This window comes from Pseudoalteromonas sp. FUC4 (assembly GCF_008370255.1).
Lineage (GTDB): Bacteria > Pseudomonadota > Gammaproteobacteria > Enterobacterales > Alteromonadaceae > Pseudoalteromonas.
Genome location: NZ_SEUI01000002.1, coordinates 519,044 through 634,386 on the forward strand (window position 1 = coordinate 519,044; position 115,343 = coordinate 634,386).

At 38.8% G+C, this 115,343-nt stretch carries 101 protein-coding genes and 2 pseudogenes (2 of these 103 running past the window's edge); 44 read left to right on the top strand and 59 right to left on the bottom strand.

Features of this window, described 5'->3' with window-relative positions; translation table 11 throughout:
- The 5 genes from EU510_RS08315 to EU510_RS08335 all read right to left on the bottom strand — a co-directional run.
- A protein-coding gene (locus EU510_RS08315) for an efflux RND transporter permease subunit (RefSeq protein WP_149593083.1) crosses the window boundary here: on the bottom strand, positions 1–2,235 show its 5' portion. 900 nt of this gene lie to the left of the window's left edge; the window shows 2,235 of its 3,135 coding nt (coding positions 1–2,235); it begins with the start codon at positions 2,233–2,235; its stop codon lies off the left edge, out of view.
- Positions 2,236–2,247: 12 nt separating this feature from the next.
- Positions 2,248–3,417 (bottom strand): efflux RND transporter periplasmic adaptor subunit, encoded by a 1,170-nt coding sequence (locus EU510_RS08320; protein WP_149593084.1) that lies wholly within the window; start codon positions 3,415–3,417, stop codon positions 2,248–2,250.
- Positions 3,418–3,699: 282 nt separating this feature from the next.
- The gene (locus tag EU510_RS08325; RefSeq protein WP_149593085.1) at positions 3,700–5,001 is read right to left on the bottom strand and encodes a hemolysin family protein; all 1,302 of its coding nucleotides are present in this window, start codon (positions 4,999–5,001) and stop codon (positions 3,700–3,702) included.
- Between the two features lie 147 nt (positions 5,002–5,148).
- Positions 5,149–5,838, bottom strand: coding sequence for a transporter substrate-binding domain-containing protein (locus tag EU510_RS08330; RefSeq protein ID WP_149593086.1), 690 nt, complete (start codon positions 5,836–5,838; stop codon positions 5,149–5,151).
- A gap of 129 nt (positions 5,839–5,967) precedes the next feature.
- Positions 5,968–7,077, bottom strand: coding sequence for an arginase family protein (locus EU510_RS08335; RefSeq protein ID WP_149593087.1), 1,110 nt, complete (start codon positions 7,075–7,077; stop codon positions 5,968–5,970).
- Positions 7,078–7,541: 464 nt separating this feature from the next.
- Here EU510_RS08335 and udp point away from each other — a divergent pair, with 464 nt between their 5' ends.
- Complete coding sequence (gene udp / locus EU510_RS08340) at positions 7,542–8,297, top strand: uridine phosphorylase (RefSeq protein WP_149593088.1); 756 nt, start codon at positions 7,542–7,544, stop codon at positions 8,295–8,297.
- A gap of 98 nt (positions 8,298–8,395) precedes the next feature.
- On the opposite strand, the gene cdd is transcribed toward udp, so the two are convergent.
- Positions 8,396–9,322, bottom strand: a complete 927-nt coding sequence (gene cdd, locus EU510_RS08345) for a cytidine deaminase (protein ID WP_149593089.1) — start codon at positions 9,320–9,322, stop codon at positions 8,396–8,398.
- Positions 9,323–9,458: 136 nt separating this feature from the next.
- Positions 9,459–12,104 carry a phosphoenolpyruvate carboxylase gene (ppc, locus tag EU510_RS08350; protein WP_149593090.1) on the bottom strand — a complete coding sequence of 882 codons (2,646 nt, stop codon included), beginning with the start codon at positions 12,102–12,104 and terminating at the stop codon, positions 9,459–9,461.
- 120 nt (positions 12,105–12,224) lie between these two features.
- Here ppc and EU510_RS08355 point away from each other — a divergent pair, with 120 nt between their 5' ends.
- The 6 genes and pseudogenes from EU510_RS08355 to EU510_RS08380 form a co-directional block, all read left to right on the top strand.
- Positions 12,225–12,623: a thiol-disulfide oxidoreductase DCC family protein gene (locus tag EU510_RS08355; RefSeq protein ID WP_149593091.1), complete on the top strand. Its 399-nt coding sequence runs from the start codon at positions 12,225–12,227 to the stop codon at positions 12,621–12,623.
- On the top strand, positions 12,620–13,342 hold the full coding sequence (locus EU510_RS08360) for an SDR family NAD(P)-dependent oxidoreductase (RefSeq protein WP_149593092.1): 723 nt from the start codon (positions 12,620–12,622) through the stop codon (positions 13,340–13,342). Before EU510_RS08355 ends, EU510_RS08360 begins: the two co-directional genes overlap by 4 nt.
- Before the next feature lie 9 nt (positions 13,343–13,351).
- Entirely contained in the window at positions 13,352–13,960 is a 609-nt protein-coding gene (locus EU510_RS08365; RefSeq protein ID WP_149593093.1) for a flavin reductase family protein, read from the top strand.
- Positions 13,961–14,061: 101 nt separating this feature from the next.
- Positions 14,062–15,282, top strand: a complete 1,221-nt coding sequence (locus EU510_RS08370) for a M24 family metallopeptidase (RefSeq protein ID WP_149593094.1) — start codon at positions 14,062–14,064, stop codon at positions 15,280–15,282.
- Positions 15,283–15,396: 114 nt separating this feature from the next.
- Positions 15,397–16,056 (top strand): DsbA family oxidoreductase, encoded by a 660-nt coding sequence (locus EU510_RS08375; protein ID WP_149593095.1) that lies wholly within the window; start codon positions 15,397–15,399, stop codon positions 16,054–16,056.
- 382 nt (positions 16,057–16,438) lie between these two features.
- Positions 16,439–16,840 (top strand): annotated as a pseudogene (locus tag EU510_RS08380) (transposase); the annotation flags it as partial.
- Between the two features lie 28 nt (positions 16,841–16,868).
- Here EU510_RS08380 and EU510_RS08385 read toward each other — a convergent pair.
- The 8 genes from EU510_RS08385 to EU510_RS08420 form a co-directional block, all read right to left on the bottom strand.
- Positions 16,869–17,450, bottom strand: a complete 582-nt coding sequence (locus tag EU510_RS08385) for a DUF6988 family protein (protein WP_149593096.1) — start codon at positions 17,448–17,450, stop codon at positions 16,869–16,871.
- Positions 17,451–17,527: 77 nt separating this feature from the next.
- On the bottom strand, positions 17,528–18,421 hold the full coding sequence (locus EU510_RS08390; RefSeq protein ID WP_149593097.1) for a hypothetical protein: 894 nt from the start codon (positions 18,419–18,421) through the stop codon (positions 17,528–17,530).
- A 351-nt stretch (positions 18,422–18,772) separates the two neighbouring features.
- A complete protein-coding gene (locus EU510_RS08395) occupies positions 18,773–19,051 on the bottom strand; it encodes a peptidylprolyl isomerase (RefSeq protein ID WP_002959014.1) in 279 nt (92 codons plus the stop codon).
- 102 nt (positions 19,052–19,153) lie between these two features.
- Positions 19,154–19,576 carry a thiol-disulfide oxidoreductase DCC family protein gene (locus tag EU510_RS08400; protein ID WP_149593098.1) on the bottom strand — a complete coding sequence of 141 codons (423 nt, stop codon included), beginning with the start codon at positions 19,574–19,576 and terminating at the stop codon, positions 19,154–19,156.
- Positions 19,577–19,603: 27 nt separating this feature from the next.
- Positions 19,604–20,131 (bottom strand): response regulator transcription factor, encoded by a 528-nt coding sequence (locus EU510_RS08405; RefSeq protein WP_149593099.1) that lies wholly within the window; start codon positions 20,129–20,131, stop codon positions 19,604–19,606.
- The gene (locus tag EU510_RS08410; protein ID WP_188085413.1) at positions 20,128–21,369 is read right to left on the bottom strand and encodes a sensor histidine kinase; all 1,242 of its coding nucleotides are present in this window, start codon (positions 21,367–21,369) and stop codon (positions 20,128–20,130) included. The genes EU510_RS08405 and EU510_RS08410 overlap by 4 nt, the downstream gene beginning before the upstream one ends.
- Before the next feature lie 61 nt (positions 21,370–21,430).
- Positions 21,431–21,835, bottom strand: a complete 405-nt coding sequence (locus tag EU510_RS08415) for a DUF4440 domain-containing protein (RefSeq protein ID WP_149593101.1) — start codon at positions 21,833–21,835, stop codon at positions 21,431–21,433.
- 8 nt (positions 21,836–21,843) lie between these two features.
- Positions 21,844–23,151 carry a metal-dependent hydrolase family protein gene (locus EU510_RS08420; RefSeq protein ID WP_149593102.1) on the bottom strand — a complete coding sequence of 436 codons (1,308 nt, stop codon included), beginning with the start codon at positions 23,149–23,151 and terminating at the stop codon, positions 21,844–21,846.
- Between the two features lie 153 nt (positions 23,152–23,304).
- On the opposite strand from EU510_RS08420, the gene EU510_RS08425 reads away from it, so the two are divergent.
- On the top strand, positions 23,305–24,384 hold the full coding sequence (locus tag EU510_RS08425; RefSeq protein ID WP_149593103.1) for a ketoacyl-ACP synthase III: 1,080 nt from the start codon (positions 23,305–23,307) through the stop codon (positions 24,382–24,384).
- 70 nt (positions 24,385–24,454) lie between these two features.
- The gene (locus EU510_RS08430; RefSeq protein ID WP_149593104.1) at positions 24,455–24,841 is read left to right on the top strand and encodes a VOC family protein; all 387 of its coding nucleotides are present in this window, start codon (positions 24,455–24,457) and stop codon (positions 24,839–24,841) included.
- Between the two features lie 39 nt (positions 24,842–24,880).
- Here EU510_RS08430 and EU510_RS08435 read toward each other — a convergent pair whose 3' ends face one another.
- Together EU510_RS08435 and EU510_RS08440 are read right to left on the bottom strand one after the other, a co-directional pair.
- Positions 24,881–26,245, bottom strand: a complete 1,365-nt coding sequence (locus EU510_RS08435; RefSeq protein WP_101216124.1) for a leucyl aminopeptidase family protein — start codon at positions 26,243–26,245, stop codon at positions 24,881–24,883.
- Positions 26,246–26,332: 87 nt separating this feature from the next.
- Entirely contained in the window at positions 26,333–26,755 is a 423-nt protein-coding gene (locus EU510_RS08440; RefSeq protein WP_149593105.1) for a hypothetical protein, read from the bottom strand.
- Positions 26,756–26,867: 112 nt separating this feature from the next.
- Between EU510_RS08440 and EU510_RS08445 the strand changes: the two genes are divergently transcribed.
- From EU510_RS08445 to EU510_RS08455, 3 genes are all read left to right on the top strand, one after another.
- Complete coding sequence (locus EU510_RS08445; protein WP_149593106.1) at positions 26,868–27,038, top strand: oxidoreductase-like domain-containing protein; 171 nt, start codon at positions 26,868–26,870, stop codon at positions 27,036–27,038.
- Positions 27,039–27,348: 310 nt separating this feature from the next.
- The gene (locus EU510_RS08450; protein WP_149593107.1) at positions 27,349–29,931 is read left to right on the top strand and encodes a TonB-dependent receptor plug domain-containing protein; all 2,583 of its coding nucleotides are present in this window, start codon (positions 27,349–27,351) and stop codon (positions 29,929–29,931) included.
- Positions 29,932–30,181: 250 nt separating this feature from the next.
- Complete coding sequence (locus EU510_RS08455) at positions 30,182–31,615, top strand: tetratricopeptide repeat-containing sulfotransferase family protein (protein WP_149593108.1); 1,434 nt, start codon at positions 30,182–30,184, stop codon at positions 31,613–31,615.
- Here the strand turns inward: EU510_RS08455 and EU510_RS08460 are convergent.
- Positions 31,612–32,520, bottom strand: coding sequence for an alpha/beta fold hydrolase (locus EU510_RS08460; protein ID WP_149593109.1), 909 nt, complete (start codon positions 32,518–32,520; stop codon positions 31,612–31,614). The two genes, EU510_RS08455 and EU510_RS08460, sit on opposite strands and share 4 nt — an antisense overlap.
- Before the next feature lie 128 nt (positions 32,521–32,648).
- Between EU510_RS08460 and rlmF the strand changes: the two genes are divergently transcribed.
- Together rlmF and ltaE are read left to right on the top strand one after the other, a co-directional pair.
- Positions 32,649–33,581 (top strand): 23S rRNA (adenine(1618)-N(6))-methyltransferase RlmF, encoded by a 933-nt coding sequence (rlmF, locus tag EU510_RS08465; protein ID WP_149593110.1) that lies wholly within the window; start codon positions 32,649–32,651, stop codon positions 33,579–33,581.
- Positions 33,582–33,621: 40 nt separating this feature from the next.
- Entirely contained in the window at positions 33,622–34,626 is a 1,005-nt protein-coding gene (gene ltaE / locus EU510_RS08470) for a low-specificity L-threonine aldolase (protein ID WP_149593111.1), read from the top strand.
- Here the strand turns inward: ltaE and EU510_RS08475 are convergent.
- From EU510_RS08475 to EU510_RS08510, 8 genes are all read right to left on the bottom strand, one after another.
- The gene (locus tag EU510_RS08475) at positions 34,609–35,193 is read right to left on the bottom strand and encodes a thymidine kinase (RefSeq protein ID WP_149593112.1); all 585 of its coding nucleotides are present in this window, start codon (positions 35,191–35,193) and stop codon (positions 34,609–34,611) included. The two genes, ltaE and EU510_RS08475, sit on opposite strands and share 18 nt — an antisense overlap.
- A gap of 82 nt (positions 35,194–35,275) precedes the next feature.
- Positions 35,276–36,070: an amino acid ABC transporter substrate-binding protein gene (locus tag EU510_RS08480; protein WP_149593113.1), complete on the bottom strand. Its 795-nt coding sequence runs from the start codon at positions 36,068–36,070 to the stop codon at positions 35,276–35,278.
- A gap of 72 nt (positions 36,071–36,142) precedes the next feature.
- Positions 36,143–36,613 (bottom strand): methylated-DNA--[protein]-cysteine S-methyltransferase, encoded by a 471-nt coding sequence (locus EU510_RS08485; protein ID WP_149593114.1) that lies wholly within the window; start codon positions 36,611–36,613, stop codon positions 36,143–36,145.
- Positions 36,613–37,965, bottom strand: a complete 1,353-nt coding sequence (locus EU510_RS08490) for a DNA-3-methyladenine glycosylase 2 family protein (RefSeq protein WP_149593115.1) — start codon at positions 37,963–37,965, stop codon at positions 36,613–36,615. Before EU510_RS08490 ends, EU510_RS08485 begins: the two co-directional genes overlap by 1 nt.
- A gap of 74 nt (positions 37,966–38,039) precedes the next feature.
- Positions 38,040–38,651, bottom strand: a complete 612-nt coding sequence (locus EU510_RS08495; RefSeq protein WP_149593116.1) for a superoxide dismutase — start codon at positions 38,649–38,651, stop codon at positions 38,040–38,042.
- Positions 38,652–38,674: 23 nt separating this feature from the next.
- Positions 38,675–39,181 carry a hypothetical protein gene (locus tag EU510_RS08500; RefSeq protein WP_149593117.1) on the bottom strand — a complete coding sequence of 169 codons (507 nt, stop codon included), beginning with the start codon at positions 39,179–39,181 and terminating at the stop codon, positions 38,675–38,677.
- Between the two features lie 79 nt (positions 39,182–39,260).
- Complete coding sequence (locus tag EU510_RS08505) at positions 39,261–39,743, bottom strand: GNAT family N-acetyltransferase (RefSeq protein ID WP_149593118.1); 483 nt, start codon at positions 39,741–39,743, stop codon at positions 39,261–39,263.
- 12 nt (positions 39,744–39,755) lie between these two features.
- Positions 39,756–44,519, bottom strand: coding sequence for a PAS domain-containing protein (locus EU510_RS08510; protein ID WP_149593119.1), 4,764 nt, complete (start codon positions 44,517–44,519; stop codon positions 39,756–39,758).
- Between the two features lie 251 nt (positions 44,520–44,770).
- Here EU510_RS08510 and EU510_RS08515 point away from each other — a divergent pair, with 251 nt between their 5' ends.
- The 5 genes from EU510_RS08515 to bfr (EU510_RS08535) all read left to right on the top strand — a co-directional run bounded on the left by EU510_RS08515 (position 44,771) and on the right by bfr (EU510_RS08535) (position 50,254).
- Positions 44,771–45,649 carry a cation diffusion facilitator family transporter gene (locus EU510_RS08515; protein WP_149593120.1) on the top strand — a complete coding sequence of 293 codons (879 nt, stop codon included), beginning with the start codon at positions 44,771–44,773 and terminating at the stop codon, positions 45,647–45,649.
- A gap of 104 nt (positions 45,650–45,753) precedes the next feature.
- Entirely contained in the window at positions 45,754–46,824 is a 1,071-nt protein-coding gene (locus EU510_RS08520) for a PepSY-associated TM helix domain-containing protein (protein ID WP_149593121.1), read from the top strand.
- Positions 46,825–46,896: 72 nt separating this feature from the next.
- On the top strand, positions 46,897–49,032 hold the full coding sequence (locus EU510_RS08525) for a TonB-dependent receptor (RefSeq protein ID WP_149593122.1): 2,136 nt from the start codon (positions 46,897–46,899) through the stop codon (positions 49,030–49,032).
- A gap of 274 nt (positions 49,033–49,306) precedes the next feature.
- Positions 49,307–49,777 (top strand): bacterioferritin, encoded by a 471-nt coding sequence (gene bfr, locus EU510_RS08530; RefSeq protein ID WP_024595020.1) that lies wholly within the window; start codon positions 49,307–49,309, stop codon positions 49,775–49,777.
- A 12-nt stretch (positions 49,778–49,789) separates the two neighbouring features.
- On the top strand, positions 49,790–50,254 hold the full coding sequence (gene bfr, locus EU510_RS08535; protein WP_002958984.1) for a bacterioferritin: 465 nt from the start codon (positions 49,790–49,792) through the stop codon (positions 50,252–50,254).
- A 66-nt stretch (positions 50,255–50,320) separates the two neighbouring features.
- Here the strand turns inward: bfr (EU510_RS08535) and EU510_RS08540 are convergent, their stop codons facing one another.
- Entirely contained in the window at positions 50,321–50,515 is a 195-nt protein-coding gene (locus tag EU510_RS08540; RefSeq protein WP_002960627.1) for a (2Fe-2S)-binding protein, read from the bottom strand.
- Positions 50,516–50,941: 426 nt separating this feature from the next.
- Complete coding sequence (locus EU510_RS08545; RefSeq protein ID WP_149593123.1) at positions 50,942–51,565, bottom strand: isochorismatase family protein; 624 nt, start codon at positions 51,563–51,565, stop codon at positions 50,942–50,944.
- Between the two features lie 136 nt (positions 51,566–51,701).
- Between EU510_RS08545 and EU510_RS08550 the strand changes: the two genes are divergently transcribed.
- The gene (locus tag EU510_RS08550) at positions 51,702–52,610 is read left to right on the top strand and encodes a LysR family transcriptional regulator (protein WP_149593124.1); all 909 of its coding nucleotides are present in this window, start codon (positions 51,702–51,704) and stop codon (positions 52,608–52,610) included.
- 381 nt (positions 52,611–52,991) lie between these two features.
- On the opposite strand, the gene EU510_RS08555 is transcribed toward EU510_RS08550, so the two are convergent.
- Complete coding sequence (locus EU510_RS08555) at positions 52,992–53,873, bottom strand: LysR substrate-binding domain-containing protein (RefSeq protein WP_149593125.1); 882 nt, start codon at positions 53,871–53,873, stop codon at positions 52,992–52,994.
- 159 nt (positions 53,874–54,032) lie between these two features.
- Here EU510_RS08555 and EU510_RS08560 point away from each other — a divergent pair, with 159 nt between their 5' ends.
- From EU510_RS08560 to EU510_RS08570, 3 genes are all read left to right on the top strand, one after another.
- A complete protein-coding gene (locus tag EU510_RS08560; protein WP_149593126.1) occupies positions 54,033–54,710 on the top strand; it encodes a pirin family protein in 678 nt (225 codons plus the stop codon).
- A 142-nt stretch (positions 54,711–54,852) separates the two neighbouring features.
- Positions 54,853–55,392 (top strand): NADPH-dependent FMN reductase, encoded by a 540-nt coding sequence (locus tag EU510_RS08565; RefSeq protein ID WP_149593127.1) that lies wholly within the window; start codon positions 54,853–54,855, stop codon positions 55,390–55,392.
- Between the two features lie 590 nt (positions 55,393–55,982).
- Positions 55,983–56,540 carry a TMEM165/GDT1 family protein gene (locus EU510_RS08570; protein WP_149593128.1) on the top strand — a complete coding sequence of 186 codons (558 nt, stop codon included), beginning with the start codon at positions 55,983–55,985 and terminating at the stop codon, positions 56,538–56,540.
- 60 nt (positions 56,541–56,600) lie between these two features.
- Here EU510_RS08570 and EU510_RS08575 read toward each other — a convergent pair whose 3' ends face one another.
- From EU510_RS08575 to EU510_RS08585, 3 genes are all read right to left on the bottom strand, one after another.
- Complete coding sequence (locus EU510_RS08575) at positions 56,601–57,125, bottom strand: DUF6436 domain-containing protein (RefSeq protein ID WP_149593129.1); 525 nt, start codon at positions 57,123–57,125, stop codon at positions 56,601–56,603.
- Positions 57,109–58,575 (bottom strand): methyl-accepting chemotaxis protein, encoded by a 1,467-nt coding sequence (locus tag EU510_RS08580; protein ID WP_149593130.1) that lies wholly within the window; start codon positions 58,573–58,575, stop codon positions 57,109–57,111. The genes EU510_RS08575 and EU510_RS08580 overlap by 17 nt, the downstream gene beginning before the upstream one ends.
- A 115-nt stretch (positions 58,576–58,690) precedes the next feature.
- Complete coding sequence (locus EU510_RS08585; RefSeq protein ID WP_149593131.1) at positions 58,691–59,242, bottom strand: hydrolase; 552 nt, start codon at positions 59,240–59,242, stop codon at positions 58,691–58,693.
- Between the two features lie 166 nt (positions 59,243–59,408).
- Between EU510_RS08585 and EU510_RS08590 the strand changes: the two genes are divergently transcribed.
- Positions 59,409–63,908, top strand: coding sequence for an EAL domain-containing protein (locus tag EU510_RS08590; protein ID WP_149593132.1), 4,500 nt, complete (start codon positions 59,409–59,411; stop codon positions 63,906–63,908).
- Between the two features lie 55 nt (positions 63,909–63,963).
- On the opposite strand, the gene EU510_RS08595 is transcribed toward EU510_RS08590, so the two are convergent.
- The gene (locus EU510_RS08595; RefSeq protein ID WP_149593133.1) at positions 63,964–64,857 is read right to left on the bottom strand and encodes a cation diffusion facilitator family transporter; all 894 of its coding nucleotides are present in this window, start codon (positions 64,855–64,857) and stop codon (positions 63,964–63,966) included.
- A gap of 256 nt (positions 64,858–65,113) precedes the next feature.
- On the opposite strand from EU510_RS08595, the gene EU510_RS08600 reads away from it, so the two are divergent.
- From EU510_RS08600 to EU510_RS08610, 3 genes are all read left to right on the top strand, one after another.
- Positions 65,114–66,535 (top strand): diguanylate cyclase domain-containing protein, encoded by a 1,422-nt coding sequence (locus EU510_RS08600; RefSeq protein WP_410477411.1) that lies wholly within the window; start codon positions 65,114–65,116, stop codon positions 66,533–66,535.
- Positions 66,536–66,652: 117 nt separating this feature from the next.
- On the top strand, positions 66,653–67,606 hold the full coding sequence (locus tag EU510_RS08605; RefSeq protein WP_149593135.1) for a slipin family protein: 954 nt from the start codon (positions 66,653–66,655) through the stop codon (positions 67,604–67,606).
- Between the two features lie 21 nt (positions 67,607–67,627).
- On the top strand, positions 67,628–68,083 hold the full coding sequence (locus tag EU510_RS08610) for an NfeD family protein (protein WP_149593136.1): 456 nt from the start codon (positions 67,628–67,630) through the stop codon (positions 68,081–68,083).
- Between the two features lie 33 nt (positions 68,084–68,116).
- Here the strand turns inward: EU510_RS08610 and EU510_RS08615 are convergent, their stop codons facing one another.
- Positions 68,117–68,989 (bottom strand): SMP-30/gluconolactonase/LRE family protein, encoded by an 873-nt coding sequence (locus EU510_RS08615; RefSeq protein WP_149593137.1) that lies wholly within the window; start codon positions 68,987–68,989, stop codon positions 68,117–68,119.
- A 167-nt stretch (positions 68,990–69,156) separates the two neighbouring features.
- On the opposite strand from EU510_RS08615, the gene EU510_RS08620 reads away from it, so the two are divergent.
- On the top strand, positions 69,157–69,993 hold the full coding sequence (locus EU510_RS08620) for a patatin family protein (RefSeq protein ID WP_149593138.1): 837 nt from the start codon (positions 69,157–69,159) through the stop codon (positions 69,991–69,993).
- A 9-nt stretch (positions 69,994–70,002) separates the two neighbouring features.
- Here EU510_RS08620 and EU510_RS08625 read toward each other — a convergent pair whose 3' ends face one another.
- From EU510_RS08625 to EU510_RS08635, 3 genes are read right to left on the bottom strand one after another with little or no spacing between them, the layout of a single operon-like run.
- Positions 70,003–70,248 (bottom strand): hypothetical protein, encoded by a 246-nt coding sequence (locus tag EU510_RS08625; protein ID WP_149593139.1) that lies wholly within the window; start codon positions 70,246–70,248, stop codon positions 70,003–70,005.
- Positions 70,245–71,840 carry a PepSY-associated TM helix domain-containing protein gene (locus tag EU510_RS08630; protein WP_188085411.1) on the bottom strand — a complete coding sequence of 532 codons (1,596 nt, stop codon included), beginning with the start codon at positions 71,838–71,840 and terminating at the stop codon, positions 70,245–70,247. The genes EU510_RS08625 and EU510_RS08630 overlap by 4 nt, the downstream gene beginning before the upstream one ends.
- The gene (locus EU510_RS08635; protein ID WP_149593141.1) at positions 71,837–72,124 is read right to left on the bottom strand and encodes a hypothetical protein; all 288 of its coding nucleotides are present in this window, start codon (positions 72,122–72,124) and stop codon (positions 71,837–71,839) included. The genes EU510_RS08630 and EU510_RS08635 overlap by 4 nt, the downstream gene beginning before the upstream one ends.
- Positions 72,125–72,360: 236 nt before the next feature.
- Between EU510_RS08635 and EU510_RS08640 the strand changes: the two genes are divergently transcribed.
- The 4 genes from EU510_RS08640 to EU510_RS08655 all read left to right on the top strand — a co-directional run bounded on the left by EU510_RS08640 (position 72,361) and on the right by EU510_RS08655 (position 76,083).
- Positions 72,361–73,134 (top strand): undecaprenyl-diphosphate phosphatase, encoded by a 774-nt coding sequence (locus tag EU510_RS08640; protein WP_149593142.1) that lies wholly within the window; start codon positions 72,361–72,363, stop codon positions 73,132–73,134.
- Between the two features lie 210 nt (positions 73,135–73,344).
- Positions 73,345–73,566 carry a hypothetical protein gene (locus EU510_RS08645; RefSeq protein ID WP_058549908.1) on the top strand — a complete coding sequence of 74 codons (222 nt, stop codon included), beginning with the start codon at positions 73,345–73,347 and terminating at the stop codon, positions 73,564–73,566.
- A gap of 194 nt (positions 73,567–73,760) precedes the next feature.
- Positions 73,761–75,782, top strand: coding sequence for a GAF domain-containing hybrid sensor histidine kinase/response regulator (locus EU510_RS08650; RefSeq protein WP_149593143.1), 2,022 nt, complete (start codon positions 73,761–73,763; stop codon positions 75,780–75,782).
- 40 nt (positions 75,783–75,822) lie between these two features.
- A complete protein-coding gene (locus EU510_RS08655) occupies positions 75,823–76,083 on the top strand; it encodes a hypothetical protein (RefSeq protein WP_149593144.1) in 261 nt (86 codons plus the stop codon).
- A gap of 129 nt (positions 76,084–76,212) precedes the next feature.
- Here the strand turns inward: EU510_RS08655 and ahpF are convergent, their stop codons facing one another.
- Together ahpF and ahpC are read right to left on the bottom strand one after the other, a co-directional pair.
- Positions 76,213–77,793, bottom strand: a complete 1,581-nt coding sequence (gene ahpF / locus EU510_RS08660) for an alkyl hydroperoxide reductase subunit F (RefSeq protein WP_149593145.1) — start codon at positions 77,791–77,793, stop codon at positions 76,213–76,215.
- A gap of 155 nt (positions 77,794–77,948) precedes the next feature.
- The gene (gene ahpC, locus EU510_RS08665; protein ID WP_002960601.1) at positions 77,949–78,518 is read right to left on the bottom strand and encodes an alkyl hydroperoxide reductase subunit C; all 570 of its coding nucleotides are present in this window, start codon (positions 78,516–78,518) and stop codon (positions 77,949–77,951) included.
- Between the two features lie 280 nt (positions 78,519–78,798).
- Between ahpC and EU510_RS08670 the strand changes: the two genes are divergently transcribed.
- The 3 genes from EU510_RS08670 to EU510_RS08680 all read left to right on the top strand — a co-directional run bounded on the left by EU510_RS08670 (position 78,799) and on the right by EU510_RS08680 (position 80,705).
- Complete coding sequence (locus EU510_RS08670) at positions 78,799–79,218, top strand: DUF3429 domain-containing protein (protein WP_149593146.1); 420 nt, start codon at positions 78,799–78,801, stop codon at positions 79,216–79,218.
- Between the two features lie 266 nt (positions 79,219–79,484).
- On the top strand, positions 79,485–79,886 hold the full coding sequence (locus EU510_RS08675; RefSeq protein WP_149593147.1) for a hypothetical protein: 402 nt from the start codon (positions 79,485–79,487) through the stop codon (positions 79,884–79,886).
- A gap of 3 nt (positions 79,887–79,889) precedes the next feature.
- On the top strand, positions 79,890–80,705 hold the full coding sequence (locus EU510_RS08680; protein WP_149593148.1) for a class I SAM-dependent methyltransferase: 816 nt from the start codon (positions 79,890–79,892) through the stop codon (positions 80,703–80,705).
- 27 nt (positions 80,706–80,732) lie between these two features.
- On the opposite strand, the gene EU510_RS08685 is transcribed toward EU510_RS08680, so the two are convergent.
- Positions 80,733–82,334, bottom strand: a complete 1,602-nt coding sequence (locus EU510_RS08685; RefSeq protein ID WP_149593149.1) for a GMC family oxidoreductase — start codon at positions 82,332–82,334, stop codon at positions 80,733–80,735.
- A gap of 197 nt (positions 82,335–82,531) precedes the next feature.
- Here EU510_RS08685 and EU510_RS08690 point away from each other — a divergent pair, with 197 nt between their 5' ends.
- From EU510_RS08690 to EU510_RS08700, 3 genes are all read left to right on the top strand, one after another.
- Positions 82,532–83,518, top strand: a complete 987-nt coding sequence (locus EU510_RS08690; protein ID WP_149593150.1) for a Gfo/Idh/MocA family protein — start codon at positions 82,532–82,534, stop codon at positions 83,516–83,518.
- Between the two features lie 422 nt (positions 83,519–83,940).
- Positions 83,941–84,684: a FadR/GntR family transcriptional regulator gene (locus EU510_RS08695; RefSeq protein WP_149593151.1), complete on the top strand. Its 744-nt coding sequence runs from the start codon at positions 83,941–83,943 to the stop codon at positions 84,682–84,684.
- Positions 84,685–84,915: 231 nt separating this feature from the next.
- Positions 84,916–85,779 carry an EamA family transporter gene (locus EU510_RS08700; protein ID WP_149593152.1) on the top strand — a complete coding sequence of 288 codons (864 nt, stop codon included), beginning with the start codon at positions 84,916–84,918 and terminating at the stop codon, positions 85,777–85,779.
- Positions 85,780–85,860: 81 nt separating this feature from the next.
- On the opposite strand, the gene EU510_RS08705 is transcribed toward EU510_RS08700, so the two are convergent.
- Together EU510_RS08705 and EU510_RS08710 are read right to left on the bottom strand one after the other, a co-directional pair.
- Positions 85,861–87,057 (bottom strand): MFS transporter, encoded by a 1,197-nt coding sequence (locus tag EU510_RS08705; RefSeq protein ID WP_149593153.1) that lies wholly within the window; start codon positions 87,055–87,057, stop codon positions 85,861–85,863.
- Positions 87,058–87,130: 73 nt separating this feature from the next.
- Positions 87,131–88,225 (bottom strand): NADH:flavin oxidoreductase/NADH oxidase, encoded by a 1,095-nt coding sequence (locus tag EU510_RS08710; RefSeq protein ID WP_149593154.1) that lies wholly within the window; start codon positions 88,223–88,225, stop codon positions 87,131–87,133.
- Between the two features lie 478 nt (positions 88,226–88,703).
- Between EU510_RS08710 and EU510_RS08715 the strand changes: the two genes are divergently transcribed.
- Both EU510_RS08715 and EU510_RS08720 read left to right on the top strand, forming a co-directional pair.
- Positions 88,704–91,121: a TonB-dependent receptor gene (locus EU510_RS08715; RefSeq protein WP_149593155.1), complete on the top strand. Its 2,418-nt coding sequence runs from the start codon at positions 88,704–88,706 to the stop codon at positions 91,119–91,121.
- Between the two features lie 85 nt (positions 91,122–91,206).
- Positions 91,207–92,790, top strand: coding sequence for a tetratricopeptide repeat-containing sulfotransferase family protein (locus EU510_RS08720; protein WP_149593156.1), 1,584 nt, complete (start codon positions 91,207–91,209; stop codon positions 92,788–92,790).
- 129 nt (positions 92,791–92,919) lie between these two features.
- Here EU510_RS08720 and EU510_RS08725 read toward each other — a convergent pair whose 3' ends face one another.
- The 4 genes from EU510_RS08725 to EU510_RS08740 form a co-directional block, all read right to left on the bottom strand.
- Positions 92,920–93,279 carry a hypothetical protein gene (locus EU510_RS08725; RefSeq protein WP_149593157.1) on the bottom strand — a complete coding sequence of 120 codons (360 nt, stop codon included), beginning with the start codon at positions 93,277–93,279 and terminating at the stop codon, positions 92,920–92,922.
- Positions 93,280–94,455: 1,176 nt separating this feature from the next.
- Positions 94,456–95,394 carry a diguanylate cyclase gene (locus EU510_RS08730; RefSeq protein WP_262501212.1) on the bottom strand — a complete coding sequence of 313 codons (939 nt, stop codon included), beginning with the start codon at positions 95,392–95,394 and terminating at the stop codon, positions 94,456–94,458.
- A 227-nt stretch (positions 95,395–95,621) separates the two neighbouring features.
- Complete coding sequence (locus tag EU510_RS08735) at positions 95,622–96,167, bottom strand: DUF7010 family protein (protein ID WP_149593158.1); 546 nt, start codon at positions 96,165–96,167, stop codon at positions 95,622–95,624.
- A gap of 55 nt (positions 96,168–96,222) precedes the next feature.
- Positions 96,223–96,627, bottom strand: coding sequence for a hypothetical protein (locus EU510_RS08740; protein WP_007375644.1), 405 nt, complete (start codon positions 96,625–96,627; stop codon positions 96,223–96,225).
- A 256-nt stretch (positions 96,628–96,883) separates the two neighbouring features.
- Here EU510_RS08740 and uvrA point away from each other — a divergent pair, with 256 nt between their 5' ends.
- A complete protein-coding gene (gene uvrA, locus EU510_RS08745; RefSeq protein WP_149593159.1) occupies positions 96,884–99,442 on the top strand; it encodes an excinuclease ABC subunit UvrA in 2,559 nt (852 codons plus the stop codon).
- 60 nt (positions 99,443–99,502) lie between these two features.
- Here uvrA and EU510_RS08750 read toward each other — a convergent pair whose 3' ends face one another.
- From EU510_RS08750 to EU510_RS08810, 13 genes and pseudogenes are all read right to left on the bottom strand, one after another.
- A complete protein-coding gene (locus tag EU510_RS08750; RefSeq protein WP_149593160.1) occupies positions 99,503–99,994 on the bottom strand; it encodes a DUF2798 domain-containing protein in 492 nt (163 codons plus the stop codon).
- Between the two features lie 283 nt (positions 99,995–100,277).
- On the bottom strand, positions 100,278–100,748 hold the full coding sequence (locus EU510_RS08755) for a DUF4234 domain-containing protein (protein ID WP_149593161.1): 471 nt from the start codon (positions 100,746–100,748) through the stop codon (positions 100,278–100,280).
- A gap of 133 nt (positions 100,749–100,881) precedes the next feature.
- Complete coding sequence (locus EU510_RS08760; RefSeq protein ID WP_149593162.1) at positions 100,882–101,451, bottom strand: hypothetical protein; 570 nt, start codon at positions 101,449–101,451, stop codon at positions 100,882–100,884.
- A 1-nt stretch (position 101,452) separates the two neighbouring features.
- The gene (locus EU510_RS08765; RefSeq protein ID WP_149593163.1) at positions 101,453–102,670 is read right to left on the bottom strand and encodes a murein transglycosylase domain-containing protein; all 1,218 of its coding nucleotides are present in this window, start codon (positions 102,668–102,670) and stop codon (positions 101,453–101,455) included.
- A gap of 18 nt (positions 102,671–102,688) precedes the next feature.
- Complete coding sequence (locus tag EU510_RS08770) at positions 102,689–103,402, bottom strand: hypothetical protein (protein ID WP_149593164.1); 714 nt, start codon at positions 103,400–103,402, stop codon at positions 102,689–102,691.
- Complete coding sequence (locus EU510_RS08775; protein WP_149593165.1) at positions 103,402–104,697, bottom strand: hypothetical protein; 1,296 nt, start codon at positions 104,695–104,697, stop codon at positions 103,402–103,404. The genes EU510_RS08770 and EU510_RS08775 overlap by 1 nt, the downstream gene beginning before the upstream one ends.
- A 9-nt stretch (positions 104,698–104,706) precedes the next feature.
- Positions 104,707–106,074, bottom strand: a complete 1,368-nt coding sequence (locus EU510_RS08780; RefSeq protein ID WP_149593166.1) for a hypothetical protein — start codon at positions 106,072–106,074, stop codon at positions 104,707–104,709.
- Positions 106,071–107,201, bottom strand: a complete 1,131-nt coding sequence (locus EU510_RS08785) for a hypothetical protein (protein WP_010553654.1) — start codon at positions 107,199–107,201, stop codon at positions 106,071–106,073. The genes EU510_RS08780 and EU510_RS08785 overlap by 4 nt, the downstream gene beginning before the upstream one ends.
- A gap of 8 nt (positions 107,202–107,209) precedes the next feature.
- The gene (locus EU510_RS08790; protein ID WP_149593167.1) at positions 107,210–108,112 is read right to left on the bottom strand and encodes an LPP20 family lipoprotein; all 903 of its coding nucleotides are present in this window, start codon (positions 108,110–108,112) and stop codon (positions 107,210–107,212) included.
- Positions 108,112–108,840: a hypothetical protein gene (locus EU510_RS08795; RefSeq protein WP_149593168.1), complete on the bottom strand. Its 729-nt coding sequence runs from the start codon at positions 108,838–108,840 to the stop codon at positions 108,112–108,114. Before EU510_RS08795 ends, EU510_RS08790 begins: the two co-directional genes overlap by 1 nt.
- 302 nt (positions 108,841–109,142) lie before the next feature.
- Positions 109,143–109,760, bottom strand: a complete 618-nt coding sequence (locus EU510_RS08800) for a LysE family translocator (protein ID WP_149593169.1) — start codon at positions 109,758–109,760, stop codon at positions 109,143–109,145.
- Between the two features lie 71 nt (positions 109,761–109,831).
- Positions 109,832–110,056, bottom strand: a pseudogene (locus EU510_RS08805) (alpha/beta hydrolase family protein); the annotation flags it as partial.
- A gap of 48 nt (positions 110,057–110,104) precedes the next feature.
- The gene (locus EU510_RS08810; protein WP_149593171.1) at positions 110,105–112,567 is read right to left on the bottom strand and encodes a S9 family peptidase; all 2,463 of its coding nucleotides are present in this window, start codon (positions 112,565–112,567) and stop codon (positions 110,105–110,107) included.
- 166 nt (positions 112,568–112,733) lie between these two features.
- On the opposite strand from EU510_RS08810, the gene EU510_RS08815 reads away from it, so the two are divergent.
- From EU510_RS08815 to EU510_RS08825, 3 genes are all read left to right on the top strand, one after another.
- Positions 112,734–113,729: a LacI family DNA-binding transcriptional regulator gene (locus tag EU510_RS08815; RefSeq protein WP_149593172.1), complete on the top strand. Its 996-nt coding sequence runs from the start codon at positions 112,734–112,736 to the stop codon at positions 113,727–113,729.
- Positions 113,726–114,955 carry a glycosyltransferase gene (locus tag EU510_RS08820; protein ID WP_002960136.1) on the top strand — a complete coding sequence of 410 codons (1,230 nt, stop codon included), beginning with the start codon at positions 113,726–113,728 and terminating at the stop codon, positions 114,953–114,955. The genes EU510_RS08815 and EU510_RS08820 overlap by 4 nt, the downstream gene beginning before the upstream one ends.
- Positions 114,956–115,071: 116 nt before the next feature.
- Positions 115,072–115,343, top strand: the beginning of a protein-coding gene (locus EU510_RS08825) for a threonine/serine exporter ThrE family protein (RefSeq protein WP_149593173.1). 955 nt of this gene lie beyond the right edge of the window; only the first 272 of its 1,227 coding nucleotides appear in the window; it begins with the start codon at positions 115,072–115,074; the stop codon falls past the right edge of the window.

The following is a 115,343-nucleotide window of genomic DNA, read 5'->3' on the forward strand; positions in this document are numbered from 1 at the left end:
AATATCGTTTTGCGACACACCAAGCGCTTCGGCTTTTGCAAGGTCTGTATCAAGTTGCAGCTCTGGCATATCTTCTTGCCCATTTGGACGCACACCCGCTAAAATTGGACTTTGACTTGCTAAACCTAATAATTGATTTCGTGCAGCTAATAACTCATCGTGGCCTAATCCTACACGGTCTTGTAAGAAAATATTAAAGCCATTAGCAGTACCCAATTCAACAATTGCAGGTGGTGGGAATGCAAACACAAACGCTTCTTTTATTGTTGAAAAGTAACCCATCGCTTTACCTGCAACACCTTGAACAGATAAATCGTCACGCTGACGCTCATCCCAATGTTTAAGATTTACAAAGGCAATTGCTGAGTTTTGACCAGAACCTGCAAAACTAAAACCAGTCACTGTAAAAATACCGTTTACCGCTTCAGATTGTTCGTTTAAAAAGTGATTTTCGACTTTCTTAACAACTTCTAAAGTTTGTTGTGTTGTAGAGCCTGCTGGCAATGACACTTGGTTAAACAAAATACCTTGGTCTTCGTCTGGTAAAAATGCGGTTGGTAAATGTGAAAATACATACACCATGCCACCCACTATCACTGCGTAAATAAGTAAGTAACGCTTAGAGTGATTGATCATTCGGCTTACAAAGCCTTGTGCACCGCGATTCGTTTTATCAAAACCTCGGTTAAATCCAGAAAAAAACTTACCAATAAACGAGCTATCGTCATGGACATGGCTTGGTTTTAATAACGTAGCACACAGTGCTGGTGTTAAAATAAGGGCAACCAAGACCGAAAGTCCCATCGCAGATACCAATGTAATAGAGAACTGACGATAAATAATACCAGTAGAGCCACTGAAGAATGCCATTGGGATAAATACCGCAGAAAGTACCATAGCAATACCTACCAGCGCGCCTTTAATTTCGTCCATTGATTTGCGTGTAGCTTCAAGTGCCGAGAGTTTTTCCTCGGTCATTAAACGCTCAACGTTTTCTACCACAACGATTGCATCATCTACCAATAATCCTATGGCAAGTACCATCGCAAACATCGTTAGCGTATTTATTGAATAACCAAAGGTGTATAAAATACCAAATGTACCTAGTAAAACCACAGGCACGGCAATAGTTGGAATAAGCGTTGCCCTAAAGTTTTGTAGGAACAAATACATAACTACAAAAACAAGTACAACAGCTTCAATTAAAGTGTGAATAACTTTTTCAATAGATAACGATACAAACGGCGTTGTATCGTAAGGTATTACAGCATCTAACCCTTCAGGAAAAAAAGGTTTTAGCTCTTCAATTGCTTTTTTAACGCCCTCTGCGGTATCAAGTGCGTTAGCACCACTGGCTAATTTAATACCTAAACCTGATGCTGGTTGTCCATCGTAACGAGCAACAACGCGGTAGCTTTCACCACCAAGCTCTACTTTAGCAACGTCCTCTAGACGTACAAAAGAGCCATCTGGATTGGTTTTAACTAATATTTGTCTAAATTGCTCTGGCGTTTGTAATCGACTTTGCGCCGTTACTGTTGCATTAAGTTGCTGACCATCAACGGCTGGCATACCACCAAGTTGACCGGCAGATACTTGTGCATTTTGCGCACTAATTGATGCGCTAATATCAGCTGGTGTAAGCTTATAATTTTGTAACTTTGCAGGGTCTAACCAAATACGCATCGCGTACTGAGAACCAAACAACTGTACTTCACCTACGCCTTCTACACGCGAGACAATGTCTTGCACATTTGATGAAACATAATCGCCAATATCAATATTGGTCATGCTGCCATCTTTAGACACAAAAGCATAAACCATTAAAAAGTTACGCGCTGACTTTGCAACTACCACACCTTGTCTTTGTACGGCTTCTGGTAATAATGGAGTCGCTGTTGCTAGTTTATTTTGCACTTGGACTTGTGCAATATCAGGGTCTGTTTCGGCACTAAACGAAAGTGTAAGCGTAGCAGAACCACTCGACTCAGACGTAGATGACATATAAAGCAAGCCATCAAGCCCTTTCATTTTTTGCTCAATAACTTGTGTTACCGTATCTTCAAGTGTTCGTGCAGATGCTCCAGGGTACGTTGCAGTAATACTCACTGCAGGTGGTGCAATTGAAGGATACTGCGAAATAGGTAAACTCCTAATCGCCAAAATACCTGCAAGCATCACTACAATAGCGAGTACCCAAGCAAATATCGGTCTATCGATAAAAAATCGTGACATTAAAACTCTCCGTTATTGCGCTTGATCGGCTTTAGCAGACGATTGAATTTCAGATGGATTCACTGGTGCACCAGGGCGGATTTTTTGTAAACCTTCAACTATTAATTTATCGCCATCACTTAGGCCATCAGTAACAAGCCAATCAGAACCAATCGTTCTATCTACTTTTAATACGCGGCTTTCTACTGTGTTGTCTTTACTGACAACCATTGCTGTTGGTTCGCCTTTTGAATTACGGCTAACACCACGTTGCGGAACTAAAACAGCATCCGCCTTAACACCTTCCACAATAGAAGCACGAGCATACATGCCAGGCAGTAATAATTTTTCTGGGTTTGAAAATTTAGCACGCAGTGTTACTGAGCCAGTGCTTGGATCAACGGTCACTTCAGAGAACTGCAATGTGCCTTTATGTGGATAAACAGAGCCATCTTCCATAATAAGTTCGACGTCAGTTTGGCTAGCCGAATCAACACTTAGAGCACCTGATGATATTGCTTTTTTAAGTTGGGTAAGCTCATTACTTGATTGTGTTAAATCGATATAAATTGGATCTAGCTGAGTTACGGTAGCAAGTGCTGTACTTTGATTGGCACTGACTAGTGCACCCACTGTTACGCTTGATTTACTAATTTGACCACTAATTGGTGACGAAACGTGGCTATAATCAAGGTTAATTTGCGCCGATTTTAACTGCGCTTTAGCTGTTAATAATTCAGCATTAGCTTGCTTATATGCAGCATCTGCTTCATCAAAATCTTGTTGGCTCACGGCTTTAATTTTTAAAAGCTCTTTATAACGCGACGCTTTTGATTTAGAACTGGCAATGCTTGCCTCTGCCCGTGCAACGCTTGCTTTACTTGCTGCTAGGTCTGCTTCAAATGTAGCAGGGTCTATTTGATACAGAGCTTGCCCTTGTTTAACCTCTTTACCTTCTACAAACAAACGAGATTGCACAATACCACTTACTTGAGGGCGTATTTCAGCAATTTGAAATGCACTGATACGACCAGGAAGCTCTTTTTTGAGAGTAAGTGCTTGGCTTTTTAATGTAAGTACACCCACTGGCACAGCTTTAGGAGCTGAAGCTTGTGACTGCTCAGCGGCCTGGTCGCAACCAGTTAAAGCAACAGAACCGACGAGGGCTGACAATACAAATAAAGCGATGCGGGAACGCTGCATGTTAAATACCTTTTAGTTTAGAGTGAACGATCATTCTAAATTAAAACGCGCTGATAATGAATCTTAATTAGGAGAAACTTACACAAACTTACACTCCCCAGCGCAATATACGCATTAGGTTGTACTTAATGTTAATTAGATGAAAATAGAATCAAAGCGGTTTGAAAATAAAGCAATTAGACAGATTGAAATAACCACTCATTTTAAGCACAAAACTTTAAAATAGGCACAAAAAAGCCAAGCAAATACAGCTTGGCTATCTATATAACAACTACCTTATTTTTAAAGAGGATTGTCGCTTTGTGAATTAACAACCCTTGAAACCAACAACTGCTCTACTCTAATGCCTTCAACATCAACAACTTCAAACTTAAAGCCTGAAAAAGTTAAATGCTCAGCGCGTTTAGGGATTCGCTTCATATTGTAAATTAAAAAGCCAGCGACAGTTTCATAGTGCATCTGATCAGGAAATTCTTCTATATCAAGTACCTTTGCTAAATCGGTAATTGGAGTTAACCCATCTACAAGCCATGAATTTTTATCGCGCTCTATAATTAATTCATCACCTTGATGAGTGATTAAGTCACCCATAAACCCTTTCATTAAGTCTTTTACCGTTACAATACCTACCGAAAGCGCGTATTCGTTTACAACAACAGCAAATGGCCTTGCTGCACTTTTAAACGCATTTAAAGCCTCTGATAGGCTTAATGTTTCCGGTAAGTAAAAAACATCTTTATCTATCAGCTCATCGTTTATATTGGCGGCTTCGCCTTTTAAAACTTGTCGTAAAATATCTTTAGATTCAACAGAGCCATGCAATTTATCTAAATTTCCTGACACCACTAAAAAGTGATTATGAGGGTGGTCAATAATTTTGGTCGCAATATCATGGCTAGATTCGTTTAAATCAAAATAGACAATTTGGTCACGTGGCGTCATTACGCTTGATAAAAACCGCGCTTCTAGGTCAAACACATTACCAATAAGTTCATACTCTTGCTTTTGTAAGCTACCATATGCGGCACCCGCTTCCATCATGGCAACAATGTCCTCAGTTGTAACGTTGTCTTCTCGCTCTGCAGGCACTTTAAATAAGCGCAGCACAAAGTTCGTTACCCCATTAAAAAACATCACTAGCGGAGTTAAGGCAAAAGTTACCCATCGCATTATTGTAACAACTCTAACAGCGACTGCTTCTGGCATGATCATCGCTAAACGCTTTGGCATTAAATCGGCGAACAATATAAACAGAGATGTAATAGTAAAAAATGAGAATAAAAAGCTAATTTTTTCTAAGTGTGCACCTTGATAAAAAAGCACTAAAACACTTTCAACATAAGGCGATAAAGCCTGCTCGCCCACGATACCACCCAATATCGCAATCGCGTTGAGTGCTATTTGGATCATGGCAAAAAAAGCCCCTGGATTTTCTTGTAGCTTTAATACCGCTGCTGCTTTTATATTTCCTTCATCTGCCATAACTCGCAGTTTTATTTTACGCGACGCTGCAATTGCTATTTCTGACATAGCAAACAACGCACTGATCAAGATCAACAAGCTAATCCCGATTAAATCACCCATTTAACGCTCCAATAAGTTAGCGCTTTTTTAAACAAAAAGCAGCTGGATTATAATCGGTTTTTTAAACGCAGCAATTTAAATTTACGAAATATATTTAAGCTATGACTTTTCAATTAGTTAATAGGTAAAACAGGGAGTTTAGAGTGCTTAAATTTTATTAAAGGCGGCTTTTAATTGAGAAACTAAAGCCGGATCCATATTTACATTACAGGCAAAAAATAACGGAGACTGAGTTGTATTTAAATTAAGTAATGGTTCGAGTAGCTCAAGCTTAGGCTCTGTTTTTATTCGATAGCTAAATTGCTTTTTGCTAAGAACAACAAAATCAAGAATATGGTGACGAGTACTTATGAGTTTATCTATTTTGTCTAGGCTATCGATGAGTAGTAAATGCTTGTTCTCACTAAAGCCCCTTTCAAGCAAATAGTGATGACTAAAGTTATCACGCAGTACTGCTATTTTATATTTTTTAGCATCATTTAGAGTATTTAACTTTATACCTCTGGACTTTAGACCATAAATTGCAGAGTCAAAACTTTCCAGTTCACCTACCCACTTAAACTTACTTTCTCTATTAGGTAATCGTACGATAGAAAATATACAGGTGTTTTTATCACGTAGTGCTGCATTGTAAGATATAGCCCAACTATGCGCCAACATAGTGTAGTTTATACCTGACCCTTGTAGCGCTTTATGAACTTTATCGACAGAACGGCCAACGAGTTTATTGTCTTCATTTATATACTGAAAATCCGGAAATACTTCCGTTACTATTGTAATTTCAGTTGCAGCAACTTTAATGCAGCTAATGAACAATAAAAAGATCAACAATTTCATCTAGCGAGGCCTCAACCAACTCATCATATGTATTTAATAAATATAGCTGAGGCTTTTTGAACTGCTAGTTTTTAGTCATGTAATGCACACTTATACGCTGATAGTGCTATTATCTATAGCCTCTACAGCTTACTTGTTCATCGCACTAATTAAAAAGGCTGAAATTTTAGCGCCTTCTCTAAGTGTTGTTTCAGAGCTTGATTGACCCACTAAAGAACTGTCGGTAAATGGCGCTATCTCCATCATATCTGCACCCGTAATCGGGAACTCATCCGCAATAGCTGATAAAATATCAAGCGCATGCTGAGGCGTTAAACCGTTGTGCTCTGGCGTACCTGTGGCAGATGCAAACTCGGCATCAAGCGCATCAATATCAAAGCTTACGTATATTTCATCTACGTTATCTGCCTTTAGTTGTGCAATTGCATCGGCAGCAACCGCTTTAGCACCACGTTCTATAATTTCAGCAGCCCAATGCTGCTTTATACCAAAAGTGCTTTCCCAATGCGCTTTTGGTTTACCGCTTGAACGAATACCAAATTGAATTAGATGATGTGGCGCCGGTAAAAATTCTAAAATATGTGTACACCACGAGCCAAAACATAAATCAATACCTAAGCGCTCCACAAGTAAATCGGTATGCGCGTCAAAATGGATAATAGCAGTGCGCTTACCTTGCTCACGTTTTGCTTTTAAGTACGCTTTAGTAAGTGGGTAACTAATTGAGTGATCGCCACCTATACCAAATAACCCTTTGTCTTTAAACGTTGCGTAAAAACTGTCGCACACATCTTCAGTGATTGATAACGGGCTTACGTAATAGTCGTTATCTTCATCACCATATAAGGCTTTTTGGCAATTAGAAATGGTTGCATCATTTAGGTATTTGTCATGAAGTAAATGTGGAATTACACGAACATCACCTAAATCAAACGAATGACACTGCGGTTGCTGATCAATTAATGCTGAGCGCACAAACAACGGTCCCCAGTTTGCGCCGCGTAAAATACCACCGCCACAGTCTGAACTAATACCTAACATAACGGCTTTATGTGGTGAGTTTGGTAATTCGTTTAAAGACTCGCGCCACAAGTTATCAACGTTTTCAGTTTGTCCGTAAAGTTTATTACGCAGTGCGGCTTTACGCTCTTTTGCAGTATTTACTGTGTATACGCCATCGCCTGGTGCGCACAAACAGTGCTCAACTTTGTTTTTAAATGCTTCAAATTGTGTGCTCATAATAAACTCCTTCAGTTTTTATTCTGTACGTAGCTAATTAGTTTTGATTACTTTTGATTAGTTATGCAAAATCACTAAAAGTGCCTAAACTTCAAATAAATGCCACTTCGCTAAATAAGTCAGTGCTTAATATAAGTAAACACGTTAGCTATTACGGGTTCACTACAAACTTAAATCATTGAATTTGTTTGATATTAGCGAAGCTTTGTAATCATCACTTTAATTGTAGTTACGCGCTTGAGTGATACTTATTATGTCTGCTTGAACATGTCAACAGCGCAACAAGGCTAGGTATATAAGTACATGAGTGAATATTCATAGTTGGTGAATAAATCAAATTAGCCCTTAAAATTATTAAGGATTTATTGGAAGAGTTAAGATAAAACGGACAATCGTCCTGTACTTGATAAACGTTTCTAGCAATCATGCTAGATTGACAACAAATTATTATAAAAGGCTTAGCTATGGAAAAGGTATTTCACTTAGGACTATGTATTGACGATCTTAAAGGTGCAAAACTTGCGATTGTACCGGGCGACCCAGATCGTGCAGCGCGTATTTCTCAGTTCCTAGACAACCCAACCTGCCTTGCTCAAACTCGCGAGTTTCATGTTTATTTAGGTCAATTAAACGGCCACTCAGTGGTTATATGTTCTACCGGTATTGGTGGTCCATCTACATCCATTGCAGTAGAAGAATTAGCACAACTTGGCGTGCGTAAATTTTTACGTATTGGTACAACCGGTGCAATTCAGCCACACATTAACGAAGGCGAAATTTTAATTAGCCAAGCGTCTGTCCGTTTAGATGGAGCTAGCCAACATTTTGCACCTCTTAGCTACCCTGCTGTATCTGACTTTTATGCAACACAAGCTATGGTACAAGCATGTAAAAACCTAAATATCGATTTCCATATTGGTATTACTGCTTCAAGCGATACATTCTACCCAGGGCAAGAGCGTTACGATACGCACTCTGGTTACGTCCCTAAATCACTAAAAGGTAGCTGCGAAGAGTGGCAAAAACTGGGCGTGATGAACTACGAAATGGAATCAGCAACATTATTTACTATGTGTGCAGCCCTTGGATTACAAGCAGCCTGTGTAGCTGGTGTACTTGTTAACCGTACTCGCCAAGAAATACCAAATGTAGACCACGGTGAAATTGAGCGTAAATCTGTAGCAGTAGTATTAGAAGCAGCTAAAGTATTACTTGATTAATACAGGTTATAGCACTTAGTTAGTGAGTTATTTAATTCGATAGAATAACTCGCTTTAATAAAGCACAGCTCCGGCTGTGCTTTATTGTATGCAAGCCACTATTTAAGGGGTGCGCTAATTACTTTAAGTGCTGGTAAATGCGCAAAACTGGCAAGCACAGCTTTTGCTACTTGCGACTGGTTTTCACGACCCGCTGTTTCTAGTAATGTTATTCCCTTTACGGTACTTTCATTAAAGCTAAGCCCAGCTAAAAAGAACTGACTTAGTGCACTTTGTAGTGGCGATAAACTTGGGCTGTATGCTGCGTTTTCTGCGTAACTTCCGTAAAAATCACCATCACTAAATGTACTTATTTTTACGGCGCTAAAGTTTTGGCTGTAAGGCACATACGCATTAAGTGCAAAACGTGCAAGGGTTTCATCAAGGCCATCAAAGCTAAACTTACCTTGCTGTGGTTTTGGGTTAAATAAGCTAAATTCGTTACCTAAATCGGTAGGTCCAAATGAATGCGGCAGTAATTCAGCAAGTTTAAATTGCTGATCAGGAAGTAAAATATCAAACTCTTTCGCATCAGCTAGTTCGTTCATAAACTGGCGGCAATACCCACACGGTGCATCGCTAATTGCTATTTTAACTATTTTTTTAGCGCCGTTTAACCAAGCGTTATTTATAGCCGATTGCTCTGCATGAACCACTAAACTCAATGCTTGATGATCAAACTCTACATTCGCACCAAAGTAAAAACTTACCTCACCGTTTTCATCAAGTGCTTTAACAATTGCGCCTACATGAAAATCTGACACTGGCGCAACAGCATACTCAGAAGCTAAAGGTACTAAACCTTGTAGTAATGCATCATCAGACACATTGAGTTGAGCGCATAACGCTTTAATATTACTAGAATTTAATATGCCACGTTGTGATTTTAACTGACTACGTAATGACGCTGTTTGCGCTACGTTTAATGTGATGTGCGAATTTGTAAGTGCTGTATCTTGCTGTACAGTAAAAGTTGCTGAAGCCATAACATTTTTTAATTATTCAATGGCTAAGTAGTTTAAAAGGTTAGGGTGTTAAATACCAGCCTATTTAACGCAAAAAAAGGGAGCACATCGCGTGCTCCCTTTTAATACCAATAGGTATACCTAACAAAATAAAGTATTAGCCAGTATTACGCATACCTGCAGCTATACCTGTCATAGTGATCATTAACGCATTATCAATGTCACCTTCGTTGCGTTTTTCCTCTGAGCGAGCACGGCGTAAAAGCTCAACCTGTAGTAAGTTAAGTGGATCGGTGTACGGATTACGCAAACTAATCGACTCCTTAATCCAAGGTTGTTCGGCTAGTAGGCTTTTTTGTGGGCTAAGTGATTGCACCAAGCTAATAGCTTCTTGAAGCTCTTTACGAAGCGTTACACCCAGTGGTTTGTACATATCTTCCACCAGCGCATTATCGTAATGCTCACTCAACCAGCAATCGGCTTTACTAAATACCATTTCTAGCATTTCTAGGCGCGATCTAAAGAACGGCCACTGTAAGCTCATTTCGTTTAGAGTTTCTGCGCCGTACTTATTAAGCGCAGCTTTTAAGCCTGTTAACGCACCTAACCATGCAGGAAGCATTAAACGGTTTTGGCTCCACGCAAAAATCCATGGAATAGCACGCAGGCTTTCAACGCCACCATTAGGATTACGTTTTGCAGGACGCGAGCCAAGCGGTAACTTAGACAACTCAAGCTCAGGTGTTGCCATTCTAAAGTAAGGTACAAAGTTTTCATCATGGCGAACTACATTACGGTAGTGCTCACACGACTCCTCACTTATAAGCTTCATTACTTCGCGCCACTGCGGTTTTGGCTCCGGTGGCGGTAACAAGTTACTTTGCAGTACTGCGCCTGCATATATATTTAAGCTTTGCAGTGCTACATCGGGTAAACCAAATTTAAAGCGGATCATCTCGCCTTGCTCGGTTACACGCAAACCACCTTTTAATGAGCCTGGTGGTTGTGAATGCAGTGCTTGTGCAGCAGGTGCACCACCACGCCCTACTGTGCCACCACGTCCGTGGAATAAAATAAGTTCAATACCACGTTCATCAGCAAGTTGTACTAGTTTATCCATTGCTTCGTACTGGGCCCAACCTGCTGCCATCATGCCGGCATCTTTAGCAGAATCAGAGTAACCAATCATTACATTTTGGGTGTTTTTAATGTGCCCGCGATACCAAACATTATCAAGTAATGTAGTAATTACATCACTGCCTGCGTTTAAATCGTCGAGTGTTTCAAACAATGGTGCTACTGGTAAATCAAAGCTACAGCCGCTTTCTTTTAGCAATAGTTGTACTGCTAAAATGTCTGATGCTGTTCGCGCCATCGAAATAATATATAAGCCAAATGTTTGTTCGTCTTGCTTAGCAATAACGTCAAAGGTGTCTAGCACTTCTTGAACATCAGGGCTTGGTTGCCAATGTTTTGGAATAAGCGGTCTGCGAGAGTTAAGTTCAGTAAGTAAAAAAGCTTGTTTATCTTGCTCTTGCCATTGGTTGTAGTCGCCTAAACCTAAATAACGAGTCAGCTCAGAAAAAACATCGCTGTGACGAGACGAATCTTGGCGCACATCGAGTTTAGCTAAACGCAAGCCAAAGCTATTAATACGGTACAGTAAATCAAGCAATAAGCCATCAGCAACGACTTTCATATTACACTTTAATAACGAGCGATAGCAGACCTCTACAGGGTGTTTAAGCTGATTAATATCGGTAATTAAATCTTGTGAATCGCTACGCTTATTTTTAATTTTAGCGCCAAGATGAGCTACTGTTTCTGCAACTTGGTTTTTAAGCTTTTTGATCACCGCTCTGTATGGTTCAAAGTCTTGACCTGCCAACTCAATAAGCTCATCACTGGCGTCTGACATAGATAATTCAGCGCATAACGTTTTTAAATCTTGAATATATAAGTTAAGCGCCATCCAACGACCATGGTCAAGCACTTCTGCTGTAACCTGCGATGTAACAAATGGATTTCCATCACGGTCTCCACCCATCCAAGATGTAAACTCAATCGGGCTGTAATCTTTTGGTAGCTCTAAACTTAATTGCTCTTTAACATTGGCTGAAAATTCACGTAAAAAGCGCGGAACAGCGTGCCAAAGACTGTTTTCGATTACCGCATAACCCCATTTAGCTTCATCAACTGGCGTTGGCCGAGAGCGACGAATATCGTCGGTATGCCAAGCTTGGCTAATAAGCTGTTCAATACGATTTAAAATAGCATCTCGCTCTAGCGGTAAGGTATCTTTTCGCTCAAGCGACGCTAAGCAATCACTTAGTTCAACATGTTTATTAATGATAGTACGGCGCGTCACCTCGGTTGGGTGAGCGGTTAATACTAAGTTTATGTGGAGTTTTGAGAGTGTTTCGGCCAAATGATTACTATCTAGCTGGCCTTGTTCTGCTTTTGTAACTAACGTTTTTAATGTTTGAGTGAGAGGGTTTTGTTGACCAAGGCCAACGTCATTAAAACGCGAAACGGTATGAAATTGTTCTGCTACATTAGCAAGGTTTAAAAAATGATTAAATGAACGGGCAACCGGCAAAAGCTCTTCATCACTAAGCGCATGTAAAACATCTATTAGCGCTTGTCTGTCGTCTTCATTACCACTGCGAGATGATTTAGATAAAGCCCGAATTTCTTCTACTTTATCTAAAATAGCTTGGCCTTGAGCATCCTTAATAGTTTGTCCTAGTAATTGCCCAAGTAAATTTACATTACCTCGCAAGGCGGCATATTGTTCACTCATTTCTCATTCTCCTTTGTTTCGTAGGACACTATTAATATCATCATGAAGAGATATTTAATAGATCCATTTGCAATGTCTTGTCGTAAAAAAGTATATATAAAATAATCACAAAGCAATTACATGATCATTTTTTACGACGGAAACTGCCCTCTTTGCAGCACCGAAATGCAGCAACTAAAACACGCAGACTCTAAAAATCTAATCACGCTTGAAGATCTTAACGCGAGCGACTTTAGTGAACGATACTCGTATGTTGATAAAGACAAAGCAATGAACTACCTGCAAGCCCAAAAGCAATCAGGTGAAATGATTTACGGGCTTGATGTAACGTACGAAGCATGGAAAATAGTGGGTAAACACGGCTGGTTGAAAATTTTTCGCTTGCCAATAATTCGCTTCTTCGCTGACTGCGGATACCTGTTATTTGCTAAGTATAGGCACCCCATCAGTCGCTTTTTAATGCCAAATACTCAGTGCAGTAACGGCCAATGTGGACTAAAAGCAAAAGGTGATAAATGAAAACCATTGTTTTATTCGGCGCAAGCAGTGCCATAGCAAACGCATATGTAGAACATCTACAAATAAATACGCCTACTCATCAGATTGTTTGTATTAGTTCAAAAAGTATTGAATCTGGTTCAAGTGTTGTCCACCTGCATACTGACTACACAAAACAAAGTTTAGCGCGTGTTACTAATTACCTGAAAGAGCAAAATGCCGATATACAACAAGTTATTATATTCAATGGTACACTGCACAACAAAACCCATATGCCTGAAAAAAAGCTGGAGGATTTAGATGCTGAGTATTTTAGCCAACTTCTAAATTCAAACACCCTAACTCCCCTACTTTGCTTGCAGAGTATTTTGCCTCTTTTAACACACAAAACGCAGTGTACTATTACAGCACTCAGTGCACGTGTGGGCAGCATTAACGACAACAAATTAGGCGGTTGGTATACGTATCGCGCCTCCAAGGCTGCTCTTAACATGCTATTTAAAACCGCAGCGATTGAACTTGCACGCAGAGCTAAAAATACCAAGCTCGTTTTATTTCACCCAGGGACTACTGATACTGCGCTTTCAAAGCCATTTCAAAAAAACGTACCTGCTGGAAAACTCTTTACAGCTGAATTTGTAGCCAAGCAGCTTTTTACACTTACTTTTAATAACCCTCATTTAGAACTCAATGGTGAGCCTGCCTACTTAGATTGGCAAGGCGAAACCATACCGTGGTAAGGACCTTTAATGCATTTTACTAAAGAACGCATAAACGCACTTGAAAAACATACCCGTACTCATTTAATTAATTCGCTTTCGGGTTTTAAAAGCGCCAACTTAATTGGCACGCAAGACAAACAAGGCAATACTAATCTCGCCATTGTTAGCTCAGTTATTCATTTAGGTGCTCACCCGCCGCTAGTTGGGATGATAATGCGCCCAAATAGCGTGCCTCGCCATACGTTCGAAAACATAATCGAAACTGGTAGTTACACCATTAACCAGGTTAATAAGGCTATTTATAAGCAAGCTCATCAAACATCAGCCCGCTACAATAAAGGCGAGTCGGAATTTACAGCGACAGGTTTAACGACCGAATATTTAAATGACTTTGCAGCGCCTTTTGTTAAAGAAAGCCGCTTAAAGTACTCGGTTAAATTTGTAGAAAACCAACATTTAGCCATCAATGGCACAGAGCTTGTAATAGGTGAAATCACTGATGTGTATTTAGATGAAGTAGCACTTCAAAGTGATGGCTTTTTAGATTTACAGGCTATTGAAACCGTGGCAGTAACAGGGCTTGATAGCTACCACACAAGTAATAAACTCACGCGTTTACCGTACGCTAAAAAATAATATGCCTTTTTAAGAGGCTTTAAACTAATAGCCTCTTATCGCATAACATTGAATTTTACCTTGGTATTAATCACACTAGCTAAAAATCCAAGGAGAAAAACATGACCACCATAGGTATAGGTACACAATCAAGCGAGCAAGCGTTGGCAAGTTTAAGTAATATGACGCTAACGCTGACCCCTATAGCAGCTGACGAACATTTAGAGCGCATAGCCAAGGCGCAAGCGTATATGCTAGCAAACAACATAGATGCAATTTATTTAAACGCTGGCACCAACCTTACCTACTTTACAGGCATGAAATGGTACGCGAGCGAGCGCATGGTTGGCGCGATATTACCCGCCCTTGGTGAAGTACAATACATTGCGCCTTATTTCGAAATTGGTTCACTAAACGGGTTTAAAGTAATAGAGGGGCCTATTCATGGGTGGCAAGAGCACGAAAATCCTTATGCACTTTTTGTCGAAGTATTAAAAAAGTTAAACATTAATGAAAACGCAACCATTGGCATTGATGAAAGCGCACAATTTTTTATATTCGACGGCATTAATAAAGCGCAAACGGGTTTAACACTCATAAACGCACAACCTGTAACGGCGCATTGCCGCATGCATAAATCAGTTCATGAGCTTAGCTTAATGCAACGCGCGATGGACATGACCTTAGCCGTACATCAAGCCACAGCAAGCATGCTCTATGAGGGAATAACCACCACCGAAGTAGAAGCCTTTATTAAGCAAGCACACCAAAAAGTAGGTGCACCAGGTAACTATTTTTGTATTGTTTTATTTGGTGTTGCAACGTCTTTCCCGCACGGTGTTAAAGATGCCCAAATACTTAAAAAAGGCGATATGGTACTAATTGATACCGGCTGTAAAGTACACGATTACCTATCAGATATAACCCGTACCTATGTATTTGGCGAACCAACAATGCGCCAACGTATGTTTTGGGATCATGAAAAAGCAGCGCAAATGGCCGCGTTTAATGCCGCTAAAATTGGTGCTACCTGCGAAGACGTAGACGCTGGCGCACGTAACTATTTAGCAGCGCAAGGGTTAGGCCCGCAGTACCAAACACCGGGTTGCCCGCATCGAACGGGTCACGGCATTGGGCTAGACATTCATGAATGGCCATACCTAGTTGGCGGTGATAAAACCCCACTTGCCCCAGGCATGTGCTTTAGTAACGAGCCAATGTTAGTTATACCTGATGAATTTGGCGTGCGTTTAGAAGATCACTTTTATATGACCGACAACGGCCCTCATTGGTTTACACAACCAAGTTATAGCATTGACGACCCATTTGGGCTTAACGCTTAAAACTGAATTCCTTCAAGAGCAGCTGTTTAGCTGCTCTTTTTAGTTTGGTATTGATAAAGTGCAGTTCATCCCAATATCCCCTGTTATACCAAAGCAATCCTCAAAAGGATAAATATGAAAAACTTTAAAATTGATATCGTTTCAGACGTAATGTGCCCTTGGTGTGTAGTGGGTTATAAAAACCTAGAAACTGCATTAGAGCAACTCAAAGACGAAATGAGCGCAGATATTACGTGGCATCCTTTTGAACTAAACCCAGATATGCCAATTGAAGGTCAAGACTTAAACGAACATTTAATGCAAAAGTACAACTTAAGTGAAGAGCAAGGCGACGAAAATCGTAAAAACATGTTCGAAGCCGGTCAGCGTGCTGGGTTTACCTTTAATTTTGATGGCAAACGCATCATGATCAACAGCTTTGATTTGCATCGTTTATTAATGTGGGCACGTGAAGAAGGTAAGCAAACCGAATTAAAACTTGCCTTTTTTGAAGCGCACTTCACTGATTTAAAATACTTAAATCAAGAAGAAGCACTACTCGACGTTGTTAAAAAAGTAGGTCTTGATAAAGAAACTGCGCGCGGTATTCTACATTCAGACAAATACGTACAAGACGTACGCCAAGAGCAAGACCGCTTTAAACAAATGGGGATTACTTCAGTACCTACGTTTATCATAAACGATAAATATGCACTTACTGGCGGACAACCAAGCGACTCATTCATTCAAGCACTAAAACAAATTAGTGAAGAAGAAGCCAAACAAGACGCTTAATATACAAATAAAGTTTAAAACTAAAAAAGGCTGCTTATTGCAGCCTTTTCTGTTGCGTATAAGTAAGCGAGTAATAATCACCTTACTATAAACTTATTTGATATTTTATCGTCAACATACAGTATTAAATGCGCATGATTATTCGAAACATCACAAGTCATTTATCTTTAACACAGCCTCTAATATTCTCGTAGATGAACTTCACTGTATAAAAATTAGAATGGGTATCTGTAGTGTTCAACTAATTTCGGCTGAAGGGCACAACGCTCAGGCAACACGATTTTCGTCTGCGTAAATATTTAAGTTAAACACTTAGGTTGGATAGAGCGTAGCGAAACCCAACGAATATTCAATATTAGACAACTAGCTTGGCAGGGAGGGATTAGCACCTCGATTATTAGCCGCAATGGGGTCAAATCGTGACCGCTATAAGTGCGCCGCTGACATACAAAAATACGCAGGCATTGCTCCAGTAACCGAACGCAGTGGCAAAAAGGAATGGATACACTGGCGGTACTCATGCACTAAGTTTTTAAGGCAAACGTTTGTGGAATGGGCAGGATTATCTGTGCGCTATTCATTTTGGGCAAAAGCATATTATCGGCAGCAAGAAGCCAAAGGAAAACCTCATAATACCATCATCAGAACATTGGCATTTAAGTGGATACGAATCCTATTTAGGTGCTGGACAACACATACGCCCTACGATGAATCAACTTACTTAACTGCATTGAAAAGTAAGGGATCACCGCTGTTAAAATTTGCGGTGGAAAGTGAGTTTTAGCGCTTGCTGCCCACCTCAGGGCGTGTTGTTATAAGCCGTGTTTCAAGGCTGCCAAGTCTAAGGAAGCTTGGATAGCTACCTTATTACCTGAACACATACTTATTTCACAGCCTGATAATAAAGCGTAATTTGAAGAAAAATCTAATAAATTCTTTAATAGTTCATCATCATGACTATTAGTGATTGAGTCTTCATTGTACTTTCTGCTTAATAGAGCTGCGCCTGAATGAGTAAAACTATTTAATGTGTTCCAATAATGTCCCTTAGGTACAGATAACTTACTTCCTTTTTTTTCATCAATATCTTTGATCATTGCACCAAACGTTTTTTGAAACTTATCTTTTCGTAGAGCATTAAAGTCTTTCTCCTCTGCACAATGCGAAAACCATAACCCTTTCACATAAGCTTCAAAAAGCGGCCTCATTAAAGTACAAGCAGAGCTAAACAAGTTACGTTTTATGAGTAAAATGATACTCCGATGATGTTCTATTACAGTTGAGTGAAATAGCGAAGGAATAAAAATCTTATCATCACTAGGTATTTCTAAACCTTCGTGGATCGTATTTATATCTATAGATAATTGATATGCTTCATCAGTGTCAGATTTCATGGAACCCTTAAGGCTTATAATGCCCAGCTCAGCGGGCAATTTGAGCGCAGCGAAAATTGATCCGCTGCAGCTGTTTGTTAAGGCACGATTGCCGCTAAAGCCGGAAGAAATGGTGCCACGACGGGACCCAAAACTGTCATGTGATTTGATAGCAAAGACATAAAATGCTGATAGTGTTCTTTAAAGCTTTGAGTGCCCTGACTAGAGCGCATTTCTTCGATATTATTACATAGAGGCACTGTAATCTCTGGCTGATTAACGGACTGCAATGCCTCTAATAGCTGAGAGAATAATTTTGCATTTGTATCGTTGTTTGTTGCATGCTGCTCAAAGCTATGACTACCAGTAGCAACATTCTGAACACTGCCCGATATATAGGTATTAAATATTTGATTTACTTTTTCTGGTGGTACTGGAGAAGAGTTCAGCGCAGCCTCACCAGCCTCAGGGTCTTGAGCTTCAATTTCTAATACGAAGTTTAATATCCTATTTCTTATTTCATCAAGTGCTGCAATTACTGATGTAATCGGAATCACCTTCCACGCTTGCATGCAGTTCATTCGCTCATAAATTTTTTGGCCGACTAATGCTACAAAGTCTGGATTCCATGGCTCTTGCGCAGTGCCTCCTTCGCACTTTGAAACTAAAGCTTCCATCCCAGCAACTGGTTCCATCATGTTAGAGCGTGACATACTTTCACGAAAATTTTCTGGTATGCACATCAATGGTATATCAGCATTGTTTAACCCTGAACCAAATGCACCTGAAAAATGCCCTTTTGAAGTGACATGTATAATTCTATATTCAGGTAAGCAATCGGCATCTCTGTAGCCGCTTAATTCAGCATCCACCCAAGCTTTAAACTCCTGACTTCCTAGGCGGGCAGATAGGACTTTACACTTCCGAAGTAAACTAGCTAAATCAGTTTTAGAATCAATAGCCGCATCTTGAATTTCTCTTAAAAGTGACATCCATACTCCTTTAGTGCCTTAACAATTTTGTCTACAACATTTGTCGTTTTATAAACCGACAAATGTCCATATATTACAATGTATTTATCTTAGCCATCAAATAAACACTTGTAAACAACTAGTTAACTCCAAGAATTTTTAAGTTAGTGCAAAAATACACCGTAATGGTGGAGATCAGTAATATTAGAAAAAACAACAAGAGCTGTTTATTTATACGGTTATTTTATTAAGGAACGAGGAAATTAAGATGACACCCATCCTAATTCTTAGTTCGTCAAAGTGTAAAGTTTAGGATAGGTGATGAAATGGACGCTTGCTAAGACGCGTCAATTGCCAAACTGCTTAAGTAAATTAAGTACGGTAAAGTACTTTAATTACATGCCAGCCGAATTTTGTTTTAACTAGGTGGGGTTCTAAAATTGCGCCTTTAAATGCAATTTTATCAAACTGAGGGACCATTTGGCCGCGTCTAAATTCACCTAAGTCACCGCCTTTTTTACCCGATGGGCATGACGAATACTTTTTAGCTAAGGTTTGAAACTTTGCACCTTTACCTAATTGCTTAATAATATCTTCTGCAATTTCTTTGTGCTTTACCAAAATGTGAAGTGCATGTGCTGTGTTTGCCATGAAAAAAGCCTTTTATACCGTTAGCTAAAATTAAACGCGGCGATTTTAACACAACCTCATAAACCTAGCATCTACTTATACTGCAGTGTATTAACGCCTAATTTATAAATAATGTTTGGCATCCTCTGGGTTGGGAATTCTGCAATACTGATATTTGCCAAATAAGGTATAGCGGTTTAAAGCAATCTTATCGTATAGCCAATTATTAAACCTATTTGGCAAAATACTAAATACGTTTGCTAGCTTGTATGGGTAACCTAGCTGCTTAACAACATTAAAAAAAGCATGGCTTTGTGTAAATGCTTTACCGTTTTCTAGGTAAACCATTGAGGCATATTCAATTGTTGAAAAACCAAAATGCGTTAACAACAGCTCCCCTTTTGGAGATTGCACGCTGCATAATTTAAAAATGGTATTAGTGTCGTGAGCAATAATAAAGTTACACCACGCGCTGCATAACTTACATTGCGCATCAAACAATATAATTTTTTGATTTTGCATTATTGTCACTGCATCATTGCTCACAACACTTTCCTTAAATTAAGTATTAAATTACTGCTGCACCGGCTTTTTTTGTAACTTGCGCTGCAAAGTACGTCTGTGCATATTAAGTTGCCTTGCGGTAACCGACACATTGCCATTATTACTGTGTAATACTTGTTGAATATGCTCCCACTCTAAACGCTCCGGCGACATAACCGCATCATCAATAACACTCGATGCCGATGCCACAGGCTCGGTGTTAAGCGCTTTTAATAATGTTGCCATATCAACCGGCTTGGTAAGGTAGTCATTTGCGCCTAAACGCATTGCCTCTACTGCGGTTGCTATACTTGCAAATCCAGTTAGTAAGACAATATGAGCTTGGGGGAGCAAACTACGCAGCGGCTTTATGAGTGCAAGCCCGTTGTCATCACCTAGTTTCATGTCTAATAAAATAAAGTCGGGCAATAGTTTACGCGCGGTAAGTAACGCATCACTTTGATTATGCGCCACCTCGCAGATAAAGCCTTGTTTAGTTAAGCGCCTTGCCAGTGTGCTGGCTAAATTTATGTCGTCTTCAATTATAAGTAACTTCATAAGGCGTTATTCTTAGTGTTTACAATAGCGAGTTTAACTTTGGCGACAGCGCCGCCATCTGCATGGTTAAACAAGGTAAGTGAGCCATTTAAACGCTCAAAAGTAACGTTTGATAAAAGCACAGCAAGCCCCATTCCTTGATCGCTTGGCATAAGTTGCCCGCCCAGCTCTGCTAATTGCGATGACGAAAAGCCACAGCCAAAATCGCGAATTAACAAGTAAACGCATTCGCTATGTAAGTTATCTTGCTGCCAACTCAGCTCTAATTGAGTTTGGCCTTGTTTTTGATTAGCAAGCGCGGCATTTTGCAATAAATTTAAAATAGCGGGCAATAACATGGCATCACTCAATAGCGTTGCCGCAATTGGTGGCGTAATCCAGTTAATGTGCTGATCAGGGTGTTGTAGTAAAAGCGTATCTGTAATTTGCGTCTGCAGTTGCTTTACGGTGGTATGCTCTTGCGAATTTTTAAGGCGTAATTGCTCTGAGAGCTTTCTAAAGTCATTAAGTTGCGTACTACACTGAGTAAGCGGCGCTTGCATGTGCTTAACAATGGGGTTGTTTGGTTGCTCTTCTAATAACTCTTCAAACAATAGCTGTAAATTTGCAATTGGGGTCGCTAGTTGATGGGTTATTTGTGCTGCGGCCCCATCAAGGGTAACAAGCTGTTCATTACGCAATTGTTTTTCACGCACGTTTGCAATAATTCGCTCTCGTTCTTTAAGTGCCCTGCTCATTGCGCCAATAACAAGTGCAATTACGCTAGCACTTAAAACAAAATTGACCCACATGCCAATAAAGTGACCACTCATATTCATTTGATGCATATTGTGATCGGGCATCTTTATCAGCAGAAAACTGTATGCAGCTATCGCTAGTACTGCAATATAAGCTAATCCTTTTGCTCGCAGCGTAACAGCAGCGATCATTATCGGGAGCAATAACAGTGATACAAATGCATTGGTTGCACCACCGCTTAGCGAAAGCAAAACAGTTAAAAATAATACATCTGCAGTTAACTGCATCAACATACCCAAAGGTTTAGCACGGCTCACATTACGATAGGCAAACAGGCTAATAAGCTGAAACACAGCCTCAACGGCAATAACAATAAGTAAAGGCAGTAATGCAATTTGATGTTCTAATAAAAAATAAACGCTAAGCACCGCAATTAATTGCACGGCAATAGCGCCACTTCGCAGCATTAATAGTCGACTAATGGTGGGGTCGGTACGCATTAACAAGAGATAATTGCCCAATCAAATATTTAATATGGTTATTTTAACGGTTATGTGATTTTTAATCATCATCCATCGAAATTGAAAAAGGTGCACAAGGCGTTCCTTGGTGAAACACCATTTGCCATTGCTCACCTTGCTTACGCCAAAGCGACATACGCAATGAATAATTAAACTCAGCGCGAGCAGAGCGCCTATAAGCTGCTTGATAACTAAGTTGCACTACGTCATCACTTAGCATTCGGCCCTTAAAATGCTGATTATAAAACTGTGGCACTACCTCAGTAGGTAAGCGGGTAAGTACTTGGTATTTATTAAATGTAGTGCCATTGGCAGCAATTTCGATAAATTCATCATCAAGTAAAGCATCTAATGCGCGCTCAGATTGGCGAACTTCTGGGTCTAGTAACTGGCGCTCAGCGTCAATCAAATGATTAAACAACGACACTTTTATTTTGCTGCTCATAACCTTCCCTATTGTTTATAAACTTGCCCGGCTTTCATAACAAATTGCACGTTTTTCAGTACGTCGATATTTTTAAGCGGTGAGCCATTCATACTGATAATATCTGCTTGTTTACCAACACTCAAGTCGCCAATGAGTGCGCTTTGTCCCAGCAGTTTAGCTGCATGTATGGTTGCTGATTTAATAGCTTGGGCTTCGCTCATACCATTGTTTACCATTAAACTAAATTCGTTAGCATTGAACCCATGACGCGACACCCCAGAGTCTGTTCCAAAAGCTATATTAACCTTGTTTTTCAGTGCAAGTTTAAACGAAGCCTGCATTTTTGGAGTTACTTCGCGCACTTTGTCGGCTATTGCCGGTGGCATATTTGGATTTGTAAGAACCTCTTCACTTACCGTTGCACCCGCTAAAAGCGTCGGTACTAAATAAGCTCCCGTTTTTTTAAATAACTTTATTGCCTCTTTATCTAAATAAGAGCCATGCTCAATAGAATCTACACCGGCTTTTAAGGCTGCTTTTATACCTTGTGTACCGTGTGCATGCGCTGTAACTTTTCGTCCTAAGTGGTGAGCAGTATCAACAATTGCAATCAGCTCTGCATCTGTAAGTTGCTGATTAACCCCAGCAGCGGTATTACTTAGTACTCCACCCGTGGCAGTAATTTTAATTACATCAGCACCACTTTTAATTACCTCGCGTACCGCACGGCTACAATCATCCGCGCCATTACAAATACCAATCCCGCCTGTAACCGCATCTGTAATATCTTTTCGATATCCGTGCATATCTGCGTGCCCACCAGTAGGCGATATTGTATTACCCGCTGCAAAAATGCGAGGGCCGTTAATATCATTTCGCTCAATAGCGCGCTTTAGCGGAAATATTACTTTATGATCGCTACCTAAATCTCGCACTGATGTAAAACCTGCATCGAGCGTACGTTGTAAATATTTAATTGAACGCAAAGCATAATCCGCATCATATTCTGTAGCCCAGCGGTGAGGGTTTGCTTTTGCATCTCGCTCAAACGTAACGTGAACATGCATATCAATAAGACCAGGCATTACAAATTGATTTTTAAGATTGATAATATCGGCATCAGGTAGGTTAAGTTCTGCTTTTGTGAGGTAGCCGTTTTTAATAGCTGTTATTGTATTATCTGTTATGACTAACGTTTGCTCTGTTTTTACTTTTTGATCTTCGAATGCAAGTAAACTGCCCGCATAAATAATTTTATGCTGTTGAGCAAAAGCCCCATTTGCTATTAATGCCAGTGTTATTGCAGTGAATGTTGATATTAGTGTTGTTTTCATACTTGCTCCTTTTTTATACTAGCATTACCTTAAATAACCTGTAATTGCGAATATTTACGACACAAAGCATGCTATAAACTAGTCTTGAAAGCCGTTTTTTGGTATAACTCACCCATTAGTAATACATGTCAGACCACCTTAAGAGAACATACTATGCCTTACGCACATATCACTGGTTGGGGTAAATGCATTCCACCAGCAAGCATTAGCAACGATGAAATTAGTGAAATAGTTGATACCACCGACGAGTGGATAACCACGCGTACTGGCATTAAATCTCGCCGAGTGAGCCATGTAAGTACCGCCGAGCTGGCAACTGTTGCTGCTAAGCAAGCTATTGCGTGCGCAGGCGTTGATCCTAAAGATATTGATTTAGTGATATTAGCAACCTGTACACCTTCTACTGTTGTGGCAAATACCGCCTCACAAGTGCAAAAAAATATTGGTGCAACAGGCGCTGCCGCAATGGATACAAACGCGGCATGTTCGGGCTTTTTATATGCGTTGCAAGCTGCTACAGCACAAATTCAAGCGGGTATGATTAAAAAAGCAGTGGTCATTGCCGCTGAACGTATGACCTGGTACATAAACTGGGCACGTCGCGACAGCGCTGTTTTATTTGGCGATGGCGCAGGTGCAGTAGTACTTGAAGCTGCCGATACACCAGCTGGTCTACTTGGTACCAAAACCGGTTGCGACAGCGAAGACCGCGATATTTTACACATCACCAACTTTGGTAGCGATTTAAATAAGTATGAGCCAATTGGCCCTTCTGATTTATTATTTGAAGGCCGTGAAATTTTTAAACGTGCTGTAAAAGGTATGAGTGAAGCCTGCGACGACGTACTTAAGCAAGCTGATTTGAGCCTTGACGACATTAATGTACTCGTTCCACACCAAGCTAACTTACGTATTATTCAGGCTATTCAGCATCGCTTAAAAGTACCTGACGAAAAAGTAATGGTTAACATTGGTGAGTATGGTAATACCTCTGCTGCGACTATTGCTATTGCGTTATGTGAAGCGGTTGAGCAAGGATTAATTAAACCGCATTCAAATATTATGTCTGCTGCATTTGGTGCAGGTCTTACGTGGGCTGCAAGTTACATAAAATGGGGCGAACGTGTAACGCCTATTAGTGTAAGTGATGCCGCTTTACCGCCATGTGATAAAACTGGTTTAGAGCTTGTAGCACCAGCGGTTCAAGCATGTAAAGAAGCCGAGCAAAGCTAACACAACATGTAATAAGCCACATTTAAAACGCACTTATTTAAGTGCGTTTTTGCTTTTTAAGGAATTAAACTTGAAACTTTTAGGTATTCATCACGCTGCGATTATTTGTAGTGACTATGCACGTTCTAAACACTTTTATAGCAATGTACTTAAACTTGACGTTATTAATGAGCACTTTAGAGCTGAGCGCAATTCATATAAATTAGATTTAGCCATGCCCGATGGTAGTCAAATAGAGCTATTTTCGTTTGATAGAGCGCCCGCAAGACCCAGCTATCCCGAAGCACAAGGCTTAAGACATTTAGCTTTTAAAGTAGCGGATGTACAGATTGCAAAAACGTATTTAGAGTCGTGCGATGTAAACGTTGAGGATATTAGAGTGGATGAAATAACCGGCAAAAAGTTTACCTTTTTTGCCGATCCAGATAATTTGCCACTTGAGCTTTATGAGGTTTAAAACTCATAAAGCTCAAGTTCTTACTATTGAATCAAAAACTTATTTATTAAAACGATTCTGTAAGTAGTTAAATACAGCACGAATACCTAATGCTTCACCACCCGTTGGACGACCTGGTAATGCACGTAAGTTCCACGCCATTACATCAAAATGTACCCACGGTGTTGTTGGTTCAACAAATTCTTTTAAGTAAAGCGCTGCAGTAATAGCACCACCAAATGGTGTACTTGCACAGTTTGCCATATCAGCTACATCGCTCTTTAAGAAGCTTTTGTACTGATCAAATAAAGGCAATTGCCAAACCGGATCGCTTACGTCCATTCCTGCATCAATAATACCATTTGCTACATCGCGCTCTGTTGAGAAAAAGCCCGGAAGCTCAGTGCCCAATGCAACACGACATGCGCCCGTAAGGGTAGCAAAATCAATAATTAGCTCAGGGTTATCGTTTTGTGCTTCGCTTAGTGCATCACACAATACTAAGCGCCCTTCTGCGTCTGTATTATCAATTTCGACCATAATGCCTTTGCGTGTTTTAACAACATCGCCAGGGCGAAATGCATTTCGCGATACCGCATTTTCAACAGCGGGTACAAGTACACGTAGTCTAATTGGTAAGTTAGCTGCCATAATAAGCTGCGCTAGTGCAATTACATGCGCGGCACCGCCCATGTCTTTTTTCATGTTACGCATGCCAGAGCTTGGTTTTAAATCAAGCCCGCCTGAGTCAAAACATACGCCCTTACCGACTAGTGTAATTAATGGAGCATCTGTCGCGCCCCATTTTAAATCAAGTAAACGCGGTTTATTTTCGCTTGCACGACCCACCATGTGAATAGTCGGGTAGTTTTGCTCTAATAATTCATCGCCAATCCATTGTGAAAATTCGCCATTGTAAGTTGCAGCTAAATCTTCCATTACTTGTGATAAATGTTGCGGCATCATATCTACCGCTGGAGTATTAACTAAATCACGTGCAAGTGTAATGGCATCAGCTTGTTGGCTAATGCGTTCATATAACGCTTTATCGCTAATGGCTAATTGCGCTTTTGCTGTTGGTTTTTCTTTATATTCACTAAATTCGTAACCACCAAGTACAAACCCTAAAGCAACTTGCTCTACAAAAGCGCTGTCGCCTTGAATTTGATAAGTACCAGTAGGCAGTGTGTTTGCTAAATTACCCGCAGCCCAAAAATCGTCGCTGCTTTGCATTAAACAAAATACCTGGCTTAACTCGCCTGTTTTAGCATCAGGGATTAAAGCAATACCTTGCTTTTCAAAACCTGTATTAGTTAACCAATTTTGTATAAATGCAGGCTGCTGTGCGTGCCAGTCAGATAATTCGTTTTTAAAAATAAAAGATAAAGGAATACCAGAAGATGTATGACGTAGTAATGCACTCATTAAAAAGCTCATATAATATAAAAATGGTACTTAAGAGCATATCAATAAGCGCACCTAAAAGGTATCGCTAATTTGAAGGGGATTTAGCTACTTTTTTAAGCTACTTTTAGATTCTTGCTTTTGATTTTCTTGATCTATTTTAGCATCAAGTTCTTTAATAGATTTGTTTATATTAAAAGAACTTGGCAGTACATCAACTCCCACCAAACTTCCTAATTTAACAACTAAAGGAATTGTAAGCGGGGCAAAAGGTAATACAGCAAATACACCAAGCCCTAACCCTTTTAAAATATCAACAAATTGCTCATTTGCGCGTTTTAACTCTTCTTTACTTGTTTGGCCTTGCGTGTAGCGCCTATAAATAGAGAGCATTTCTTTGGTTTCTTGTTTCTCTTGGGCGAGTGCGATTTTAAGCGCCACCATAGCACGGCGAAAACGCAGCTGTTGGCGTTTTTTACTAATTTTAACTACCCGCCAAGGTGCACGGTGAATAACTTTATATAATCGCATAACTTTTATTTTCACACAGCGGCACAGGTTCACAAAGAATAATTTACTTACAACACCCTTTAACTTACCCTTTGCACCAAATTAGTATTAAATACATACAATAATGCAGAATATGACAAATCAATTACCGCAAAAACCTGAAAAACCAAAATCTGATGAATGTTGCGGTGGTGGCAGTTGCTGTCCCTGCGTATGGGATGAATACAAAGAAAAATTAGCAGCTTGGCGGAACACACAAAACATTGAAACCCCACCAAAAAAGAAACAAATAAGTAACATTTAAATGCAATTAGCGCATTAATATTCCCTTTAAAAGCCTTATTTGCACTTATTTAGTTCATTTTAGTTTTACTTTGCACCACTGTTGCATTTTTTCTTAAATTGAATCTTTTTGTTATCAAACGGTTAATTAGTAATTGCCCTTCCTGTTTTTTATCTATAGTCTGTAGATAGGACTTCACAAAAAGTAAGCTTAATTGATTAGGCTTTTGAGCTAAAACCTCAAACTTATGTGAAACAAAAAATTAAGTGAAAAATAAATGATGTGAAATTAGCATCAAAAATAAGAATTATTCTAACTGGGGAAAATTAGAATGAAATTAAAAAATAATTCGCTAAACCAAGCAATCAAATTTGCTTTAGCTACAACCACTGCAGGGTTGTTTTTTTCAGGTTCTGCTATTGCAGCAGACGAGCAACAACAAACTAAAGTAAACAAAAACGTAGAGAAAATTGCCGTAGTTGGTACGCGCTCAGCTCCTCGTTCAATTGGTGATTCACCTGTTCCAATCGACATTATTGGCGGCGAAGAGCTTGAAAAGTCAGGCAACACTGACATGCTTGAGCTTTTAAAAGGTGCCGTGCCATCTTTTAACGTACACCAAAACCCTATTAGTGATGCGGCCTCTCTTGTTCGCCCAGCTAACTTACGTGGTTTACCATCAGACAGCACATTGGTTCTTTTAAACGGCAAACGTCGTCACCGTGCTTCTGTAATTGCATTTTTAGGCGGTGGTATTAACGATGGCGCACAAGGCGCAGATATTTCAGTTATTCCAAGTATTGCGATTAAACAAGTAGAAGTACTTCGTGATGGCGCGGCTGCGCAATATGGTTCTGATGCAATCGCCGGTGTAATGAACTTCCAACTAAAAGACGCTTCAGAGGGTGGTAAATTAGAAATCCGCCATGGTCAATTTTATGAAGGCGACGGCGATACAACACAAGTGTCGGGTAACGTCGGTTTACCATTTACCGACAATGGCTTTGCTAACTTAAGCTTTCAATACAAAACAGCTGATGCAACAAGCCGTTCAGTTCAACGTGCCGATGCTGCTGCACTTTCAGCTGCCGGTGTTCCTGATGTATCTTCTCTTGCACAAGTATGGGGTGCACCAGAAGTAGATGACGATATTACTATTTTTGGTAATGTGGGTTTAGAGCTAACAAACGACTCTGAATTTTACATGTTTGGTAACTATTCTGAACGTGATGTACGTGGCGGTTTTTATTACCGTAACCCGCAAACACGTTCAGGTGTTTACTCAAATGATGGTGGCGAAACACTACTTGTTGCCGACACAACACCTGATATGAGTGCTAACTGTCCAACTATCACAATAACAGACGGCAATGTACTAGATGATCCTGCTTACATAAATGGTGTAGCAAACAACCCTGATTGTTTTGCCTTTAACGAGATGCTTCCAGGTGGCTTTACACCTAACTTTGGCGGCAACATTACTGATACTTCTTTAACTATTGGTACTAAAGGTCGATTCACTGGTGGGTTCTTAAAAGATACTTACTATGACTTAAGCGGTACTGTGGGTTTAAATGAATCACGTTACTTTATTTACGACACGGTTAATGCCTCTTTAGGTGCAGATACGCCACGTGACTTTAGCCCAGGTAAATATGAACAGCTAGAGAAAAACTTTAACTTTGATTTATCAAAAGGTGTCGACTTTGGTTTAGCTTATGATGTAAATATTGCCGGTGGTTTTGAGTGGCATGAAGAAACATTCACTATTATCTCTGGTGATGAAGAATCTTACACAGCAGGCCCTTTAACAGAGCAAGGTTTTGGTATTGGGTCTAACGGCTTCCCTGGTTTTAAACCATCACAAGCCGGTGAGTTTTCTCGTCGTAACTATGCAGCGTATGTTGATGTTGAAGCACCGTTTACTGAAGACTTTTTAATGGGCGTAGCACTTCGATTTGAAGACTACGACAGCTTTGGTACTACAACTAACTACAAAGTAATGGCTCAATACCATTTAACTGAAGATTTAAATATTCGTGGCTCTGTAAGTAGCGGTTTCCGTGCACCTACCGTTGGTCAAGCTAACGTAAGTAACGTACAAACAAGCTTAGACAGCGGTGTATTACAAGATTCAGCGCTTCTTCCACCAACAAACCCAATTGCAGTGCAATTAGGTGGTACAGAGCTTGAGCCGGAAGAATCACAAAGTTATACACTTGGTGCTGTATACACTATCGGCGAGTTATTTTTAACGCTTGATTACTACAATATTCAAGTTGATGACCGTATTAGCCAATCAGATAAAATCAACTTAAGCCAAGCAGATAAAGATACACTTACAGCTGCTGGCGTGCCTAACGTACAAGGTCTTGCTCAGGTAAGCTTTTTTACAAATGACTTTGATACAACAACTCAAGGTATCGATTTAGTTGCAAACTATACTGCTGAACTAATGGGCGGTAGCTCTACATTTAGCCTTGCTTATAACTGGAATGATACTGAAGTAACTCAATTTAGTGAGATTACAGGTGCGTTTAAAGTTAAACGCTTAGAAGAAGATTTACCTAACCATCGTGCAACGTTCACATTGTCTCAACAGTGGGAATCAGTTTCTGCATTTGCTCGTGCAAACTACTACGGCGAATACCAAGGTGTTCACGTTGACTATGATGCAACAGCTAAAACAGCCGATGCTGCAGTTACTATTGATGCTGAAGTAACTTACTTCTTAAATGAATCAGTTAGCTTCTCTGTAGGCGCTCAAAACATATTTGACCAAGACGCTGAAAAGCTAGATTTTGCTGATAGAATTGATACGCCTAACAATAACTGGGGTGGTCAGTTCTACGAAACATCTCCATTTGGTATTAATGGTGGCTTTTACTACGCTAAAGCAACATATACTTTTTAAACTATTTTCATGAAGAACCAAAGGCGAAATGTTAAAGACATTTCGCCTTTTTAATTTTATAGTTAATAAAAATAATAATGAACAATACCAATTGCATTGAATAAGTGTTCTATTATAGCGCTCAGAAAATAGCGTAATAATAAGGCGAAAACTATGATATATAGATGCTCTATATGAATAATTTTTAACGCAGTGAGTACGCTATTTAATGCGATAGAATGATTATTTTTTTAATAAAATTGGTATAACTATGTTACTTAATAAAGCCAACCAACTACTGCAACAAAATAAACTCAAAGAAGCTGAGTTTCATTTTAAAACGCTATTAAATAGTAACCCTGAAAATGGTGAAGCTTTATTTGGCTTAGGCAGAATTGCCTTACGACTAGAACGTTATGACGCTGGCGTATACCTACTCCAAAAAGCCTGTGAGCGCTTGCCTCATATGCTTGAACCATTACATGCCCTTGCTGATGCATTTAACGGTGTTAATTCGCCAAACGATGCGTTAACGGTACTTGAATATGCAAAAAAATTAGCAATTCATAACCCAGAGCCTCATTACTACTTAGCACAGCACTATTTAACACATGGCGAGTTAGATAAAGCCCATACAACCTTTGCCCATGCGCTCAGTATTGGGGTATACCCTGTAACAGCCTATATTTTATTTGAACTTGTACAGTTAGGTCGCTTTAATAAAGAGCATAACTATGTAAGTAATTTACACCACTTACTAACTCAAACGAGCAATTTACGTTTAAAAATGGTGTGTTACTACGCTTTAGCAAACAGCTACGATGCACTTGAGGATACCGAGCAAGCATTTAATTATTTTATATTGGCGAATAAATTACAAAAAAAATTAAGTGAATTTAACACCAAAGATTTAATCCCTTTTTACGATGAAATAATAAAATACAACACCGAGGAATTTATTACCGCTGCCGATAAAACATTTACAGGTAATATCACGCCTGTCTTTATTATTGGCATGCCTCGAAGTGGTTCTACCCTCCTGGAGCAAATGTTGGCAAGCCATAGTCAGTTTTCGAGCCTAGGAGAGAGCACCAGTATTAGTAATAACGCAGTTGCTTTTATCGAACAAAAAACGGGAGTTGCTTACCCGCAATGTTTAGCGCATTTAACGCCGGATTTAATCAAAAAAGCTCGCGAACTGTATATCACAACATTAAAAACAACATCGCCCATTAGACCTTTTATAATAAATAAACTGCCGAGTAATTATCAGTCGCTTGGACTTATATATATCCTATTTCCAAATGCCAAATTTATAAACTTAAGTCGTGATTTTAATGCTATCGCGTTTTCTATTTTCACCAATTACTTTGCCGAAAACGAGCCTTATTTTTGCTCACTACCTGAGTTTAAGCTTTATCATAAGTTATATGAAAAATTAATGAGCCATTGGCAGTCTTTTAAAGCGATGCCAATTTATGATGTCAGCTACGAAGATTTAGTGAGTAACCCAAAAGAGCAGCTAACGCAGTTACTTGGCTTTTTAAACTGTAGTTTTCAAGAGCGCTGCTTAGCGTTTTATAAACAAAAAACACCGGTTACCACCTTGAGTAAACATGCTATTCGCCAACCTATTAATAATGCCGCAATCGCTAAGTGGGAGCGTTACAAAACACCTCTTTTAAAGTTACTTGATGGGAATTAATTAATCGGATGTGCTTTAAACCAATTAAGTAAATCTTTAAATTGATCATCACGCGCACTTGGGTGGGTAAGCATATTAATATGGTCGTAATCAAAATTATTCCCGTGTTTACGACCGTAAATTTGCATTTGCTGAATACCTAGCCCTGATTCGTCCATAAATTTTTGAATATCGATTGGTTGCGCTAATGCTTTATCTTTTACCGCAGCAATATGATGCGTTGGCGGTAAGTGCAGGTTGTTTAGCGCTTTTGCATAATCAAAATTATCATCAGAATCTATCCATGGCTTCTTTTTAGCCCACTGCATACTTTGATAATGCGACTTTTGAGTTTCGTTATCGCTACCCCACTTATAACCTTTAGCATTTAAATAGCCATGTTTTTTAGCAAGTAAAGGTGCCATAAAATACCAAATTAAGTTGGCTTGTAATAATTTTTGAGGGTGATTATTAAATAAAGAACGCTTAGAGCCAAAATACACACACGCTTTTACATCACTAATATATTCTGGAAATCGTGCAAACGCGCTGTTCATCAATACCCCACCCCAAGAGTGAGCAACCCAGTAGTCAGGCTTTTTGCCTTCAATCAACTCTATTTGCTTAATAAAGGCAGGGATGTCTTCTAGGATAGATTCTGTTTGTCCATATTCGGACTTGCTCGAAATGATTGGCTTGCTATCACCTCGGCCACGTAAATCAGCCACATAACATCTATATCCATGCTCAGCTAAAAAAGGGGCAAGTCCTTTATTAGAATGGGTGTAAAAAATTTTACCGTTTTCTATTGCTCCATGCATAAAAAATACAATAGGCCCTTGCTGATCTTCATTGCTAATACGGCGTAAATGAAGTGTTTGTTGAACAGCTAAATTAATAATTATTGATTGCTGAGAAATTGCCACAGTTATTCCTTTTTATTATTTTCAACTCATCCTACCAGTAATATTAAATATACCAAAGGAAATGTCTGCACTTTACTCATCAGCATTTGTTACAATCACTACATTATATCTGTTGTTAAAATGAAGCCATGAAAGAAAATAAAGCACGTTCAAAATTACACCCTCGTAACCTACATAATAATGGTTACGACTTCGATTTATTAACAACAGAGCATCCTGCTCTACAGCCCTTTGTTATAACCACACCTGCAGGGACTAAAAGCATTGATTTTAGTGATAACAAGGCTGTTAAAACACTTAATCAAGCTCTTTTAAAAGCACATTATAATATTGATTTTTGGGATATACCTGAACATAACTTATGTCCACCTATACCTGGGCGTGTTGACTATATTCATTACTTAGCCGACTTATTAAGTGATGATAACCAACAACAAATACCTTTAGGTAAGCAAATTAAAGTGCTTGATATTGGCACTGGCGCTAACTTAGTTTATCCGCTTACTGGTACAAGTGAGTATAAATGGCATTTTACTGGGACTGATATTGATACAGCCTCAGTAAAAATAGCAAAGCAAATTGCCCAGTTTAATGGTTTAAAAATCAGTCTAAAACATCAAAAAAACGCATCACATATTTTTAAAGGCGTTATAAATCAAAAAGATCTATACCATTTAACGCTCTGTAACCCTCCGTTTCATGCAAGTGAAGAAGAGGCAAGTAAAGGCAGTGAACGTAAATGGAAAAACTTAGGAAAAACACCCAGTAGCACACTTAATTTTGGTGGTCATAATAATGAGTTGTGGTGTGAAGGTGGTGAAGTTCAGTTTATCTCTAATATGATTAAAGAAAGCGAAGACTTTGCAGAGCAAGTACTGTGGTTTACATCGTTAGTCTCTAAAAAAGATAACATTGCTGCCCTTGAAGAGGTATTAAAAGCACACCCAATAGCACAATATAAAATAGTTGATATGGCACAAGGTCAAAAAATCAGCCGCTTTATTGCATGGACCTACTTTGATAAAGAAACCCGTGAACAAATTTGTAGCGAGCTGGCTTAGCACCAATTTTATTAAAAACAATAAAAAGGATAAGGCAATCATGATAGATTTTCGCTCTGATACAGTTACAAAACCAACAAAAGAAATGCGCGATATTATGTACAACGCACCGGTTGGTGACGATGTATATGGTGATGATGAAAGCGTTAACCGACTAGAAGCTTATGCGTGTAAACGTTTTAACTTTAAAGCCGCTCTTTATTGTAGCTCAGGTACACAAGCCAACTTACTTGCAATAATGGCGCATTGTGAGCGAGGTGACGAATACATTTGTGGCCAAAATGCACATAACTATAAGTTTGAGGGCGGAGGAGCAGCCGTTTTAGGGTCTGTGCAACCACAGCCTATCGAAAACAATGCTGATGGCAGTATCCCTTTTAGTAAAATAGCGACGGCTATAAAACCAGACGATTGCCATTTTGCAAAAACGCGATTGCTCAGCTTAGAGAATACCATAGGCGGAAAGGTACTCCCGCTTGAGTACTTAGCCCAAGCACGTGACTTTGTTGACACACATAATTTAGCGCTGCACTTAGACGGCGCACGTGCTTTTAATGCCGCCGTTGAGCAAAAAGTTGATATCACTGAAATTACAAAGCACTTTGACTCAGTTTCTATTTGTTTATCTAAAGGTTTGGGTGCGCCCGTAGGCTCTTTACTATTAGGCTCACCAACACTTATTAACAAAGCAAGGCGATGGAGAAAAGTACTTGGTGGCGGTATGCGCCAAGTCGGAATGCTTGCAGCCGCTGGGCAGTTTGCACTTGAGCACAATGTAGAGCGCTTAAAAGACGATCATGAAAATGCGCGTTATTTGGCTCAACAATTAAGTGAGATAAATGGTTTTACTGTCGATATGAGTAACACCACTAATATGGTTTACGCAACATACAGTAGCAGTATAAATATTGAAGAAATTGCTGAAGCGCTTAAACAACAAGGCATATTATTTAGCCCAAGCAAGCAGCTTAGGCTAGTTACGCATTTAGATATTACGCGCGAAGATATTGATACATTTATAAATGCTTTATCGGCCCATATTTAAAGCGGCTTTATAATGTTTGCGGCATACCGAAACGTATCGGTCATTGCCGCCAATTTCTACTTGGTTACCATCGGCTATTGCATCACCATTTTCATCAGTACGCAGTACATGGTTAGCTTTGCGCCCGCAGTGGCATACAGTTTTAAGCTCAACTAACTTATCAGCCCACGCAAGCAAATATTGCGACCCTATAAATAACTCGCCTCTAAAGTCGTTACGCAAGCCATAACACAATACCGGTATACCGAGTTCATCAACCACATCGGTTAATTGCATTACTTGTTCTTTTGATAAAAATTGGCACTCGTCAACTAACACACAATGGCGCTTTTTATCATTGTTGAGTGATTGAATAAGGTCAAAAACATCTTTACTAGCATCAAATACATGCGCATCAGCTTGCAAACCTATACGAGACGATACTTTACCTACGCCTTGTCTATCATCAATGGCAGCAGTAAGGATGACAGGTTCCATGCCACGTTCTTTATAATTGAATGCAGATTGTAATAACGTGGTTGATTTACCTGCATTCATTGCAGAGTAGTAAAAGTATAATTGAGCCATTGCGGTGCCATTTTATAAAAAGTGCGCTTATGCTACCTTAATATTAAATTAATACCAATTTACAAACGCGAATTTAATGAGGTTATTTAAGTGTTTGTAAATATTTAATATACACAGGCGCACTTTCAAATTTTGATAACCACTGCCACATTTGCAAGCTTAGAGTGTTATTTTCTTCATAGAATTTTTTTGAAAATACAAGATAACCATGGCTGGTTTCGTACGGTGGGTAAATCGGTTTAACATTATTACCCTCATACGGATAACTAGACACTTTTAAGCCATCTACTTGGCATAGATCAACGCTCGCTTGCACCACTCCCTTATCTAGCAACTCAAAAGCTTTGCTTTTAGAAAACGTATTATGAATAAAAAATGGTTCTTCTTTTAACGCGCTATTTAACCCATAACCATTAGGAATAGCTATCGTAAAAGCTTTATTTTGAAATACTTCGCGCGTCTCCCACTCTTTATGAAATTTATAACGCCCTATAAGGCAGCTACCAAATTCACTTATTGCATAGTCATTTTGTAATTTACCTTGCTCATTTACAGGGTAAACAGCAAAATTTTCTCGCCCTTTGCGATAACTCGCAATAACGGCATCAACACGATTAAATTCTAAATCGTTTAAGCATCTACGCCATGGCTTTCTTACATATGATATTTCTACATCAGGCAATGCTAAATCAAGTTGTTGGAGTATTTCAATTGATGCACCGGGTTTATCCGTTGGCGTATTTTGTCCTTCACCTAAAAACATAGGAGCTATGTTTTTGTCTTCGTAACAAAACACGAGACTCTGCGGTTTGCTAAATGCAGTAGCGGTAAACATTAAACTGGCAATAAAAAAGTACACTAAGCTATTAATACGCATAATAATTTTTATTAGTTGGTTATTTAAATTATAGGTTGAGTTAAGCAGACTGACTATATTTTATCAAATAATTTACATTAATCCTTCGTGTTTCAGCAACCACAGTTTCCTATCAAGCCCACCAGCATAGCCCGTTAACTTTGCATTTGCGCCAATAATTCGGTGACACGGCACAATAATACTAATCGGATTTTTACCATTCGCAGCGCCTACCGCTCTCACCGCTTTTGGGTTATTGAGTTGATTTGCAATATAGCCGTATGTTTGTGACTGTCCAAAAGGTACTGTTAATAGTGCTTGCCATACATTTTGCTGAAATACCGTACCGTTCGTATCAAGTGGTACATCAAACGTAGTACGCTTTTTAGCGAAGTACTCGTTTAACTGCGCAGCGCAAATAAGCACCGCTTTGTTAGTGACTTGCTCAAGTGCCGTATGAGGGTGAGCAACTGGTGGATAAAAACCAACGTAACTCACGCCTTTATCAGTCGCTTGAATAACTATGTCGTCTATCGGGCTTGAAATGGATGTTTGAATAATCACTATAATTGCTGCCAAAGTTGAAAAGTTAAGTAAGAGCGAAAAGGAGCGCAATTAGCAGGCTCAAAAGGGTTTGCCGCCGCTTGAGCTTTTTTAACACCTAAGTCGCCATCAAGTAGTATATCGGGTTGGCTTTGCCCTCGTAGCTTTGCATAATTTACTGTCCATGGGCCAATTCCCTTTAAGCTAAGCCATTCGTCTAAATCGTCATTTTCAGGATTTAGTGCACAAAACTGGGCTAAGTTGTGTAGCGCATTTTTGCGTGCTTGTGGCATTTTAAAAAATGCAAAATCACTATTAGCAACAATTTTAGCCGTAGGAAAATAGACGGCATCGCCCTCTTTTTCGCCTAATTCATCCACTAACTTTGTTACTAAATTATGCGCCGCAGTAACACTCACTTGTTGCCCAAGTACCGCCCTTATGCCGGCTTCAAAACTTGACCAAATCCCAGGAAGCCTGAGTCCTTCACACACTGTAAACGCATTGTTTATATTAGCGCTTAAATGCGTTTCAATTAAATTAATATCGGCATCTAAATCAAGCACACGGCGTATATTGTTTATAACAGGTTGTAAGTACACCGTATTGTCTATATTGATAGATACACTAAAGTGGTTTTTACTCGCTATAAATTCAGCGGTAAAGCTTCCTTTATATTTCTCACTTGCAAAAGTACGCCCGTAGCTCGTTTGCGTTATCCACTCCATTGGTTTTATTAAGCGCCTTTGTAAAAAGCCCTGCAAAGCAGGCCAATTATAAGGCGGCCTAAATGGTAGCGTTAACGTGAGTGTTGATGTTGGTTTTTTATCGCCACTGCGCAGCTTTGAGGGAGCTATATTTAACTGCTGTAAAAATGCATCATTAAAACGCCTAATGCTTTTAAAGCCTGCGGCAAACGCTATTTCGGTGAGGGGTAAGTGTGTTTCTTGAATCAGTTTTTTAGCAAAGTGGCATTGGTTAAATAATCGATATTGCGTAATCGACACGCCAAAATACTGCTTAAACAACTGCCTTAAATAACGACTACTTATACCTAAACGAGCTGCTAGATTTTCGCAGTCGTGTTCATCATTTTGATCTATTAACTGTTTTGCTCTAAGTGCAGTTGTTTTTGTACCCTGCCATGCAGCACTACCTGGGGCACTATCGGGCCTGCATCGGATACACGGCCTAAAACCATCTTGCGCCGCGTTATGGGCAAACTGATAATAAGCAACGTTTTTTTCGTGAGCCGTTGGTGCAGGGCAAATAGGTCTGCAATAAATACCCGTACTTTTTACCGCTACGTAAAAAAGCCCATCAAAACGAGGATCGCGACTCTGACGTGCTTTTTGCCAATGTGAAGTGTCCATAAACGGCTCTATAAATTAATCTAATAGAGCCTAGCTTATAGAAAATAAACTGTATTACTAGCCATATTCGGCACTCAACTTACTGCGGCTAAGTAGCGTTTTTCAACTTCAGTCCAATTAATTACATTATAAAAAGCGGCAATATAGTCAGGACGTTTATTTTGATACTTCAAATAATAAGCATGCTCCCATACATCAAGTCCTAAAATAGGGGTATTTCCCTGCATTAAAGGACTATCTTGATTAGCACTATTTTCTACAATCAGCTTTTCATCTGGTGTTACACATAGCCACGCCCAACCACTGCCAAATTGGCTAATTGCAGCAGCTGTAAATTCCTCTTTAAACTTATCAAAACTGCCAAACTGTTCATTTATTGCCTGAGCTACACTACCTTCAGGTTCACCTCCTCCTTGTGGGCTCATTACTTGCCAAAATAAGCTGTGATTAAAATGCCCCCCTACATGCTCTTGTACTGCTTTTTGTAAATCATTTGGTAAGCCATTAATCTCTCTCAATAACTTTTCGGCATCTAAATCAGCAAACAGTGTATTCGCTAAAGCAGCATTAGCTTTATTGATATAGGTTTGATGATGTAAAGTATGATGAATATGCATTGTTTTACCATCAATATGGGGCTCAAGCGCATCGTACTCATAGTTAAGTGCAGGCAAAGTAAACGCCATAAATTACTCCTTTATCTTTTAAATTAGTGCAGTTGATTGTTTGTAGTACTCTGTGAGCATAAGCAAAAATTCACTTGCTCTATTAGCTCAGGTAAAAAATGATAGCGTCTTGCAAATGATACAAGTTCAGAGGACGTTTTAGTGTAATGATGCTTACTCACTTTTTGTATATCGTAATGAGTATGCTCAGTTAGTGAACAGAGTGTTAAGTGTACTTCGCATAGCCATTTGCATGCATTTTCAGGCTGCTGCATAGCTATATAGGTATCAGCTAAATTATGCGAGGCAACAACAAGTGCGGGTATGCAATGCTCAATAGCATGAATGACATTGTTATTAATCTGAGCATATAAAAACTGCTGAAGAAGATGCTCTGCAAGTGTTTTAGCTAATAAGTATTTATCGCGGGCTTCGAGAAGTGCACCTTGTTCAAATGCATAATTACCTTGCATTATATTCGACTGCCAAGGGCTTAATGCTTGATTAAGATAAAGTAAATCTGAGTGGGATTGTTTTTGATTTGAGATCATATAATCATCTGCACGTTTATTTATGGGCGTGTAGTTAACTTACACACCCAAAAACTCAAATGCAAATGATTTTCATTAACTATTTAGCGAAATCTAGTAATTCCTGCCCTGTTAAGCGATATATTATCCATTCGTTTTGCGGCTTTGCACCAATGCTATTGTAAAAATCGATAGCGGGTTTATTCCAATCTAAAACCACCCATTCAAACCGACCACAGTTATTGCTAATCGCCTTATTAGCTAAGTGCTTCATAATGGCTTTACCAGCACCATTGCCACGGCTATCTGGGCTTACGTATAAATCTTCAAGGTATAGGCCATTTTTACCTAACCAGGTAGAGTAATTATAAAAATAGACCGCAAAACCAATTGGCTCATCACCTTCTAAACAAATTATGCTGTGCGCAGTTGCACCGTCACTAAACAGGGTATCTAAAATAGCCTGTTCGTCTGTTTTAACTGCATCCGGTTCTTTTTCATATATGGCAAGTTCGGTAATAAAGTGCAAAATTGTTTTTGCATCACTTGGTTTTGCATCACGTATTATAATGGGTTGGCTCATTGTATTTTTACCTTAAATATACTGCTCTAATTTATCTTTTAAAATATCTAATTGAATAGGTTTACTCAAGTAATCGTCCATGCCTGCTGTTATACAACGCTCTTTATCGGAGTTCATTGCATTAGCAGTAAGGGCAATAATTTTTATATTTTTATGTTGCTCACCCGCTCCCCCTTCGCGTATAGCTGCTGTTGCCCCAAACCCATCCAAAACTGGCATTTGGCAATCCATAAGTACCAATTTAAAAAAGCCAGAATCATGAGACTCTAATATATCAATTGCCAATTGACCATTTTCGGCAATTGTAACGTCGCAATTAAGCTTTTTGAGCATTAATGTAGCCACTTGCCGATTAATTGGATTATCCTCTACAAGTAATATTTGGGTAGATGCCTGCACCTGTTCTTTTTTAAGAGAAGAAATATAGCCTGACGTAACAAGTGGGAGTGTCTCGTCTGCATCATTACTTGTTATCACTGACAGTGCAGAAATTAAATCGGCTGTGGTTACAGGTTTGGGGAAATATGCCTGAAAACCTGCATTAGAATAGCGCTGCGCACCTTCCATACCAGCGATACTAGTCATCATTACAAGTGGCATTAATTTATAATGTTCATGTGCTTTTAGTGCTTTACACAGCTCTATGCCATCCATCTCTGGCATTTGCATGTCAAGGACTGCAATATCATACATGCAATTGTTACTTTTATACTGCTGCGCACACATATCAAGTGCTTGATGCGCATCACATGCAAGTGCAACCTTAGCGCCCCAATGTTCAAGCTGTTGTGAAATTACAATTCGATTTGTCTCGTTATCATCAACAACCAGAACGGTTAGCTCTTCCATATTAATATTTGGAATATAACGTTCTTTTTGATCTCCCGGAGTTAGCATTATAGTGGCAGTAAAGGTACTCCCTTTACCGGCTTCGCTAGTGAGAGAGATGGCTCCCCCCATTAGCTCACAAAGCTGCTTACAAATAGCCAGCCCTAAGCCACTGCCTCCATATTCACGCGTTGTTGATGCATCGACTTGAGAAAACGGAGTAAATAATTGCTCTTGTTTTTCTAAACTTATTCCTATGCCTGAGTCCTTTATACTTACAACAAACTCTAAACCTTGAACTACTTTATTAATTTTCGCGCTTACAACGACCTCGCCTTTACTCGTAAACTTAACCGCGTTGCTCAATAAATTAGTGATTACTTGGCGAATGCGCCCAGGATCGCCGCATAACTGCGAAGGTTCCAGCGCTACCAGATCCAAAATAATTTCAATACCTTTATCTTGAGCTGTAAATGCTTGTGCAGCAGCAACTTCACCAATTAAATCACGTCCATTAAAGTTAATCTCTTCAAGCTCGATTTTACCTGCTTCAGCTTTAGAGAAATCTAAAATATCGTTAATTACACCCAATAAAGAATGTGCACTTTTTTTGGCTATATCTACTTTTGTTTCTATTGGTTTAGATAATGACTCTAATTGAACAAGTTCTAGCATACCGAGTACACCATTCATTGGCGTTCTGATTTCATGGCTCATGGTTGCTAAAAACTGACTCTTAGCAATAGCTGCATCCTCTGCTTTCACAAGCGCAACTTTAAGCTCTTCACTAATTACTTTTCGTTTTTGAGAAACTAAAGTACTACCCACTAAAGTAGCTAATGATCGAAGATAGGTTTCTTCACTTTGCGTCCAATAGTGGTGCTCGCCAACGGTTTCAGCACATAAAATACCTAAATTACCATCGCCTGTTGCTATAACGGCACCAAGCATAGATTTAATGTTTAGTGGTTTTGCATACGCTTCTATAAAATCAACAGTTGCCGGGTGAGTATAAACATCATCAATAGCCACTAAATTATGCATATAGATGGCATCATAATAAGTAGGGTAATCTTTGGCTGTTAAAACAGCATCTGTATCTACAAACCCTTGACCATCTATATATAAACTTTGACACGCCATTGCGTCTCGTTGTTCGTTAAAAATCCATACCGAAGCACGTGCAACATTTAGCACTTCACACATAGATTTAACCGCTAGCTTTTTAACTTGCTCTACATCACTATTTTGTACTTCAGGTGCAACCGTAAGCGCGGCTAAGTTTTTGTTATATCTGTTGGCTTTTTCGCTTTCAAGTTCAAGGCGTTTATGTGCATCGATACTTTGAAATGAGCCAAAAACACGCACACATTTACCATCTTTAAACTCTGTTTGCCCCATCGATTTAACCCAGCGCTCCTGCCCTGTATAAGTTAAAATAATAAGTTCAACACTCCAACTCTCTCCAAGCGTAACAGCGCATTCAAACAGAGTATTTATAGTATCTTGATGTACACCTGGTTTATAAAACTCAATGGCAGTATCTATATTCGGTTCAAAATCTTCAGGGACCTCATGAATCACCTTAACCTCATCAGACCAATAAAGCGTATGCGCTTCTAAGTCCATTTCCCATGCGCCAATTTGACCTTGTTTACTCATTGATTCTAATAGGCTTTGCTGACGTTTTATTTCTAGTTGTGTGTTATAACGCTCTGTAATATCTAAAATAAAGCCATCTAAATGCAATATGTTGCCATCATCTGCGTAAATCGCTTGGCCTTTTTCGTTTACCCAATGCACTGAGCCATCGCGGGCTGTAATTCTATACTCAACAGACCATGACTGCTTAGCACTGGCACAGCGTAAAATTTCAGCTTTTATTTTTTTAGAATCGTCTTCGCATATTAAATCAAAAAAGTTGAGTGTTTCGTTATGTATTAACTCATCAGGTGAATAACCTGTTATCTCACTTGCTTGCTCACTCATATAAAGCGTGCTTAATTTATCATCAAACTTACAACGATAAATAATGCCAGGGGTATTTGATACTAAAGATTCAAATCTATCTCGGCTTCCTTGCAGTTCAAGTTCAGTTGCTTTTTTGTCTGAGATATCTAAGTGAGTGCCTATCATTCGCTTAGGCGAACCATCACTATTCCATTCAACCACTTTAGCTGTATCAAGCACCCACACCCAATGGCCCTTTTTATGCTTCATACGCGCTTCACTTTCGTAGTAATCTGTTTCACCAGCAAAGTGCGCTTTTAGCTTTAAGTCTGATTCAATTAAATCCTCTGGGTGAGCAAATTTATACCACGTTTGTATTGTACAAGGTTCTAGATCACTCAGTTTATACCCTATAATTTCAGCCCAACGGTTATTTAAAACAACTAAGTTAGTATCAATATACCAATCCCAAATACCTACAGCAGTTGTATCTATCACTAACTGCAACTGTGTTTTATGTTGCTCAAGCTCTAGCTCTTGTAGTTTAAGCGCGGTCATATCGGTACGAATAGCAATATAGCTTTGCGGTTTACCGCTTTCATCTAAAAATGGCGCAATCGTCGTATCTACCCAATATATGCCACCATGCTTCGCTTTATTGCATATTTGCCCGTTCCATACATCTCCGCGTTTGAGGGTTTTATACATATTTTTAAAAAATTCTTTTTCGTGCTTTCCAGAATTTAAAATACGATGGTTTTGACCTATTAATTCATATTCATCGTAGCCACTAATTTCACAAAATTTCTTATTTACAAAAGTAATGGTGCCATGCAAATCAGTTACTGCAACAATGGCATGTTCATCTAATGCGCTTTTTTGCTCAGCTAATTGTTTTAATGCAATTTGAAGTGCAGAGCGTTGTTTTTGCAGTATACTTTGCTGTTCTGCTTTTACGGCCACTAACTTACGCAGGCCTAATGAAAGCTGATTAAACTCTATGCTGTCGTTTATTATTGGCACTTTAATCACATCACCTTTGGTAATGTTTTCAACAATTTTAGCTAAGTTAATTAAAGGTCGAGAAAGCCGACGACCAAACCACCACGACGACGTTAATATAAGTAGTAACGCCCCCATATTTGTTAATATAGCGAGCTGCTTATAATAATTAGACCCTTGCAATGCAACGTTTTTTGGTTTTGATACAAGTAATTGCCAACCAGATTCATTTAAAAACTCTAAAGAATTAATATACCCATATAAAATGGCTTCATCTTTATTACTATAAGAAAAAACACGTTGTGTTGGTGAGCCGCTTTGAGAGAAAAATAGTGGTTGGGTATCGTCTGTATTATTACTTTTTTGAATTTGATTATTGTGCATAACATAAAATGTTATGTCTTTATTAGCTGTGTGTATTTTACTTAGATTATCCAATAAGCCGTTTAAATTTATATCTGCGAGCAAGATGGTTTGTAACTTATTTTCGCCATTTAACACCGGTAAACCAATAATATGATACTCACGCCCTGAGACAGTCATTGACTGAAATTGAATTTTACCTGTGTTTTTAATACCAGAACGAATGTCGTTAAAGCGTTGATCTTTAATAACATTAAAAAAGGGGGATGTGGGGAGTGAATTAACGAGGTCTACATCAATAAGCTCTACATTATTGACAAAGTCGTACTGCTCAACAAATTGACTGATTAATTTTTGTTTTTTAGCAGGGCTAATATCAAACTGTTCCCTAAGCAAATATAGGTCTTTAACATGGTCCGCAAACCAAATATCAGCAAATTGCTTACCTATATTATTAAGCTCGTTTAGTTCAGTGTCTGCATTTTGTTTAAGGGTGCTATTTACGTGTTCAAGACTAAACCAAGTAAGTATACAAAGAGGCCCTAAGGCTATAATTATAAAGGTTATAATTAACTTACTTCGAACAGATTGTCCTTTACCTGTTAATTCACCAAAGTTTAAACCTTTGTCCATGCTTAATACCCAGCAGCTTTTAATCATTTAATATTACTTACATTAATGCACTAAATATATAAAGACGCAAGTTTTGAGCCGTAAACTCCTTAAAAAATGGGTGTTTAGCGTTACAAGATTAAATTCACACTTTTTAAAATATACGTCTTTATTACTAGCTTATAATTAGATTTATTGACCCTACCGCATCTGTAGCGGTTTTAAACCAGCCATGATATAAGCAATATTCAATTAATACATTTGAGGACATTATGGCGCACGATCACTCACATTGTCATGTAGACGAAAGCCAAAGCGATAAACAGCTCACCGTTGCTGTGGTTATTAATGTGTTGCTAACCATAGCCCAAATTATTGGCGGGATATTTTCGGGTAGTTTGTCACTTATAGCCGACGCCCTTCATAATTTAAGTGATGCTGGCGCTATATTTATAGCTTTGGTTGCACGTAAAATTGGTAATAAACCAGCGGACAACACTCATCATTTTGGCTATAAACGCGCTGAAATACTTGCCACACTTTTTAATAGCAGTACATTGATATTAATTGGTGTGTATTTAATTTTTGAAGCCATTTCGAGCTACGTAAACCCTCAACCAATCAATGGCTGGATAGTTGTGTGGGTAGCCGTAATAGCATTGGTTATTGATTTAGCAACCGCATTTTTAACCTACCGAGCTGGCGCAAATCACAGTATAAATATAAAAGCGGCCTTTATTCATAACGTATCAGATGCAATGGCATCTATTGTTGTTATTATTGCGGGCACCTTAATTATTTTATACCAGTGGTATATTGTTGATTTAATTGCCACTGTGCTTATTTCTCTTTATGTAATTTATCATGGCATTTTACTATTAAAGCAAAGCTGTAAAATTTTAATGCAAGCAGCGCCTAGCAACATTGATACACACGCAATATCACATGCAATTAGTAGTGAATTTAATATCGAATCGGTAATGAGCATCAAGCTTTGGCAACTAGACGATAAAGAAAATTATTGCGAGCTTATTATTAGCACTCAGCACGTAATTGATTTAGCCGCAGTTAAAAGTTTTTTGCACGACAATTTTAAAATCGAAAATTGCATAATAGAAACCCAATCTATTACAAATAAAAGCATAATTTAATGTTTTTAAATAACAAGCTAAACCAAATACACAACTTATTTAATTGAAAACAGCTCGTATTATCATTTACAATATTGCCATTAACTCATAATGAGATACCGTTTTTGAAACTTTGGTTACGTAGAATTCATTTAGGCCTTGCCCTTATTAGCGGACTATTTTTATTAATAGTGAGCCTAACCGGTGCTGTTATGATTTATGCAAAAGACATACAGCACTTAATAGAACCCGCAAAATGGCAAGTTACACCCAAAAAAAACTTAATGCCTTACGATGAACTTATACAAGACGTACAAGCTCAAACTAAGCAAAAAATCACCTTTTTTATGCCCGAACAAGCGCCAAACGCCGCATGGCAATTTAGGTTAGCCAATAAACACTACGCCAGCGTTAACCCCTACTCAGGGGATGTACTAAACGTTTATGAATCAACAGACACGATTTATGGGTTTGCTATGGGATTACATCGTTGGCTGTTGTTTGAAAACAGTGAAGGTGAAAAAACCTTTCGAAATTGGATGTCGGTGTGTGCATTGCTGCTTTTAATAAATGTATTACTGGGTTTTTATTTATGGGTAAAGCCTAAAAACAGAGTTAAACGTTTAGCTATAAAACCAAAAGCCAAATTTAGAGTGCTCATGTATCAATTACATACAGTGCTTGGTGTTTACTTTTTTATACCGCTCATGCTGATTGCCTTTACTGGTATGGCATTTAACTGGAAAACACAAACACAATCAGTATTAGAATTTGTGACCTTTAACAAGGTAGAACAAAGACCTAAAGCACCAAAAGTAATAACACCTTCTCAAGCTGCATTAAACTACAATGAAGCAATTAAAAATGCAGAGAACGTATTTCCAGACGGTAAATTATATAGAATTTACTTACCTAAAAAGAATGACGAAGCAATTGCACTGAGAATGCAAAACCCTGGCGAAAGCCACGCTTACAGCTGGGTTTGGACTAACCCATTTACGGGTAAAGTATTAAACTCATTCGACGCCAGTAAAACCAACTTCACAACACAAGCATGGAACTTTAAGTATAAGTTTCACATTGGTGATTTTGCAGGTCCTATTGTGCAGTTTTTATGGTTATTAATAGCCCTTTCACTCGCATTTTTTATTGTAAGCGGTGTATATTTTTGGTTAAAACGCCATAAATGGAAATAAATATCATTAACACTTGCGCCGCTAGTTGATAATAATTACCATTACGTTAATTATTATCAACTAAGACTCCTCATGTTAAAAACTTCGCTTTGCCTTATTGCTGTTGCAATAAGTACTAACACTCTAGCCAATGAAAATAATAAAAATGAATCCACTTCTGATCAATTTGAGCATGTCATTGTTTCAGGCAGCCGCATATCAGAAAGCATTGACGAAGTACCTGCCTCGATTACCGTTATTAATCAGCAACAAATACAACAGCATTTAAAAGTAAGCTCAGAACTGGGAAGTTTACTCGCGCAAATGGTTCCAGGGCTCGCCCCAAATACAGGCAGCTCAAGTAATTCAGGACAAACGCTACGCGGCCGCGCGCCATTAATAATGATTGATGGTGTACCGCAATCAACTCCTCTTCGTAATGGTTCTTTAGGCGTAAAAACACTTGATGCAAGTGCCATAGCGCGCATTGAAGTAATAAAAGGCGCAACGTCTATTTATGGTAATGGTGCCTCAGGTGGCATTATTAACTACATAACAAAACAGGCTCGCAGTGATGGTAAACCTGAAGGCGAAATAAGTATTTTAAGCCGCTTTAGCGCTGTTAAGTTAGCAGAAAGTGGTGGCGGCAGAATAGCGGCTGCAGTAAACGGTAAGTTCGAAAAACTAAGCTACCTGTTAACAGCAAGCTATGAAGAAAATGGCGTACAACGCGATGCAGAGGGCGATATTTTAGGCTTGCAATATGGTTTATCAGACTCTGAGACTCAAAACTATTTTACCAAACTAACTTATGATTTTGACGACGAAAAGCAACTGCAGTTTAGCTATAACTATTTCAGTTCACAGCAAAAAACTGATTTGGGCGATGTTACTGGTGATGGCAATGTAGGGGAAAAAACATACGCTATACATGTCCCCTTAGAGCTTCAAAAACAAGGTAAGCCGCAAGGACCCGATGGCAACGAAAATATAACCCTAAAATATGTTGATTACGCGTTGTTTGAAAACACACAAATGACCCTCGATCTTTATAAACAAGATATAGAAAACGTATTCTTTTTCTCCACTAACCTAGCTAACCTCGATGAAGGCTATACCGGTGGCCAATCCGTTATTAAATCAGACAAGCAAGGTGCAAGGGCTACATTTAATAGTCAGTTTGATTTTGAAAACGTAACAGCCACCTTAATCTACGGTATTGATGCCTTAAACGATAAAACATCGCAACCTTTAGTAGATGGCCGTGTGTGGGTGCCCGAAATGGACATGGAAAGTGTGGCTGGCTTTTTACAAACCAAATGGTTAATAAACGACGATATTATTGTAAAAGCAGGTGTAAGAAACGAAAGTATTGATTTGAGCGTAAGTGATTACCAAACATTAAAACTGTGTAGAACCCCTTCGCAATGCTCAGTGCCATTAAATGTGCGTGGTGATACCATAAACTATGACGCTACAACGTATAATGCAGGCATAAAATACAATTTAACAGATGCATTCAGCCCATTTTTTAGTTATTCACAGGGATCTGATATTTCTGATATTGGCCGCTTACTTCGCGCTGCAACCGTTGACGATATTGCACTTATTCAGACACAAGCATCTATAATTGACAACTACGAAGTTGGTTTTACTTCACAGTTTGAAAACGTTCGTTTTGAATTTGCACTGTACAGAAGTACTTCAGAGCTTGGCACCAGTAATGAATTTAACGAAGTAACGGGTGTTTACGAACCCGTACGCGCACCTCAAGAAATATGGGGTTACGAAGGTTTAGTTAATTATACTATTAACCAAGACCTTAAATTAGGTGCTACATACAGCTACGTAGAAGGTAAAAACACCGAAGCGGATGAATATTTAGGGGCAAAACAAATCAGCCCGCCGAAAGCCACTGCTAATTTAACATGGCAAACCAACGAAAAGTTATCACTTGCAATGAGTTTTTTATATGTAGGCGACAGAAAGCGTTTTGATAAAAATGCACAGGGCCAATACTCTGGCGATCAAGGCCCTGTTAGTAGCTACAACACATTTAACTTAAGTGGCCAATACAATGTTAACGCCAGCTGGAGTGGCTATTTTGGTATCGAAAACCTGTTCAATAGCGATTACTACCCTGCCCGCGCACAATCTTACACTTACGGCGGCTATAACATCAAAGGATTAGGCACAACGGCTACCCTAGGTGCTAAATACCAGTTTTAATTACTAATAGACTCAATAAATAGGCATCATCAGCATGCCTATTTATTTAAAAAATAACATGAAAAGCAGTCTCTCAACTTATTGTTTATAAATACCTCTAGTAATCATTCTCAGATACTAATACAAATAAAAAACTGTCCACAAACCAAGCAGTAACGCAAACTTAAATAAGAATCAAAACCAATAGTAAAGCAATGATTTTTATAGAGAAAACTTGCAATACAGGCTATTTGTACTACACTGCATGCAATTGAAATAGTTAAGGCGATTTATCATGAAAGGTAATCAAAAAGTAATCGATGCATTTAATACATTGTTAGCTAACGAGTTAGCAGCAATCGATCAGTATTTTATACACTCGCGCATGTATGACGACTGGGGTTTAAATAAGCTATACGAGCGCCTTAACCACGAAATGGAAGAAGAAAAAGATCACGCAGACTGGCTTATTAAGCGCATCTTGTTTTTAGAAGGTGTACCAAATATGACTAAGCGCCGTGATTTACTTATCGGTAACGACGTAAAAAGTATGATGCAAAACGATTTAACACTAGAGCTTGAAGTAGTTGCGTGTGTTAAAGACGTAATCGCAATATGTGAAGAGCAGCAAGATTATCAATCTCGTAGCATTTTAGAAAAGCTGTTATTTGATACCGAAGAAGATCATGTTTACTGGTTAGAACAACAACTTGGCTTAATTGATAAGATTGGTTCTGATAATTATCATCAAGCACAAATGGCTTAGTAGGAGCATACTATGAAAGGCGATAAAGACGTAATTGCAGCGCTTAATAAAGTACTCGCTAATGAGCTTGTTGGTATTAATCAATACTTTTTACATGCACGCATGTTTAAAGATTTTGGTTTCACTCAATTAGACAAAGCAGATTACAAAGTATCAATTCAAAAAATGAAAAACGCCGATCGTTTAATCGAACGTATTTTGTTTTTAGAAGGCTTACCAAATCTTCAAGACTTAGGCCGATTACGTATTGGTGAAAACAGCGAAGAAATGATTGCTGCTAATATGAGCTTTGAACTAGATACTATTGATGAGTTACGTAGCGCAGTAAAACTAGCTGAAAGCAAAAAAGATTACATTACCCGCGAAGCCCTTGATCACATTTTAAATGAACAAGAAGAGCAAATTGATTGGTTAGAAACTCAACAATTGCTTATTAAAAATACGGGTATTAAAAACTACTTGCAGTCTCAACTGTAAATAGTAACAAGCATAAAAAAAGCAGCTAAAAAGCTGCTTTTTTTATATCTAAATTTTAATATGTAATTAAGCAACTTGATCCGTTACATCCGCAATTTGAATAAGTCTGCGATTAAGGATCTTTTTAGTACAACCACAACACTTACCGCATTGGCTGCCTACTTTAAGCTCTTTGGTTAATTCACGCATGGTCGTTGCACCATCGTCAATTGTTTGCTCAATTTTTTTATCAGTCACACCGTGACATAGACAAATATACATGAATACAAACCACTCTCAATTTCATTTAGTAGGTGCATACTAATCTAAACGAAAATGGTTATCAATTGTTATTTGAAAAAGTGTGTGTTTTTTGAATTTTTTTTGGCCAGTGCCACTTAAGTTGAGAATTCGCGGCAGCTTGAGAGTTGTTTGAATTTTAAGCAATGTTTGGCACGCAGATTGAGATTAATTACATTAAGGCTTTAAGACCTTAATGTATAAGTACGAAATTTATGGGTGGGTGATTCCCAGTTTGTGCCAGTGTAGGTCGGATAAGCGAAGCGCCATCCAACACTGTAAAATAATACCTTGCCAATAATTATCAACGTTTTATGTTGTCGATTGGCTGGAGAGTGCCTTAAGTGGTCGTGAGCTTTGACTTAAACTGTTGACCTACCAGTGAATATGGTAGGCCAATGATACAAATTAAGAGCGAAGCGCAATTAATGTTTGATAAAACGGAATTGCAAGATCTGCGTATAGCCCTGCAAGTTGCTCACCTGTTGGGTTTTTCCAATCACGTTGTAACTCGGCTGTAATACCAACTGTAGAGTTCATAGTTACACCAGCGGCTGACATACGAGCAATTGATGTTGCTTGTGCTGCATCGTTCCACGTGCCTGACGCATCAATTAGCGCATGAACATTATAACCACGAGCAACGGCACTCAATGCTGCAAACGTTAAACAAACATCAGTCGATATGCCCGCAATAATAAGGTTTTTACGACCAGTTGCTTCTACTGCATCAGCAAACTCAGGATAATCAAACGCATCGATTTCACCAGTACGTTGAATTACTTTTACATCAGGTAACTCATTTGTAATTTGTGGAATTAATGGTCCATTCGGTCCATCTTCTGCAGATGTTGTTAATATTACTGGTAAATTAAACATCTTAGCTGTTCTGGCTAGAGTCGCAGCATTACGACGCACCATATCTTGGTCTAAATCTTTAACCCCAAGTAATAAGCCGGTTTGATGATCTACTAATAATATGGCGCTATTTTCCGGAGTAAAACGAGTATTAGGATAATGTTGGGTTGTCATATTTATGTTCCTCTATCTAATTTATTAACGTGTTGGGTTACTACGATTTAGATAATACGTGTTCTTGTTATTGACAAAAACATCGTACTGAAGAAATAATAGTTCTCCAAATTAGAACAAGAGAAGACGCAAGGCTATGGACAAATATGAAGAGATGAAGACTTTTGTACAAATTGTAGATTCTGGAGGCATTAGCCATGCTGCAAGTAAGCTTGATATTGCAAAATCTGCAGTTAGCAGGCGTCTAAACGATCTTGAGTCTCGACTTCATATTCAGCTTTTTAATCGTTCAACTAGAAAGTTTAGCCTAACCGACACAGGGAAATCATATTATGAACAATGCCTACGACTGCTAAATGATTTAGATGAAGTGGAGTCTTTGGTCACTAATGAAAATAGAAAACTAACGGGTAAACTTCGCATTGCAGCCCCTTTGTCTTTTGGGGTTGCCCATCTTGGTAATGTTGTTAAAACATTTATTAATAATCACCCAGATATAAAAATGGAGCTCAATCTAGATGACAGACGCATAAACATTATTGAAGAGCACTATGACATTGCGTTAAGAATAGGTGTATTAGAAGACTCACAACTAATTGCAAGAAAGTTATTTAAGCTTAACCTTATTCCGGTTGCCAGCCCTAACTTTTTAAATACGCACGGCGTGCCTAAAACAGCAAGCGATTTAGAATCATTACCAATGGTTGGCTACATGCTGAGTAACGACTATCTTCACTACACCGATCCCACGGGTAATGCAGGTAAAATAAAGCCTCAAATAGTTCACTCATGCAGTAACGGAGACTTTATTGCAGAGTTAATTTCGAACGACATTGGATATTGTATTTTACCGAGCTTTATTGCATATAAATACATCGAAGATAAACGTTTGGTGCCTTTATTACCAAAGTACATATGGGGCAATGAAAACGCTTATGCTGTTTACCCTTCAAATCGTCACCTTTCTCGTCGAGTAAGAGCATTCATTGAATATTTAATATCTAGTTTTGAAAACACACCTTATTGGGATGACTGTATAAAATAAATAAGCGCTTTGATATTAGGGTCTGTTGAACTTTCAAGGTTGAATTTGCAGCAGTCTGTTTGGTATTTAGGCAAGGCAGAGCCTATGCAGTGTGGTTATTCCCCATAAATGGGCGATAACGTAGCATTAATGCCAAACAGGCGCTGCCCAAAGGGTTCTTCCTAGGGGCTATTTACTCTTTGTTGCCTAAATGGATGTAGGTAAGGGGCGTGAGCAGGACGCGGAAGCTTTGCTCGGTTTTTACTTATTCTTACATGGATGTAAGCCAGTAGGGTAACGCAGGAGCAGTTACCGAGCCCACTAGGTTACAAATCTCGCGCCGCGATTAAATAGCCCCTAGTTTGAACAAATTTTAATCCGCAAAGATCAACAGTCCCTAAATTACAGACTCTTACGCAGTTTATTAATAAACCACCTTGTGGCTTTCCCTTTGTTGTTTGTCCGCCAACCAAGGAACAAAGGTGTTACCGGTGCATCTTTATTAATTGGTAAAGGGATTAAATCTCCTACCTCCAGTTGATTTATAATTCGATGTGTCGGTAAAAAACCAACGCCTAAACATTTTACCTGCGCTGTTATTTTTTGCTCTAATGTGGCAACACGCATCACTGTTTGTTTTTCGAATATCCTGTGCGTCATCGGTGGCAACTTTTTTGAAGAGTCTCTGATCACAATTGAATGGTATGGTTTTATATCCTCCTCAGATAGAGGAAGCTTATATTTTAGCAAAGGGTGGCTTTTACCGACTACAAACTGCCAGTCTGCGCGCTTAATTTCTTCAAATTTAATCCCTTGAGTATTCACATCTGGAAAAGGTGCACCGATAACCAAATCAGCTCTATTTTCAATAATCGCGTCCCAGCTACCACCTAATACTTCTTCTATAATGTTTACTTCAACCTCTGTGTTAAGTTTATAAAACTCTGCAACAACCTCGTATAGTTCATTTATATCGTAAATTGTATCAATGGCAATGGTAATGCGGGACTCCCAGCCCCTGTCTACTTGTTTAGCTACTTCAACAATGTTCTGAGCTGCTTTTAATAACTCTCTACCTTGCTCAAGTAATACCTTGCCCGCAGGCGTTAAAATAGCTCTTCTTCCCTCGCGTCGGTAAACAATAATGCCTAAATCTTCTTCTAACTTTTGTACCGTATAGGTAATTGTTGATGGCACACGATATAAAGTAGCCGCAGCGGCTGCAAAGCTGCCTTTTCTATCTATTGCGTCTAGTACTTCACACGCATCTAAGGATAATTTCATTAGCTCACCATCTAATTTAATTGTTCAATATATTCGAACCTATTTATCAATGTAACTCAATTTAACTACAAATTATATTGTCTATAATAGATTCATAGTTTAAAAATTCAGAACATTTCGATTCTTTTATTTCAATTAATAATAGATCAGGAGCTTAAAATGCAAGTATTACACAAAGATTCATTACATAGAGGCGGATTTGCAGGGTTAAAAGAAACACGCCTTGTCGTTGATAATAAAATTGGCGGACGAAATGATACATGGAATGGACTTGGTAACTTTATATATTTAGCTGATGCACGCTTTTCACCTAAAGGCGAAACAGGTATGCATCCTCATCAAGAATTAGATGTTATTTCGGTTATGCTTGAGGGACGCATAGAACATAAAGGCTCTATGGAAAATGGGAAATCGATGCATGCTAATCAAGTGCAAGCACAGCGAGCAGGCGGCGAGGGCTTTGTTCATAACGAGATTAACCCAGACGATGTAGAAAACAGAATGCTGCAATTATGGGTTTTACCTGAAAAATCAGGTGAGCCTGCAAATTATAGTTTTTTTGATTTGAAAAGAGACGAAATGGTGCGTGTGTACGGTGGTAACAAATCTCAACAAGACACGCTAGATAGTCAGACTATAATCGAAATTGGTCTAATCAATAAAAACCAAAATATCACTCACGAAGGCGAATTTATTGCTTATGTTACCGGTGGTGAAGCTATTGTAAATGGTGTTGAAGTAAAAGACGGTGATTTAATTCGTGACGATAAATTAGATTTTACAGCGCTTAGCGATGAGGTTCATTTATCATTAATTTACTTAAATAAAGCAAGCTAAAAGCTTTATCACGACTAATATTAATAGCAATAAACAAAACAGAAGCTACGTTTAATTTAGCGCAGCGTTCAAAATAACTTAGCATACCAACAAGGTTGCCCTTAAATTAAGTAAGCAACCTTGATATATAGGAATTTAAATAATGAAAAAAATACTAACCGTATCGGGAAGTAATAGTAAAAACTCTATCAATAGAACATTATTAGAGTTGGCATCAAGCAAAATTGAAGGTCATGAAGTGACTACGCTAGATATTCGAGATTACCAAATGCCTTTTTTTAGTTTAGACAGAGAAGAAAGTGAAGGCCATCCAGATGCCGCTAAGCAAATACGTACTTTATTTGCACACCACGATGCTTTTATTATTTCATCTCCGGAGCATAACGGTGCAATACCTGCAGAGTTTAAAAACTTATTTGATTGGGTATCTCGTTTAGGTGATTTACAAAACCCAATGTTTGCAACAAATAAGCCTGTGTTTTTATTAAGTACATCTCCAGGTCCTCGAGGGGGCGCGACCAATATACAAACATTAAGCCAAATAATGCCATTTTGGGGAGCTGATATTAGAGGTTCATTTAGCTTAGGTAGTTTCTACGACTACTTTGTAGATGGCAAATTAAATGTTGAAAAAGAGCAAGAACTCACAAGCGCTATAACCGACTTTACTGCCTCACTTTAATCGGCTAAGTGTTAGCCAGCAAAATCATCAAGAGCAAATATTGACGCCAGCTATCATAAGTTTTCACGGTCTACTCATTATTAGCAGCTGAACTCCGTAAAAGTGGTAAAAAAAACATTCAAGGCGTGCATCTGAAACTCTGTTAGGTGTCGCCTTCGGCTTAACCAACCTACCTTTTGACGTAGGTCGGATAAGTGGCAAAGCCACGCCATCCGACAAAATGATGAATTCACCAGAGACAACCCGACTTACCGCGTTACTCTAAATGACCTTTACGCTCAAAGCTGAACTTCGGCAAAGTGCTGTGAATTCAACTCATTGCCAAAAGCTAACTTTATTACTCCCGAATAAATTAACTATATTCGATTCTTAATATTTACCGCTTAAAAGTTTTGTGGAATAATGCCCGCCTCTTAGGGGAGTAGCCCGCTCAGTAATGAGTAAACTTATCAACATAATTGCACCTCATGTGCATGGTAAGTTTGTAATGTTGTAGCAAGCGTTATCGGCGAGACCTAGGTAGACACTATCCTCATGGCGGGAGATAGTTGTTTGCCTTGGTTTAGTATTCCCGCCTGTAAGAATTAATAATGGAAGTTTTTTTAACCTCAACCGTCACTGTCACACTTGCCGAAATTGGCGATAAAACCCAGCTTTTATCTCTCCTGTTAGCTGCCCGTTTTCGTAATAAAAGCGCGCTTATTCTTGGCATTTTAGCCGCAACTTTACTCAATCATGGCCTATCAGCGTGGTTTGGGCTGTGGTTAAGTAATAGTTTTTCTTCTGAATATTTACCTTGGCTTGTAAACATCAGCTTTGTTGTTGTTGGCCTTTGGCTATTAGTCCCAGATAAAGACGAGGATGTAAGTAGTAAATACGATAGCTACGGGGCTTTTTTAGTCGCTTTTGTATTATTTTTTATTGCAGAAATTGGTGATAAAACACAAGTAGCGACGGTGTTGTTAGGCGCACAATATCAGTCTGTGCTTTGGGTAACAGTAGGAACCACGTTAGGTATGCTAATTGCTAATGTCCCTGTTATATACGCTGGTAATGCATTACTAAAAAGAATATCTCTAAACACCGTACGTGCTATTGCTGCTTGTGTGTTTGTGTCATTAGGTATTTATGGCTTAGTTACAATTTAATTAACATTAAAGCTTGCAACTGTTAATTCAGGTGCGAGCTTTAGTTTTTTTGCACGTTATTTATGCATTATTTACGCAGTAACATCCCTTCGTTTGCGTAATTAAAAGGTTGGAATTAAAACCTGCGGCTAAATTAGTGACCGCAGTTTCAACAAAGCCACTTCCCTGAGCACACGCTAATCCTTCAGAGAGCGGCCCCGCATAAACAAAATCACCGTTTTTATTAATAATAACGGCGGCAGGCGTTGCCGGAATAACGTGTTTAAGCTTTGGTGTTAATTCAACTTGTACAACCTTCATAGCTTTGTTGGCAGCAAAAGAAGTTAACGATGAAATATGCGGCTTAGCTTGTATCGTACACCCGCAGTTTTGTTTTGTTATAAGCACTAACGACGCTTCATTAGTGTCAATCCAATCCAGTTGCTTTTTAAAGTTATTAAACCAATGCTTTTGCAATAAAACTTTTGAGCTATCAAACGGTTTAAGCTGCTCTAACTGAAAATAAACTAACCCTGCAACAACACAAATAAGCCATGCAGCTATAAGCGAAAATACGAAAGTGTTAGATTTATTTAAACTTGGCAATGCTTTGCTCTAGTACGTCTATACTTACATCAATTAGCTGCACTTTAGCGGTTAACTGCTGCACTATTTGCGTATCTTGGTATTGATTTTGTCGCATATTATCGGTACTACTTGCTATTAACTCAGTATTACCTGCTTGTTCAGCTACCACTTGTGCAACTGAATCAGAGCTTGAAGACACAGCGGCTATTTGCTCGCTCATTGCTGAAATATTCTCTTTCATTGCGGTACTGATACTTGTTAAATCAACTACAAAATTTATACACTGACTCATTGATTGTGTTGACGTTTTACTATTATTAACGAGATCTTTCAGTGTTAAACCAATCTTGTCTGTTGTCGCTTTACTATGATTTGCAAGTGATCTCACCTCATCAGCAACAACAGCAAAACCTCGTCCATGCTCACCTGCACGGGCAGCCTCAATAGCTGCATTTAAAGCAAGCAAATTTGTTTGCTCAGCAATACCTGATATTTCATTAAGAAGACCAGAAATAACACCCCCAGCTGCAACTAAATGACTTATTTGCTCTTCTGTATGGTTAAGTAACGTTAATAACTCTCTACTTTTCGAATCTGTTTGATGAACGTCTTCTAATGCATTACTGACAGTTTTAGTAATATGGTCAACCTGACTCTTAAGCGCTTCACTTTCGTCTTCAACAAGCTTAAAGCCATGTGCAACTTGTGATCCTGAATTTGCTATATCATCCGTTTGTTGTGTACGATGCACAGCTCCATCTGCAAGCTGGTCATGAACTTCGATAAGCTCTCGCGAGTTTTTTTGCAGTGATTCTGATTGCGCTTGAACTTGCTTAATAACATCAGATATATAGTCTAGCAATGTATTAAATCCAACCACAGCATCGCTTTTAGTATCATCAGCACGTAGGGAAAGTCTAATATTTTCAGGGTCTTCCATTATTTGCTCTGTCGCATAACTTAATGACAAGCCTGCACGGCGCTCGCGTTGCAATGTTTTAGCTATATAACCTGCAACTAGCACTTCAACAATCGCATATCCTGCATGTATAAGTACTGTAGTAAAAGCGAGTCTATCCGGATCAAATACGTAGAAACCTGTATTTTGAGTTTGAAGATAATAAAAAGATAAATGATGAACAGCAACAAATATAATTGCCGTTATAAAAACACGCCACTGTACAAACATTATAAGTACAGCCATTAAAATGAATATCTCAAAGTGGACTTCTATTAGCCCGAATGTTTGTTGGATGTGCAAAAAGGAGAACATCATAATAGCGGCTGCAACTACGTGTGCGGTTAAAGCGTTGTCTGGATGCGTTCTGAGTAACCAAATTGGGAGTAAGCAAAGTGGCAAACCAATAATAAAAGCTTGAGTTAACGTACCAAAATACAGACCAACACCAATAGACTCAATAAATAAAAGACTAAAAATAATGGTAAACAACCGAGCGACACTAGACATAAAACCCTTAAATATATTGTAGGTTACTAAACACACAGCATTATACGTAATAAAACTTAAACTGGGACACTTCTTCGAATAAAACTTCAAACTATTGAGACAGACTCGAATAGGCTTATTTTATTATAGGTAATATTTTTTTAAACGTTGGTGTTGCAGCTTGTTTTGTCCACTGAAAAATAACAATTTCAGCACATGAAATTATAGCCCCAGCTTGTCGTAACTGATCAATTGCTAGCTTTCTATGTTCAGGATTTCGAGTGCCGATAGCGTCTTGAATAATAATGACCTCAAAACCTCTTTGAATTAAATCTAAGCATGTTTGCAACACACAGACATGTGCTTCAGTCCCTACAACTACAATTTGTTTTTTTCCATAGGTTTTTAATTGTTCTAAAAACCCAGGCTCTTCGCATGCACTAAAATGAGTTTTATGAAAATACGCGGCATCGGGCAACATCTTTTTGATTTGCTGATTAGTTTCGCCTAACCCCTTCACATATTGCTCTGTTATTAAGGCTGGTATATCGTGAATAATAGCAGCCTGCGATAACTGCAACGTACTTTTTAAAATATTCGGAAAATCTTTAATTGCAGGGGCGAGCAACTCTTGTAAGTCTACAATTAATAACATGCTATTTTTTACATCAATATTAGATAAAACCACTATACTCTCCTCATAAGTAGTAACTGTTATCTTTATAGATTAGCTCACTATTTGAAAATAAAATCTTTAACTGAACATATATTATTTGTAATCCAAAAATAAAAACTTATGCTATATTTACTATCTAGCTAAGTACCAACCTATTTACCCCTGAGAGTGTTTATAAGTGCGTTTGAGTAAATTTTTTTATCATATTACCATTATTTTTTTACTATGCGTTCAAAGCACTTTTGCATCACAAAACTATGCTCAGCAATTACAACGTATTTCTACTGACGAAGGTCTCTCGCAAAGCTACGTTTTGCAATCACAAGAAGATGAAATTGGCTACATATGGATAGCAACCCAACAAGGTTTAAATCGCTTTGACGGATATCAAGTCAAAACCTTTAATGGTGGCTTTGGGTTAGATAAACACTATATTTATGCTTTATTTAAAGCCGAAGATGGAAAAATCATAGTTTCGACCGATCTTTCCGGTGCATATATAATAGACCCCCTCACTTTAAAAACTGAAAAAATCTATTCTGGTCAAATAGATAAAGAAAAAAATAAGTTCTCTCCAATTAGCGCAATGACTCAGCAACAAGATACTTTTTACTTTTCTATAGATGGCCAAGTATATACATTTGATGAGACGAGCAAACGCTTTACACTTAAGGTTACCCTCCCCAATAAAGGTGACTACATTAGGTCGTTAACGGTATATAAAAATACTTTATATATTGGTACAAATGATGGCTTATATACTGTAAATATAGATAATTCAGAACTTGTAAAGATCGCTCTTCATCCCCCAGAAAAAAATACGTTAGATAATGTAAACGTAAAATTTTTAAGTGTTGATAATGAATTAGGATTACTTGTTGGTACTGTTGAAGGCATGTATCAATTAGCATTTGATAATGAAAAAGATATATCTGCAGTAAATATCACAACGCTAATTCCTGATTATAATATATGGGATTATGCCAATACTGTTTACGGCGAGTTTGTTGCAACCGAAAGTGGATTATTTAGTTATCACCGCGAAACCAAAGAGTTAGAGTTCATATTAAACTATGAAAAAAGTAAGTTTAATATTAATGAAAACTCAATCAACGATCTAATGATTGATAAGTCTGGCGTGCTTTGGCTCGCATCTAGAACCCAAGGTGTATTTACTTGGCCAATTAATACTCGACGGTTTAAACACATCTCCTTACCTGGCAACAACACTATCCATTCAACCTATCAAGACAATAACAATATTATATGGTTAGGTACCGAAGATGGAATTGCACGCTTCGATAAAACAACAAACAAAAGCGATATTTATTTAAGTTCTACCGACCCAAAAGCGATATATGGGGCATCTGCCGTTTATGATATTTTTGCGTCTTCAATAGGAGAAGATCAATACCTTTGGCTTGTTACTTTTAACGGGTTGAAACTTTTTAACAAGCACACTGGTAAAGTTATTGAGAATAAAGACACAGATAATAATGTAATTAACCAACCCAATTTATTTGGTTTTGCTCAATTAGCCGCAGACAAATATGCATTTATGTCTGATGATAACTTTTATGTTTTTAATGAAACAACCGGAAAAACAAGAATTATTAAAGGGCTTAAAGAACAAGTCGATCCTTTATTTTCTTACGCCTTTTATAAACCCCTTAAAACTAACCCTGACGAATTTTTACTTGGTAAATCAAAAAGCTTCCTTAGGTACAATGAAAAAAATCAAAAATTAACAACTATATTTCAGTCATTTAACCCTAAAAAAGATCTTTTTTACACGGTAGAAAATTTTTACTTAGACTCAAAGCGAAATATTTTATGGTTAGCAACCACCCACGAAGGTTTACTTGGTGTTGACCCAATTACTTATGAAAGAAAGCACTATATAGGATTAAAAAATTCATTTAATACTGATTCTATTTATTCATTACTTCCTGATGAAAATGGTTTTTTATGGGCAAGTACCGACAATGGTTTGTATCAAATAAACTTAGATACACTAAATGTAATGAGTTATTCAGTAAAAGACGGTTTAAATATAAATCAATTTACACCGATAGCAGCAGCAACATTAAGCGATGGTCGTCTTATATTTGGTAGCAATGCAGGAGCACTACTTTTTGACCCTTTAGACTTTAACGAAAAAGAACAACTTAAAAAAAGTAACCTAGCTATTACTGATATAAGCCTCTTTACTAAAGAGCTCAATTATTACCCGAATAAATACCTTAGCCAACCGCTTGTTCTCGATTATGAAGACATGGGATTAACTGTTAGCTTTTCTAACTTTTCTTACCCTAATGTTGATAAAGCATATTATAAAGTAATTCTTTCAGGGCCTACATCCCTTACATACGAAGACTTACAATCTAACCAAGTGTTTTTTACAAAGCTCCAACCTGGCAATTACTCACTAAAAATATCAGCGCATAATCGTGATGGTATTGTTACAAGCGAACCGACTACGCTTAATATCAATGTAGCCTACGCGCCATGGAAGTCGCCCTTTGCTATTGCCGCTTATATAGTTTTAATACTTGGGGTTTTGTTTTTTATTTTTTGGCAGTATCGAAGCCGCCAAGTTGCAATTGAACATGCACATAGAGCCACTATCCATTCGCAAAAACAAACCGAGCTAGCCCTTAAAAATAATAAAAGCGGTGTTTGGAATTATCGCTTTAAAGATAACTCTGTAAATACACTCAGAGGAATTGAACTTGGTTATTCAGATTTACCTGAACGCGTGCATATAAAACAATTTTTAGCACTTATACACCCCGATGATCAACGCCACTTTGAAAGTCAGAGGGTAAACTATTTCAAATACAAAAAGCATCAAAACTGGCAAGCAACTTATCGCTTACAGCACAAGGGTGGGCATTGGCTGTGGTATCAAGATACAGGGCAAGTTATATATGATCCTCAAACAAATGAGCCGTTATATGTTTCTGGCATATATACCAATATCACCGAGCAACGAGCTAATGAGCAACAAGCAAAAATTTTAGGTGAAGCGTTTAGTCAAATAAACGACTGGTTACTTATACTCGATGAACATTTAATGCCATTTTCAGCAAATAACAGTTTTATTGAAACATTTTCACATGAACAAGCTGTGACTAAAATTAGTCCGAAGTTATTTATTAAGTCCATTGGTAAAAATAAATGTAGAGCATTTGCTCATATTCTAAAAAAATTAAAACCGACAGAAAGCTGGCAAAGTGATACTTATATAAAAACAGCGAGAAATGACGAACATCCAATACATATAAGTGCTACAGCTGTAACAAAAGATACTTCTAGTTACTACGTAGTTGTTATTACAGATTTAACCGAACAAAAACGCGCTGAAAACGAGCTGCGCTATTTAGCTAATTTTGACTCTCTAACTCATTTACCAAATCGTAGTTTAATGTATCAAAACATCGAAAAAGCGATTAGATATGCCGATGAAAATAATACACAATGTGCATTATTATTTATTGATTTAGATAAATTTAAACCTGTTAATGACTCTTTTGGTCACGCAGTGGGTGATAAACTGCTGTGTAATATTACACAAAGAGTAAGCGGTATGCTTTGCGAAAATGCCAAACTTGGCCGCCAAAGTGGTGATGAATTTTTAGTGCTCATTCAAAATATAGAATCGCTGCAATCTCTTCGCAATACAGTAAAGAGAATTAGCAATGAATTAGCTAATAAAGTCATTATTGAAGACTTCTCTATTAATATTTCAGCCAGCATTGGCGTAGCTTTATACCCATTCGATGCTGTAACCACCGATATACTTATCCGTAATGCAGATGTTGCGATGATGCACGCAAAACAAGGCGGAAGAAACGACTTTAAGTTTTTTAGTGATGAAATGAATGAACTAATAAAACAAAAGTTACTACTCGAAAATGATTTAAAAGATGCAGTAAAAGACAATCGATTTTTTAATCACTACCAACCTATTATCGACATAAAAGAAAAAACAATAAATGGCGTGGAGTTACTTATGCGCTGGGAGAATAAAGGTCAGTTAGTATCGCCTGCTCTTTTTATCCCTGTAGCAGAAGAAACCGGTTTAATAGAACTCCTTACTGAGCAAGCATTGCACCGAGCACTTATTGAACTTGCCCCTATACTCAACGAAAACCCATTGCTTTATATATCTTTAAATTTATCACCTAAGCACATATTGAAAACAAATATAACGCAGCGATTGCTGTACATATTAGCTGAAGTTCAAGTACATCCAAAACAGTTAAGGCTTGAAATAACAGAAAGCATTTTACTAGAAGATAAACTCAAAGCAGCCAAACAGCTACAAAATTTAAAAACTGCTGGATTCAAATTACTGCTTGACGACTTTGGTACGGGCTACTCATCACTCACCTATTTGAGCCAATTCCCTATTAATGTTATTAAAATAGATCAAAGCTTTGTAAATAGTATTGGTGTAGATAAAGGGGATGAGTCGATTATTAAAACCATTTTTTCGCTAGCAAAAAACTTAGATCTTTACTGCATTGCAGAAGGAGTGGAAACACGCGAACAGATGGCATTTTTAGCTGAAGTTGGGTGCAATGTATTGCAGGGTTATTACTTTGCAAGACCAATGAATGCTAAAGACCTACGCAAAAGCGATTGCTTTAGCAATATCATTGATTTGATTTAAAGCGTTAAAAGCGTGCCTATCAACTCTGCACACTTTTAATAGTAACTAACTTGCATTAATGGATGTGATGGCATTCGTGGCTTTCTATTTGTAATACACTATTGTGTACATTAAATTTTTCAGCTAGAAGTTGCTCGACCTTCAAACGACATACTTCATCATGTTTTTCAATCGTACAATGCTGTTTAAGTACAACGTGCGCTCCTACTACAACACCGTTGTATTTACGCGTTACTGTGACGTTGTGAACATTGTGAACATGCTCCATATCTGTAATTACACTTTCAATATCAGTAACCTTAGGGAGTTTTGCTTTATTTAAACGCAAACCTTTTATACAACGAATAATAACCTTAATACCGGTGAATAATACGAAAGAAGCGATTAACATGCTCGATAAAATATCGATAACAACCCAGCCCGTAAAATATATAAGAATGCCGGCAACAAATGTCGATACGGTTGAAATTAAATCAAAGAATGAATGTAAAAATACCGCATAAACATTAATACTCGCTTTACGGCCTTTATATAAAATCCATGCAGCAGCGCCATGAAACAAAAAGCCAATTGCCGCAATAACCGACATCAAATAACTATTAATAGCCAGCTCATTGCCTTCATGTTGATGAATAAACCGTTCACCACCTTCGTATAAAATAATTAAGCTGATTGCTAAGTATAAAAAGCCATTTATTAGCCCACCTATGAGTTCAGCTCGTTGATGACCATCGTTGTAGGTTTTAGCAAAGTGGATAGCAAGACTTGACGCAATGAGCGCAATAAACAACGAACTATTGTGGACGAACAAATGCCCAGCATCAGCAAGTACAGCAAGCGAATTAGAATAATAAGCACCAATTACCTGAATTACCATAAATGAACACGTAATTGCTAGTGCAATAAGTAACCGACGACGCGAGGCTTGGTGTGTAGTGATTTCTGTCATTAAATGCTTGAATAACCTATACTTAAAATGCAAATAAGCCAAAGGTGGCTTAGAGTAGAAGTGGGTAATGATATACAGTATCAATTATATTACGTCCTGACATCAAACGCACTAAAAACTTAGTAAATCCAAAAAAATGTGCTAATACTTAGTCAGTGAGAACAATAAAAATACAAATAGAAAAATAACAAAATTATGGCTTAAGTACATGGAGAGTTGAGTGGATAACAACCAAGCAGATCAAGCATGGCAAAATATGGAGTTACTGCCTTTTTGCGTTTTATTCTATGATAGCAATACGAATATATTTAAAGTTAATAGCCAAGCGCAGAGCCTATTTGACTTAAAAGAACAACCACATTTTAAAAAAGCTGATTTTTCACATATTACGTTAACCAATCATCATAGTAAAAAAGAGCTGTTAATCGAGGAGCTATTCTTTGACTATTTTACCGCGAATAACCAATGCCAGTTTGTTCTATCAAAACCAACGTCCAAATTACTACTCAATGTAAAATTTGCAAAATTACTTAACTCAAACTCAATTATCATTATCATTATCGATATATTAAATAATAATGTAGATGAACAATATGATTTTGGTAACATTATTTCGAACATTTCAACTGACTTAATTGATATTCAAAATGATGATGTTGATAAGCATATCAATTATGCATTAAAAGCAATCGGCACCGTTTGCCACGCAGATCGAAGTTACCTTTTTAAGTACGCCGAAGATGGTAAAACCATCAACAATACTCACGAATGGGTCAATGACAATATACAACCATTTAAAGACGACTTACAGGATCTTCCAAAAGACGCTCTCCCTTACTTTTTTAGTTCAATGGTTAGTACTCACTTATTCAGAGTTAATGATGTAACGTCGTTACCTATTCAGGCAATAAGCGAAAAAACAATTTTTCAGCAACAAAAAATAAAATCGGTACTTTGCATTGGTTTACGTTATGACAAAGAACTGGTTGGCTTTATTGGCTGTGATTGTGTTGTTCAAAAGCGAGAATGGACTGATTTAGACCTTATCCGTTTAAGGTTAGTAGGTGAAATGCTTGCTAATGCTTTCAAAAATTTAAATTACAAGAAAGAACTACAACAAACTCAGCAGCAGCTTATTAATGCAAATCATAAACTCAACAAACAAGTTAATACTGATGGCCTAACAAAGATTGCTAATAGACGCTGTTTTGATCACACTTTAAAATGCGAAATTAAGCGCTGTGCACGTAATAAAGAGCCTATTAGTTTAATAATGTGTGATATTGATTTTTTTAAGCGTTATAACGACAACTACGGACATCACCTAGGCGATGAAGTACTAAAACGAGTAGCCAAAGCGCTGCACGATCTGTGTAAACGAGAAGGTGATTTAGCCGCTCGATTCGGTGGTGAAGAGTTTACGATAATTTTACCAGCAATCGATACAGAACATTGTCAAAGGTTTGCAGCTCTTATTCAGGAAAAAATTGTAGAACTCGCAATTGAACATAACTTTTCAACTGTCAGTAAATGCCTCACGTTAAGCATTGGGTTTTATAGTTTTATACCCAATCACAAAACAAAACCCAAAGAGGTTATAACTAACGCCGACATAGCCCTCTATAACGCAAAAGAAACAGGCAGGAATAAAATAGCCCGGTTTGAGAAAGCCAACTAAGTCGGCGCGCTGCAGTGAGTTTTAGTGGTTAAAAGTCGGCTGTAGTGATAATCTATACACGCTGAAATTATAAACAATACAACCACTCAGCGTTTAATTATTATAAGGAATGTTTAAATGGACCCAGTCACACAAATTCTCGACATGATTTTTACTGTTGAGGCTTTTTTACTTGTTTTTGTTATCGTGCTTTTAAAAAGTAGCGTTAAATTTGTACCACAAAACCGCGCCTGGTTAATCGAACGGTTTGGTAAATACCAATCAACTAAAGAAGCCGGCCTTAACTTTATCATTCCATTTATTGATAGGATTTCGGCTGATCGTAGCCTAAAAGAACAAGCTCAAGATGTACCATCGCAATCAGCTATCACTAAAGATAACATCTCACTTATAGTTGATGGCGTACTGTACTTTAGAGTACTAGACCCGTACAAAGCCACGTATGGCGTTGACGACTATACGTTTGCGGTTGTACAACTTTCGCAAACAACTATGCGTTCAGAACTCGGTAAAATGGAGCTTGATAAAACGTTTGAAGAACGTGATTTACTTAACACCAACATTGTTGCAGCTATAAACCAAGCATCTGAGCCTTGGGGTATTCAAGTACTTCGTTACGAAATTAAAGATATTGTGCCACCTAACTCTATTATGGAAGCGATGGAAGCACAAATGAAAGCTGAGCGTGTTAAACGTGCTCAAATTTTAGAATCAGAAGGTGACCGCCAAGCAAATATCAACGTCGCTGAAGGTAAAAAGCAAGCACAAGTACTTGCTGCAGAAGCCGATAAAGCCGAGCAAATTTTACGCGCTGAGGGTGAAGCAACCGCAATTACAACTGTTGCTGAAGCACAAGCAGATGCACTTATTAAAGTTGGTGAAGCTGCAGATACCGAGCAAGGACAAAAAGCAATTCAGTTAGACTTAGCAACTAAAGCAATTGCAGCTAAAGAAGCGATCGCCCGTGAGTCATCAATTGTATTACTGCCAGATAACGCAACAGATGCAAGCTCAATGGTTGCCCAAGGTATGGCAATTATTAATAGTTTAAATAAAAAGAATTTGGGTTAATAACTCAATAAAGAGGTTTGTATGGATTTTATTACGCAAAATTTACCGCAAACACTTATGGTGCTCGGTATTGTTGCTTTAATAATAGAAGTAGCAGTACTTGGCCTTTCTACATTTATTTTATTGTTTTTTGGATTATCGTTATTCCTTACAGGGTTATTAATGAGTTTTGGTATTTTACCTGACTCATTAACCACCGCCCTTTGGAGCAACACAGTTGTAACAGCAGGTTTGGCTGTTGTACTTTGGAAACCATTAAAACAAATGCAAAATCGCGTAGATAAAAAGCAAGTAAATAGTGATTTTGCTGAACTCACTTTTGTACTTACTAGCGATGTAACAGAGCAAGGTTTAACGACACATCAATATTCAGGTATCAGCTGGAAGCTTAAAAGTGCGCAACCAATTATCGCCGGTACTGAGGTTTTAGTAACCAAAAAAGAAGTGGGTGTTATGTGGGTTACGCCTAAAATCTAATCAGCACAGTAAAAAAGCACTGTGTATAGTTAATTACAGTAAAACGGGCGGCTCAAACTGCCCGTTTTTTATATCTGATATTTGAAATACAGCGCCTTGTTCAGTAACAGCATTGTTAATCGCTTCATCAAATGCCGATGTTACAAGTAACAATTCAGCATTTTCACCACCAAATGCAGTGCATGTCGGTTTTATTGCACAAAGCTTTATTGTTTTAATTAGTTCACCGCCTGGAGATAAGCATATAACACACCCCATTCCCCACACTGCTAGCCACAAATTACCTAATTGGTCGGTTACGCAGCCATCGGGGTCGACATCAGTATTATTAAATTGATAAAAAACACGTGGCTCAGCGCAAGGTTCGCCAGTTTGCTCATCCAAATCTAATACATAAATGCAACTCGTTAAAGAATCGCAGTAATAACCGCGTAAACGTGGCTTATCAAAACACAACCCATTTGGGATACTCAAACCACATACAATGACTTTAAGCTGGCGCTTATAATAACGGTATATTTTACCATCCCCTTTTTTGGCATTTACATTCATTGTGCTTAACCAAAAGCCACCCCATGGATCAGCACGGCCGTCATTTGAACGTCGATTTAACTGTGTATTTTCAATATTGAGGATAAGATGGCGAGTGCTCGAATCAATATGGTATTTGTATATACCAGTACTTGTCCCTAGCAATAAGTGCTGCTCATCAATCCACGCTATTGCACTGAGCGTATCGGGCATATTCACTGTTTTTAGTTGGCTTTCGCTGTGTATATTTTTGCTTAGAAGTAATTTTTTATTTATGTCGACCCAAAAAAAGGTATTCAGCACAGGATGCCAAAGAGGACTTTCTGCAAGCTGACTCTGTGTGCTTTCAAAAGTGGTTACGCTAGGATCAAACATAAGTAATTATTCTTTATTATTAACAAAGCCTTGTAATATTAAACTTTACCAGAAAATAGTGAATTTCGCGATGTATACCCGGCTTTAATTTATCAACCCATTTAGTAATCTCTATCGCATTTCTTAGACTGAGTTGATAACATCAAATTTCATAAAAAGGATTGACCATGAACAACAATAATAAAAACACACTCGTCGTTGAAGGCGGTGCAATGCGCGGTATATTTGCCGCAGGTGTGCTTGATGAGTTTTTAAAACAGCAATACCAGCCGTTTGAACGCTACTTTGGTGTTTCAGCTGGGGCAACTAATATAGCTGCATTTTTATGCAAACAACCAATGCGAAATTACAAAGTAATTACCGACTATTCATGCCGCCCTGAATTCATTAATTTAGCGCGCTTTATAAAAGGTGGTCATTTATTCGATTTAGATTGGTTATGGCAAGAAACAATTCGCGAAATACGCCTTCATACAGAGGTATTTGAACAAACTCCACACGAATTTTATATTGTATCTACGGCAATTGAATCGGGTAAAGCCCACTATTTGAAAGCCACCAGCGCCGATATGGTGCATCAATTAAAAGCATCGTGTGCTATACCCATCGCGTATCGTGACTACCCTATTATTAATAACATAGCGATGACCGACGGCGGAGTTGCAGATTCAATACCGGTAATAAAAGCGTACGAAATGGGCGCTCGCGAAATCACCGTTATTTTGTCTCAATGTTTGGGCTATCGTAAAAAGCCAAGTAAGGCACCTTGGCTTACTAAAAAAATGTATAAAAACTATCCCGCATTAATTCAGGCGACCTTAGATAGGGCTGATTTTTATAATAAGTCTATCGATTTTATTATGAATCCACCTGGTGACTGCAAAATCAATATTATTGCTCCACCTGCTAATTTTAAAGTTGGCCGAACCACTAAAAAGTTTGAAATCCTCAATAGTGGTTACACTATGGGAGTTGATACTGCTAAGGCCTTTTTAGCTAAATAAATGCATTATTTACCCTAATAATTGCGGCGCTTTACCCGCAATAACTGCAGTTAGTAACCCTGCTAACATAGCTCCTACAACGGTGCATATTGCACCGCCTAAAATATCATAAACACCCATAAAACATATCAACGCTAAACCAAATAGCAGTGCACTTAAAAATGTTTTAGTCGCTAATGTAAGTGTGTTTTTTCGTATATTGAGCATCATTAGTAGTAAACTCACCATCGCAATTGTAATTAGTAGCTCGTTCATGCGGGTTGTACCTCAATTTGTAATTTTTGTGTATTTTTTATTTTTAAGGCAACAAACATACACACGATACCCACCACCATAAAGCTTGTATCTACTACCGCGACAAGCGAGCTATTAAAGTTAATAACATTGCTCACGCCAAATATAATATTGAGCGGCAGCACCAAAGCAAGCGAAGCGCCGCATAGTAAAAGAGTCAGCTTAAAGTAGTTTTTATAATCTATGGGTAATACACTTAATAGTAACCATGCCAACCACGTATAAAAGAACACGGGTCCAAAAAAGCTATTTTGCGCCACACCAACAACGCTATAATTCAGTACAACTTGCACAGGGAATAGTACAAAGCTTGCTAATACCAAACCTCCACAACTACCAATAATAAAACGATTCCATCGTGCATATGCTTGCATACTCAGTGACGGGCTACTGCCACGTGTACGCTTTGCTAGCCACATCATCATCCCTGAAATAGGTAAAAGCGCGGTACTTAAGCCAAGCAATACCCAAAGTAATTTTACAAACACCCCTGCAAAGTTCCCAAAGTGCAGCGGAAACATCAACTCAATTACTTGTATTGAAACACCTGAAATATCACCAAAACTACTCATCGACTGCACAAACTCACCATTGCCTTGATAATGCAGTAACTGAGAAGCAACAGCCTCGCCACCTAACAAACGCAAATATACCTGCGCGTTCGCATCGTTATGCGCCATTATTGTGACATCCCTAATTACTGCTTCAGGGTAACGGCTATGAGCATTCTCTAAAATAGTGTCTATTTTTGTAGGTTGCTTAATGTGGCTAACTACAGGCTCAGGAATAGCGGTAAACGTTTCTATTAACTTATCTTGATCGCCACCAAAGCTCACAAACGCAGCTGCTGGTAGTAAAATAACGGTCGCGAGCCCTAAAAATGCTCCTGTAAAACCAATTACAATGTTAAATACGCTACCCCAAATACCTATAACCTTATGAGCATCGCTTACGGCAATATCTAATCCTTTATCTCGCCTAAACGTAAAGAGCTCTTTTATCAATTTGCGATGAATAAACAAGCCTGTCACTGAACTTACTAAAAGCGTTAAACCTAAAAAACCAGTAAGTATTAACCCAATTGGTCGCCCTAAATGCAAGTCTGCATGAAACTCACCAATATAGCTTGGCGCATCCGTTTTTTTATTAGCGTAAAACTCTTTACTAGGCCCATAGTAAGTATTTTCCAGCGCCAACGTATCGGGATGAAATTGGAATACTCTGGCCACCTCTTGGTCGTAATTTTCATCGCCATGGTGGGATTCAAATACCAACGTTAATAAATGAAAGTTATGCCCACTTGGTAAAAACACATGAATGTTTTCGCCAAATTCACTAGGTACTTTTTTATGGTATTCGTTTACTAGTCGGTTAATTTGCGCGCTGGCAACGTGTTGACTAGATTGCAGTTCTGGATTTGCCCATATTTTTAACTCAGGTCTCGACAGCACCGCTAATGCACCACTAAATGCAACAATAAATAGCAGCGCAGCAGTAATAATTCCTACCCAGCTATGTAATAAAAATAGCTTCTTTAAAGTAATCGACTTCATCCCTGCCCCTGCGTTAACGCCCAAAAACTCAATAAACCATGTGATACACACAATGCAATCATTACAACAAAAGGTTGCCATACTTTTTGCGCCAAATACGCATAAATAAACAACGCAGTCCAAATAACAGGAAACAGTAAAATAGGCAGTAATATTTGTTCATTCATCTGAAACGGTAAATAGGTTGTCATACCCGGAATCATTATTACCGCAGTAACTAGTGCTAATACACACGCAACTAAGTGCCTTCGCCGTGTGGCTGTAAACGTTTTTTTATTATTCATTATTCGCTCATTAAATTTGCCCAAACATATACAAAACAGCATATGCAAATGATAACAATTGCCATTATATTGTGCATTTGATACTTAATGCAATTTATTAAACAAATTAAGTTTAAAAACACTGTTGGTTTGCCTTAAGAGCTTTTATGCTACGCCCCGCAATTTAGGTACGCAGTAATGCGTCATTTTAGTTAAGCCAAATTCGGGCTTTTTAATTTTTCAGGAAGCAGTAAACCGTGGATATAATTAACGCGATTATTTTAGGTATTATTGAAGGTATAACAGAATTTTTACCCATATCATCAACTGGGCACTTAATTGTAGCGTCAAAGTGGTTAGGCATTGAATCAACAGACGCTAACCTCGCCTTCGAAGTCATTATCCAACTTGCCGCTATTTTAGCGGTACTAGCCAACTATAAAGACAAGTTCAGCCCTAAACATTTTAATTTATGGATGAAAGTTGCCATTGCATTCATTCCTTTGGGTATTATTGGTTTTATATTTAGTGATGTAATAAAAACACTGTTTAGCGTACCAGTAGTAGGTGTTATGTTTATTGTAGGCGGTGTGATTTTTTTACTATTAGAGCGCCGTTATAAAGAGACTCATTGCACAACTACCGATGTAACCCAAGTTACTTATAAACAAGCTCTTTGGATTGGCGTAGCACAAATATTTGCGTTAATTCCGGGGACTAGTCGTGCTGGGAGCTCTATTGTTGGTGCCATGTTATGTGGCTTAAATCGAAAAGCCAGCGCTGAATTTTCATTTTTACTTGGTTTACCTGTACTTGCAGCAGCCTCAGGATACGACTTACTTAAACATTACCAACTGTTTAGCTTAGATGACTTAACTGCCCTTACTGTGGGTTTTATTACCTCTTTTGTTGTTGCCTATTTTACTATTAAACTGTTTATTCGATTTTTAGAAAACTTCACTTTTATAAGTTTTGGTATTTATCGTATTGTATTTGGTGTTATTTTACTAACTAACCTGAATTCTGGTTAAGAGATTTAAAAACACTATAAATAATAACGATATTTAAGTCTGTTTTTCTATAGCTAGAAATTTTTGGTGAAAACAAGGCGAATTTACGCGTCAATAGCTTGTCTATTGCAAGGAAATTCAACGCAGTTAGCGCTAAAAATAGCTGCTTGAGATACATTTATTATCCAGAACTCAGGTTAGCTATAGCCTACGTTTAATTAGAGGGAAATCATGAGCGAAAAAATCAACCCAGAAGCCTTACACGCACTTAAAATTGCATTTACGTATATGCCACAAGCCATTGAGGTAACAAAATATGAGTATGGCGAGCGTTATCAAACAGTACTTGATCACATAGAAGCCGTGCGAGAAACATTGCTTATTAACGATGTTGACCCTGATGAAGTGGGTGGCGACATTAACCCAGAGTACACACCTAACTCTACCTACTAAATACTTAGCGCTGAGTATTATATATTCAGCGCAGTATTTTGCTTGGTATAAAGCATAGACTTATAAATTAAAATACATATCAATTTTAGTTATTAGTAATTAAAACTGCTAAACTGGGTTTTAAACTAATACCAATGCCCTATTTGGCCTATGTATTATATAAATTGAACAAAAGCTTACGGGGTGTTTTCTTTTTGAATTTTTTACGACGTTTTCACGATATAGTTTCTAATCAATCGCTTGATTTTGAAAGTAAAATTAATAAGCTTTTAGTGTTTGGGTTAGAAGTATTTAATCTAGAGCTAGGTATTATTAGTAAAGTAGATGAAAACAGCTATACCGTTTTACATGCCATAACCCCCGACAACTCACTTTTGCCCGGTACTGTGTTTGATTTACAAGGCACCTATTGCGTACATACGCTCGCTGCAGGCTCTGCACTTGCCTTTCATAAAGCATCTCAAAGCGCAATTGCAAACCACCCCTGTTATATCAATTTTCAGTTAGAGTCTTATATTGGCGCGCCAATAAAAATTGGTGAGGAAATATTTGGTACCGTTAACTTTTCATCTGCAAAAGACTCCCTCGCTTTTAACGATGATGCTTACGACTACATCGAATTATTCGCACAATGGCTTGGATCAGAATTTGCTCGCGCCCAAACTAAAGAACAACTAATAAAAAATAGTAATACCTTACTGAAACTAGAACATGTTGCAAATATAGGCACGTGGGAGGTTGATCTAATCTCCGATAAAATTACCTGGAGTGAACAAACCTACCTCATACATGAAGTAGATGAACAATTTCAACTGCAAATGAATTCTGCAATCGAGTTTTATAAAGAAGGTCCAAGTCGTGAAGGCATAACACGCGCGGTAGAATTAGCCATTGAAAAAGGTAAAAAATGGAATTTAGAACTAGAAGTAGTAACGGCTAAAAATAAACATTTATGGGTAGCTACTTTTGGTGAGGCCGAATTTGATGGAGGCCGATGTGTGCGGTTATTTGGCACCTGCCAAGATGTAACCGAATCGGTAATGCTCCGAGAAGAGCTTAAACAAAAGCAAGCGCAAGCAGAGCGCTTACTGGAAGACAGAAGCATGCTACTTGCTAAAATAAGCCACGAGCTAAGAACACCGCTCAATGGTATTACAGGTATGCTTACAACATTAATCGACGAGCATAGTGAAGAAGTGCGTGCCGAAAAAATTAAAATCGCACTTAGAAGCGCCGATATTTTACTCAGTATAATTAACGAAGTTCTCGACTTTTCAAAAATAAACCATGGTGAGCTAAAGCTAGAACCTACTGACTTTTTACTAAAAACAATTTTCTCCGATTTAACATCCTTATACACACCCTTATTTAAAAATACTCATGTTGCTCTACAAGTAGAAAATACGATTGATGATAATTGTTGGGCATTTAGTGACAACACACGCCTTAGCCAAATAACCTCTAACTTACTAAGCAATGCACTGAAATTTACTGAGAATGGTTCAGTTACACTAAACACAAACCTTTCTAAAATAAAAAATAAGCTAATTTTAAATATTGAAGTGTCTGATACCGGCCGCGGAATGAGTAAAAACTTTTTAGAATCACTGTTTTCTCCTTTTTCTCAAGAAATTGATGCTAAAAATTCAAAAGGTGGCACAGGCCTTGGCCTTGCAATAGTAAAAGAACTTGTTGAATATATGGGCGGAAAAATAAAGGTAAAAAGCACACCAAATAAAGGCACTACTTTTTTGGTCAATATTCCTATTGAGCAAGGGACAGAACAAAAACAAGAAAGCCTTAAATCAACTTTAGATATTAATGGCAGTGAATTATCAGTGCTTGTAGTCGATGATAACGACATCAATCGGTTAGTACTTCATGCCTCTTTAGGCAAGCTTAATATTAAAGCAGACTCAGCAGTAGATGGCCAAGATGCAGTATTAAAATGTCGTCAAAAGCATTATGACCTTATTTTTATGGATTGCATAATGCCCATCCTCGATGGGTTTGAAGCAACTAAGCAACTTAGATCGGAAAACATCTGCTCGCATGAAAAAACTTACATAGTAGCAATAACAGCTAACACCTCATCACAAGACAAACTTGCATGTAAACAAGCCGGTATGGATATGTTTATATCAAAACCGTTTAAACTCCCCATACTTGAAAGAGCAGTTATTAATGCGCTTGAGCATACCGTAAAAATCAGCTAGTTTTTACTGCACTACCACTGTTAAAAAATAAGAACATAAAATGAAAAATATAATTAGAACTATATTACTAACAGTGCTTATTGTTGCTGTATTTAAAGGCGTTTCCACTGGGCAATGGAGCTCATCAATAACAATAGTTATCGTATCAGGCATATTGCTGTTAGTTACATTTATCAGTGCTAAGTCATCACGTGGATCATCCGCTTATACTGGCAGTGACTCTTCAGCTTATTCTAGTAGCAACTCATCTCATTCTCATACAGATTGCGGCGGTGGTGATTCTGGTAGTGGATGCGATTAAATCATGTGCTAATTTTTAAGTATAAAAAAGCCGCCTTTGGAGAAGGGCGGCTTGGGTTAACAAACAGCTATGGGTGTAGCCTTACTGTTATATCAAGAGAGTTTTTACTAAATTTTTTATTAAATAATGTTAAGCAGCGCTTTGATCTTGCTCGGTTTCATCGCTGTGGCGAATTAAATAATCAAATGCGCCTAAGCTTGCTGTTGCACCACTGCCCATTGCAATAATAATTTGTTTAAACGGAGTATTGGTTGCATCCCCCGCGCCGTAAATGCCTGGTAATGAAGTGGCGCCTTTAGCATCAATTAGTATCTCACCAAATTTGCTTAATTCAAGGTCGCTGTCTTTTAACCACTCGGTATTTGGTATTAAGCCTATTTGTACAAATATACCAGCAAGTTCAAGCTTTTTGCTCTCCCCTGTCACTCTATCTGTGTACATTAAGCCAGTAACTTTTTTACCATCACCAAGTACTTCGGTAGTTTGTGCACTTTTGATAATAGTAATATTAGCCATGCTTTTAGCTTTACGAATAAGCACTTCATCAGCTCTTAATGTGTCTGCAAATTCAAGTACCGTAACGCTTTGCACAATATTGGCTAAATCGATTGCCGCTTCTATACCTGAATTACCACCGCCAATTACAGCAACAGGTTTACCTTTAAATAAAGGGCCGTCGCAATGTGGGCAATATGCCACACCGTGGCCGCGATATTCTTGCTCGCCGGGTACGTTCATTTCGCGCCAGCGTGCACCAGTGGCAAGCACGAGCGATTTAGCTTTAAGTACTGCGCCATTTTCTAGCGTAATTTCGTAACCATTGTTATAACCAAGTGCCGCTGCACGCTGATTATGCATTACATCTACATTGTATTCTTTAACGTGCTCTTCAAGCTGAGCAACCAATTTAGGCCCTTCAGTCGCTTTAATCGAAATAAAGTTTTCTATTGCTAATGTATCGGCCACTTGTCCGCCAAATCGGTCGGCAACAATACCTGTATTTAACCCTTTTCGTGCTGAATAAATTGCAGCCGACGCGCCCGCTGGGCCGCCACCAACTACAAGTACATCAAATTTATCTTTTTCGCTTAGCGCTGCTGCTTGTTTAGCAGCCCCTTTGCTATCTACTTTATTAAGTATGTCAGTAAGGCTTAGTGCACCTTGGCTAAATGGTTCGCCATTTAAATATACAGCCGGTACAGCTAAAATATTTCGCTCTTCTACTTCACCTTGAAATAGTGCACCGTCAATCATGGTGGCTTTTATATTACTATTTGTCGCTGCCATCGTATTGAGTGCTTGCACTACTTGCGGGCACGTTTGGCAACTTAAACTTATGTATACTTCAAAGTTCAGCTCTTGAGTAAGCGATTGTATTTGCTCAATGTCTTCGCTTTTAGCTTTACTTGCGTGTCCGCCAGTATGCAAAAGTGCTAACACTAAACTTGTGAATTCATGACCCATAGGTACGCCTGCAAACGTAATATGAGTGTTTTTAATAGGCGAATGTACAACCATTGACGGGCGACGTGCGCTTGTATCAGGATTGCTTATTACAGTAAATTTATCGCTTAGTGAGGCTAAATCGTTTGCTAAGCTTTCTACTTCTGCTGATTTTTTGCTGTCATCCAAGGCAATAAGCAGCTCAACAGGTTGAGTAAGCGATTCGAAATGGCTTTTTAATTGATTTTTTATGTTGTTATCTAACATGGCTTAACCCTTTTAGGAAAATTTAAACAGCAAGCCTCCCATGCCAAATAATGCATGTGCTTAAACAAGTATATTGATATAGGAGGCACCAACAAACGAATGTTCGTTGATTTAAGGGCAGTTACCTGCCCTTATAAAAGTGGGTAAACCTATATTTAGATTTTACCAACTAAATCTAGTGAAGGTGCAAGTGTGTCTTCACCTGGCTGCCAAGATGCAGGGCAAACTTCACCATCGTGAGTTGCAATGTATTGTGCAGCTTGTACTTTACGAACTAGTTCTTTAGCGCTTCGGCCAATTCCTAAATCGTGAGTTTCGATTACTTTAATTTCGCCTTCTGGGTTCATTACAAATGTTCCGCGAAGTGCTAAGCCTTCTTCTTCAATCATTACACCAAAGCTACGTGTAATACGCCCTGTTGGGTCGCCAATCATTGGGTAAGTAATTTTACCGATAGTGTCTGACGTGTCGTGCCATGCTTTATGAGTAAAATGAGTGTCGGTAGATACTGAGTAAACTTCTACGCCCATTTCTTGAAGTTGTGCATAATAATCTGCAAGGTCACCTAATTCGGTAGGACATACAAATGTAAAGTCTGCTGGGTAAAAGAAGAAGATTGACCATTTACCTAGAACATCTTTTTCAGACAATTCTACAAAGTCACCGTTGTGGTAAGCGGTTGCATTGAATGGTTGTAATTTTGTATTGATTAATGAAGTGCTCATGGTATTTCCTCATCTGTGTTTATGTATTTTAAAAGTAATCAACGCTTTCGTTTTAAACGACCTTCTGCGTTGGCTTGATTAATACAATAAGGCCAATGGGAAATTAAATAAAATTGATTGTTTAGATTAAAACAATCGGTTTTTTGGGTTGAACTATATAATCAATGTTATCGTAAAGATTAGTTGAATTGCAAACGCTACGAATTATTAAGACCGCTAATCGCAATACTGCTACAATAGCCCCGCTTCAAATAAGTCATTAAATATAAGGCGCACCGTAATGGAAAAATTTGTTAACCATATACAGCTAGGCTACTTAGGCTTAATCCCGTTTTTAGGGTGTGTAGGTTGGCCTCTCATGTTTGGCAGTAATAGCCTTAACTTAGAGTTTTTTACTTTTTACAGTATCGCCATTTTAGCATTTATGGCGGGTAACTTATGGCGCGCCGGAGAGCAAAGCTATAGCAACGCAATTAAAGCGGTATTACCTGTTATCCCAGTTCCATTTGTATCATTTTTACCTGTAGAGTGGGCACTGGCTTGGCTAGGTGCTAGTTTTTGGTTAGTACTTATATTTGAAAAAGCCACGCCACAATGGCAAACCTATCATAAAGATTATCAAAAAATGCGCTTTGTACTCACCTCTGTTGTGTTTGTTTGTCACATTCTGACTATTGGTATGAGTATTTACCCTAAGTAACCTGAACTCTGGATAATAAATCTATCTCAAGCAGCTATTTTCAGCGCTAACTGCGTTGAATTTAATTGCAATAGGCCCGCTATTGACGCGTAAATTCGCCTTGTTTTCACTGAAAATCTCTGGCTAGAGAAAATAAATTTAAATATCACCATAATTCAATGCGTTAGCAAATCTATTAACCAGAGTTCAGGTTAAATAGCAGCTGTAAACTTAAATATTGCGTGGTAATAAGGTAATATCCGCGCACTGCTATTTGAGGACACACCATGATTGACCAACTACGCCAACAACTCGACGAACTTGGCGAAAACTACGTAGAAAAAAACGCTGCATTTAAAATCAAAGTGATCCCGTTTTTTTGTGCTATTCGCATTAAAAAAGATCATAAAAGCGAAGGTCGTTTAAGCTTTTATTCAAGTCAATTACTCGAAATATTTTTAGTCGTCTTATTTTTGCTATTCGGTTTAACACTGTACGATACAGATGCAGGATTCACTCACGGCCCTATTCATATTGCCTTGGCTATTTTAATTACCTTTAATCTTATTATTAAACAAATCGCAATCGAAGGATTAAAAACCAGACTTGCGTTTCATCGTTTACTAGCAAAAGACTCACAAACAAATAGCGATATAAATAATACTGCTACAAACATAAACGCTAAATAAAATATGTATTTAAATCCTCAATGGCGAATACTCACCGTAGGCGATGGCGATTTATCGTTTTCGAACGCTATTTACACCCATCTATCGCCAAAAGCTTTGGTTGCATCCACTTACGATGACCAGACTACTATTGAGCAAAAATATCAGCACAATGCACTTAGCAACCTAAAAGCGCACAACGTTGAAGTGCTTAATAGTTTTGATGTAACAAATCCCGCATGTTGGCAAGCTCTAAGTGAAAGCCAGCACAGCTTTGACGTGGTTATTTTTCAGTTTCCGCTTATACCTGCATTTGTTGGCCGTGAAGCGTTTGAAAGCAACACGCACCAAACCAGTATGAACGTATTAAACCGCGCTTTACTGCACCAATTTATTAAATACGCTAACGAATACGCGCTTGATAAAAATGGGCCAATGCTTTGTTACATCACCTCAAAGGATGTAAAACCTTATCGAGAATGGAATATAGAAGGGAGTTTAAATAACGGTTTAACAGCAGATTATTTAGGCCAAATCCCATTTGATATTAGCCATTTTGAAGGTTATAAAATTCGTAATGTTGACCGCGATAAACACGTTAAAGACACCAGCGGTATAACTTACGTTTTCAGCCCAAAAAGTATCGATAAACATACTAGCGAATTAAGCTCACGCCTTACAAAGCCTGCATACTTAACATCTAACCATTGCCCCCTTTGCCGCGTCGGGCCTTATGTGGCAAGCGAGGATGAAGCCAAACATCTAAACGCTAAAAAGCATCAGCAAATGCTACATCTTGAAAACGATTGGCAACAATGGCTAAATAAGTTTTATAGCTAATTAATAGCCCTACTACAGTTTATTTAATTATACCTTTTCGTGTTTAATTAAATCAGCCGCTTTTTCAGCAATCGCAATTACCGGCGCATTTGTGTTGCCGGTAATAATAGTAGGCATAATCGACGCATCAACTACGCGTACGTTACTCACCCCGTGTACTCGTAAATTAGTATCCACCACTGCCATTGAGTCTTGCCCCATTTTACATGTCCCTACTGGGTGATACTCGGTATCTGCAGTTTGGCGTATAAACTCAATTAGCTGAGCATCATTATTTATATCAAGCGGATAAACCATTTTACCGCGTATGTTATCAAAAGCTTTACTTTGCATAATAGTGAGTGTTTTTTTAAGACCAGCAAGCATTACAGTTATATCATCTGGATGGCTTAAATAATTAGGGTCAATAAGCGGTGCACTACGCGGGTTGTTATCGGCTAATGTAATAGTACCTCGGCTTTTGGGGCGCATAATACTGCTGTGTATACTGTAACCATGCCCAGTGTGTAATTTACGACTATGATCGTCCACCAGCCCAATAACAAATTCTAATTGCACATCTGGCGCTGGCGAGTCTTCAAATACTTTTATAAACGCGTGCGACTCTGCAAAATTACTGGTTAATCGCCCTTCTCGTTTACTAAACCAGTTAATACAGCCTTTTAAAATGCTGGCAATGCCAAGCGGGCTTATACCAAATGTGCCCTTACTTGTTTTAGATTTATAAAGTGGCACTACCGTTAAGTGATCCTGTAAATTAGCGCCAACACCTTCAAGTACGTGCTGAACCTTAATGTTATGTGCACTTAAATGCTCTTTTGGGCCAATGCCTGAAAGCATTAATATTTGCGGCGAATTAATAGCGCCAGCACTAAGTATTACCTCTTTTTTAGCACGTAAATTAATAACCTCTTTATTACGCTCTATTTGCACGCCTTGCGCTATCTTATTGGTTATATTTATTTTATTAACGTGGCTATGGGTTAATACCGTTAAATTGGGGCGGTTTAAATACGGTGTTAAATATGCTTTTGCTGCACTACAACGCTCGCCATTGTGCTGAGTTACCTGTGATAAACGCGCGCCGCTTTGCTCTTTACCATTTATATCGTCGCTTAAATTAACGCCCTGCTCAGCACAGGCATTTAAAAAGTATTGGTTTACATTGCTTGGGTTATTTAGCTCTTGCACATGTAGCAGACCCTTTGTCCCGTGCAGCTCATTATTTATAAACGCTTTATTGTTCTCAGCTTTAATAAAATACGGGAGTAAACTATCAAAATCCCATCCCGTATTGCCATTAGCCGCCCATTGGTCGTAATCGTACTTATTACCTCTTATGTAAACCATTGCATTGGTAGAGCTTGACCCACCCAATACTTTGCCGCGCGGCACAAAACCACAGCGGTTATTAAGCGCCTTTTGTGGCACCGTATTGTAATGCCAGCTATTTATGCCATAAGGGACACTCGCTGCTATGCCAGCTGGCATTTGCACAAATACACTTTTATCGCTGCCGCCAGCTTCAATTAAACACACACTGACATTTTTATCCTCAGACAAACGCGATGCCATAACGCAACCACCACTGCCTGCGCCAATTATGATGTAATCATACTCTGTGCTCATACAACTTAGCCGTTTACTTTTTATTTACACTACAATACATAAAACCAGTTCATTAATCGCTATTTATATTGCATAAACCTCAGCTAAAAAACGACATTAATTAAAGCCTAAACACATTAAAAACTTAAACTTTAAAACAAACACGCCAAAATTTAAAATGATACAATTCTCGTTCTTATATTTTCTAAGGAGTGGGCATGAACTTTGTTATTGTTGGCACCAATTTTATTAGCGACACATTGTTAGCCGCTGCAAATACGTTAAACGATTTTAATTTATATGGGGTGTGCTCGCGCGCAGTATCAAGCGGCGAAGCGTTTTTAACCAAACACCCACAAAATGCACAAGCAAAAATTTTCACCTCAATCGAGCAAGTTTGCCAAGATCAAAATGTCGATGCTGTCTACATAGCCGCTCCTAACAGCTTACACAAACAATATGCCGTTATGTGTCTAGAAGCGGGTAAACATGTCCTTGGCGAAAAACCATCTGCAGCCAATTCTAAAGAGCTTGCAAGCATTATAGCTGCAGCAAAAAAGCATCAGCGCCTTTACATGGAAGCCATGATGACCACTCACTTGCCTAACTTTGAGCGGCTGCAACAGGCAATAGTAAAAATTGGCACACCACGTAAATATATTGGCCAGTACAGTCAATATTCATCGCGTTACGATAAGTATAAAAATGGCGAACGCCCAAACACATTTTTACCCGAGTTTGCTAACGGCGCTTTAGTTGATTTAGGGATTTACCCACTGTATTTATTAATTGCACTTTGGGGAGCGCCGCAAAGCGTAAGTGCCAGTGGCGTATTACTTGATACAGGTGTTGATGGTGCGGGGGATGTATTACTAAACTACGCTGATAAACAAGCCGTTATTAGTTACTCTAAAATATCGCAAGGCGACAACATAACCGAAATACAAGGCGAGCTTGGACGCATACGTATAGAAGCCGTATCGCAACTCAAAAAGGTGGAGTTTATTGCTAATAATGGTGAGGTAGAGGTTATATCCCAGCCGTTTGATGAGCACTTTATGAAATACGAAGTTGAGCATTTTATGGCATTAGTGAAGCAAAATATTCTTGAGTCACCCGTTAATACACATATTTTAGCCAGTAACGTAATGCGCGTTCTTGATGAAGCACGCAAACAGCTTGGGGTTGTATATCCTAACGACTAATTAAATATGGGCGTTAACCAACGACAGTTAACGCCCAAAAGAAAGCTTAAATAGCTCTCGAACCACGACACACTTTACAAAACACTTTAAAATAGCGATCCCCATCCATGGGCAATCAAATACCTATACAACAAACTTAACACTGACAACTCAACTCGATTTGTTACCAATATTTCTTACCTTTTAATCTTAAATCTAACTTAACACACAAAAACATTACCAATCAAGCTGGCCAATTATATTATTTTAAACTAAATTGGTAATACAATAATGCAACCATTGGTGTATAGTGGCTTTTAACCACAACATCGCGTTAGAATTTTGACATAATAGTGAATTTTGAGGTAACCTCTGGTTTTAACAGTTGGTTTTGACTTTTAGGCCCCAGAGGCCATTATTCCTTAAGGTAATGAAGGTAAAATATGGGTAATCGTCGCTTATTTTGGCGCATAGTTGATAAAATTGAGTCTTTAATAAATCAAGGCGAATTTTCTGCTGGGAGTCGTTTACCACCTGAACGTGAACTTGCAGAAATGTTTGATGTAAGTCGCCCTACCATTAGAGAAGCTATTATCGCATTAGAAGTACGTGGTCGAGTTGAAGTTAAAACCGGCTCTGGTGTTTACGTAGTAGAACAAAAAAATGCATCTATAAAATCAAAAGAGATCAGTGCATTTGAACTTACTCAAGCTCGCGCATTAATTGAAGGCGAAATTGCCGCTTTAGCTGCTCAAAGCATTACAGAAGAAGAACTAGAGCAACTAAATAAAACATTAATTGCCATGGAAAAAGGCCTTTATGTTGAGCAAGCCGACCGTGAGTTCCACGAAATTATAGCTAGAGCAACGCGCAATAAAGCACTTGAATTTGCGGTGTCTAACTTGTGGGATTTACGTTTAACAAACTCACAAATTGTTGCTGACTATAGCAGTGTATGTAAAAACAATAACGAGTGCGTTATGGATGAACACACCGCTATTTATACAGCTCTAAAGTCGCATGATGCAAATGCAGCACGTACTGCAATGCATAAACATTTTAACCGCTTAATTAATGCTTTATTTGACGCTGTAGAATCGCGTGCACTTGAAGAAATTAAACGCAAAAATGATGAAAAACGAGGCCTCTACTCGCTTGATGGCTTAGTTAATAAAAGTGCCCACTAAGGCCTTTTAACCAACTTATTAAAGTTAGCAAACGCCTGTTTGCTAACTTTACCTCTTACTTTATTTACCTGCCCTATTTAATATACTTTTAATTGCGCAATTTTGGTCGCAAACACTTACCTATAAATTTAAAAAAAGATACTATGCCGCCATTAATATCGGGCGGGTTTAGCTTTTATACTCCCTGCATTACATAACTAATTGATAGAGTTACTCAACTCAAGGATTAAAATGCAAGCATCTTCAAAAAGTTATTTGCTGGCTATCGTGTGTGTACTGCTTGCTATGATGACCATTCAAACGGGCGCGTCGTTTGCAAAACAGCTTTTCCCTATTGTTGGCCCTGAAGGTACAACAGCACTTAGGCTTGGTTTTTCTGCATTTATACTTTGCTTAGTGTTTAAACCTTGGAAACACTTACCCACGTCGGGTAATCGTATTCCTATAATTGTATATGGTTTAAGTTTAGGCGGCATGAACATTTTGTTTTATTACGCCATTGAACGCATTCCACTAGGCATTGGTGTAGCGCTTGAATTTACAGGCCCGCTTGCTGTTGCCTTGTTTTCATCGCGCCGTAAACGTGACTTGTTTTGGGTTGCCTGTGCTATTACCGGTATTTTGCTTTTGCTTCCAGATATGAGCGGCCAAGACAGCCTTGACCCATTAGGTGCAGCCCTTGCGCTTGGTGCTGGTGCGTGTTGGGCAGGTTATATATTATTTGGTAAAAAAACAGGCACACAAAGCTCTGGTGGAGCCACTGTCGCATTGGGAATGACCGTTGCCGCTATAGTGCTAGTCCCTTACGGCGGCATTATGCAAAGCGCCGTGTTTACATGGGAAATTATCCCACTAGGTATTGGTATTGCTATTTTATCAAGCGCACTGCCTTACACACTTGAAATGGTTGCACTGCGTAACATGCCTTCACAAGGGTTTAGCGTAATGATGAGTTTAGAGCCTGCAATAGCCTCGCTCGCAGGGTTTATTATACTGGGTGAATTGCTTACTTTATGGCAGTGGCTCGCTATTTTACTTGTAATTATTGCATCTGTTGGTAGCTCTTTTTCAAACGCAAAAAAACAAACTACTTAATTAACTACCAAACTAACCTAAACAAGCTAAATAAAGTCACCACGCAACATGGTGACTTTATTGTGCTCTTTACAGTGATTTTTAACTCACAGCCTTACTTTGCTTTTTAGTTGTAACTAAATAGCCAATCAACGAAATAAGCGGCATGCAGGTAGCCACCAGTGCAATACCAGTCCAACCGCCCGCTTCATATAATGGGCTGGCAATAAGCGAGCCTACTGCGCCACCTACAAATATACTCGTCATGTAAATAGCATTTAAACGCGCACGGCTTTGTGGCTCTAATGCGTACACTGCACGTTGCCCCAAAACCATATTGGCCTGCACAGCAAAATCAATAAATACACCGGTTAACGCCAATACTATAATGCCGTAAGGTAACTCAAATAAGCTTGGTAAAAAGCACAGTGCTGCAATGAGTTTGGCAAATAACGATAACTGATGCGTATAACCTTTATCAGCCAAACGCCCAACAATGGGGGCAGCTACTGCACCTGCGGCGCCCACTAGTGCAAACAATGCTATTTCTGATTGGGATAAACCATACTCACGAGCAAGCACAACCGGTACGCTTGTCCAAAATAAACTGAACGATGCAAACATTAACGCTTGAAAAAATGAACGTTGGCGTAGCACTGGCTGGCTTATCATTAACTGCTTAAGCGATTTTAATAACTTAAAATATGTTGTTTTATGAGTAGGTTGCCTGCTTGGAATAGTAAAATAAATTACGCCTGCAATAAACACCATACACCCTGCTGCAAAGTAAAATACAGCGCGCCAACCAAAGTGATCAGCTATTAGGCTCGATACCGGTCTTGCTAGCAAAATACCTAGCAACAGACCCGCCATAATATTGCCAAGAACTTGTCCGCGTTTTTCGTCAGACGATAAATGCGCAGCAAGCGGAATAAGCACCTGAACAGAAACCGAGCTAATACCTATCATCAAACACAAAATAAGCATCACATTGGGTGAATCAGCAAGTGCAGTCCCCACTAAACTCAAAAACGACACAACTAAAGTAATGAGCATTAAACGCTTATTTTCAATTAAGTCAGCTAATGGCACTAAAAAAAACAACCCCAAAGCGTAGCCTATTTGTGTAAGCGATACGATAAGACTAGCACTGCGTGGACTTAATCCAACTTCAGGGGCAAGTAACTCAATAATAGGTTGAGCGTAATAAATATTGGCAACAATAAGACCGCAACACAAAGCAATAATAGTAACAAGTGTATTGCTAAGTGGTTGCGCTGAAACGCCTGTTTGGGTCATGTGTGTCTCTACTTTATAAAGATAATAAAACCCAACCAGCAAACGCAGATTGGGTTTTAACCTCGTAATTTACTTATTTTATTGGTGATGGCTGTTCATGTGGGCTTGAACGTAAATACTGTTTTGGTGCAGTCACTGTAGCGCCAAGCTCTGCAGCTGCATGCCACGGCCAATGCGGGTTATATAAAATACCACGCGCTAGTGCTACGCCATCGGCCTGCTGCTCGCTAATAATATCTTCGGCTTGTTGCGCCTGTGTAATTAAACCCACCGCTATAACAGGCATATTCACAGCTTCTTTTATGGTTGTTGCAAACGGTACCTGAAAATTAGGTTTTACTGGTATTTGTTGCTCAGGGCTTAGGCCCGCCGTACTTACATGAATAAAATCACAACCGAGTTCATCAAGCGCTTTACTAAGCACTATCGATTGCTCTAAATCCCAACCGCCTTCAACCCAATCGGTTGCCGAGATACGCACACCTACCGCTTTATTACTAGGAAATACCGCTCTCACCGCTTTAAACACATCAAGCAATAAGCGCATTCTGTTTTCTAGGCTACCACCGTAGTTGTCATCACGCTTGTTTGAAAGTGGCGACAAAAATTGATGTAATAGGTAACCGTGCGCACCATGCAGCTCGATTAAATCAAGGCCGAGTTCATCTGCGCGTTTAGCTGCACTGACAAAGTCTTTAACTAGTGAATCTATGTCAGATTGGCTCATTGCCTTTGGTACTGGGCTGCTATCGTCGTACGCAATTGCAGAAGGGGCGAACGTTTGCCAGCCATTTACCTCATCAGGTGCAATGGCATCGCCACCGTCCCATGGTTTTTCAGTTGATGCTTTGCGCCCGGCATGCGCTAACTGAATACCAATAGGCATAGGGCTGTATTGCCTTACTGCTTTTAGGCTTTTGTCTAGTGCTTGTTGAGTTTCGTTATTCCAAAGCCCTAAATCGCCGTAGCTAATACGCCCTTCTGGGTTAACAGCTGTTGCTTCTAAAATAAGTAATCCTGCACCACTTAAACTCAATTGGCCCAAATGAATGGTATGCCAATCGCTAGCAGCGCCATTGTTTGCTGAATACTGGCACATGGGTGCAATAATAATACGGTTATCTAACGTTACTTTCCCAAGTGATAAAGGCGAAAATAGTTGGCTCATTGTTAATCCTTAAAAACACGCACAAAAAAGTGCGGACAAAACAAAAAAAAGAATACGAAGCGGCAATCAAACACGCTCACTCAATAACTTAAACAGTTACTTATAATTCCGACTTAACACTCTTAATGGGGATAAAAACATACTTTAATAGTGCTGATAAAAGCATAACTAATGACATTATAAACTATCAATTTTAATGTAATAATTTGTTTAACGAGCACATCATAAAGCCATTTTTAAAAAATGAATGACTATTTACCTTTAAACAAGAGTGTGATTTTTAACCTAGCTGTACCTAATAGTACTAAGCTATTGCTTATATTGCCTATTAACTAAATAAAACCCCTACAAATAAACCATATTTATTCTATATAAGTGAATTAAAATTCAATTTAAATATTCCAAGCTACTTCACTCCCTGATAAACTGCTTAACTTAATTTACTAATGTAAAACATTTGAACTGGGGATCACTTTTTATGTTTAAACCAAGCTTGTTAACCTTGGCTATTTCGAGCGCTGTTTCCAGCGTATTTTTATTGCCTAATGCCGCACTTGCTCAAGAAGAAGTTGCAGCTAAAAACAAATCACTCGAAGTAATCGAAGTTACAGCAACAAGGCGCAGCGGCTCTGTGCAAAATGCACCGCTAAATATTACAGCCCTTGATGCAGATATTATGAAAGATCAAAATATCAATGAGCTTGCCGATGTAGCGCGCTGGGTGCCTGGTTTAACAATTACCGATCAAGGTGGTCGCTCAGGCTCGCCTATTATTGTTCGTGGTTTAAATACAAACTCGTCTGGTCCATCGTCAGATGGCGGCACGGTATCTACTTACATTAACGAAATTCCGGTTTCGGTAGATATGCGCCTAGTAGATATTGAGCGTGTTGAAGTATTAATTGGGCCACAAGGCACCTTATATGGTGCAGGCACATTAGGCGGTGCAATTCGTTACATGCTTAAACAACCTGAGCTTGATTTTACATCGCTTGAAGTTTACGGCGACCTATTTCAAACAAAAGAAAGTGACTCTTTAGGTGGCGAAGGCGGTTTTATATTTAACCTGCCACTTATTGAAGACAAACTTGCAGTACGCGCCAGCTTAAACGTATATGAAGACCCTGGTTTTATCGATTACGGTTACGTAGTGCGCGAGCCTGGCGTATCGTTACCAGATCCTGATTGGAGCGACAGCTCAGCAGTTAACAACAATCTTAAAAATGTAAAAGATGCCAACGGCGAAACCACCACAACAGGTCGTATTTCTGTTCGCTTTAAACCAAATGAATCGTTTGAAGGTACGCTTAACTACTTTTACCAAAACCAAGATAGCGAAGGCCGCTCGATTGTTCATTACAACAGCCTTAATGCAAACAACGGTTTAAGCGATGTAATAGGTAAATACGAATCAGCTTATCGCTTTGAAGAACCGCGCGAGAAAAAAGACCAATTACTAAGCCTTGAACTAAAAGCCGACCTAGGTTTTGCAGAGCTAGTATCGGCAACCGGTATTTCGAGCTTTGATGCCGACGGTCAACGCGATCAAACAGACTTACTTATTCGTCTTGATTACGGCTATGAAGAATTCCCTTCGTTTTCAACATTTACCCGTGAAATAGACGAAGAAGATACCTTCACTCAAGAAATTCGCTTAGTGTCACAGAGCGACAGCGACTTTAACTGGATTGTGGGTGGCTTTTACAACAAAACAGAAACCGAAGCGTCAAGCAGAGAGTTTACTCCTGGGTTTGACCAATTCGCTGTTGATAACTTTGGTGGCGAGCAGCTAAGACCTGACTCATTAGAATACTTAGAGCTTACAAAAAGTACCGTCACTGAGTCTGCACTATTTGGTGAAGTTGGCTACCAAGTTACCGACAAATTAGATGTGACCATTGGTGCCCGTTTTTATAAGTACGATATAGAGTCGCAAGCGGCTTTTGACTTCCCACTAGCAAATACATTGTATGGTGGAGTAGATCCTGACGAAATCACCGTTGCATACGAAAAAGACGAAGCAGGCGATAACGGTAACTTATTTAAATTTAATGCTAAATACCAGTTTACTGACTCTGTAATGGGTTATGTAACTGTAAGTGAAGGTTTCAGAATTGGCGGCTCAAACGGTTTAGTGTCTTGCCCTGATCCAATTGTTGAGGATCAACAAACCGGTTGTGGTAAACCTGACGAATTATTATATGAAGCCGACACTACAACAAACTACGAGCTAGGCTTTAAAAGTACATGGTTTAGAAGCCAGCTACACTTTAACGCCGCGTTATTTAACGTAGATTGGGATGATGCGCAAATTACAGGCGCTACTGATATAGGTCAATTAACGTACCTTTCAAACGCAGGCAGCGCGAATGCAAAAGGGATAGAAATTTCAACCCGTGCCATTTTATCTGACTCGTTTTCAGTTTACGCAACCTACGCTTACACAAAAGCAGAGCTAACATCAGACGCACCATTTTTGTTTAATGCCGATGGTACCGATGGCGCAGAAGACGGCGACCGTTTACCAGGCTCACCTGAAAATCAATTTTCGATGGGTGTAAACTATCAAACAGACGTGTTTAACGACAAAACGCTTGATATTAACTACGGTTTAACTGCGCAAAGCGACGTGCTTTCAAGAGTAGGTCTTCGTGATAATGGCGAAACACTACCAGGTTACAGCTTAAGTAATATATCAGCTAAATTAACAGCTGATGCATGGTCAACTACCCTATATGTTGATAATCTATTCAACAAATACGCGGTTACATCCGTTCGTCGTTCAGATGCCGATATAACATCAGCAAATGGTGCCGACATACAACGTAACTACGGCCATTACATTAATCGCCCGCTTACGGTAGGTGTTAAATTTAACTACAAATTTGAAATATAATTTATAGTAATTTTTAAACAATGTTTTAAGGCTCAAATTTATTTGAGCCTTTTTATTTTCTTTCACAAAATAATTACCAAAAACCATGCAGCCAAATTTAAAGCAACTTCATCAAAGCGCAATACACTCCCTAAACCAAGGTAAAATAGAGCAAGCACACAAAGCCCTAGTGGAGTTAGTTACACTCAAACCAGACTTTGCTGATGGGTACTTTTTGTTAGCTATGGTTAATTTAACTGTTGGGCAAATACACAAAGCAATAAAGCTCATCGAAAAAGCCCTCACCCTTGGCCAAAGTATTGAATACACCGCGCAACTTGCTAAATGTTACGCACTTACTGGCGAATTACAAAAAGCAAAAAACACCGCACTATCGGTGCCATTAAAGCAAATAACTAAAGCACTTGATGCCGACACACTCGGCGTTGCACTTACTCAAGCAGGCATTCACGAACACGCACTTAACTACTTTGAGCGCGCGATTACACTGGCTACAGCAGCTAACAAAGCTCAACCCCCGTTTTACTATAACTACGGTGTAAGCGCTAAATTTTTAGGACTATTTGATAAAGCCCAACACGCTTTTGAAAATGCCATAGCGCTTAACCCGCTGCATCATCAAAGTCATTTTGCATTAAGTGATTTAACTAAAGTAAGTAAGCAAAACAACCATATTGAGCGCTTAAAAAACGTATTTGAGCAAGTAACGCACTCCGATGCAAAACTGCATATTGGCCATGCTTTAGCAAAAGAGTATCAAGATATTGGTGAATATTCAGAGGCTTTTAACGCGCTGGAGCAAGGTAAAGTAGCAAAACGTGCTGTGCAGCCGTTTGACCATAAAAGCTCAACTGAATTATTTGAACATATTAAACGCTTAAGTGAACAACACACACAAGCGCTAACACAAGGTAACCCAACGGCCGAACCTATTTTTGTATTAGGCATGCCCCGCTCTGGCACCACATTGGTTGAGCGTATTTTATCGAGCCACAGCGACGTGCAATCAGCCGGTGAATTACAAGACTTTGGCCTAAGTGTTAAAAAGCTGAGCCAAACACAAACACCCCATGTGCTCGACACTCAAACGCTCAGTAAAGCCTACGAGCTTGATTTTAATCAGCTTGGGTCAACCTATTTAAACGCAACACGCGTAATAACAGGCAGCCATAAACACTTTATTGATAAGCTCCCGTTTAACTTTTTTTATATCGACTTAATAACCAAAGCACTGCCAAACGCCAAAATAATTTGTATGCTGCGCGACCCAATGGACACCTGTATTGGCAACTACCGCCAATTATTTACTATAAATAACCCCTACTACGCGTACTCGCTCGATTTACTCGACACAGCAAAATTTTACAGCCGTTTTTACAACCTAATGCAGCACTTTTGCATGCAACACAGCAATATAAAATTAGTAAAATACGAAGACCTAGTCGCACAGCCCGAGCGGCAAATTAAAGAGTTAGTCAGCTTTTGTAACTTAGATTGGCAGGAGCAATGTATAGATTTTCACTTAAATACCGCACCAGTTTCTACTGCAAGCAAGGTACAAGTACGCCAACCACTTAACAACAAAGCAATTGGCCGTTGGAAAGCGTTTAAACTACATACAGAAGAAATTGAAGATTACTTTTTAAAGCAAAACATCAGTTTTGAGTAAAGGTTTTATAGCTTGGGAGTTATGTGTGAACTTAGAGATAGCGCACTTTGTGCCGGTGTATGTCGGATAAGCGAAGCCATGCCATCCAACAAAGTGATGAATTCACCAGAGACAACCCAACTTACCGCGTTACTCTATATGACCTTTACGCTCAAAGCTGAACTCCGGCAAAGTGCCACGAGCAACGCTTTGCAAAGCAGTAACAAAATAGTTAGCGAAAAATGAGCGAAAGCCAGCTGTTTTTGTCTGTTTAAGCAACTTGTATGGCGAACTTAAAACAGCAACCATTCTTAATGGAACCACCCTATGAGCAAAATACCTAACCTCTTCCGCACTTAACTTATTGAAGTACTGATAATTAGTTTTAGGAACATGCTGGTCAATGAGATCTGTTGGGTAAAACTCAATATTATTGTTAGACAGCGTTGAAAAACACTCAAAATCAATAAGGTAATCGATACTATCTACAGAGAACAGTATGAACTCCACCTATTTTACAACGATTAATCTTGATAAACATATAAGGTGCGTCCGTATATATGGCTTTTTATTAAGAGAGCTACCCTCTAGCCTAAGATGTTTGCGCACCTATTATCCTTATCGCTTTATCAGTCTATTATGACTTCTGAGCTAGACCGGTTTTAATAGGTTGCTCTTACCGTGTATGCTTCATCATTGTTGAAAATTGTGTAAAGCCCTTTTTCTGAATTAATGGGTTTTAATTTTTCATTCCGCCACTAACTGTTATTGTTCGTATTTAGTTTAATACCTCAAAATAACCCAAACAGTTCTAACTGTTTTATTTGCTAATACAATACAGGTTCTCTTAATACCTAATCGCTCTCTTAATTGTATTAGCCACTACAGTTAGCATTAAAATAGGTTGAGGTTTGTTCACTTATTTGACTTAGTACGTGTTCTAAAAGATAAAAAGTGCACTGTATACATTAAAATATAAGGCCGCGAGTACGTTGACAGAGAAAAAGGAAGAAAAACACCAAAAAGAAATTAGAAAGATAGCAGAGGCTACTGCAATTTCAGAAACTGTCTAAAGTGAAATGAAGAATACAGAGTATAAAAATTTACAGCAACTTTTAAGTACAGAAAGCTGAGTCTGTAGAAGCTGATGATTATAAAAAGGCGATACCTTGTTAAAAATAGCTGATAGATTAAAAACTAGAGTAAGAATTTTACTCTAAAGGTTAAGCTCTACATACACCAATACATAGGTTAGTAATCAATAAAGCGGCAATTTGTATTTAATATAAACTATACTCGCTTGTATCTTCATATCTTTCCAAGTATCAAACATTGTATTATCTTTGATAAAATAATCCCATTCACTACTAGAAAACAGCTCCTTTTCAGTTGAATACTTTGCAATTAAGCCACTTGCTAACTTCATGCATTCCAACGTTTTGAAGTAAGAGTGACATTTAATAAAATCGGGAACCATTAAAAAATCTAATGAAGTACTGTACTCAAAAATATGACGGTGTACGTCCTCGATTAAGCTACTTAATAGCCGAAAATCATTTACCAAACCTAAAACTCCATTTATGCGTAAATCTATGCATCTAGTACTAATTTAGCTAGTTGCTCCATTATTTCCCACATAATACCATCTTTATATGACATTTAATTACTAGCGATTATAGAGCCTGCCTAGTAACTAAATTTATTTCTCCCTGATTGCTTGGACATATATAATTTGTCATCTGCTATTTGGAATGTGTCAACATGATCTTCTGAGCTTTTCAACGTTGCTATTCCGGCACTAACACTCAGATGTTTAAATGATGAGGCACTATTTACTATATTCAATGCCGCTATATTTTTAATTATATTCTCAGTTACTAATATTGCACCTTTCAGATCAGTGTATGGCAGAACTACGGCGAATTCTTCCCCGCCATAACGAGCAACAAAATCTTGAGGTCTTTTTAAAGTATCTTTAATGGTTTGCGCGACGATTTTTAGTGCGCTGTCACCTTCTAAATGGCCATATATGTCATTAAACTGTTTAAAAAGATCAATATCGATAACGATAAGAGCGTAATCACTTTTATCTCGCTTGGCATTTAAATCAATCTTCTCGTAATGAATATCGAAATAACGACGATTATAAATCTCAGTCAAACTATCTAAAAAAACTAACTCCAGTAACCTATCCCTTTGCATCTTAAGCGTTAAATGCGCTTTAACCCTGTTAAACACAGTTTTATTCGTGAAAGGTTTCCTAATAAAATCAACCCCACCAACTTCCCAGCAAAAATCTTCATGTTCGAAAAAAGAAGTGATAAAAATAACGGGTGTATCTTTGATATGGGGTAAGCTTTTAAGGTGCTTACAAGTTTCAATTCCGTCAATACCACCCATTTGTATATCCAGTAAAATCAAGTCAGGAGTAGTATTTTGGCAACATTCAATTGCTTCTTCTCCACTCATTGCAACTTGAGTCATGAAGTGCGTGGAAAGTATAGCTTCGAGCAAGTGAATATTTAGCAGTTGGTCTTCAATAATTAATACGTTCATTCTAGATAGGGCATCGTCTAGAGTTTCATTATTAATATCAGAAAACTCCACTGGACTTAAGTTCAACATTTATTTCCTTTGTAATAAGCATTACACAGTAATATTAAGTAAGCTTATTATTCGCATCACTGCTTTATTCGTTTAATTGATTGCTACTTTAATGTAAAAATCAACATTATGCTAGAATGTAGTGGTCAATAAAATTTGCAGATACTCAGTACTTTAACAAACCTTTGCTATATACCAAGCTGAAGGGTAACTCCAACAGCATACTATTTTGCGATTATAAGAGCTTGTTATTCTGTTTTTAAAACCAACCCTTTTGATTGGGCAAATATTACTAGCGCAAATACTATTTCGGTTATCCCGACAATAAAGGCGCCGATTACAAAATTGGCATTTAATATAATACACAACATGCCAAAAAACATAAGCAAAGCACCTAAAATCCAATAGATTTTCATGCCATATAAGGTGTTAAAAATTAAATAGCGAACACCAATTATCATCAGCATGATTGGATAAAACCATTCAGCTTGAATTTTTGCTACGTAAAAAGCTAAAAACAAACCAACAAATAAAATAATAGTGCTTTCTAAGGCCAATCTACCTAATGGGTTTTTAGGGTCATGATTGCCAGAGCGTTTAAGCGCTTTTGAAAGTAGCATGGCTAAAGGATGTATAGACATACCACCAAAAAATAAAGTAAGCATACTCGATTGATTTGAATGCAGTAATGCAACAAAGCCAGCTATACACAAAACCAAGCCAGACACTAATACACCGGTTCCACCACCGAAGTATGCGAGGTTCATATTTTGTTGCGCATCTTCAAACTTCATAAAAATCCTTAATTTTAGAAATATCCCTAATTTAATATTATCGCATCGTTATTAGTTACAAATCGTTACTCGAATACACACTTAAAATAGGAAATTTATAATCGGCAAATGATACAGTAACCGATTGTGTTTCGTTGCCTTTAAAACCGAGTTTAAATTCCATTGGCATGAATCGGCTGCCGTCAGCAAAAAGCGCAAGTAAGTGCTCCTCGCCTAATTCTCGATTGCCCGACGATAAGTTAGTTAGCGTTATAACAGCCCAGCGTTCGCCCTCTTCATTGCTCATTAATACATAATTGACGATTTTAAAATCCCCTTTTTTAGGGGTTATGTTGCTATCGTTTGCAAACGATAAGTGCATGCTATTTGGTACTGCACGGTCAACATTTAGCGCTTTGATAGAATCGGCTTGGGTTGCCCACGAAAGCACCAATAAAATGATCACTAAGGCTTTATTCACTGTTAGTTCCTTTTTATTACCAAGTAACATACCTAGTAAATTACATAACAATAACTGTTTAAATTATATTCGCACTCCATACCTATTATGTAAACAAACAATCATCGCAATTTTACCCAGCGCTTTGGCTGCGCCACTACAGACTAAGCGCTCATTCAGTGTGCTTGCGCTACTTTGGGGTAATAACGAGTGATAAGAGTAAATAATTCAAAGCTAACTTAAAGTAAAAAGCGCGATTAAATAGGAGTATAAACGTATGGCAAGCACACATAAAAACTCAACAATGGACTTATCAGACCCCAGTAACAGCATTCAAGTAAAAGGGGCGCGCGTTCACAACTTAAAAAATGTAGACGTTGATTTACCTCGTAACGCATTGGTTGTTTTTACAGGAATATCGGGCTCTGGAAAATCGTCGCTTGCGTTTGGAACGCTGTTTGCTGAGTCACAGCACCGCTATCTTGATTCGGTATCGCCATACGCCCGTAGGTTAATAGATCAAGTTGATGAACCCGATGTTGATTCTATTGAAGGGCTACCGCCTGCCGTTGCTTTGCAGCAGCAACGCGGGGCACCGTCGGTTCGCTCATCAGTTGGCAGCATAACAACTATTTCTAACGCGCTACGCATGCTTTACTCACGCGCAGGCGAATACCCCAAAGGGCAAGGCATACTTTACGCCGATGCGTTTTCGCCCAATACGCCACAAGGCGCGTGCCCAGAATGCTCAGGAATAGGCCGAGTGTTTGAAGTAACCGAAAAGCTACTTGTGCCAGACGATACAAAAACTATTCGCCAGCGCGCCATTGAAGCGTGGCCACCAGCATGGCAAGGTAAAAACCTAAGCCGAATTCTTACTTCCCTTGGTTATGACATAGATACGCCTTGGAACAAACTTTCTAAAAAAGCACGTGATTGGATTTTATTTACCGACGAAACACCTACTGTGCCGGTATACCCAGATTACACCTATGAGCAAACACAAAATGCGATAAAAAATAACGAAGATCCAAGCTACATGGGAACTTTTTCAAGCGCTAAACGCTTTGTTTTACAGTCTTTTGCTACCACACAAAGCCCGCGTACAAAAAAGCGCGTATCGCAATTTATGCAAATATCACAGTGCCCTACTTGCCAAGGTAAAAAATTAAAACAAGCATCGTTAAGTGTTAAATTTTCAGGGCTCGATATTGGCGAGCTATCTCAACTTACGTTAAACGAGCTTGCTAAAAAACTAAAGAACGCCGCCAATACCAAAGTAAATAAAAATACAGAAAATCCAGAGCAAGCCATTGTTACGCAGCGCATTGCCAGCGATATCCTCACCCGTATTGAAGCACTAACCATGCTTGGTTTAGGGTACCTGTCGCTAGAGCGCACAACGCCAACGCTCTCACCTGGGGAGCTACAACGGTTGCGACTTGCCACACAAATTCGCTCTAAATTATTTGGGGTTGTTTACGTGTTAGATGAACCTTCAGCGGGTTTACACCCTGCCGACACACAAGCACTTTTAAAAGCGCTCGACGAGCTAATAGCGGCTGGCAATTCTGTATTTGTTGTTGAGCACGATGTTAGCGTTGTTAAACATGCCGATTGGATTGTTGATGTAGGCCCTGATGCAGGAGTGCATGGTGGCGACATTATTTACAGCGGCCCTGTTGAAGGGTTAAGCAAAGTAAAAAATTCGCACACCGGTCACCACCTTTTTGCTAAAAACGCCAGTCAAGAGTCTACTCAAAATAGCGCTCAAAAAAAGGAGCAAAGGCAGCCAAAAGCGTGGTTAAAATTAGCTGATATTGAGCGTAACAATCTTAAAAAACTCAATGCAGAATTTCCACTGGGTGTTATGACAACCGTTACTGGGGTTTCGGGCTCTGGTAAATCAAGCCTAGTAAGCCAAGCGTTAGTAGAACTTGTTTACGAAGCACTTGGGCAAAAAGTAATGCCGGAAGCGCCAACCGACGAAGCCGACTTACTCGAACAAGAACTGCAAACACACACCAGCGGAAAAATCATTGAAGGTATAAATAATATAAGCCGCCTGATTACCGTAAATCAAAAAGCGATTGGTCGTACCCCTCGTTCAAACTTAGCTACCTATACGGGTTTATTTGATCACGTGCGTAAACTATTTGCTTCAACCCAAAAAGCAAAAGAGCGCCGTTATGATGCTGGTCGCTTTTCGTTTAATGTTGCTAAAGGTCGTTGTAAAAACTGTGAAGGCGTTGGCTTTGTGAGTATAGAGCTACTGTTTTTACCTAGTGTTTATTCACCTTGCCAAGTGTGTAATGGCAAACGTTATAACGAGCAAACACTTGAGGTTGCATATCGTGATAAAAACATCAGCGATATTCTCAATTTAACGGTTGAATCGGCGTATACCTTTTTTGAAAATGAACCTGCGATACTGCGAGCACTCGATGCACTTATGCAAGTAGGTCTTGGGTATTTGCGTTTAGGGCAACCTGCCACTGAGCTTTCGGGCGGTGAAGCGCAGCGTATTAAATTAGCAACTGAGCTGCAACGTGCACAGCGCGGCAACACACTTTATGTTCTTGATGAGCCAACCACAGGTCTGCATCCATCTGATGTATCAATGCTAATGGCGCAGTTAAATAAATTAGTTGATGCTGGCAATACCGTTATTATGGTTGAGCACGATATGCAAGTAGCCCGCAATAGTGACTGGGTAATTGATGTAGGACCCGGTGCTGGTGAAGAAGGCGGCTTAATTGTAGCGCAAGGAAAACCTACAGAGGTAGCTCAATCTAAAATAAGCCGAACAGCACCTTTTTTGAATGGCGTAATTTAGCTAGCAACTAAACACTAAATAACTAAATAACAAAAAAGAGCCATTGGCTCTTTTTTGTTATTAGCTTTTTAAAAAGCGTTCTATTTTAGGTTTTACTGTAACCGACATTATCAGCATTATAGTTAAACCTATTGGTAATGCGGCTAATAGCCCTTCAGTCCATCCAGTTGCAAATACACGCATATCTGCATAGCCAATATTGTTAGTAGCGGTAACAAACGCCATCACCGACTCCATTATCAACGCCATAAAAACACTAATAACTAAGTTACGTTTTAGCTCACTGCTATTAGGTAATAACTTAGTAACTAGCGTATGTATTAAGGTCATCATTACAAAACCAATAGGCGCCATAACTAATACCGCACTTATAAACGAGGTAAACCAGTCTGCATAAAAATGTTCTGTAACACCCACATTCACATAGGTCATCACGCCTGTTAAGCTCCCGCCGATTAAAGTAATAATACTTACCATAACCAGTATTTTATAAATTACAGGTGTTTTTTTAGGCTCAACCATTTCTGGATTTACTGATTGGGGTGTACTCATTTTTGGGCATGCCTTAATCGTCAAATAGGTGACAAAGTCAACTATAGCAAATTAATTGATAACGTCAACTAATTTCAAATTCCCAAATAGTAGTTTTATTTAAAAATGAGGAGTAACTAAATGCTAAAAAAGTAATTTCTTATGGGGCTAAATAAGAATGGTAGGGGTCCTGCTAGCTAATGCTAGAACAATTACTTTAAGTGATAAAGTTAATACATTAATTGGCTAGCAAACAGTTGGTTATATTTTACTAAAACCAACTGTTAAATTACGAAAATATTGTTTATAAATTATCAGCTTTAGGTTCTTGCCCTGATAATATTTGTTGTTTTCTCTGAGCTTCTGGTAAATCATTAATACAATAATTGATGTAATAAATAGTTAAAAAGAAAGTATAAATACCATTCATTCTAAGATCCACTTTATGTTCTGTTAGTGCGTATTCTTGTAAAGCACTTTTTGCACGGAATGCCCAAATAATATATAGGACCCAAGATGCAATAGTAAGTAAACCAGAAATAACATCCAAAGACTCCTCACCTGTACCAACCAAAGCACCACCAAGCCCCACGCACACAGCTAACCAAATCAGAAATGTATTGTCAGCTATCTTTTTAGAGGTTAATTTCTCTAGCTTTGGTGTATTTATAAACATCCATATAATTGCATAAATACCGGCGGTAACAAATGTAAGAAGTACTAAATTCAAAGTTTTAGTGTTGATGTTGTCTTTTAATTCCGTGATAGATGACATTATGTCTCCTTGTTTTACTACGATTGAATTAGGACTAATGATAAATATTAGCCCTATAAAATTTATTAATCTGATTTATATTTATTATCATTTTAAATATTAGAATTTAGCTTTTAATATTTAACTCAATAAGTTACTTATTTAAATTTTCTAACTCTTTTTCAAGATCTTTCATCGCTTTTTGGGCTTTAAACTCTTCATAAAGTGCTTCGCGTGAACTTGGATCTAAACGCTTACCAGATTGAGTGACTAGGTTATTAAATGTTTCTTGTGTATTGCTCATTACAACAAATGTACAAAGCTGCTTTACACCGTCTAATTTAGCAAAGGCAACTTCTTGTGGAATAGCGCCCACAAGGCTTTGCTGCGCAACTTGCTTACTTACTTGCTCAAAAGTTCCACCAACGTTTAGCTCATCATTACTTTGCGCTTTACGTTGATATAGCTTGTCCATAACGCTTGCTTTAACTTGTATTTGCTGTGATAAATCGGCGCGAGCTGCTGCAATAGCTTGTGCTCTGTCGGTAGACATACTGCCCGACCAAGGAACACATGACGACGACGCTAAACCTTTATCAGACACAGGTAATAACACCCAGCTTGGTACTGAATCGTTTTTTGCCAATGGCGCAGATTGTGTGTTTTCAGTGCTTGAACACGCACCTAAAGCTAAAGCGGCTATGACTGGTAGTAATTTTTTCATTTTAAATTCCTTTCAATTGCTCTTGATAATAAGCGGTGCGTTTAACCACTTTTTGTAAATAATTACGGGTTTCTTGCGCAGGTAAATTGTTTACCATTAAGGTGTAAACTTTGTCTGCAGACATTGAATTAGCAGCAATACTTGCCTGATTAAGTGATTTAGAGCCACTTAACGTTTTGGCTACGTTACCTGGGCCCGTATTATAAGCTGCAATACTCATGTAAATTCTTGATTGCTCGTTACGTACATTTTTAAAGTAACGATTACTTAAAATATGCACATAAGTACTCCCTGCCTCTACGTTATTATCAGCTTGAAATAAGTACTCAGGACTAAGTAATAGCGGTTTACCTTGCAAAAATTTGCTCACATCTTTACCCGCTGAAGTAGGCACTATTTGCATTAAACCAAAAGCAGGAATTGGCGAACGTGCAAGCGGGTTAAAGCTTGATTCAGTATGTATAATTGCCAATAATAATGCGGGATCTAAGTTATAACGTTTAGCTTGTTGCAGCACATCAGGTAAATAACGTTTGGCTTGATTGGAAAGTGTATTAGCAGGCAATTGGTAGCTAATTGTTACTCTGTCTTTTTGTTTAGTTATAACAGGTGCCTTTGCAGTGAGCACCTCCTCTACAATCTCTGTAGAGAGCACTGTTTGCTCGGCTATATTTTTAGGTTGAATCGTTGTTGGTGACTTACTTTGCTCAATTTTTCTATTTAAAGGCTTACCCGTTGAGGTAAAACTTTTGCTGTTTATTGTGTTATTAGCCGCAATATAAACCGGATCATTTGCAAGTGTTTTATCTACTGTTACTTGCGAAAGCTCATTTAATTGATCTTTTGCATATTCAACAGCTTGTTCGTTATTTTGGCTATTTAATAACTCAACTACGACTTCACCACTTTCAAAATTTACACTAGTGCGTTTGTTTAAATCATCACTGTATTTTACCCAAACTTTTGAGCTTGGCAGATTTGGGTCTTGCCACTTTTGGGTAACTTGTTTTAAATATGCACCTTGTGCATCATGCCAGGCACTTACAAACGCTTCAAATTCTTGCTTTTGCTGCTGCTCATACTGGCTAAACTCACTTTGCCGCGCTTTTAAAAAAGCCTCAAATTCGGCTTCTTCACTTGTTTGAGCTAAGCTATTTAAGCTCAGTATTAAACAAGCTAACGCGCTAATTTTTAGTAGTATTTTAACCTTTGAGTGCATTTTTATATCCCTATAAAATTAAAAATAACTACTTAAGTCATCAGCAGACAGATTATCAAACTCAGTTTGAGCGGCTAAATTTAAACGCTTACAGTCTATGCTTTCGCATTGCTGAGTTAGCGAAATAACTTGTTTATAACGCTCATTAACAAACCACGTTTGTGCAACAGAGGCTTTAGCTTCATCGAGTTTTAACTCACTCGCTTTTAAATATTTATCGAGATAGCTCAAACGTTGCCCCTCTGGCGACAGAACAGCGGCTAATGCTACTGCATCAGACATTGTTGTAGGGTGATTCAATGCAACTTGTAATAAAGGGCGTAAGTTTGCTTTATCTTTTTGGCTACCTACTTGCCAAGCAGCTCTAACGGCAAGTCCAGCTTCGTTTATATCTTGCGCAGCAGGTGTTACAACGCCAGTACAAGTTAACCATTTTTGCTGTTTTTCTTGCTTATAGTCCGTAATTTCAGCGTCAATAAAGCTTACCGACTCTGGCAAAGCTATATTGAGCTTTTTAGCTAAAGTATTTTTAATAATACTGCGCTGTGGCAGGGTCAATGCATTTCGACATGCCTGCTCAAGCGCATTTTTTGCACTCGATTTTAACGCCATTACTCGGGCGTATTGACCATTAGTCTGACTTTTAAAAAAAGCAGTTTGTTGTTCAATTGTTTGCTCTGAGTCGAAAGTGGCCGAAGCCACCAACGAAAGCGCTAAAATAGGTGCTAGCATTAAAGTTCCTTTTCGCTCGCTACTTTACCTGATGCACCCTGAGGGTTAGCCGCTTTTTCGTTTAACCCACCGTGTGCTTTTATTTTGTGGCCGTGGTGACTTACACCGTTAACAGTTTGGCCATTATTACCTTCCATCTCTTTAGCTGCTTTGCGTGCTGTAGCTTCTAAGCTTGGCGCATAAACAGCTACGCTGTACTGCCAAAATCCATCATCACTTGCAAAGCTTTTAACACTTACACCCGGTGGTAATTTACCTTTTGCAACGGTTGAGTACTCGTCAGACGTTTTTAATTGATTCAAAAATGTACTTCGGTCTTCTTCTAAAATTTCTACTTGTTGTGGGTCGTTTAAATTAGGATCTTCATACTCAAATTGCTTTGTACCTTCCATTTGCTTTTCGTCAAAGCTACCTTGCCAATACACTTTTTCACCTTGGATAGTGGCAAGCAACGCAGAACGCGCGCGAGTTTGCGATTGTGATTTAGCAACGCCTTTAAGCTTGCGAGCAACATTGCTATTTCTATTTTGACGAGCAATTGCAGACCCATAACCTAAAACGATAACTTCACCAGTATCAGCATTAGTAAGTACTTTGGCGCCAACAGGTGGTAAAACACCACTCTTAACATCACTTATTACTTGTTGAAAAATTACATTGGGCTCAGTAGTTACTGCTACAGCACCACGATTACCTTTAATTTGTGAACGTGTTTTAGGAGTCGATATTAAACTTACGCGTACACCTTTCTCACCAATATTGTCGTACACGTCATAAGTAACAAAACCCGCTAACGAACCCGATACAGACTCTGTACACGCTTCCATCATATTAGTTTGTTCGTTTGCCGTACCTTCAACGCCCGTATCTATAACATCCATTCTTGCAGACACTACATTGCTACATTGATGTTCAACACCTTTCATGTTTTCAATTAATTGTTTTTTCGCAATTAAATAAGCTTGATTATAAGCACCACGTTTAGACAGCAACGTCGCATTCATATTTTCGTAGGTGTTATAACTGGCACTACCAATAGATAAAATACCGGTGCCGCTGCCAACCTGAATCATTTTAATACCGTCTTCGTTGTCATCCATCAGTGCCTGATGAGCAACAGCAACTGCAACGTTTGTATCTTTTGCAACCACTACATCGCCAGAAACCTGTGCTTGTTCAGCACCCGCTACTTGCGCGCCAGGGCGAGCTGGGATCATATCTGTTAAGCTAAATTCTTCCGCTGCGATTGCAGGCATAGCTAAAACCATTGCTAATGTTAATATTTTTAATTTCATCATCTATCCTTATTTGTACCTGAGTGTAAAATCGTCTTCGACTGTAATTTTTGAAAGGTTTTTTGCTGTTATTGTCATTAATGCCTGTTCGAGCGCATGAGCAAGTTCACCGGTACTACCTTTAAATCTAAGGCTTGCTACGGTATATTTTTGCTGTTTATGTATAGATACATCGCTCACTCCACCTAACGTACTTAATACATCATGCAATTTTTCTGGTTGCGTTAGCTTATTGCTTGGCAGTATGATTTCACGAACCAACCCCCCTCTTGCAACAACTTGAGTAAATGCATTATTAAGCGTGTTATGAAGTGCCTTTGATTGTGACTCACTCGCCAAATGTACTGCCATTAAATCTTTTTCTACGTAAGGCTCATTAGGCAACGACATAAATGAAGGATCGTTTTTCCACTGACCATAAATGTTTCCAGCTAAATCTCTAACATCAGCACTTAAATAAAGCTGTCTATTATTGCCTCGCTTAATCACTTCAGATTTTGCATAAATAACTAAACTAGCCGCGTTACCAACTTCAATACCTTGCTCATTTAGCCAAACTTTCAGCTCTGTTTTTAATGGCTCTGGCGCAATAACTTGTACTCTAGGCGAACCAATCATGCTCAGTAGTTTAGATGCTTTTTGAATTAGAGGTGCTTTCTCTACAACAGCCATAACGGTGACTTCCACACCTCCATTTTGTAGTTCTTTGGTTTGCAGCGTTTGCCACTCTTTAACAAGCCCTTCACTATGACTCGAAAGTTGTTGCCCTATTAGCTCTTGCATATTTGTTGATTCGTTACCATCAACAATATTCATACTCATGCTTGATGATTGCGTATGCTGCTGAGTAAGCCACACACCCATAACTTGCGATACAGCTCGTTGCAGAGCATCTTGCTCTGCAATCGTCAGTGCTGTTTTACCTTCTTTTTTCCAGCCTTGGCCTATTACTGTCACACTAATATTTTGAGTGGTTTGCTGCCAGTTATGCTCTTGCGGCTCTCCTAACTCTTGCGGGTTAAGGCTTACAGTCATGCAAGTGTCGTTACCACTAAGCGTAGGCGTTGAGTAATTTAAAGGAACGGCACCAGCACTCAAACCTTCCATCATCGTAGTGCGTTGCTGCTCATATAAGCTAGCGGCATCATCATCTAAACTTGTTGTTAAATGTTGCTGCGCACTTTGGGTTGTTAGGCTTTTATTACCTTTAATAAAACTTATAAGATCAGCACTAGCCTGAGCTTTTGCACCCGAAATAGCCGTACTACCTCGACCATATGAACATGCCTGAGTTTGTAGCGTACCATCAGACAATACATCCACTTGAGCTTGCGCACTCAAAGAACATAATGCTAATAAGCCAAGCTTTTTTATCATGTACGATTCTCCAAAAAGTCAGCTGGAGTACCTACAGAAACAGCAAATATTTTTGTACCATTTGATGGGCGATAAATTCCATTTTCAGCTTTATTTTTAACATCATCAGCCATATCAGAATCTTTCCAGCGGATGATTTCGCCCTGGGCACTGTTAATAGAAGGGTTTACATTTGCAACGCCAATTGGCTCAACGAATCCAGCTTCATAGCTAAAAACAATCATTGTTTCATTAGGTAATACACCCGCATTTTGGCCTCGGTCTAAACTGATTTTACTACCCTTAATGCCTAATACTTGTGCTGTTGCAGGCATTTCACTCAACATACGAGTAAGTAAAATATCAATACCACGCGATCCCATGTCACTAAGTACTGCATTTACATGAGCACTTTGATCAAAGTGAAAACCCGCAGCGTATCGTCCGCTTACTGTCGTGAATTTTAGCTCCGAGCGATCGCGTATATCTTCAGATTTAACGCGAATCTTTCCTAAATTAGGATGCGATAGCTTTTCACGTGTTTGCGGATTTATCACACCGGTTGTTAGCTCTAATGTGTAATCGGCCCAATCTGTAATCGCGCCTTCAGTTTTTAGTGTTCTTAATGAATCAATTTTCACGACAAAATCGGGGATTAATGCTTTCACTTCGGCACGTTTAGCCGCTGTTTTTACGCCTTGCTGTTGTAAAATTAATTGCTGCTCTTTTGAAATAGCATCGTCATCACGGGTTACTATTCTGAAGCGATTAATACCTGCAAATTGATTTTCAAGCATGAGTAATAAATTTTTATTATCAAATTCACGCATCGCATCAACACCAATACCACTGCCACTCACGCCAGCTAAGTCAAAGTACATACGTACAATCGGTTTTTTAAGTGGGCAGCTGTCGGTTTCATTATTTACATCGAACGTACAACGCTCTAAGCCTTGTGTATCAAAATAAGCTGGCATAGTTATATCTGCATCGTTAAATATGTATGCACTTTTAGCTATAACAGCATTTGAAGCAGTATTACTCACATTACCCTGCTGAGTAGAACGACCTTGCTGTGGTGTAGAATTACAACCAGCTAATAAGGCGAGTGTTAGTGCAGATAGAGCTAATTTTTTTACTAATTTCATTGCTATTCCTAAATATCAAACAGCCACTGGCTAGCAGGCGCTTTAAGTTGTTGTACTAAATTATTGGTTGCTTTTTGCTTCGCATCTTCTTGTGTTGCAGCGCTTTCTTGCGCAACAAGATCCTGTTGCAATAACACTTTAAAAGGGGTTGAACTGCGCGTAAGCGCTAGAGTTAAAATAGCTTTAGCAGAGTATTTATTATTAGATTTAGCATACTGCCAGCGTATTTGAGGGCGCACCCATAAGCGTGTACCGCCGTTATGAGGGAGTGCATTATTGAGTGCAGATTTAATCTCGCTAATGTTATTAGCGCCTATCACATCGCAAGAAACAGCATTTAATGCCTTTGCTTGCTCAGTTAATAAATTATTTAAAGTCGATTGAATAAATAGCTTAGGCCCGGAAAGGTGCTCTAATACTGCTAATTTTTTTGTCGCAACATTAAGTTCGCCACTATTTTTAAGCGCCCAAATAAAGCGTTGTTCAGTGTTATTTTTTGGCGCAAAAATGCGAGATAATTTTGATAAATCAGATTTAAGATTTTTCACTAAAATCGATTTTTTAACACCCATTTTTAAAGCAAATAAGTTATTTTGCTCAAGCGCATCAAGCTCTTCTAGCCCAGTCAACGTAAACGGTAAGCTAGTTAAAGTAGTTGCTTGTTCAAAATAGTTGCTTGATTGGTTATCTTGCTTTGTTAGCTTTTGTATTTGCTGCGTACTTACATCAACACTTAATTGAGTGATAATATCGGCTAAAGCCGCTTGCTTTGCAGCTAAGCGACTTTCACCTATACCAACCGCAGTGATATATTCATCACTTTTTTGCGGTTGGGTTACCCAATCAGGCCAATTTTGAGCAGAACAACTAAAAGCACATGCTATTAAAAAAGCAAAAATGCTTGTTTTCATTAGCCTTTCGCTTCTTGCTCAAGTTGTAGCTCATTTATAGCAGTTATTGTTGCTTGCTCAAGCTCTATAATGTCGTTTGCTTCAAGTGCTAACGCAAGTTGATCTTTTGCTTTAATAAGCGCGGTGCCTATATCTTTAGAATCATCTTCTTTTGCAGAATCTGTATTTTCTTCGTCGCTAGATAACCAACTAGTCACGTATTTACCACCTACATTTATAGCGGTCGCTTGAGCAACTGCTGTACTATATTGACTTAAAATATAAGCAGACTTAGCAATTTCGACAGTTAAATCAGTCGCAAGTGCAACATTTTGCTGATAAATTCCTTCATTTGCTAAGTTATAAGCTGCGATTTTATGACCAATTTCTTCATCTTTATTTTTTGCACCGGCATCAAATTCAGCAATAGCTGCTTGAAGCTGTTCTGGTGTAGATTTTTGATGGGCATATAAAAAGGCTTGTACATCACGGTAGTTATCTGTTTGAGTGCGGTATTCGCCCATAACTTTGCGCTGACGTTCAAGTATAATTGCAGACATATTTAAAAATTCGTCAATACCGACTTGAACTGTTACCGGGTGAAAATAACCTAAAGTATCCATCCGAGTTGTTAACTCAGCAACAGCTGCATTTCGGTCTAAATTAGCAGAAGTATTAGTGTCAGTTGTTGAAACACAACCAGCAAAAAGAGGTGCAAAAATAAGTGCAGATAGAATAGCTTTTTTCATGGGGTAATTCCTTGTACGTTCAAAAGGCAAGAAAGCACAAAGCTAAGCCGTTGACTTAATTCATTCTTCCTTGAATATGTAACTAGAATTATCGAATTCATAAAAAAATGCAACACAAAAAAATAAAGAAAACTTAATTATTCATAAAAAAAAGCAACAAATGTAACCACAGCAAGGTGTTCAGCTTAGGTTAATACTTTTGGCTCATTTTTGTATAATAGCTCTATTTACTTAATTTGAGGTTAAAAAACACCCACCCTGTACAAACATTGACCAACCATATTTGTCATCAACCTTAATAATTAGCCCAGTGCTAACCACACGCCTACTATAGCCATTAAGCTACCCGCTATTCGGTTCATCCATTTTATATTATCACCACGGCTTAAAAATAAACGTAGGCTTTTACCGCCTGTAGCGTATGCAAGCATACATAAAAATTCGCTTATCATTATTACACCAAGTAATACTAAAAGCTGAGGGGCTACAGCATGCTCAACACTAATAAACGGCGGTAATAACGAAATCATAAACGCCCACCCTTTAGGGTTAGCAATTGCGGTTACAAAACCTTGCGTAAATAACGACTTCCTACTTACATCACTTGGTTTTGAGGTATCGACCGACATTTTTCCTTTGGCTCGCCACATGTTAACGCCAATATAAATTAAGTACGCACCGCCTATCCACTTTAAAATAGCGAACGCATCGGGGTAATTTAGCATTACGCTTGCAACGCCTAATACCGCAGCTATGGCAACACTTGCGACACCTAACAGCTCGCCTATCATCATCCATAATGTGCGGCGCACGCCAATGCTCATACCGAGTGTCATGGCAAGCGTCATACACATACCTGGGGTGATAGACACAAAAAAGAAGGTAGGAATAAAAACCGCAAGTGCTGCTACATCAATCATTAATTTACTCTCATATTAAAAGCAAAAACGCGGCTATAAGTAGCCGCGCTGTTACTTACTCATGTTTATTACTATTGCCCAGCACTTACCACGGGTTCAGTAATAACCTCTACTGGCTCTGCTGTATCATTTAACAAATACTTATCTAGCCATTGCTCTTGTTCCCACAATACATGTAATAAGCTTTTACGCGCACGGTAACCATGTGCTTCGTAAGGGAGCATTACTAAGCGAGCATCTTTACCTAAACCTTTTAGGGCCGCGTACATGCGCTCACTTTGCATTGGGAAAGTGCCGTGAGATTGAGGGTGGAGCTTCTTGCACCTCTGTGCATGTGTAAGCATCTATTCGCCTGCACTTACCACTGGTTCGGTAATTACTTTTACTGGCTCTGCTGTATCATTTAACAAATACTTATCTAACCACTGCTCTTGTTCCCACAATACATGTAATAAGCTTTTACGTGCACGGTAGCCATGGGCTTCGTAAGGAAGCATAACTAAACGAGCGTCTTTACCTAAGCCTTTAAGCGCTGCGTACATACGCTCACTTTGCATTGGGAAAGTGCCCGAGTTAGGGTCTTCTTGACCGTGGATCATTAGCATTGGCTCGTTAATTTTTTCAGCATGGAAAAACGGCGACATATTAGCGTACACACTTTGTGCTTGCCAAAAATCACGCTCTTCTCCTTGAAAACCAAACGGCGTTAATGTGCGGTTATACGCGCCACTGCGGGCAATACCTGTTTTAAATAAATCGCTATGAGCCAATAAGTTAGCAACCATAAATGCACCGTATGAGTGCCCTGCTATGGCAATTTTGTTTTTATCGGCAATGCCTTTTTTAACCAATACGTCAACAGCTGCTTGTGCACTTGATACTAACTGCTTTCTAAAGTTATCGTTTGGCTCGCTGCCATCAATACCTACAATTGGCATTTTAGGGTCGTCAAACACGGCAATCCCTTTGGCAAGGTAAGGCATTGGGCCCCAATAGCCGATGTAAGTAAATGCATAAGGCGATTCGCGTACTTGCGATGCAACCGCTTTATCTTTGTATTCAAGTGGATAAGCCCACATAAGTACCGGTAACGGGCCTTGTGTTTTATCGTACCCTGGTGGTAAATAAAGCGTGCCCGAAAGCTCAACACCGTCATCGCGTTTATAACGTAATTGCTCTTTAGTTACGCCTTTAAATGCAGGGTACGGGTGCTCAAATGTCGTTAGTTGCGTTAGCGTGTCGTTATCTAAATCACGTATAAAAAAGTTAGGTTGCTCAGTTTTAGATTCACGAATAGTAATAAAGCGCTCACCTTCGTCATCAAGCAGAGCGCGTACACGCTCGTAGTATGGCGCTTCTGATTGCCATAAACGCTTGCTGCTATTTGTTTTAACATCGTACCTATCTAAAAACGGCACATTACCTTGCTCTGAAGCACCATTACCACGCAGGTAAATATAACGCCCGCCTACAATTTTAATTACGTTTGCGCCTAAATCGTTGCGCTCGTAAATTGCATTACCCGGGTCTTTGTACCCATCGTTGTAACTACGCTCTGAAAATAGCACGCGGTTTTTGTCGGCATCTCGTGGTTGTACTATGTAAGTACGTACTTGGCGATCGCTAAAGCGCCAGTCTGTCAGCATGGCTACGTTTTCGTTGCCCCACTCCATTCCAGCATAACGGCGTTCTACTTTGGCAAATAATTTAGGCTCGCGTTTAAATGGTGCACGTAAGCTGTAAACATAATCATGATGCTCAACGTCGGTTTTCATGTCGCCGCCATCTTGTGCTTCTGCCCAAATAACTTCAGCACCTTGATCGGCTCGCCATTCAAAATCGCGGCGGCCAGTGCGTACGCTGTCGTAGCCTTGTGGAATATTATCGGCAAGTGGCTGTTTTGCCAGCTCTGCTAATGCATAGCCGCGCATACCCCATATTTGCCACGTGCTTGCAAAGCGGCTGTAAGGCACTTGATACGAAAACGGCTCATTAATACCGGCAACTAAAATATTGGTAGAATCAGGTGATACCGAAAACGATTTAAATAAAGAAGGGCTACCTATTGCTTGAGTATTGCCATCAAGCGTTATGTAGGCCAATTGCCCTTGGCCGTAAAACTTAAATTGTGATTCATCAAACGGGCTGGTTAATAAATTTTGGTACGTACGTGCTGGTGCTTTTTCGCCAGTACTTTGTTGAATAACAGGCACTACATTTTGGCTGTTATTTTCAAGCCTTGGTTTACCAAAATTAACAGCAAGATTTGCAACAATGGCGCTGCTATCTGGCAGCCATTTATATGGTGAGGCAGTTAGTACCGAATTTAACGCAGCACTAGTTAACTCTTTTGCTTGTTTGGTTTCAACGCTGTAAAGCCATAAGTTGGCTTGGGTTGGTTGCTCAACAACAAAGGCTAAATATTTACTATTAGATGACCACTTAGGAGAGCGAATAATGCCATTAGGTAAGTTATTAATACTGATTACTGACCCGCTTTGAACATGCTTTAGTTCCACTGCACTAAATTTGGCACTCACACGAGAGCGCGAAAAATTAGCGGGGTTTAGCTTAATACCAGCAAGCTTAAGCTCTTCTTTTGCAAGTTCATCAAGGGTTACTACACGTTTGCGTTCAAAAAGCGCTAGCCACTGGCCATCGCTCGATAAGTAACTAGTGGGTGCTAACTTAGCGTCAACCAATGCTGCAAGTTCGGGTGATGGGGTTTGATAGCCCTGCTCGGCGTAACTTGTTGGTACTAATGCCGCACAACAAATAAAGGCAACTAACAGCCTAAAAGCGCTCATGTTTTTATCCTTTTGTTATTTTTTACTCTTATAAGCGTATATAAACACGTTTTGCTTTGTTCATAAAGTATTAAGGTAAGTTAAACACCTCTAAAAGATGACTTAATAGTGCTGATTAAGCTAAACTACAGCGCTATTTATTCACCACTGCGGTACTTAAAATACAATGCATAACAAAGCCAAATCAGTCACCATTTTTGATGTTGCAGAGCGTGCTGGTGTATCAAAATCAACCGTATCCTTGGTACTTACCCAAAGCGATAAAGTGGGCAATAAAAGTAAACAAAAAATACTAAAAGCGATTGATGAGCTAGGGTACGTTTATAATCGTGATGCTGCTGCCATGCGCTCAAAACGCTCTAACTTAGTGGCCATAGTAATAAACGATTTAACTAACCCAGCTATGGCACTCCTTGCTACCAACCTACAACTTTTGTTAAACAACAATGGCTTACAAGCCATGATTGTAAGCAGTATTAATAGTCTTGAGCTACAAGCAAACGCAGTTAAAAACTTAAAAGAATACAACGCGGCTGCATTTATTATTTGCCCCGTTGCTAATACTTGCCCCAAATGGCTTGATACGCTCAGCGCGCAACACAAAGTAATTACCTTAATGAGTGAAGTGCCCTTTAGCGCAGCTCCGTGTGTATTGCCCGACTATAAAAAAGCCAGCCACGTAGCCAGTATGCATTTGCTCGCACAAGGCGTGACAAACATAGCATTTATAGGCAGTGAACTTACTTTAAGTGATTCACAAGCACTGCAAAGTGGCTTTAATACCGCATGCGCGCAGCACAGCATTACACCATTAACACCCATTGACTGTGCAGTAAACACAGCCCTTAGCGCTAAAAATGCGTTTATAGAAGCATATAAACACAGCCCCACATTAAACGCAGTGGTGTGTGCAAACGATATTATTGCTCAAGGTGTTATTGCCGCTATTAACTCATTAACTCATCACTCTATTAAAGTAGTGAGTTGCCACCACGTTCCTAATAGCGCAGTTATAAATAATCACTTAACCACCGTGGCTATTAGTACAACAGATATAGCTAAGCGGTGCCTTTTAATACTGCAAGAGCTATTACAAAATACAGCCCCGCCAGTAAAAACACTGGTAAATGTAAACTTACAAATTAGAGATTCTAGCCAATGAAAAAAGTGCTGGTAATTGGCTACGTATGGCCAGAACCAAATTCGTCTGCTGCGGGAACGCACATGATGTCGTTATTAAATGCATTTAGAGCGCAAAACTGGGACGTTGAATTTGCAACGCCCGCGCAGCGCACCGACCACATGGTAAACCTTGACGACTTCGGCATAACCAGCCAAAGCATTGCACTAAACTGCGATAGTTTTGACGAATACGTTAAAGCCTATAATCCAGATATAGTCATGTTTGACCGTTTTATGATGGAAGAACAATTTGGCTGGCGCGTCGATAAGCATTGCCCTAATGCTATTAAAATTCTCGATACTGAAGATTTACAGTGCCTACGTAATGCACGCCACGAAGCCCACAAAGGCGAGCGCGAGTTTACAACCAGCGATTTACACTCAGACATAGCAAAACGCGAAATTGCCGCTATTTTACGCTGCGACCTAAGCCTAATTATTTCAAGTTATGAAATGAGCCTACTAAACAGTGTATTTAAAATAGAGCCGAGCTTATTACACCATTTACCATTTATGGTCGATTTAAGCTCATTACCTACAAGTACAAAAACGTTTGAGCAGCGCCAGCACTTTATGACCATAGGTAACTTTAGACACGCGCCAAACTGGGATGCTGTACTTTACTTACAAAAAATATGGCCACTTATTCGCAAGCAACTCCCAAAAGCAGAACTACATATTTATGGCTCTTACCCACCACCAAAAGCCACCGCACTAAATAACCCTAAAACAGGGTTTTTAATAAAAGGCTGGGCCGATAATGCGTTTGATGTAATGCAAAGCGCACGTGTATGTTTAGCACCACTGCGTTTTGGTGCAGGCATTAAAGGTAAATTGCTTGAAGCCATGATTATGCAAACACCCAGCGTTACCACTAATATTGGCGCAGAGGGCATGCATAACGATTTACCATGGCCTGGTAAAATAGCCAACACCGCCGATGACTTTGCCAATGCAGCTGTTGAAATGTACACCAATCAAAGTGACTTTGAACAAGCGCAGCAAGACGGCAACACGCTCCTTAATACGCTTTACGATAAAGCACAATTGAGCACGGTGTTAATTAAAAAAATCGATTCAATAAGTAGCGATTTAGAGGCTCATCGCGAAAAAAACTTTACAGGCCAAATGCTCAAACATCATACAATGCGCAGCACTCAATACATGTCGCAATGGATAGCTGAAAAAAATAAAAAATTAGATTAAAAATGACTAGACACACACCAATTAGTGTTTAAAATCGCGCCCATCAAACGTGGGCAGTTTTAGCTGTATTGTCTATATTTTTAGCTTAGTTATCGCAATATTTGGTCCAAAAAGATTTGAAAACTGCAACCTTTACAGAAAAACGCAAATTTATCGTTAAATTGGGTAAAATGCTTCACAAGTATGGTACGCCTGCTTACCGCTTAGAAGCCCACCTAATGGAAGTGGCTACCTATTTAGGACTTAAATCGTCGTTTGTTATGTCGCCTACTTCTGTAACGTTTGTTATTTGGACCGACGGCCACGAAGACGAGTACACCCATGTTGCTCGTGTAGACCCTGGCGATCACGATTTAGGCTCACTTGCCGACACCGACGATCTTGTTAA

What these genes read in the sequence shown, in the direction of transcription:
- EU510_RS08320 (WP_149593084.1), bottom strand. Translation starts at nt 3,417, where the DNA reads ATGCAGCGTTCCCGCATCGCTTTATTTGTATTGTCAGCCCTCGTCGGT.
- EU510_RS08325 (WP_149593085.1), bottom strand. Translation starts at nt 5,001, where the DNA reads ATGGGTGATTTAATCGGGATTAGCTTGTTGATCTTGATCAGTGCGTTG.
- EU510_RS08330 (WP_149593086.1), bottom strand. Translation starts at nt 5,838, where the DNA reads ATGAAATTGTTGATCTTTTTATTGTTCATTAGCTGCATTAAAGTTGCT.
- EU510_RS08335 (WP_149593087.1), bottom strand. Translation starts at nt 7,077, where the DNA reads ATGAGCACACAATTTGAAGCATTTAAAAACAAAGTTGAGCACTGTTTG.
- udp (WP_149593088.1), top strand. Translation starts at nt 7,542, where the DNA reads ATGGAAAAGGTATTTCACTTAGGACTATGTATTGACGATCTTAAAGGT.
- cdd (WP_149593089.1), bottom strand. Translation starts at nt 9,322, where the DNA reads ATGGCTTCAGCAACTTTTACTGTACAGCAAGATACAGCACTTACAAAT.
- ppc (WP_149593090.1), bottom strand. Translation starts at nt 12,104, where the DNA reads ATGAGTGAACAATATGCCGCCTTGCGAGGTAATGTAAATTTACTTGGG.
- EU510_RS08355 (WP_149593091.1), top strand. Translation starts at nt 12,225, where the DNA reads ATGATCATTTTTTACGACGGAAACTGCCCTCTTTGCAGCACCGAAATG.
- EU510_RS08360 (WP_149593092.1), top strand. Translation starts at nt 12,620, where the DNA reads ATGAAAACCATTGTTTTATTCGGCGCAAGCAGTGCCATAGCAAACGCA.
- EU510_RS08365 (WP_149593093.1), top strand. Translation starts at nt 13,352, where the DNA reads ATGCATTTTACTAAAGAACGCATAAACGCACTTGAAAAACATACCCGT.
- EU510_RS08370 (WP_149593094.1), top strand. Translation starts at nt 14,062, where the DNA reads ATGACCACCATAGGTATAGGTACACAATCAAGCGAGCAAGCGTTGGCA.
- EU510_RS08375 (WP_149593095.1), top strand. Translation starts at nt 15,397, where the DNA reads ATGAAAAACTTTAAAATTGATATCGTTTCAGACGTAATGTGCCCTTGG.
- EU510_RS08385 (WP_149593096.1), bottom strand. Translation starts at nt 17,450, where the DNA reads ATGAAATCTGACACTGATGAAGCATATCAATTATCTATAGATATAAAT.
- EU510_RS08390 (WP_149593097.1), bottom strand. Translation starts at nt 18,421, where the DNA reads ATGTCACTTTTAAGAGAAATTCAAGATGCGGCTATTGATTCTAAAACT.
- EU510_RS08395 (WP_002959014.1), bottom strand. Translation starts at nt 19,051, where the DNA reads ATGGCAAACACAGCACATGCACTTCACATTTTGGTAAAGCACAAAGAA.
- EU510_RS08405 (WP_149593099.1), bottom strand. Translation starts at nt 20,131, where the DNA reads ATGAAGTTACTTATAATTGAAGACGACATAAATTTAGCCAGCACACTG.
- EU510_RS08410 (WP_188085413.1), bottom strand. Translation starts at nt 21,369, where the DNA reads ATGCGTACCGACCCCACCATTAGTCGACTATTAATGCTGCGAAGTGGC.
- EU510_RS08415 (WP_149593101.1), bottom strand. Translation starts at nt 21,835, where the DNA reads ATGAGCAGCAAAATAAAAGTGTCGTTGTTTAATCATTTGATTGACGCT.
- EU510_RS08420 (WP_149593102.1), bottom strand. Translation starts at nt 23,151, where the DNA reads ATGAAAACAACACTAATATCAACATTCACTGCAATAACACTGGCATTA.
- EU510_RS08425 (WP_149593103.1), top strand. Translation starts at nt 23,305, where the DNA reads ATGCCTTACGCACATATCACTGGTTGGGGTAAATGCATTCCACCAGCA.
- EU510_RS08435 (WP_101216124.1), bottom strand. Translation starts at nt 26,245, where the DNA reads ATGAGTGCATTACTACGTCATACATCTTCTGGTATTCCTTTATCTTTT.
- EU510_RS08440 (WP_149593105.1), bottom strand. Translation starts at nt 26,755, where the DNA reads ATGCGATTATATAAAGTTATTCACCGTGCACCTTGGCGGGTAGTTAAA.
- EU510_RS08445 (WP_149593106.1), top strand. Translation starts at nt 26,868, where the DNA reads ATGACAAATCAATTACCGCAAAAACCTGAAAAACCAAAATCTGATGAA.
- EU510_RS08450 (WP_149593107.1), top strand. Translation starts at nt 27,349, where the DNA reads ATGAAATTAAAAAATAATTCGCTAAACCAAGCAATCAAATTTGCTTTA.
- EU510_RS08455 (WP_149593108.1), top strand. Translation starts at nt 30,182, where the DNA reads ATGTTACTTAATAAAGCCAACCAACTACTGCAACAAAATAAACTCAAA.
- rlmF (WP_149593110.1), top strand. Translation starts at nt 32,649, where the DNA reads ATGAAAGAAAATAAAGCACGTTCAAAATTACACCCTCGTAACCTACAT.
- ltaE (WP_149593111.1), top strand. Translation starts at nt 33,622, where the DNA reads ATGATAGATTTTCGCTCTGATACAGTTACAAAACCAACAAAAGAAATG.
- EU510_RS08475 (WP_149593112.1), bottom strand. Translation starts at nt 35,193, where the DNA reads ATGGCTCAATTATACTTTTACTACTCTGCAATGAATGCAGGTAAATCA.
- EU510_RS08480 (WP_149593113.1), bottom strand. Translation starts at nt 36,070, where the DNA reads ATGCGTATTAATAGCTTAGTGTACTTTTTTATTGCCAGTTTAATGTTT.
- EU510_RS08490 (WP_149593115.1), bottom strand. Translation starts at nt 37,965, where the DNA reads ATGGACACTTCACATTGGCAAAAAGCACGTCAGAGTCGCGATCCTCGT.
- EU510_RS08495 (WP_149593116.1), bottom strand. Translation starts at nt 38,651, where the DNA reads ATGGCGTTTACTTTGCCTGCACTTAACTATGAGTACGATGCGCTTGAG.
- EU510_RS08500 (WP_149593117.1), bottom strand. Translation starts at nt 39,181, where the DNA reads ATGATCTCAAATCAAAAACAATCCCACTCAGATTTACTTTATCTTAAT.
- EU510_RS08505 (WP_149593118.1), bottom strand. Translation starts at nt 39,743, where the DNA reads ATGAGCCAACCCATTATAATACGTGATGCAAAACCAAGTGATGCAAAA.
- EU510_RS08510 (WP_149593119.1), bottom strand. Translation starts at nt 44,519, where the DNA reads ATGGACAAAGGTTTAAACTTTGGTGAATTAACAGGTAAAGGACAATCT.
- EU510_RS08515 (WP_149593120.1), top strand. Translation starts at nt 44,771, where the DNA reads ATGGCGCACGATCACTCACATTGTCATGTAGACGAAAGCCAAAGCGAT.
- EU510_RS08525 (WP_149593122.1), top strand. Translation starts at nt 46,897, where the DNA reads ATGTTAAAAACTTCGCTTTGCCTTATTGCTGTTGCAATAAGTACTAAC.
- bfr (WP_024595020.1), top strand. Translation starts at nt 49,307, where the DNA reads ATGAAAGGTAATCAAAAAGTAATCGATGCATTTAATACATTGTTAGCT.
- bfr (WP_002958984.1), top strand. Translation starts at nt 49,790, where the DNA reads ATGAAAGGCGATAAAGACGTAATTGCAGCGCTTAATAAAGTACTCGCT.
- EU510_RS08540 (WP_002960627.1), bottom strand. Translation starts at nt 50,515, where the DNA reads ATGTATATTTGTCTATGTCACGGTGTGACTGATAAAAAAATTGAGCAA.
- EU510_RS08545 (WP_149593123.1), bottom strand. Translation starts at nt 51,565, where the DNA reads ATGACAACCCAACATTATCCTAATACTCGTTTTACTCCGGAAAATAGC.
- EU510_RS08550 (WP_149593124.1), top strand. Translation starts at nt 51,702, where the DNA reads ATGGACAAATATGAAGAGATGAAGACTTTTGTACAAATTGTAGATTCT.
- EU510_RS08555 (WP_149593125.1), bottom strand. Translation starts at nt 53,873, where the DNA reads ATGAAATTATCCTTAGATGCGTGTGAAGTACTAGACGCAATAGATAGA.
- EU510_RS08560 (WP_149593126.1), top strand. Translation starts at nt 54,033, where the DNA reads ATGCAAGTATTACACAAAGATTCATTACATAGAGGCGGATTTGCAGGG.
- EU510_RS08565 (WP_149593127.1), top strand. Translation starts at nt 54,853, where the DNA reads ATGAAAAAAATACTAACCGTATCGGGAAGTAATAGTAAAAACTCTATC.
- EU510_RS08570 (WP_149593128.1), top strand. Translation starts at nt 55,983, where the DNA reads ATGGAAGTTTTTTTAACCTCAACCGTCACTGTCACACTTGCCGAAATT.
- EU510_RS08580 (WP_149593130.1), bottom strand. Translation starts at nt 58,575, where the DNA reads ATGTCTAGTGTCGCTCGGTTGTTTACCATTATTTTTAGTCTTTTATTT.
- EU510_RS08595 (WP_149593133.1), bottom strand. Translation starts at nt 64,857, where the DNA reads ATGACAGAAATCACTACACACCAAGCCTCGCGTCGTCGGTTACTTATT.
- EU510_RS08600 (WP_410477411.1), top strand. Translation starts at nt 65,114, where the DNA reads ATGGAGTTACTGCCTTTTTGCGTTTTATTCTATGATAGCAATACGAAT.
- EU510_RS08605 (WP_149593135.1), top strand. Translation starts at nt 66,653, where the DNA reads ATGGACCCAGTCACACAAATTCTCGACATGATTTTTACTGTTGAGGCT.
- EU510_RS08610 (WP_149593136.1), top strand. Translation starts at nt 67,628, where the DNA reads ATGGATTTTATTACGCAAAATTTACCGCAAACACTTATGGTGCTCGGT.
- EU510_RS08615 (WP_149593137.1), bottom strand. Translation starts at nt 68,989, where the DNA reads ATGTTTGATCCTAGCGTAACCACTTTTGAAAGCACACAGAGTCAGCTT.
- EU510_RS08620 (WP_149593138.1), top strand. Translation starts at nt 69,157, where the DNA reads ATGAACAACAATAATAAAAACACACTCGTCGTTGAAGGCGGTGCAATG.
- EU510_RS08625 (WP_149593139.1), bottom strand. Translation starts at nt 70,248, where the DNA reads ATGAACGAGCTACTAATTACAATTGCGATGGTGAGTTTACTACTAATG.
- EU510_RS08630 (WP_188085411.1), bottom strand. Translation starts at nt 71,840, where the DNA reads ATGAAGTCGATTACTTTAAAGAAGCTATTTTTATTACATAGCTGGGTA.
- EU510_RS08635 (WP_149593141.1), bottom strand. Translation starts at nt 72,124, where the DNA reads ATGAATAATAAAAAAACGTTTACAGCCACACGGCGAAGGCACTTAGTT.
- EU510_RS08645 (WP_058549908.1), top strand. Translation starts at nt 73,345, where the DNA reads ATGAGCGAAAAAATCAACCCAGAAGCCTTACACGCACTTAAAATTGCA.
- EU510_RS08655 (WP_149593144.1), top strand. Translation starts at nt 75,823, where the DNA reads ATGAAAAATATAATTAGAACTATATTACTAACAGTGCTTATTGTTGCT.
- ahpF (WP_149593145.1), bottom strand. Translation starts at nt 77,793, where the DNA reads ATGTTAGATAACAACATAAAAAATCAATTAAAAAGCCATTTCGAATCG.
- ahpC (WP_002960601.1), bottom strand. Translation starts at nt 78,518, where the DNA reads ATGAGCACTTCATTAATCAATACAAAATTACAACCATTCAATGCAACC.
- EU510_RS08670 (WP_149593146.1), top strand. Translation starts at nt 78,799, where the DNA reads ATGGAAAAATTTGTTAACCATATACAGCTAGGCTACTTAGGCTTAATC.
- EU510_RS08675 (WP_149593147.1), top strand. Translation starts at nt 79,485, where the DNA reads ATGATTGACCAACTACGCCAACAACTCGACGAACTTGGCGAAAACTAC.
- EU510_RS08680 (WP_149593148.1), top strand. Translation starts at nt 79,890, where the DNA reads ATGTATTTAAATCCTCAATGGCGAATACTCACCGTAGGCGATGGCGAT.
- EU510_RS08685 (WP_149593149.1), bottom strand. Translation starts at nt 82,334, where the DNA reads ATGAGCACAGAGTATGATTACATCATAATTGGCGCAGGCAGTGGTGGT.
- EU510_RS08690 (WP_149593150.1), top strand. Translation starts at nt 82,532, where the DNA reads ATGAACTTTGTTATTGTTGGCACCAATTTTATTAGCGACACATTGTTA.
- EU510_RS08695 (WP_149593151.1), top strand. Translation starts at nt 83,941, where the DNA reads ATGGGTAATCGTCGCTTATTTTGGCGCATAGTTGATAAAATTGAGTCT.
- EU510_RS08700 (WP_149593152.1), top strand. Translation starts at nt 84,916, where the DNA reads ATGCAAGCATCTTCAAAAAGTTATTTGCTGGCTATCGTGTGTGTACTG.
- EU510_RS08705 (WP_149593153.1), bottom strand. Translation starts at nt 87,057, where the DNA reads ATGACCCAAACAGGCGTTTCAGCGCAACCACTTAGCAATACACTTGTT.
- EU510_RS08710 (WP_149593154.1), bottom strand. Translation starts at nt 88,225, where the DNA reads ATGAGCCAACTATTTTCGCCTTTATCACTTGGGAAAGTAACGTTAGAT.
- EU510_RS08715 (WP_149593155.1), top strand. Translation starts at nt 88,704, where the DNA reads ATGTTTAAACCAAGCTTGTTAACCTTGGCTATTTCGAGCGCTGTTTCC.
- EU510_RS08720 (WP_149593156.1), top strand. Translation starts at nt 91,207, where the DNA reads ATGCAGCCAAATTTAAAGCAACTTCATCAAAGCGCAATACACTCCCTA.
- EU510_RS08730 (WP_262501212.1), bottom strand. Translation starts at nt 95,394, where the DNA reads ATGTTGAACTTAAGTCCAGTGGAGTTTTCTGATATTAATAATGAAACT.
- EU510_RS08735 (WP_149593158.1), bottom strand. Translation starts at nt 96,167, where the DNA reads ATGAAGTTTGAAGATGCGCAACAAAATATGAACCTCGCATACTTCGGT.
- uvrA (WP_149593159.1), top strand. Translation starts at nt 96,884, where the DNA reads ATGGCAAGCACACATAAAAACTCAACAATGGACTTATCAGACCCCAGT.
- EU510_RS08750 (WP_149593160.1), bottom strand. Translation starts at nt 99,994, where the DNA reads ATGAGTACACCCCAATCAGTAAATCCAGAAATGGTTGAGCCTAAAAAA.
- EU510_RS08755 (WP_149593161.1), bottom strand. Translation starts at nt 100,748, where the DNA reads ATGTCATCTATCACGGAATTAAAAGACAACATCAACACTAAAACTTTG.
- EU510_RS08760 (WP_149593162.1), bottom strand. Translation starts at nt 101,451, where the DNA reads ATGAAAAAATTACTACCAGTCATAGCCGCTTTAGCTTTAGGTGCGTGT.
- EU510_RS08765 (WP_149593163.1), bottom strand. Translation starts at nt 102,670, where the DNA reads ATGCACTCAAAGGTTAAAATACTACTAAAAATTAGCGCGTTAGCTTGT.
- EU510_RS08770 (WP_149593164.1), bottom strand. Translation starts at nt 103,402, where the DNA reads ATGCTAGCACCTATTTTAGCGCTTTCGTTGGTGGCTTCGGCCACTTTC.
- EU510_RS08775 (WP_149593165.1), bottom strand. Translation starts at nt 104,697, where the DNA reads ATGAAATTAAAAATATTAACATTAGCAATGGTTTTAGCTATGCCTGCA.
- EU510_RS08780 (WP_149593166.1), bottom strand. Translation starts at nt 106,074, where the DNA reads ATGATAAAAAAGCTTGGCTTATTAGCATTATGTTCTTTGAGTGCGCAA.
- EU510_RS08785 (WP_010553654.1), bottom strand. Translation starts at nt 107,201, where the DNA reads ATGAAATTAGTAAAAAAATTAGCTCTATCTGCACTAACACTCGCCTTA.
- EU510_RS08790 (WP_149593167.1), bottom strand. Translation starts at nt 108,112, where the DNA reads ATGAAAACAAGCATTTTTGCTTTTTTAATAGCATGTGCTTTTAGTTGT.
- EU510_RS08795 (WP_149593168.1), bottom strand. Translation starts at nt 108,840, where the DNA reads ATGAAAAAAGCTATTCTATCTGCACTTATTTTTGCACCTCTTTTTGCT.
- EU510_RS08800 (WP_149593169.1), bottom strand. Translation starts at nt 109,760, where the DNA reads ATGATTGATGTAGCAGCACTTGCGGTTTTTATTCCTACCTTCTTTTTT.
- EU510_RS08810 (WP_149593171.1), bottom strand. Translation starts at nt 112,567, where the DNA reads ATGAGCGCTTTTAGGCTGTTAGTTGCCTTTATTTGTTGTGCGGCATTA.
- EU510_RS08815 (WP_149593172.1), top strand. Translation starts at nt 112,734, where the DNA reads ATGCATAACAAAGCCAAATCAGTCACCATTTTTGATGTTGCAGAGCGT.
- EU510_RS08820 (WP_002960136.1), top strand. Translation starts at nt 113,726, where the DNA reads ATGAAAAAAGTGCTGGTAATTGGCTACGTATGGCCAGAACCAAATTCG.